The organism is Staphylococcus sp. CWZ226 (assembly GCF_018986355.1).
Classification (GTDB): domain Bacteria; phylum Bacillota; class Bacilli; order Staphylococcales; family Staphylococcaceae; genus Staphylococcus; species Staphylococcus simulans.
In genome coordinates, this window is sequence record NZ_JAHMSB010000010.1 from 1 (window position 1) to 106,698 (window position 106,698).

Here is a 106,698-nt window from a genome sequence, read left to right on the forward strand (position 1 = left end):
TTTAGCATACTATCACCTCATTATCTTATTACTATCATTATACAAGAAATGGGGAAAAGGTTATTATGTAAAATGTTAAAAAATAAAAAATGCCGACAAGTCCGTAGGACTTTGTCGACAGTCTGAAGCTGAATGCCATATGACATTCAGCTTTCCTATTAATGGTAATAATGTTTTATTGTTCTTTACTTTGGCATTCTGGACATAATCCATAAATTTCCATTCTGTGATGTGACACTTTAAAACCTGTCACATGTTGAGCTAATTGTTCAACTTCATGTAATTGCGGATAATGAAAATCTACTATCTTACCGCAATTCTCACAAATGACGTGATAGTGATTATGTGTATTAAAATCAAAGCGACTAGATGCATCTCCATAAGTCAATTCATTCACAATTCCTGTTTTCTTAAACACACGTAAGTTATTGTATATCGTCGCAACACTTATGTTTGGAAAATCTGGTGACAGTGCCTGATAAATTTCATCTGCTGTTGGATGAGTTTCACTTGAAATCAAAAATCTAAGAATGGCTTGTCTTTGCGGTGTAATTCTGATTCCGGCATTTCTTAAAGATGCAATAGAGTCCTCTAATTGATGCTCAATAGATTCCATTTCTGCACTCATCTAATCCACCGTCTTTCTACTTAATAATTATTATTACTTAATATTAATATAACGGTAGAACCATTGAAATGTCAATGTTGGCACATTATTTTATCAATAACCTTTTGATAAATCTACTTTTTTCTCAATGACATCTCCATTACTTAGAAAATGTTTGAAGTTTCTAATAAAAATTTGAGATGCCTCTTTAAAGTTTTCTTTACCATTTCCTGTGATATGCGCAGTAATACTTACATTATCTAATTGGTATAACGGATTATCCTCTGATAAAGGTTCCTTTTCGAAAACATCTAAATAAGCATGACGAATTTTGCCCTCATTAAGCGCTTTAACAATTGTTTCTTCTGAAGCAATTGTACCTCTGCCGATATTAATAAATAATGCAGTCTCTTTCATTGCGTCAAATTGCTTATCTTCTAATAAATGGTGCGTCTCTTCAGTTTCGGGCAGCACATTAACTACAACGTCTGCTTTCGGCAAAACTTGATCAAGTTCCTTTAAAGGATATGTTTCATCAAATCCATCAACTTCATGTCCAGTTGTATTAATACCAATAATTTTCATTTCAAATGCACGTGCAAGTTTGGAAATTTGTTTAGGAATATTACCTGTCCCCAAAATTAGTAACGTATCTCCATCTACACGTCTGCCTGTAATTGTAGAATCATAAACTTTATTATCTTGATTTTGTCTAGAAACTCTCATTTGTTTATAATCGTCTAAAATATAGGCAAATACAAATTGACTCATTTGTTTTGCGTGAATACCTGATACATTCGTTAATACAATATTACGTTCAGCAAAATATTGTAATGGTAGTGAATTAACACCAGCCGCATACCAAGCTACAAACTTTAAATTAGGCATACCCTCAAAAAAAGCTTGATCAGCTTTGCCACTATAACCAATTACAACATCTGCATCTCGTTTATCTTGCTCATTTATTTCATCTACATTTTTTCGAAATACAAATTCTACTTCTGGAAAAGTTTCTTCCAATAACTGCTCTGAGTCTTTTAATCTATTTAATGAAAGAACCTTCACACACTTCACCCCAACATTTCTTTTAATTGATTCATTTGTTCTTTTACTTTAACTTTTTCGATTACATGTTCTACTACACCATTTTCATCTACAACGAAAGTAGTTCTGACAATGCCCATAGATTCTTTGCCAAAACTTTTCTTCAATTGATACACGCCAGTTGCTTCAGATAATTTATAATCCTCATCTACTAGCAAATCAAAATTCAAATCATGTTTAGCAATAAAGTTTTGATGTTTCTTTTTAGAATCTCCGCTGATTCCGTATACTGCAATATCTAAATCATTAAACATTGCCATGTTATCACGGAAATCGCAAGCCTCTGTTGTGCATCCAGGTGTATTATCTCTAGGATAGAAATAAAGAATTGCCTTTCTGCCTTTGATTGTGTCGTTAGTAATGACTTCTCCATCTTGATTTTCTAATGCAAATTCAGGGAATTTGTCTCCTTTTTTCAACATATGCTCACCTTTTTCTTCTTATAGTTAATTATATGATACGATAGTAAACGGAAATATTAAATTAAAAGAGGTTGATAAAAAATGAAATTCACTGAAAGCGAACGACTTCAAAGTTTGTCAGACGAATACATCCTTGGCGGTGTCAACTCCCCTTCTCGCTCATATAAAGCAGTTGGCGGCGGTGCACCGGTAGTAATGAAAGAAGGTAAAGGTCAATATTTATATGATGTAGACGGCAATCGTTACATTGATTATCTTCAAGCATATGGTCCAATTATTACTGGACATGCACATCCACATATTACTAAGGCTATTCAAGAACAAGCAGCTAAAGGTGTGCTTTATGGTACACCAACTGAGCTAGAAATCGAATTTGCTAAAAAATTGCGTGAAGCAATTCCATCTTTAGAAAAAATGCGTTTTGTCAACTCTGGTACTGAAGCTGTCATGACAACAATTCGTGTCGCACGTGCATATACAAATCGCGATAAAATTATTAAATTCGCTGGATCTTACCACGGACACTCAGATTTAGTACTTGTTGCTGCAGGTAGCGGCCCTTCTCAATTAGGTTCTCCTGATTCAGCCGGCGTACCTAAGAGCGTGGCTCAAGAAGTAATTACAGTACCTTTTAATGATATCGAGTCTTACAAAGAAGCAATGAAACATTGGGGCGATCAAATCGCAGCAGTATTAGTTGAACCTATTATCGGTAACTTCGGTATGGTTGAACCGCTTCCCGGCTTCCTTGAAGAAGTAAATGAAATCACCCATCAATATGGCGGTCTTGTAATTTATGATGAAGTTATCACAGCATTCCGCTTCCACTACGGTGCTGCTCAAGACTTGTTGAACGTATACCCTGACTTAACAGCATTCGGTAAAATCGTCGGTGGCGGTTTACCAATCGGCGGTTACGGTGGACGTCAAGACATTATGGAACAAGTTGCACCTTTAGGCCCTGCATATCAAGCGGGAACAATGGCTGGTAATCCACTTTCAATGAAAGCAGGCATCGCTTTATTAGAAGTTTTAGAACAAGAAGGTGTTTACGAAGAATTAGATCGTCTTGGTAAAAAATTAGAAGATGGTTTAAATGAATTAATTGAAAAACATGGTATCACAGCTACAGTAAACCGTGTTTATGGTTCATTAACACTTTACTTTACTGACGAAAAAGTAACACATTATGAGCAAGCAGAAAATTCTGATGGCGATGCATTTGCGAAATTCTTCAAATTAATGTTGCATCAAGGCATCAACTTAGCACCTTCTAAATTTGAAGCTTGGTTCTTAACAACAGAACACACAGATGAAGATATTGAAGAAACATTACGTGCTGCAGACTATGCATTCTCTCAAATGAAATAAACTTGAAAAACACATTGATTCAGTGTATAAACTTTAATATACGTTTTTGTTTTTGGAAACCACTTCCAAGCAAATGTGCATAAATAGGAATAAAGGAGCACACTCATTTGAAACTAGGTGCAAGAATATTTAAAACAGGTATTGCGATTGTCCTAGCGATGTTAATTGCATCACTGCTGCCAAAGAGTGCAGGCATTCCTACCGTAGCAGGTATCGGTGCAATTGTAGCAATGCAGCCAAGTGTATATCGTTCTTATAAAACTATAAAAGAACAGTTTCAAGGTAACTTAATCGGTGCAATTTTATCTGTATCGATGGTCAGTTTATTTGGCGATAGTATTATTATCATGGGCGCAACAGTTATAGTCTTGATTGCTTTATTATTCCAATTAAAACTTCAACATGTTGCAACCTTAGCCACAGTTACTGCCCTTATCATCATGGGTCAAGGTGGAGAAACAGGTAACTTCTATGCATCAGCGTTTTATCGTTTCGTGTTAGTGATGATTGGTGTTTTCAGTGCTTTCACTGTCAATGTCGCCTTCTTTCCACCTAAATACGAAACAAAGCTTTATTATAATTCAATGAATATCGCTTCTGATATTTTCATTTGGATTAAATTGGTTATTAACGATACAACAGAGTTTTACCATGTTAAAGAAGATACAAAGAGTATTAAAGAACGTTTGAAAAATCTGGAACAATTATTCAATTATTATAAAGAAGAACGTCCTTTCTTTAGAAAAAATTGGCCAGAATTAAATCGTAAAAAGATAATTTTCAAACAAGTTGTGACAACTACAAAAAGTGCCTATGATGTTTTGAGACGTATGCATCGTTACCAACATGATTTGCATAATATGAGTACTGATCTTCGATTGCAAATCAAATTTGAACTAGATGATTTAATGACTTCATATGACCAAATTATGTTAAGCATCGCTCAAAAAGCAAGACACGATTTCGAGAATTTCCAAGCTCCTGTGGACATTCCGCAAAAAATTGAGTTAATGGAAGCATTTAAAAATGAAATGGTCCTGAACACTGAAACCTCTGAGTATTCAATTTCTAATGTCATGCAGATTATCTCAGCAATCGAGGAATTCAGTTATGATTTAGCACACTTAGACCGTTTGGTCATGAGTTATTTCCAATTCCATACAGATGACTCTAACATTGAAATTGAAGAAGAAGACTTAGACTTATAAAAAGAGAGCAGAAACTGTCCTCCGCTGAGGGACGTTTCTGCTCTTTCTTTATTATAAGTCTTGAATTGTATAAAGATGATGGTATGCACCTTGTTTAGCTAATAACTCTTGATGCGTACCGACTTCAATAATTTGTCCGTTTTCAACTACTACAATTTTATCTGCATGAGTGATTGTAGATAAGCGATGGGCAACGATTAATGTTGTTCTATTTTCACTTAAATGTGCTAAAGCTTCTTGAATGATTGCTTCACTTTCTAGGTCTAACGCACTTGTTGCCTCGTCTAAAATAATAATCGGCGGATTATTTAAGAATATACGTGCAAGTGAAATACGTTGTTTTTGACCACCTGATAATTTCACACCACGTTCCCCTACTTCAGTTTCATAACCTTCAGGCAGACTCATAATGAAATCGTGTGCGTTTGCGAGTTTAGCCGCTTCTATCACATCTTCATCACTCGCACCTGGTTTACCTAGTAAGATATTTTCTCTGATTGTGTCTGAGAATAAGATATTATCTTGTTGAACTAAACCGATTTGTTCACGCAAGCTAGATAATAAGAAGTCTTTTACATTATAGTCATCTATAGTAATCGTTCCATCGGTAGAATCATAAAATCGAGGAATCAAGTTGATTAATGTCGATTTACCTCCACCAGACATTCCTACAAAGGCGACGGTTTCGCCATGATTCACATTTAACGAAATATCATCTAACACTTTAGGTGCATGTGGATTGTATCGGAAAGATACATGATCTAAAGAGATGTTACCTTCTGTGATTTTGAGCGGTTTCGCATAAGGTTCATCTTTTACATCATAGTCTTCATCTAATAAATGGAAAACACGGTCCATAGAAGCGAAACTTTGTGTCAATGTTGTAAATGAAGAAACAAGACGACGTAGAGGTCCGAAAAGTTGTTCTAAATAGCTGACGAACGCAGCTAACGTACCAACTGTAATGGAACCTGTTACTGCTAAATAACCACCGACGCCAATTACAATAATCGGTCCGATATCAGTTACAGTATTGATTGCTGCGAAAGAATAAGCATTCCAACGTGTGTGTTTAAAAGCACGATGTAAGAATTTGCTGTTTTTCTTATCAAAGTTTTGCGCTTCATTTTGTTCAATTGCGAAACTTTTAATCACCGAAATACCTTGTACACGTTCGTGTAAGAACCCTTGTACTTCTGCTAAAGCTTGAGATCTTTCACGTGTTAGACTACGTAATCTTCCGAAGAAGTAATAAACCGTTAAAATGTAGAACGGGAATATAATCATAGCGGCTAATGTCAATTTAACATCAAGTACAAACATGATAGATAATGCGATAATAATTGTCACACAGTCTAACCAGATGTTCATTAGTCCTGTTAAAATAAAGTCTTTAGTCTGCTCAACATCATTGATAACACGTGAAATCACTTCACCTGCTTTGTTGTTGGCATAGAAGCGTGCACTTAGTGCTTGCAAGTGATCATATAAACGTCTACGAATATCATAAAGTATTTTGTTGCTGGTCCACTGCGCTAAATACTGACGCATATATTCTATCGGTGGACGTACGACTGCAAATATAAAAAAGGCAATCCCGATTGCGATACCCAAGTGGCTTAATTTGTCTTGCGTGCCCATGCTCGGATTGTTGATGACATCATCAATTACATATTTGATTAATAATGGAATCAACATCGGAATGCCGAATTTAATGATACCGATAATAATGGTAGCTGCTATCCGCCATTTATACGGCTTAACAAACTTTAAATACCTGCGTATCATTGAGGCAATCCTCCCTTTCTATCCTTTTCTAATGCGAAATAAATCAACGAGGCGAGACATTTTATTGCGATGTCCCAACCTCGTATTACGATTATTATTCATACCAAAGTTATTATAATTAAAAACACAAGACGTAATAAAGCAATCTGCTTGATATGCTAACCTTGTCTCAGCTTTTTAAAGCGTTCTCTCCAAACTTTAATAAAGTCTGGCGCAAACGGACCTTTCTTTTGTTCAATCCATTGTTGTAAGATATCAACATTCCTGCGTAAAATCGCATCTATATCTTTAGGGTAATTCATTTGCTGCATATGTTGTTGGTACTCGTCTTCATCCAACAAATGATATTTACCATTCGGATAAACTTTGATATCTAAATCATAATCAATATATTTCAATGCTTCTTCATCACAAACAAATGGTGACGATAAGTTGCAATAATAATATACACCGTCTTCTCTGAACATACAGATGACATTAAACCAATATTCCGAGTGGAAATAGACGATTGCTGGTTCTCTGGTAATCCATGTACGTCCATCGCTTTCGGTTACAAGCGTGTGGTCATTGCCCCCAATCACAACATGGTCTGTCCCTTTTAAAATCGTAGTTTCTGACCAAACTCTATGAATGTTGCCATCGTGCTTGTAACTTTGTATTTTAATACGTTCTCCTTCTTTCGGTATGGACTCTTTTACCATGTTCCACACCTCCTCCTGGCTATTTTTCACAATCACAATTATAACATAATGCTTTTTTAAACTCAGACTTAACTACTTCGTTGTTAAATAGTTTAATACTTTATGCATCGATGCTGGAAAGTTGTAGTGATCTCTATCCTCTAAACGCATCCATACAAAGCGATCACTTAATTGTGTTTGTGACTCATCTATAACATCGTCAACTTGATAGACTTGAATGTCCCAAGTTAAATGTGTGAATTGATGTTTTAACTTAAATATCGGTGTCTCACTAATAGATATATCTTGTTGTAATAAATCATGAAGCTGTTCTTCACTATAAGTTGCTTCATACATCGGGAACTCCCACATTCCATGTAATAACTTTTCTGTACGTTGTTCAATTAACACTTCATCATTTTGATTATAAATGACATAACAATTTTGTTTAATTGTCTTCTTTTTAATCTTTTTAGGTTTGACGGGTAGTTGATCAACCGTCCCCTCTTCTAATGCTTCGCAGTGTGATTGAACCGGACATAATAAACAAAGCGGTGATTTCGGTGTACAAATTAATGCGCCAAGTTCCATCATAGCTTGGTTAAATTGGCCTGCATGTGTTGTGACATAAGGACGCAATTCACTTTCGAATTTTTTGCGGACAGATTGTTTTGTAGTATCACTGAAATCATTATTTAAGCGAGACCACACACGAAAGACATTACCATCAACGGTTGGCAATGGTAAGTCAAACGCAATACTCATCACCGCTGCTTGTGTATAAGGTCCCACACCTTTTAATCGTCCGAACAAATCCGGATTGCTTGGGACATTACCGTTATATTGCGTCGCAACTTCTTGCACTGCATGGTGAAAATTGCGTGCACGACTATAATAGCCTAATCCTTCCCAATATTTTAAAACTTCATCTTGTGATGCTTGACTTAAATCTTCAACTGTCGGAAAACGTTCTGTGAAACGATGATAATAATCTATCACTGTTTTAACTTGTGTCTGTTGAAGCATAACTTCACTGATCCAGATATAATAAGGATTAGTCGTTTCTCGCCAAGGCATTTCACGTTGATTGGTTTCAAACCAATCTAATAAATCTCTTTTGAAACTATTTTGCTGTTTCATTCTTCAATAGTTCTCCTTCTCTCTTGTCAACACACCCTTTAATTAAGGGTGAATTGATTTAGTTATTTGTCATTATGTTTTATACTATATGTAAGATTAATTGAAATGAGTGAACAATTATGGATACAGGCACACATATCGTCATGGGCATTGGGCTTACTGCGCTAGCCATGCATGACCCGACCCTGTCAGATCATTTTGGTGCTGCGGCTACAACCTTAATCGCAGGTTCTTTAATTCCTGACAGCGACACTGTATTAAAACTAAAAAATAATGCTGTTTATATATCTAATCATAGAGGTATCACACATTCAATACCTTTCACTATATTATGGCCGATACTTATAACCTTACTCGTTTTTACCTTTTTCAGCCATATTAATCCATTGCATATCTGGCTATGGGCACAACTTGCAGTCTTTTTACACGTCTTTGTAGATATATTTAATTCCTACGGTACGCAAGCGTTGCGGCCTTTCTCAAATAAATGGATACAATTGAGTGTCATTAATACCTTTGATCCTTACATCTTTATTTTATGGTGTTTAGGCATTGTGCTATGGGCTTTTGGCTTAAATGCATTTGCGGTGTATATTCCAATTTTCATCGTATTAGTGATTTATTATACTGTACGTTTTATCTTCCAAGCCACAATTCGAAAACGTGTTTTACGTATGGTCAGCAGTCAAGATAATGCACACTTAGTTAAAGTATTTGTGGCACCTACTATGAAATTTATGGAATGGCGTGTCGCAGTTCAAACACAAACTCACGACTATGTCGGACGCAGTTATGGGACAAACGTCGTTTTCGCTGATAAAGTGAAACGTCAACCATTCCCTGATGAAGAATTAATGCAGGTATTACGTAACGACCCTAATATCAAAGCGTTTTTAAACTTCTCTTCTATATACAGATGGGATACTCGTCGTTTAAGCGATAATATTCTTGAAGTCCGCTTCATCGACTTACGTTATTTAAACAAAGATCACTATTCTTTCGTAGCGATTGTACATTTGGACCAAGACTTAAATATCACCCATTCATACACAGGTTGGGTCTTTAGTGAACAGAAATTGATGAAAAAACTTTATACACATTAATAAAAGAACGAGAACAAAATGTATCAACTACACTTTGTTCTCGTTTTATTTTTTCTATGATTATTTTAATATACCTAAACTCATTTGATTAATGATCAAAATTGGAGTTTTTCACCTTTTCAGGTTCAGCCGTATTTTTTAAATGAATAGAACGATTAGTTGTCATTCTAAATTTCTCATATGCGATATGTGGTCTTAGAATATACAATAATAGACTTGCGATACCTAACCATACAATAAAGAAGAAATGATAAGGTATATTGCCCAAACTATTAACACCGATAATCACAGCTTCTTCAATACCAGAAACTAAATAAAATAATGGATTCAACATTAAAATATGCATCCAAATTGATTTATGTGGACCTGGAATGAAAAAAATCGGTACGATAATGAACATAACCGCAAATACGATATAGAGTGTCATATCAAAAATATTGTAACGGCTGATCATTCTTACTAAACCTAATACTTGCGAAACAATCATCACAAATAAATTCCACATGATCCAGTAAAAGCCAATAGCCCAAAATGAACTATCTAAGTTGACGGGTTTGACCAGGACAACTAATGCGATAGAAAGTAATAATCCTACTGAAAAAATCAGTGTATAGATAATACTTTTAAAAGCGGTTGGATAGTCATAGTTCTTATATTCATAATAATCTCTGCGATAACGCATTGTGTTGAAATATAAAGTAACAAGTGTCCAAGATAATGTGATGAAACCGATGAAGCGGTAATACCACACAGCTTGTGTTTCTTCTGTCGCGTTAATGATTTTTAAAAACAGCAACATTACGAGTAATAACAATACTGAAGCTACAAGCGGAATCGCGAACCATCTCCAATTCCGCTTCAAACTCCCCATTAAATGTTTCATCATTTGCGGCAAGCTATAATAAAAATTTATCAATTTATCTATCAAACGGTCTCACCTACAATTCTATATAAATCCATTTATTATCTTTCAAATCAGCAATAAAGTAACCATTGCCTGATTTTGTGACCCAGTAATCCCCTTGAATATCAAACTTATCTTTTAATTTGTCTTTATCAACAATCGGGAATACAAATCCTGTTAAATGATCATTATCATTGAACAATAAATCTACAGGCTGTTGTGTGACTGGCGCAACAAAACGTTGATCTTTCTCAGGAACTAAACTTTTAACTGCTTTCTTATGAGATTGACCTAAGTGACTATTATAGAAATCTATATAATTAATATAATTAGACTTCATGTAATCTTCGAGTGTATCTTTACTATGTCTTTCATAAAGACCTGCTGGATTGAAATGATATAATTTATTTTTACCAATTACATAAGATTTATCATCGATAACCAGTCGATATTTATTATCATTTTCTCCAGTAATCGTCACAAATGTATATTTCGGCAGCTTCACTTTTTGTTTATGGTCAATCCCTTTAACTTCAATATTGTTATTCATCACAATACCGTAGGTCAAAGTCTCATCAAATACACCTTTTTTCTGAGCTTGTAATTTACTTTGTTCAGTGTTTTGCGCAAAATGCACAATCCCTAAATTGTTAAACAACAATACCGCTGTAAAAATAAAGCCGATCAGTAACAAAACACTCCAACCGATAACACGTGCCAAGAAAGGTGTCGGTTTTGCGTGTTTATAACGTTCAATTCGTTTGAAGTTATAAGACATTTCAGGAATACGCGTACGTTTTTCTTTCCAGTCTACATCAAACTGCGCTTTTTCATCTTCAGTTTTTAATGATTGACGGTCTCGTTCATGTTCTTTAAATGCAGGTAACACACGACTCAATGGACCTTCCATACGTAATTGACCATGTGAAATCCATACGGCATAGTTACATACTGCCTGGATAACCTTTAAATTATCATCGATTGTAATCATTGTAAGTTCATCATCTATGTAATCTTGCGAAAGTGTTATGGCTTTCTCCATAAATGCATCATCCAATTCACTTAATACATGATTAAAGATAATGATATCTGCTTTAGACGTACGTGCTAAACTTACAATTAATTGTGCATACTCACGATCAGTTAACTGGTAAACTAGCTTATCTTTCTGCTCATATAAATCAGCATAGCGCAAAATTTGTTCGACTTTATGTCCAGAAACCGTATATGTAAATAATTCCACTGCATTTTGAACAAGCGCAGTCACCGTTTCTTCGTGTAAATGTTTATCTTCGATATCTCCGAAATATAAACTGCCGTTACGTCGGATACGCCCTTTATCAGGTTTAACTTCACCGGCTAAGATTCTGACGATTAACGTTTTCGACGCACCAGGCTCCCCTATAATACCTAATGATTCTCCTTGATATAAGTGAAGTGACACATTATTCAATTCGATATCTTCAGCATCATAACCATACGGCAGATACCATTTTTTTCTATTCTTTTTACGATAATAATGTGTAATATTCAGTAATTTTAATACAATCGAACTCGCCATAATTTCTACATCCTTCTAAAGTTTTAATAATGCGACTGGGATGCCTTTTTCACTTAGTCCGCTATGCAGGATTTTGCCCCATGCAAAGACACCTTTCAAACGATCTACACGCATATAACGTTTCGTACCATCATTTAATTCATAAAGTTTACCGAATTCAATTTTATCTGTATCTACTAAGTAACTTTCCGCAATGATGACTTTTGTACGGTAGACATCATATTCATTTAAAATGCCGTTCATTTCTGCTTTACGCATTTTTTCTTTATATTTTTGTATTTCATTTAAAATTTCACTCTTAGTCATTTCGCTTAAACTTTTCTCAGTCATCGCTAATCCCGCTTTCTCTTAATTTATCTTTAATTGTATCATACTCATAGCCTTTTCTGAGAAGTGCTTCTATTGTTTTCATCACAAGTTGTTGCCCGCTATATTTGCGTTCATTTTTACGATACACTTTTTCTAATTCCTTTTGCAATAAAGCATCAATTTCATCTGTATCTGGTTCAAAATCTAAGGCTTGCATCGCTTCATTAATCATCTCGAATGAATAGCCTTTTTGTAATAATGATTGTTTCACTTTATCTGTCCGCTTCTTCATCGGCCCTTTCTTTTGATGCATCAATTTATCAGCAAGCGCAACGATATCTTCAAGCGGTTGTTCTTGTTCATAACGTTCGCCATAATCTTCAATAATATTCTTTTCGACTCCGGCTTTATAAAGCTTTTGTTTGTAAATTTCAGGCCCTTTATCAGTAGTCCGAATCATAGTATTTTTTAAACTTTCCGCATAATCTTGATGATCAATATAGCCTTCTTGATGACAATAAGCAATGACTTCTGCAATAGCTACCTCATTGATTTCATGTTTTTGTAAATGTGTAATGACTTCTTGTTCAGTTCTTTTACGATATGAAAGATATTGAACAGCGTAATGTAACCCTAAGCGGTAATGCTCATACTTTTGAATATGCATCATATCTTCAGCAGTGAGCGCATCGCCCTTTTTTAAATTAAAGTGTACTAAAGTATCCATATCGATACCCATCTCAAAGGCACCGTCTAAGTATAAATTAAACCGCTCTTTATTTTTCTTTTGAACTTCAATCATTGTAATTTTAGGCATGGTCTCACCTCTTCTCTTAAATTCATAACGGTATCGATACTTATTGTAAAACAAATGCATATACTTTTATAGCATTATCCCCCTGAATTTACACAAGTAACATACATTGTCTCTTTTAAGCATGCGGCATATAAAAAAGGCAATGCAGCTGAATATACTGATTGCCTGAAATCGCATTAAACGCCTAACTGAGCTAATGCTGTTTTATATTGTTCATCGTTGATATAACCTTGCTGCTTCATCTTTTCTAAATTGATTTTGACACGGTTAATATAGTTCTGTGACATATTATTGACATCATATACACTTGGCGCATTAATTTTACTTGCTAAAATGGCACTTTGAAGCACACTAATCGTCGGCATATTTTGACTGTTTGCGACGGTCGTTGTACCAAAGTAATGATTTGCAGCACTTTCAATAGTATATTGATTATCACCAAAATAAATATTATTAACGTAAAAGCTCAATATCTCTTCTTTAGAATATTCCCGTTCCATACGCGATGCGACCAATATTTCTTTCACTTTCCGTGTAAAACTTTGTTCATTTCCATAATAATAATTCTTAACAACTTGTTGACTGATTGTACTGCCACCTTGTACCGATTGATCACTTAATGTCGTGAACAGTGCCCTAAATATACCTTTCACATCAAATGCGCCATGGTCATAGAATCGCTCATCTTCCATAGCGATAAAAGCGCCTTTGGTATAATTCGGCATATCATTGATTGGAACAAACGTAGATTTATTTTCAATGGTTTTTAAGTCCTCTACATTGGCACGTGATGACAATGCATACATCACACCAAAGAAGAGTGCAATTACAATAATGAGTCCAATAAGTAATTTTAAAAATAGCCCTTTGCTTTTTCTTTTTCTCGGCGGTGTACCTACGGGTTGATAATAAGTATTATAATGGGGTGTATTCTGTGTGCCTCTTGTTGTCTCACGTTGAGACCTCGATAGCCTTTCGCTTCTTTTCATACACAGATCTCCTCAATCTATTTTAGTATTTCACACATATTATAATTGAGAACTGTTTGATATGAAATAAGAATTATACGTTTTGACACAAAATCGGTCTTGAGTAGTACACATGGATACTCCTGGATATGTAAAAAACCGGAATATCTTATAGATACTCCGGCTAAGCTTATAACTGCTTATTTTTCATTGTTTTTTAAAGTATCAACAATCGCTTTGTTGAAGTCATCTAAATCATCAGGTGTACGGCTTGTTACAAGATTTTTATCAACAACTACTGATTCATCTTTAACATGTGCACCTGCGTTTTCTAAGTCTTTACGTACGTTTAATACCGCTGTTAACGTACGGCCATTTAAATCATCAGTATCAATTAATACTTGTGGACCATGGCAAATCGCAAAGATTGGGTCATCTTCTTTGATAAATGCTTTTGCGAATGTACCATATCTTCCTTCTACGTCTCCACGTAAATGGTCTGGTGAGAATCCGCCTGGAATTAATAATGCTGAATAATCGCTTGGTTCAGCTGAGCCGATATCTACATCAACTTTAGCTTTTGTACCGTGTTTACCTACGACTTCTTCTCCAGCTTCTGAGCCGATAATCACTGTATTGTAGCCTGCTTCTTCGATTGCTTCTTTTGGACTAGTTAATTCAATATCCTCAAAGTCATTACCTAAAATAATTGCTACTGTTTGTGCCATTTATTTATCACCTTTCTATTCTATACAATAAATTGTATTCAGAATTACTTTTGTCTTTGATTGTACTTATTGTATAGACCAAAATGTCATGATTTAAACATAGAAAGTATGAGACCTTACTTCTCACGTTGATAAAGTTTTACTTTTTCTTCTAATTGGTCCAGTAAACCAATCCATTCATCAACATCTTCAACACTGACTTTATCTGGATCCACATGATCAATTTCATCTACAAATTCAGATAATCTCGTTTTAATGTTCGTAATTAATTCATTTTCGCTCATTTTCATGATAAGGCTCCTTCTTTAAAAATATAATCCTATTCTAACATGCGATTGACAAAATTCACTAGAATATTAATAATATGGAATGACTCATCTTTTGTGATTTGAATCTTTCACTTCACATTACCCCTTTTTTATTAAGAAATACATTGTACAGAAAGAAGGCAAAATTATGATTGGCCAATCTACGAATATTAAAAAGCCGATTACTATAGCAAATGATCCTTGGGAGGCATACAACGATGTCGAAGCGTTCGGCAGCTTGCAGTTAAGCAATATTGAATTCACCACAACGAATTTATGTAATATGCGCTGCAGTCATTGTGCTGTCGGTTATACCTTACAAACAAGAGATCCTGAACCGCTTCCAATGGAATTAATGTTTAAACGTTTAGATGAAATTCCTAATTTACGTACCCTATCTATCACAGGCGGCGAACCGATGTTTTCTAAGAAATCAATTCGAAATGTGGTTAAACCGCTATTAAAATATGCCTATGATCGCGGTATTTATACACAAATGAACTCTAATCTAACTTTGCCGCAAGATCGCTATTTAGATATTGCTGAATACATAGACGTGATGCATATTTCACACAACTGGGGAACAACGGATGAATTCGCTACAGTTGGATTCGGCGCAATGGAAAAACAGCCGCCGCTTAAAGCAAAACTCAAACTTTATGAACAAATGATTGAGAATTCTAGAACATTATCTGAACAAGGCATGTTTGTCTCTGCTGAAACGATGTTGAACCAAAGCACGAAACCTTACCTTGAAAAAATTCATCGTGAAGTGGTAAATGATATGAAATGCAGTCGACATGAAATTCATCCGATGTATCCATCTGATTTTGCGAGTCAGCTTAACGTACTTAGTTTGAAAGAAATTAAAGAAACTATACGTCATCTTTTAGAAATTCGTGACGAATCTGTATGGATGTTGTTTGGGACACTACCGATTTACCCATGCATTCAAGATGAAGACGATGCACAATTATTCAAACAACTGCGTTCAGCAAAAAACGTCAGCTTACGTAATGATCCAGACGGCCGCAGCCGTTTGAACGTCAATGTCTTTACTGGCGATGTGATTGTGACGGACTTCGGCGATGAGACAGGTTCTATTTCTAATATCCAAACCGATCGTCTTACAGATGTTTTCGACAAATGGCTTGCTTCAGACTTAGCACAAAGTTTGAATTGTCATTGTGCACCGGTACATTGCTTAGGACCGAACTTACTAGTAAAAAATATGTATTATCCAAATACTGATTTCCGAGAAAAAGAAAAAATGATGCATCGCATCTTCCAGCAACAATAACGTTAATAATACAAAATGGCATCTCAACACTTCATTTTATGTTGAGATGCCATTTTTAATTGCTTATTTTATTCAATATGTCGTCTTCTCGTTAAGAACTCTAAGGTATCTTTACTTTCTTGACGACGTTCTTTTCTGCGTTTTACACGTGCAGGCGCAGTACTATGGAACCATTCTTGAATTTCACCTTCAGGATAAACATCTGGTACTTCTGTTGGTTTGCCGTTTTCATCTAACGCTACAAATGTTAAGAAGCTGAGTGCTGCCATATGTTTTTTATCATTGATGATATCTTGAAGAATGATTTGTACACAAACTTCCATTGAACTTGAACCAGCGTATGAAACCATTGCTTCATATGAAATAATATCTCCATTACGGATAGGTAATAAAAAGTCCACTGAATCTGTAGAAGCTGTAACAACTGGCGTACTGCTGTGTTTCATAGCGCAGATTGCCGCAATTTCATCAATGTTCGCCATTAAGAGTCCGCCGAACATAGTATGATGATGATTCGTATCTTGCGGATATACTTGACGATCTTTTACAGTTTTTGATGCTGACATTGGTTTACTTTCTCTTTGTTCCACAATTGATCTCCTTTATGAATTGATTATATTTATTTTAGTAAGCCCAGTTACCGTCTTTAAACACAATCTCTTCTTCCCCATCTTGCGTGATACCATAAATCGTTAAATCTGCGCTGCCAATCATGAAGTCTTCATGAATAAACGCATCATTTAAACCTTCTTCTGTTAATTGTTCACGTGTCATTTCTGTACCGCCAATTATCGTAAACGGATAACCAGCGCCTAATGCGATGTGGCAAGAAGCATTTTCATCTAACAATGTGTTATAAAAGACGCGATTACGATTTGAAATCGGTGAATCGTCTGGAACTAACGCGACTTCCCCTAGATATCTTGAACCTTCATCAGTATCAAGTAAGTCACGTAATACTTCTTCCCCTTTTTCAGCAGAAAAATCTACAACTTTGCCATCTTTAAATGTAAGCGTAAAGCCATCGATCAGCGTTCCGTTATAGCTGAGCGGAAGTTTATTTGTCACATGACCGTTTACACGATTACGATCAGGGGCTGTAAATACCTCTTCAGTTGGGATATTGGCAATAAATTCTTGTCCATCATTTGTGAAACTTGTCGCATCTTGCCATAAATGATTCTTAGGCAAGCCAATTGTTAAATCTGTACCTTCTGAAACATAGTGAAGTGCTGAATATTGTTTGTTTTGTAGATATTTAGCGTGTTCACTTAAGTTTTGGATATGTTGATTCCAGTTTTCAATCGGATCATTACCATCTACACGAACAATGTCTAATAATTCATCAATGAATTTTTCATAAGCTGCTTCAGCATCTAATTCAGGATAGACACGTTGTGCCCATGCTTTGTTCGGATATACGACTACACACCATGGTAAGTCATTATTTTGAATTGCTTCCATATATCCTTTGAATCCTTTTGAATAAGCTTTGCCGAAAGCTGCTTTTTTAGCACTATCTGCATTACTTAATAAATCAGGGTCAGAACTCATTAAAGCTAAGTTCGCAGCACCACGTTTTACATAATCCATACGTTCTTCAATATCATAATCTTTCAAATCATTTTCTTCGAAGTATTCTACAGATTCATGCTCAAATTTTAAACGTCTTAATGTATCATCTGCATATTTTACTCTTACATCAGAAGCGCCGCGTTTGTATGCTGCCTCAACGATATCATGCGTTAATTCTAAAGCATCTACTGATGAACGAATAAATACTGGTTGCCCCTCTTGCACATTCATACCGACATCTACGATAAGTTGTGCATATTGTTTTAGCTTTTCTTGTAATTGTGACATAACAAAGTTCCTCCTTATTCTGACTGCTGTTTGTTCTTACGATTGTCGTAGTTCGCCTAATTCAGATGCGATGGCAGTCACTTCACTTGGTGAAAATTTTTCTTTTGAAGTAACAAAGCTATGAATTTCTTTGATTTTAGCTTCATCTGCATCTTCAAATTTATCAGGATCGATTAGATTAACGTTTACCACGTTTAGTTTCTCTCTGATATCAATGATCATATCTCTATTTGTTTCTGACATTTAAATCACCTCTTTATGTTTATATATTATCAAACTCAACAATTCCTGAAAACTTTTGATAATTTACTCTTTAGATGTTGGTTAAAAACCGATAAGATAATATTATATGGGTTATTTCATCAGAGTTCGGGTAAATATTATCTATGGAACGTTAGGTATACCTTTTATCTATGTTCATCATACGCTTTATTTATCCGGCTGAAAAATAATTTGGAGGTAAAATATGACTACAGTAGCATTTGTCTGTTTAGGCAATATTTGTCGTTCTCCAATGGCTGAAGCAATTATGAAACAACGTCTGAAAGACCGCGGTATAGAAGGCATTGAAGTTGTCTCACGCGGTACAGGCAGTTGGAATTTAGGCCAAGCACCTCACGAAGGAACACAACGCATTTTAAATACTCACAACATACCTTTTGACGGTATGATCAGTGAACTATTTGAATCTACGGATGACTTTGATTACATTATTGCGATGGATCAAAGTAATGTGGATAACATTAAGCGTATCAATCCTGAGTTAAAGGGCCAATTATTCAAATTGTTGGAATTCAGTGATATGGAAGAACAAGATGTACCTGATCCTTACTATACAAATAATTTTGAGGGTGTATTCGATATGGTACAATCATCATGTGATAATTTAATTGATTACATTCTTAAAGACACAAATTCTAAAGAGGGGTAGATAAATTATGAATAACAAATTAGTACCAGGCATTTTATTAGGCGCTTTAGTCGGCGGAGCAATTACATTAGCTGACAAAAATACGCGAAATGCATTAAAAAGCAGTATTCAGAACTTAAAAGAAGGTAAACGTTCTGACAGAGGACCTTCAAAAATCAGCGTAATCAAAGAAGAAGTTCTTTACTGGAAAGATGCTATCGAAGAAATTCGTCGCAATAACCCAGAATTAGAACGTGCATTGAAAAATGCGAAAAACACGTTACAAGAGCGTAAACAAAACGATAAACACTTAAACTAATTATAGGTTTAAGAGCATTACAATGCGTTGACTATAGGGATAAACTTAAGTGAGTTTTACTCATCTAAGTTCTATCCCCCTTTTTTCAACTCATTGACCAACTGAATATAGTAATAAAGGAGTACATGTTATGTCTCATTCAAATGAAAAAGACAAAAATAATAAAAAAGAAGGGATTTTTCAAAAAGTAAAAGAAAAGTCTGAGGGTATTACACACGAAGATCATAATAATTATGTGGCACCGCAAGAATTCAAATCTAAGTCACCAAAAAAATCAAATCAGACATTCTTTGTAGCTAGAAATAACAAACCTGCTAAATATACGAAAGATTCCAATTTCTTTTCATTTTTAATTTATCGAATTGGTAAAGATGATGCGACAGGCTTAGCAGCACAGCTTTCATATTACTTTATGTTATCACTGTTCCCTATGTTGCTATTTTTACTTTCACTTTTACCATTATTCCAAATCGATAGAAATAAAATTGTCGGTATGATTGCAAAAAATGCACCTGCTTCTACAGCGGATCTACTGACAGGTATTATCGAAGATATTATGAAAAATGCCAGCGGCAGTATTTTATCAGTAGGTTTGATTTTGGCACTTTGGTCTGCCTCAAATGGTATGACAGCCTTAATGAACGCGTTCAACGTAGCATATGATGTTGAAGACGGCAGAAACCCTATCGTATTGAAATTAATCAGTGTGCTATTCACTGTGATTATGGGTGCAGTATTTATTGTAGCCTTAATCTTACCAGTTTTCGGTCAACAAATCGGCCATTTATTATTTGGTCCGCTTGGACTTGATAGCCAAGTGAAATGGGTATTTAGTATTTTACGATTCTTATTACCATTTATCGTGATTTTCTTATTATTCTCAACTCTATATGCCCTAGCACCGAATATCAAAATTAAATTCAAATCTGTATTACCAGGTGCACTTTTCGCATCAGTTGTATGGATTCTAGGTACTGCGGCGTTTGGTTTCTACGTTTCAAACTTCTCAAACTACTCTAAAACATACGGCAGTATCGGTGGTATCATCGTGTTAATGTTATGGCTATATATCACTGGTTTCATCATCATTGTCGGTGCTGAGATCAATGCGATTATTAACCAACGCAGAACATTGAAACACGGAGATTCACTTGAAGAACGTGAATTTGAACGTGCAGAAATGCAGAATCCTCATACTGAAAGATAATCATATTACTTAAAGAGCAAGTCACTTTGTATAAAATCAAAGTTGATGTTGCTCTTTTTCTTTTATTTTTTTAAAAACATGTTATTTTATGTATTCATTAGGGTATGATACTATTTGGTTAGTGACATTTTTGTGAACTAGTCATGACAGTCAATTCATCTTGATATAACAAAACAACTAAATTCAGGATACAGGAAGTGTAAATAAGATGACATTATTAGACAGTATTTTATCTTACAATAAGGAATTTGTGGAAAACAAAGAGTTTGAAAACTATTCCACAAGTAAAAAACCAAATAAAAAAGCAGTATTATTCACTTGTATGGATACACGTTTACAAGACTTAGGCACAAAAGCTTTAGGTTTTAATAACGGAGATTTAAAAGTAGTCAAAAATGCAGGCGCTATTATTACGCATCCATACGGTTCTACAATTAAAAGTTTATTAGTTGGTATTTATGCATTAGGTGCTGAAGAAATTATTATTATGGCACACAAAGACTGCGGCATGGGTAGTTTAGACGTAAATACTGTAAAAGATGCAATGAAAGAACGTGGCGTTACTGATGAAACGTTTGATATTATCAAACACTCTGGTGTAGACGTGGACAACTTCTTAGAAGGCTTCGAAAACGCAAGTGATAATGTTAAACATAATATTGATATGCTTTATCATCATCCATTATTTGATAAAAAAGTACCAATTCATGGTCTTGTGATTGATCCGCATACTGGCGAATTAGAATTAATCCAAGATGGCTATGAACTGGCAGAAAAAAATAAATAGTACATAAACTGTATTATGGATAATACAAAGGCAAGATTGAAAGCACTCATTTTCAATCTTGCCTTTTCTTTTATTGAATTAAATCGTGTTGGAATGCGTAAATAACAGCTTGTGTTCTGTCTTGAACTTCTAGCTTGCTTAATATATTACTCACATGTGTTTTAACTGTTTTAATCGTAATATGTGACGCACTGGCGATTTCTTGGTTAGAATAACCTTTTGCGATTAACAATAAAATTTCCATTTCTCTATCTGTTAATAATTCATATAATTCAGCACGTTGATTCATGCGATTACGCATTTTAACAAGTACTTCCGCTTCAAACACCGCTTCGTTACGATATGTTTTACGAATCGCTTCTGCGATATCACTTGCGCTCGTCGTTTTTAGAATATAACTGTCTACCCCAGCGTCTAAAGCACGATACACTTCATTATCCTCAATATAACTTGTCAGCATCAATACTTTAATCTGAGGTAAATCTTTTTTAATCTGCATTGTGGCTTCTACGCCATCCATGTCTTCCATCAACAAATCCATCAAGATTAAATCAGGCTGTAATTCATGAGCTTTTTCAATTGCTTCTTTACCTGATTTGCCTTCCCCGACGACTTCGATATCAGGTTGTGTAGATAAATAACTTGAGATGCCGATACGAACCATTTCGTGGTCATCGACAAATAATACTTTAATCGCCATTATTTTCCTCCTTATTCAATGGAGCCTTCACTTCAATTCTTGTCCCTGCCCCAGGCAAAGAAACAATATGCAGTGTTGCCCCGATTTCTAATGCTCGCTCTCGCATATTCTTCAATCCATAGCTTTTCTCCATTTTTTCATCTACATCAAAGCCTTTACCATCATCTTGAATACGCAATAATAGATAATCATCTTTATTAAATAAATCTATCGTTAATTTTGTGCCTTCTGCATGTCGCAGTGTATTGGAAATCCCTTCTTGGGTGATACGGAATAAATGATCTTCTATGCCTTTTGGTACCTCAAAGTCTTCAATATCATAAACTACTTTCATAGGCACTTTCTTTTGTAAGTCCACAACAAGATCTTTAATTCCTTCCCCAAGTGAGCGATCTTTTAAGCCAAGCGGTCTTAAATGTAATAACAATGCACGCATTTCTAGTTGCGAATCTTGTACCATCTTTTCTAATGTCGGAATTTGCTGATCAAGCGGCGGTTCAAGTGGTGATTCCTTAATCGCCGATAACATCATACTTGCCGCAAATAATTGCTGACTAACTGAATCATGCAATTCCCTAGCTAAACGCTGGCGTTCATCTTCTATAATTTTCTTCACTTTAACGTCATTTAAATTATATGTTTCGTTGGTCAAATCTTGTGTTTTAATACGTAGTCGATGTAACTCTTGGTTTAATGGCACAAGTGTATGATAGATATCCAAAGTTTCTTGGTAGAGTTCGATATTTTGATCATTAATACCGACAACTTCCCCTTCAATGGAATGTTCAATTTGTGTTTTAATCCAATCATTTTGTTCGTTCACTTTATACGCTAACACAGAACCAACAATAATACTCATCAAAATCACTATAATATTTAAAAATAAGAAAACAGGAATGCCGAAAATCTGCGTGTAAAACATTCCTTGAAAGTAGATGATGTTGACGAATACTTTGTCTATAAAAAAGAAAATCGCTAATATACTATAGTTCAATATCAGCATCGAACCGATGGCTCTGATATAGTGGTTCATCTATAAACCACCTCAACATCACCAATAAATGTCGAAGTATAAATATTGATGTTATAGTTTTCTTCTTTTGTTTCTTCAGTCATTTGGATATGATTATTTTCAATCTTAACCGTATTCTGATTCACAGTCGCATTACCATAAAACGCTGCTGCGTGAAGATTGATATTGTAATTCATCGGCACAATAATTTGAATCTTACCAATGAAGTGTCTCATCACAATCGTGTTATTTTCTTTAATATTTGCTGCTTTCGTTAAATCAATATGGATATCGCCGATGCCATGTTGAATTTGCAAGTCTTCCCACTTATAAACATAAACAGGAGTTCTTTGATTACCGAACCATTTTTGTTTAATAAATTGCGGTGAAGTAACTTCTTCATCAGAAGCAATAATCTTCATCGGTTTAAATTTGAAGACGATATAACGAATAATAATCAGCACTAAGAAAATAAAAAGAATAATAATCGTATATTTGTTAGAGAGCAGTGTAAAGGCAATCATTAATACACCAATCCAAAAGGCCAACAGACCTCGGACTTTATGGAAATAAAGATAGCCTACGTACATTAAGATAATCCCTAATAATAATACGAGAATAAAGCCGATTTTTTCAAAAAAGATATAGTAAAAATTGGCTATAATCATTAATGCTGTAAATATTATCAACATCTCAGTTGAGATATACTTATTGGTCATGTTTCGCCACCTTTTCTATGCAACTAAACTCATTTGTGCAATCATATCACATTCTCTTTCAAGCGTAATACGTGTTTTATTTTGCTCTGATAAATCTGCTTCAATTCTTGCACAATCAGATTCTGCTTCGTTTAAGTCATGCATTAATGCAGACAACTCTGCATTATTGATATTTTCCATGCGTTGTACATTGCTGATTTGATATTGATCCATCAAATCGATGTATTTATTTTCTACTTCAGTTGTCAATTGTTCAATATATGCCACGATGTTTTGTCTTTTGCGGTTTAAATAAGCGATATATTGTTTAGTTGAATGTAACTTTCTGTTTAAATGCGCTTGGCAATTCGTAATACTGTATTTAACTGTAGTGTGATAAAGTTTGTCTAAATAAATTGCTATGATATTCATGGAATCACCTCATTTATGATTGATTCCATTATAAAATAATTCCAGACGCCTCACGATAGGCTCTGGAACCATTTTACTTTCATACTTTAGTCCTAATTCCCATAATACCAAGGAATTATTCTTCTGTTTTATCTATTTTCGTTGTTAATAATGGACCATCTTTCGTCACAATAACCGTATGTTCGATTTGTGCGACATAACTTTTATCGCTTGTTTCAAAAGCCCATTCATTTTTACCTTCAGTTACAAATGTTGCATTAGAAGAAATGAAAGGTTCTACTGCAATCACAGTACCTTCTTTTAGTAATGTTTTATCTTTTGGATCATAGTAGTTTAGAACGTAATTAGGTGCTTCATGTAGTGAACTGCCTACACCATGACCTGTTAAGTTACGGATAACTTTCAAATCATTTTTACGTGCAGTTGCGTGTACTGCTTTACCGATTTGACTTAGTTTGCTGCCTGGTTTGATTTTTTTCATTGCATTGTCAAACGCTTCTTCAGCAACTTCACATACTTTTTGTTTCATCGGGTCACTTGGTTCACCCACAACAAATGAAATACCAGTATCTGCGTAATAACCATTTTTTAATGCAGATACATCTATATTAACTAAATCCCCTTCACGGATTTTGCGTTTACCTGGAATACCATGTGCCACTTCTTCATTTACACTGATACAAGTTTGACCAGGGAAATTTTCATCATGGATAGGTGCAGACAAAGCACCGTGTTGTTCAAATAAATCTTTAGCAATGTTATCTAATTCTTTAGTTGTTACACCCGGTTTTGTTGCTTCTTGCATTGTATCTCTGACTAATGCACAAATATATCCGATTTCTTTTAAGCCTAATAATTCTTCTTCTGTTTTTACAATCATGTGCGATCCCTTTCCTTATTCAATAATTGATAATGCAGCGCACGTGCGCTTATATGTCTCATTATGATACGAAATTATCATAATTAACACTCATTCTTTCTTATTATAGCAAAAAATGTTTGTTATACTAAATCTGTAAGAAGCAGTTCATTCGTTAATAACTGCAAATGGAACTATGTTGCAACAAAGTTGCCGACATCAAGTGAGGTAAATTTTTTTATGACACAAGACAAATGGTATCGCAAAATTATCGGCGCAAGAACTATCAAAACTGGACTTGCCACATTTTTGACAGCCTTCTTTTGCATGGCGCTCAATCTTAACCCGATTTATGCCACTTTAAGCGCCATCGTCACCATTGAACCAACCGCAAAAGCATCACTCAAAAAAGGATATAAACGTTTGCCTGCGACTGTTATCGGTGCGCTCTTAGCTGTACTCTTTACGTATATTTTCAGTGATAAATCAGCACTTGCTTATGCGATGAGCGCCACCTGTACAATCTTTATTTGCGCAAAATTAAAATTACATGATGGTATTACAGTTGCGACTTTAACCGCTATGGCCATGATACCAGGTATTGGAGATCATTATTTATTTAATTTCTTCTCACGACTTTTAACAGCGGTCATCGGTTTGGTTACAGCTGGTTTGGTAAACTTAATTGTTTTACCGCCGAAATACTACCATCAAGTTGCTGAGAACGCACAAAAAGTTGAAACAGATATGTATCATCTCTATAGTCTACGTTTAAAAGAATTGGTGAATGAAAAATTTAATTCTACTAAAACTAATCAAAAATTAGAAAAATTACTTTCAGCCATCTTGCGAGTAGACACATTAATTCGTTACCAAAAAGACGAATTAGAATACCACAAAGACCAAGAAGATTGGGTTAAACTTAAAGCACTGTCTAATCGTGCACATACAGATCGCCTGTTTATTACCCATTTATCTAACATTGTCTATTTGCCTAAGAACACTAAGTTTCACTTCACGAAAGCTGAACAAACAGCTATCTTGAACATCGCAGAAAGTATCAGTGAAATTATAGAAACAGGTGGTTTTGAACGTGTAGATGAAGATGCTGAAATATTAAAACGCAGTGTGATTCGTTTAGATGAATTTGAAAAACAACAAGTTAAAAGCCATATCATTTATGAAATTCTCATGACTTATCGTATTCTCGATGAACGTTATGCTTAACAGAAAAGGTCACTTTTTGAACTGATTTTCAAAAAGTGACCTTTTTATTTAAATTATAGCTTTTAGTGCTATCTTGTATTTCTTATTTATTTTCAAAGCGATCGACAATGGCTTGTTTAGCCGCTTCTTCCGCAGTATTATCCAATTGACGCGGTTCAAATGGAATACCTTTACGAATACATGCTTGCTCTAATAAGTAATCTGTAATTTCATGGTTCTTCGGTAAAATAGGGCCATGTAAATAAGTGCCTAACAAGTTTTTATAACGTATACCTTCTTTACCGTCTTCATCGTTATTACCAAATCCATGCGTTACTTTTCCTAATGTATCATAGTTATGATACGTTCTGCCGCCGTGATTTTCAAAACCGACAATTGTTCCGAATGTATCACTTTCAATGACAATATCACCTGTCAGACGTTCTTTTTTAGATTGTGTATAAAAATCTAAAATACCTAGGCCTTCAAGCTCTGTCCCATCAGGTGTGATGTACTTATTACCTAAGAATTGATAACCGCCGCAAATTGTTAATCCAGGCATTCCTTCTTCTATGGCATCTTTCAATTTACTTTTGATTTTACTTAATTCTTTCGTCGCAAGCGCTTGTTCACGGTCACTGCCGCCGCCGATAAAGAAGATATCACATCCATCAAAAGTTACACCTTCTGTTTCATTGACTTCAACAACGTTCAATTTGATATTGCGCCATTTTGCGCGTTGTTTTAATGCGATGATATTACCGATATCGCTATATAAATTCAATTTATCTGTCATAAAATGATATAACGTTAATTCATTCATCTTTGTTCCCTCATTTCAAACGAACGGTTTAATTGCTCTAACATCGGCGCAAGTGATGTATAGTTCGGAATTGCGACAGTCTTACTTGGATAATCCATTGTTTTAGCTGTCGCTTTATAAATATCACGTTCTACAATAACTGGTACATCCACTTCAGCAAGTTTTAAACGTAATTGTAATTCTTCAGCACGATTACCTGTGACAATAATTGCTTCAATATCTTGTTCGCTTAGTTTTTCAAAGTCAGCATCGTAAATCCATGAAATATCTCTGCCATCTGCCGCATGGTCATTTAAGCTGATGACATAGACTTTTTTGCCTTCAAGCTGTTCGCCCATAGATAAACTTGCATTCATCCCTGCTGGGTTTTTCGCCAAATTAATCATAGCTTCTTTTGAACCTGATTTGAAATACTGCATACGTCCATTATCTGATGTATATGTTTCAAAGCCTTTACGGATAGATTCATCATTTAAACCTAATTCACGTAAAACACTATACGCTGCGATGGCGTTATAAGCATTAAAGTCACCAGCAATTTTCATATCGAATGTTGTATCACCAATCGTTAAATGAATAAAAGGTGATACTGTGAACTTAGACACTTCATACTTCGGTTGCTCACGTTTAAAACCACATTCGCAATGATAATGACCGATTTGATTATAGTGAATATAATCATACACTAATAAGCGACCACAGTTCGGACAATATTTGCTTTCATTCATCGTACTTTGTTCAAACTCATGTGCATGTGCTTTCATGCCGTAATATACATTAGATTCACTCGCAATTTTTAAACGACTCACAAATGGATCATCGGCATTCAATAATAGTTTAATGCCTTTATGACTGATGGCTTCTGCGATGTTGTTAACCATAATATCAATTTCACCGAAACGATCCATTTGATCGCGGAAGAAGTTCGTGAAGACCATCATTGTCGGTGTCATTTCTTTTAACACTCTTGGTATAGAACCTTCATCGATTTCAATAATTGCAATTTTTGTATTTGGTTGGGATTGTACGATGAATGCAGATGTAATCCCTGCAGCCATATTCGCACCTTCATTATTATGAATTATTTTTATATTATTGGCCTTTAATGTATGACCTATTAAATTCGACGTGGTTGTTTTACCGTTTGTACCACTAATAAATACAACATCATCGACTTGTTCTGCTAAATTTCGTAATATATTTTTATCAATTCTTCTGGCTACTTGCCCTGGTAAATCTGTACCGCGTTTCCCTACAGCACGGCTGGCTCTGCGCGCTAACTTGGCTAAGTTGATCGCCGTCCATTGTCTCATTCGCTTCACTCCTCTAAATATCAACCTGAATAATTATAACACGTCTCAGACTTTAATTAAAAATATTCTATAAACACTATCAAAGTCAAACACTTGACTCTCACTTTCCTATCCAGTAGTATTTTATTACTTAAATCATCACATATAGAAAGGTCGAATTACTTTTGAAACACCAAAATGCATTTGTTGCGTTGGACTTTGAAACCGCAAACGGTAAGCGTACAAGTATTTGTTCCATCGGTATGGTTAAAGTAGTTGAAAATGAAATTGTTGAAACGTTTTATACATTAGTGAATCCCAAGGACTACTTTTCTAATCAAAACATCAATGTACATGGCATTAAACCTCAAGATGTTGAAACAGCGCCTGACTTCAATTTTGTGTTGCCTTACATGATGCAGTTTATAGATAATTTACCAGTTGTTGCGCATAATGCCGCATTTGATATGACAGTAATGCATGCCAGCATTCAAGCCTTAGGTATACAGACACCTAATATGACTTACTTCTGTTCACTACAACTTGCTCGTAGAACCATTAATAACCGACGATACGGTTTAAAATACATGATGGATTATTATCATTTAGATTTTCATGGACACCACGATGCTTTAAATGATGCGAAAGCTTGTGCCATGATAACTTTCAGATTACTGAAGCACTACAACAGTTTATCTGACATGCTTGCAGTCTATGGTAAAAATTTAACAGATAAAGGATAACCGATTGAACTTACCTGAATAAATGTTCAACCGGTTATTTTTTCTAAAGAAAATCATATATCGACATATTTTGATATTCTGTTTTTTCTAAATTACCCACTGTTACACCAATTAGCCTGATGGGTACCTCTGGATCTTTAAGTTCGTTGTAAAGTGTATAAGCAATATTATAAATATCAATCTCATTTCTAACCGGATCTCTTAAGCTACGTTGTCTCGATAATGTTTCAAATTGATGTGTTTTAATTTTTACCGTTACAGTTTTGCCTGATTTTTGAATACGACTCAATCGTTCTGCTGTCTTCTCACTTAACTCTCTGACTTTCAATAATATTTCTTCATCATCATTAACGTCAGTTGTAAAGGTTCTTTCAGTGCCGACTGATTTACGGATACGATGTGCTTTAACAATATTAGTGCCGCGTCCTCTGGCCTTCTCGTATAATCCATGCCCACGTTTACCAAATATCCGTATTAATTCGCGTTCATCTTTTTTATATAAGTCTTTACCGTTGTAGATGCCATGTTCATGCATAATGGCTTTGGTTGCTTTACCGACACCTGGGAAACCGCCGATATCTAAATTCATTAATATCTCGTGGACATTTTGATAATTAATAATCATCATACCGTTCGGTTTATTCATACCACTGGCGAGTTTAGCGAGGAATTTATTGTAGGAAATGCCGGCTGAAGCGGTTAATCCGGTCTTTTCCCAAATATCATTTCTAATATACTGTGCAATGGCAGATGCTGGAAGATCCGGACGTACCAGATGCGTGATATCTAAATAAGCTTCATCTAGCGATAATGGTTCAACGACTTCAGTATAACTTTTAAAGATATCCATAATTTCTTTAGAGGTTGCTCTGTAAACATCAAAGCGAGGTTGAATATAATAACCATTCGGACAAAGTTTATGTGCTTGTGCCATTGGCATCGCAGAATGCACCCCATACTTTCTCGCTTCATATGAGGCCGTTGTCACAACGCCTCGGCCACTTGCCTTTCCTCCGACAATGACAGGCTTCCCTCTCAATTTAGGATTATCCCTCACTTCTACTTGCGCATAAAAATAATCCATATCAATATGCACAATACGTCGCTCTTCCATACCATTCACCTCCATTAAACAATGTACTTATCATCTATTATATATTATCTTGGCAAGCTTTAATTATTTATTACCTATGACATGTTTGAATTTCACTAAAATACGATAATTAATTTCATCAATTATTAATTATATTGCATTTACATTACCTTAACAAAAAGAATTCATTTGTTTTTTGTTTAACTTTATTATAAAAAGATATAACTAACTAGACTCGAGTACTTAATTGTTCTTTAGTCGCCAAATCATGTTAGAAGGAGGATTCAATATGACAAACAATGAAAACAAAATGAGTCATGAAGAAGCTGGACGTAAAGGTGGAGAAAAAACAGCATAAGAATACAACTCAGAACACTTCCAAGAGATTGGTCAAAAAGGCGGAGAAGCTCAATCTAACACAAGTCAATCACAATCAGACAATAATCAATCAAATTCTAACAATGGATCAAACGATGAAAATAAAATGAGTCACGAAGAAGCTGGACATAAAGGTGGAGAAAAAACAGCTGAAGAATACAGTTCAGAACATTTCCAAGAAATCGGCCGTAAAGGCGGAGAAACGACTTCAAAAGAAAATAATGATAACTAATATTCAATAAAGAGGCCGGGGTCGCACCAAGCCTCTTTCCTATACATAACCGCACAAAATAAACGAGGCATCTTCTATGTGAAAAAACCTCGTTGTTTCGATATACATAATTTTTGATTATAATCTTTCAAACAATGCTACTGTCTCAATATGTGTTGTTTGTGGGAACATATCGACAGGCGTGATTTCTTTTAAAGCATAGTTTTGCGCAAGAATTTGGGCATCACGTTGTTGTGTAGCTGGATTGCATGAAATATAGACAATGCGTTTCGGATTTAATTCTAACAGTGTGTTTAAGAATGTTTCGTCACAACCTTTACGAGGCGGATCGACCATGACAACATCAGGTTGAATGCCTTGTTGTTTCCAGTCTAAAATCACTGATTCAGCTTTACCGCAGACAAAAGTTGTATTATCGTAGCCATTCAATTGCGCATTTTTCTTCGCATCTTCAATTGCGGCAGGAACGACTTCAACACCATAGACATGTTTCGCTTTATCTGCCATATATAATCCAATAGTACCTATACCGCAATACGTATCAAGTACTGTTTCTTCGCCTGTTAATTGTGCGTATTTCATCGCTTGATTATATAATTTAACTGTTTGTGATGAATTGATTTGATAGAATGACTGATCGCTGATTTCAAATTCCACTGAATCCAACTCATCAATAATTTCATCTTTACCATATAATGTTTTTGATGTTTTGCCCATTATCACATTTGAATGTGTTTCATTGATATTTTGAATGACACTTTTAATATTCGGCATCGCATTGACCAATTTCTCAACAATCGGTTTAGCTTGTTTAAACTTTTTACCGTTCGTCACAAAAATAATCATCACTTCACGTGAGACATGGCCTACTCGAATAATGACATGACGTAATAAACCTTGTTTCTTTCTTTCATTATAAATGGATACGTCATGCTCTTTCAGTAAGGCACGAATCGAACGCATCAATTGGTTTTGAATGCTGTCTTGAATAATACATTCATCCATATCAATAATATCGTGACTGCGTTGGCGATAGAAGCCCATAATCGCATCTTGTTCTTTATTCAAGCCGACAGGAATTTGTGATTTATTTCGATAGTTCCAAGGATTCATCATGCCGATCGTATCATTGATAACCGTTTGCTCAAACTTTCCTTTACGGTGAAATAGATTCACAACTTGATTACGTTTCATTGTTAATTGTGATTGATAATCTAAGTGTTGCAGCTGGCAGCCTCCGCATTTGTTATAGTAAACACATGGAGGCGTCACACGTTCAGCACTTTCTTTATGAATCTCTAATAATTTACCAATCGCAAAGTTTTTATTTACTTTGATTAATTTATATTCAATTTCTTCATTAGGCAAGGCATTCGGCACAAAGACTGGGTAACGGTCTATTTTGACTACACCATGTCCTTCATGCGTTAAGTCGATAACCTCGCCTGTAAAGATTTGATTTTTCTTTAATGTTTCCACTCTGTAACCTCCATAGAAAAAAGGTCAGGCTTGTGATTAAGTCCTAACCTTTCATCTGCTTACTTCTCTAATCTTGTTCAATTAATTCTTTATTATCTACATTAGCCGGTGTATATACTTCAATATGCTGCTTTAAATTTAAGAAATTGGCAGGTAATTGACCACCATACTCCCCATCTACATTAAGTGGCATTTGTTCAAAAGATGATACATTAACTGATTTTGCTTTTTCATATGTGACTTTCGGATGTTTAATATGTTCCCCTCTTGAAGCTAAAGTCATGATATGACCCAGTTCTGCTAAATTCGCTTTTTCAACGATAATCAACGTAAAATAACCGTCGTCCAATTTCGCATCTGGAACTAATTTTTCAAAGCCTGCCATTGAATTTGTCAATCCAAGTAAAAACAACAGGATTTCACCTTGGAAGACTTTTTGATCATATTCAATACGGACATCCACATTTTTCATTTGCGGCAACATTTCCATACCTTTGATGTAGTAAGCAAATGGTCCAACAAATGTTTTTAATTTACTAGAAGTTTCATAAGAGACTTCAGTAATACGTCCACCTGCAGCTAAATTAATAAAATATCGGCTATTCATTTTACCGATATCTACTTTAACTGTATGTCCTTTAATAATGACATCTACTGCACTTAATATATCAGTGGGTAAATGTAAGGCACGACCAAAATCATTTACCGTTCCCATTGGAATGACACCGATTTTAGGACGATTCGGATGTTCGGCTATCCCATTAACCACTTCGTTTAATGTGCCGTCACCACCAGCAACGATGAGCATTTCATAATCTTCATGCAATGCGCGTTTTGCTTCAATCGTCGCATCTCCTGCTTTTTGCGTTGCATATGCACTTGTTTCAAATCCTGCTTGTTCCATTTTAATCAAGACTTCTGGAAGCATTTTTTTAAACAATTCCTTGCCTGAAGTCGGATTATAAATAATTCTAGCTCGTTTTCTCATAAATAATCCCTCATCATTTTTACTCAATTTCAATTTTAAATGATTTCCGCTTCAGTTGAAAGTATTAATGGTTGAAATCAATGAAATTCGTTTTTGAAACCACCTTATCAAAATAAAAAACCCACAGAGATTACAATCAGTAATCACTGCAGGTTATACCATCAATTAGCGTTTATCTAATTCTTGTTGTAATAATTTGTTAACGATTTGAGGGTTGGCTTGACCTTTAGACGCTTTCATAATTTGACCGACTAAGAAGCCTTTCGCACGGCCTTTACCGTTTTTGAAGTCTTCAACAGATTGAGGGTTATTATCTAATGCTTCTGTTACAAAGTTTAATAATACAGACTCATCTGAGATTTGAACTAAACCTTTATCTTCCATGATTTGTTTAGCATCTCCGCCATTTTCAGCTAATTCTGGGAAGACTTTTTTCGCGATTTTACTGCTCATAGTGCCGTCTTCAATCAACTTAATCATACCAGCTAAGTTTTCAGGTGTTAATTTTGTATCTTGAAGTTCAACTTGGTTTTTGTTCAAGTACTCATTAACGCCACCCATTAACCAGTTAGAAGTTAATTTTACATCAGCGCCATGCTCAACTGCTTCTTCGAAGAAATCAGACATTTCTTTCGTTAATGTTAAGACATGCGCATCATACGCAGGTAATCCGAATTCTTCAACATATTTTTTCTTACGTACGTCTGGTAATTCTGGAATTGTTTGACGTACACGTTCTTTCCATGCATCGTCAATGTATAATGGTACGATGTCTGGTTCTGGGAAGTAACGATAGTCATCTGAACCTTCTTTAACACGCATTAAGATAGTTTTACCAGTAGACTCATCGAAACGACGTGTTTCTTGAAGTACTTCGCCGCCATTTAATAGTTCTTCTTCTTGGCGTTTTTCTTCATATTCTAAACCTTTACGTACATAGTTGAATGAGTTCAAGTTTTTCAATTCAGCTTTTGTACCGAATTCTTCTTGACCATATGGACGTAATGAAATGTTAGCGTCACAACGTAATGAACCTTCTTCCATTTTACCGTCAGATACGCCAGTATATTGAATAATTGAACGTAATTTTTCAAGGTAAGCATAAGCTTCTTGAGGTGAACGGATATCGGGCTCAGATACGATTTCGATTAACGGTGTACCTTGACGGTTTAAGTCTACTAATGAATAACCGTCTTTATGTGTTGATTTACCCGCATCTTCTTCCATATGAAGACGTGTGATACCGATACGTTTTGTTTCACCATCTACTTCGATATCAATGTAACCATGTTCCCCGATAGGTTGGTCAAATTGTGAAATTTGGTAAGCTTTCGGGTTATCTGGATAGAAATAGTTTTTACGATCGAATTTAGATTCAGTCGCAATTTCCATGTTTAATGCCATTGCAGCACGCATTGCCCAGTCAACGGCACGTTCGTTTACAACTGGAAGCACACCAGGGTATGCTAAGTCGATCACATTCGTATTTGTGTTTGGTTCTGCTCCGAAATGTGCTGGTGATGGAGAGAACATTTTAGAATCTGTTTTCAGTTCAACGTGGACTTCTAGTCCAATGACTGTTTCAAAATGCATCATTAACACTCCTTATAAATTTTGATATGCATCATGTAAGTTGTATTGTTGTTCGAATTGATGAGCAACACGGTAAAGTGTTTTTTCATCAAACGGTTTGCCGATAAACTGTAATCCGATCGGTCTGTTATTAGTTTGTCCGCAAGGTACTGAAATACCTGGTAAGCCGGCAAGGTTAACTGGAGTAGTTAATAAGTCGTTTGCATACATTGTCAACGGATCATTGATTTCTTCACCTAAGTTGAAGGCAGCTGTTGGTGTTGTAGGACCAACGACTACATCATAGTCTTCAAATACTTTGTCAAAGTCTTGACGAATTAACGTTCTGACTTTTTGTGATTTTTTGTAGTAAGCATCGTAGTAACCTGAACTTAACGCGAATGTACCAAGTAAAATACGACGTTTAACTTCTTTACCGAAGCCTTCACTACGTGAGAATTTATAAAGTTCATCTAATGTTTGTGCTTCTTTTGAATGGTAACCATAACGAATACCATCGAAACGAGATAAGTTAGATGAAGCTTCTGATGATGCAATAACATAGTAAGATGGAATACCATAGCCAGTATTTGGTAATGATACTTCTTCTACGATTGCACCTTCACCTTCTAAAATTTCAACAGCGTTACGTACCGCTTCTTTCACTTCATCAGATACACCTTCACCTAAATATTCTTTAGGTAAAGCAATTTTCATACCTTTAATATCTTTACCGATATCTGAAGTGAAGTCATTATCTTCAACTGGAGCACTTGTAGAATCGTTTTTATCTACACCTACAATTGTTTCTAAAACAATTGCATTATCTTTAACATTACGTGTTAAAGGTCCGATTTGGTCTAATGAAGATGCGAATGCAACTAAACCAAAACGTGATACACGACCGTATGTCGGTTTCATACCCACGATACCGCAGTATGCTGCTGGTTGACGAATAGATCCACCAGTATCTGAACCTAATGAGAATGGAACTAAACCTGCTGCTACAGCTGCTGCTGAACCACCTGATGATCCACCTGGCACTGCTTTATGATCGAATGGGTTAACTGTTTTCTTGAAGTAAGAAGTTTCAGTTGAACCACCCATTGCAAATTCGTCCATATTTAATTTACCGATTAATACTGCATTTTCAGCATGTAATTTTTTCATTACTGTTGATTCATAAATCGGTACAAAGCCTTCTAACATTTTACTTGCACATGTTGTTTCTAGACCTTCTGTAATAATGTTATCTTTGATACCCATTGGGATACCGAAGAGTTTACCTTCCATTTGGTCTTTCGCTTGCAATTCATCCAGCTCTTCAGCTTTCTTGATTGCATTCTCTTTATCTAAAGCTAAGAATGATTTAATTGTCGGATCTGTTTCTTCAATTGCATCATAAATATCTTTTACAACTTCAGAAGGTTTGATTTCTTTGTTCTTAATCATTTCGCTTAACTTTTCAACTGATTCATAACGAATAGACATTACGCATCCTCCCCGTTGATAACTGATGGTACTTTAAATTGACCATCTTCTGTTTCTTTTGCATTTTTGAGCGCAAGCTCTTGAGGAATGCCTTTAACTGCTTTATCCTCTCTTAATACATTTTGTAAATCTAATACGTGATACGTCGGTTCTACATCGCTTGTATCAGCTGTATCGATTTGTTGGGCAAAGTTTAGGATTGTTTCTAATGTGTCTTGCATTTCTGTTGTTTCCTCTGGTGAAATATGAAGTTTAGACAAATTTGCAATATGTTCAACTTCTTCACGTGATACTCTAGCCATTAATGAACTGCCTCCTTATTAATACTTCATCATAAAATTGTATCAAAAAAACTGTCAAAAATCTAAATTTTTTAGTTCAAAATACCCACATATCAGGTAATGACTCCCCTTTAACTTAATCATTCTGAACTTCAATTGCAAATCATTACCATTAATTCAACAGAAGCTTTGATGTAATACGAACGTTTATACATTCAAAATTATAAAAATACTACTAATGTGCTTTAAAGCATTGAAAACCTTTTCATTACAGAAAGCGTTTAAAATGCCACTGTTGAGCGGTTTATATTTAACATTGTTATAAAATAACTATTCCCTTTTTTCAGAATTGTTGTATAATAATGCGTATACATTGAATCATCAATGAGAAAAAGGGGGAAACCACGATGTTTATTTTAGGTACTTCAGTGAGTAGCCAAATCGATGCTGACTGGCAAACATACATCATGATTGGTGTATACTTTATCATTCTAGTTATCATCGGTATCTATGGTTACAAACAGTCAACGGGAAATTTAAGCGAATATATGTTGGGAGGCCGAAACATCGGCCCGTACATTACAGCGCTGTCAGCCGGAGCTTCTGATATGAGCGGCTGGATGATTATGGGATTGCCTGGTTCTGTCTATGCGACAGGATTATCCGCAATTTGGATTACGATCGGTTTAACACTGGGAGCATATTTGAATTACTTTATTGTCGCACCAAGATTACGTGTTTACACAGAAATTGCAGGCAATGCGATTACCTTGCCAGACTTTTTCAAAAATAGATTAGATGATCATTCAAACATTATTAAAATTATCTCTGGTCTCATTATTGTCGTTTTCTTTACGTTATATACGCATTCCGGGTTTGTATCTGGAGGTAAATTATTTGAAACTGCATTCGGACTGAATTATCGATACGGCTTGATTATGGTAGCTGTTATCGTTATTTTTTACACTTTTTTAGGCGGTTACTTAGCTGTTTCAATTACTGACTTCTTCCAAGGTGTCATCATGTTGATTGCGATGGTTATGGTTCCAATCGTAGCTTTATTAAAATTAAATGGTTGGGATACATTCTCACAAATCGCAGATATGAAACCTACTAACTTGGACTTATTCAGAGGAACTACTGTTTTAGGTATTATCTCACTCTTCTCGTGGGGGTTAGGTTACTTCGGTCAACCTCACATTATCGTTCGTTTTATGTCGATTAAATCTTTTAAACTCTTACCAACTGCGCGTCGTGTTGGAATTTTATGGATGGCAGTCGGACTTGCGGGTGCATGTTTAGTCGGTTTGACTGGTATCGCATTTGTGCCAGACTACAATGTTACACTTCACGATCCAGAAACACTATTTATTATCATGAGCCAGATTTTATTCCATCCATTAGTCGGCGGCTTCTTATTAGCAGCCATTTTAGCAGCAATTATGAGCACGATTTCTTCACAACTGCTTGTAACATCAAGTTCATTAACTGAAGACTTCTATAAATTGATTCGTGGTAAAAAAGCAAACGCACAAAAACACGAAAAAGAATTTGTATTAGTCGGTCGTTTGAGTGTTATGGCTGTAGCGATTGTCGCAATTTGGATCGCATGGTCACCTAACGATACGATTTTAAACTTAGTTGGTAACGCTTGGGCAGGCTTCGGAGCTTCATTTAGTCCACTTGTTTTGTTCTCACTTTATTGGAAAGGTTTAACACGAGCTGGCGCAGTCAGTGGTATGGTAGCAGGCGCATTAACTGTTATTGTTTGGATTGTCTTCATCAAACCAATGGCTGATGTTTCAGAAATCTTCGGTATGTATGAAATCATTCCAGGGTTTATTATGAGTGTCGTAGTTACTTACTTGGTCAGCAAGTTTACACAAAAACCAAGTACACGTACAGTCAATGAATTAGATGAAGTTAAACAAATTTTGCATAGCTAATTAAAAATCATTAATCAATACAATGGGCAGGAACTTCTCGTTCCTGCCCTATTTGTGTTATAAGCAGCTGCATTTCCTTTTCACTTAATCTGCTAAGCTTATAGCTTAGTTGTTTGAATCATCATGTTTCGCATAAGATTGGCTAGTGATTTGACCACCATTCACAATCACATCTTCCTTAGGGAATGGCGTTTCATCAAAGAAGTGTGTTAATAAATCTTTAACACCTTTTTCAATACGTAATTGTGCTTCAATAACCATTCCTGAATAATGAATAGTCATCGCATTACGCGGCATCGTTCTCCACGGATGATCTGAAGGTGCAGGTTGTGGATACCATACATCTCCACCATAGCCTTGAAGATGATTTTCTTCTATCATTTTAACTACTTCTTCTTTGTTTACTATCTTACCGCGTGCACAGTTTACAATATAGCTGCCATCTTTCATTTGACTGATTGTATTATAATCAAATAAATCATCTGTTTCAGGGGTAAGTGGTGTTGTAATAATCAACACATCACTTTTATGCACTAACTCATCAAAATTCACATATTTTGAGAAGTCTGTATCTTCTTGGCTAGAACGTCTATAGTGAATAATATCTACGTTAAACGGTTTTAAACGTTCTCCAACTAAACGACCAATTCTGCCTAAACCAAAAATACCAATCGTTTTATTTTGAAGTTCAAAGGCATGGTTCGTTACTTGTGTTAAGTTCCAACCACCCTCTTCTGATTGGCGATGACCTTCTTCGTAATTTCTAACTAAGATTAATGTTGTCATCACAATATGTTCAGCTACACTAACCGTGTTTGAGTCTGTGACTTCTACCACTGAAATATCATGTTCGCTTGCTGCTTCTAAATCCACATGGTCAGAACCTACACCTGCAGTGATTGCTAATTTTAAGTTAGGTGCTTGTTCAATACGTTCTTTTGTCATATATGCAGGGTAAAATGGCGCGCTAATAACAACGTCCATATCTTTAAGATGTTGATCTAAATCATCTTCTCCATCTTTCAATACGACCAATTCATGTCCACGTTCTTCTAAAAAAGGACGTAGATTTAACGCAGTATAGTCATCTAACACGTTGTTTTCTGTTTGCCCTTTTGTGGCTTCTGGAAATAGTGCTACAATTTTCATTTATATATCACCTTTTTCTAATTTTGATACATCATTGTACTTTTTCCCATCAAAATTTGTATTAAACTGTACCAGGTAGTACTTCAATATATTGTCAAAAAATATAAAAAGATGCCTTCTATGCGAAGACATCTTTATCATAATTTTATCTATTCATTTATCTTTTATAGATATGCACATTTTGTTTTTTATCATCTTTACCTTTTGTGATTAAAGCACGTGCTTGGTTACCATCTTTAATATGAATTTCATAGGCATCAATATTGCTGAAGTATTTGTCAGCTTGTTGTGCAATAAATTGTGTAATACCAGTTAATTCAGCTTTGCCATAGTAATCAATCGGTACTTCAATAATAAGGTTTTTCGGTTTTTTGCCATCAAATTTCGTTTTACCTACTGCTTGTGTAAAGTTAGGGAAATATGACTGCAAATTATCATTGAACTGTTTGAAGTTATTGTTTAAATTCTCATTCAAATCAGCTGCTTCTGATGAAGGTAACAGCACTGATTTTTCATTAATATCTTTCCAACTGTTGATACGTGTTTGACCATCATCTGCCGTTGCACCTGCAACAAATTCTCCTGGAATAATATCATTTTCTCCAGATTGAATATAAATCGCAAAGTGAATTGGAATGTTTTTCAATGCTTTATGTTCACGTAAACGTTGCAACATTTCATCGGCCATTTTTTTACCTTCTTTTTCGACTTTCGCACGGTCTAATTTCTTACTAAAGGTTGGTCCGTCTTTTTCTTTTTGGTAATAATATTCACTGTTCATCGCAAGACCAATAGTCATGCCTTTAATTTTTTTACCTTTGGTGTCACTATTGCCGTAGAAATCTTGTTCTAAGATGTTAGAAAGATAAGCAGGTGAATTTTCTGCGATTTTTTCTTCATCCTTTTCGCCATGGCGAGATGGATTTAAACCAAGATTTTCATTCGCATTTTTCTCTTCTTTTTCATCTTTATCCATTTTTTCGATTTCAGATTTTGTGTATTTAGGTCCAAGATAAGCATTAATTGTTTTTTTATCTAAAAACTGACCATCTTGGTATAAGTATTCGTCAGTTGGAAAAACTGTCTTACTTTGTTCTAATAAACCATCTTCAAAGTCATCACCGTTATAGCCATTCGCCATCGTTTGCTGCAACATACCTCTTGCTTGACTTTCTTTAAATGGAAGAATCGTTCTATAGTCATCACCTTGAACATTCTTATCTGTCGCAATGTGCTTAACAGTACTTGAATCTGATTGACTTTCTTGTTCTTTTGTTGATTTTTGTTGCTCATCCTTATTGCCACACGCCGTGAGAATCAATAAGAGAGAGATGAGTAATACACTTGTTTTCTTCATGCCCTATCTCCTCTATTGTTTATTGGTCAACTTCATTTTGTTTTTGGATAAAGTCTGCTTCAGACCAAATTTCTGTGCCTAGTTTTTCTGCTTTCGTCAATTTAGATCCAGCATCTTCACCAGCGATGACTAAATCCGTATTCTTAGTCACACTGCTTGTTGTTTTTGCACCTTGTGCTTCCAACCATTTAGATGCTTCTGTACGTGTCATATTGTGCAGTTTACCTGTTAATACAACAGTCAGACCATTAAATTCTGAATCAGATTCTATCTCTGAAGTTCTGATACCTTTATACTTCATATTAACATTTTTTGCACGAAGTTTATCAATTAAAGCAATGATATCTTCATTATTTAAATAAGTAATTAATGAAGTCGCTAGCTTATCTCCGATATCATGGATTTCAAGCAATTCTTCTTCCGTTACTTCAAACAAACGCTCCATGTTGTCAAAACGTTCTGCGATTACTTGACTGGCTTTAACACCTAAATGTCTGATGCCTAAACCGAATAATAAATGTTCAAATGAATTTTCTTTTGACGCTTCAATCGCATTTAAAAGATTATCTGCTTTTTTCTCACCCATACGTTCTAACGGCAACAAATCATCTTTTGTAAGGTAATATAAATCTGCTACATCTTTAATAATTTCATTATCGTACAACTGCATAATAAGTTTCGTACCTAAACCATCGATATTCATCGCTTGGCGTGATACGAAGTGAATCATACCTTCGACAAGTTGTGCTGGGCATTTAGGATTAATACAACGTAATGCGACTTCTCCATCTAAACGAACTAATTCATGACCGCAACTTGGACAATGTGTCGGCATATGATAAGTTTCAGTTCCTTCTGGTCTGCGATCAGGTAAACTGCGCACAACTTCCGGAATAATATCGCCTGCTTTTTTAATCACTACACTGTCCCCGATACGAATATCTTTTTCATGAATTAAATCTTCATTGTGCAGTGAAGCACGAGAAACAGTCGTTCCAGCAACACGAACAGGTTCTAATACTGCTGTCGGTGTGACTACACCCGTACGTCCGACACTTAATTCGATATCATGTAAAGTCGTTACTACTTCTTCTGCTGGAAATTTATAGGCAATTGCCCATCTTGGTGATTTTTGTGTATACCCTAGCTCATCTTGCTCTTCAAGATCATTGACCTTAATCACAATACCATCAATATCATAGGATAAGTCTTGGCGTTTTTCAGTCCAATACTTGATGTATTCCAATACGCCTTCAATATCTGACTCACGTTTACGGTTTTGATTGGTTTTAAAACCTAACTCATCTAATTCATCTAAAGCTTCACTTTGTGATGTCGCATGGAAGTTTGTAAAGTCATTGACGCTGTATAAGAAAATACTTAAACGGCGTTTTGCTGCTAATTTTGAATCTAATTGACGTAATGAGCCAGCCGCTGCGTTTCGTGGGTTCGCAAAAGCTTGTTCGCCCGCTTCTTCCTTCTCTTTATTCAAACGCTCAAAAGAAGCTTTCGGCATGAATGCTTCCCCACGCACCTCAAAAGTTAACGGCTTTTTAATTTTTAATGGAATCGCTCGAATTGTACGCAAGTTCTCTGTAATATCCTCACCAATCGTTCCGTCACCACGCGTCAACCCTTGCACAAATCTACCGTTTTCATATTTTAAAGATACCGCTAAACCATCAATTTTCAATTCGCACATGTACTCAACTTTTCCCGCATGTTCACGTACACGGGCATCAAAACGACGTAAATCTTCTTCATTGAAAGCATTAGCTAAACTTAACATTGGTGTATCATGGCGCACTTTATTAAAAGTAGCTTGTGCTTCGCCGCCTACACGTACTGTCGGAGAATCTTCTGTTTTAAATTCAGGATGTTCTTCTTCGATATGAATCAATTCATGGAGTAATTTATCATACTCACTATCTGGTACAGATGGATTATCCATCACATAATATTCATGATTATATTGATTCAATAAGCGATGCAGTGTTTCAACTCTATTGGCTAAATCGTTCATCCCTTAGTCCTCCTTCTTTTTAATCGGCGCAAAGTTCGCAAGTAAACGTTTCGGTCCTTGAGATTTAAAGATAATATCGAGTTCAACCGTACCGTTTTTCTCATTCACATTGCTGACCATACCTTCTCCCCATGCTTTGTGAACCACTTTATCACCGACGTTCCATGTTCCAGATGCCACTTCTGAACGTTTCGTTGTACGTCTGCTTGGACCGCGTTTAACAGGTCTTTGACTGCTGGAAGCTCCTGCATAACGACTCTCTGTTCTTGCAGGCTTATTCAATAAATCTTCAGGAATTTCTTTTAAGAATCTTGAAGCTGAGTTAGATTGTGTTTTACCAAATAACGTTCTGCTCGTCGCATGTGTTAAATACAACTCTTCTTCCGCACGTGTAATCGCCACATAACAAATTCTGCGTTCTTCTTCCATTTCGTGATCATCATCACTCAAAATAGAACGGATATGAGGGAAGATTGATTCTTCCATACCCATAATAAAGACTACCGGGAATTCCAAACCTTTCGCAGAGTGCATCGTCATCAATGTCACACCGTTTTCAATATCCGCTTCATCGATATCTGCGACTAATGATAAATCTGTTAGGAAATTGATTAATGATTGTTCTTCAAGCGGTGTGTTTTTCTCATAATCCATAGGAACAGACATAAACTCTTCGATGTTTTCTAAACGGCTGCGTGCTTCTAAAGTCTGGTCACGTTCCAACATTTCTTTATACCCTGATTTATTTAAGACTTCTTCTACAATTTCACTGACTTCTAAGAATTCTTGTTCTTGGATTAAATTTGAAATCAATGTATAGAAGTCTATCGCTTGTTTAGTCACTTTTTTGGTTAAACCGATAAAATCTGCTTCAGCTAAGGCATCAAACATACTTAAATCATTTTGTCTGGCATACGCTTGAATTTTTTCAACAGAAGATGGTCCGATACCACGTTTTGGTACGTTAATAATACGTTGTAAACTGATATCATCATTACTATTTGCGATTAAACGTAAATAACTTAATAAGTCCTTGATCTCTTTACGGTCATAGAACTTGTGACCGCCGACCATTGTATATGGAATATTCGATTTCATAAATGTTTCTTCAAGCACACGAGATTGTGCATTCGTACGATATAAAATCGCAATATCATTGAAGGATTTATTGTTTTCATGTTGCTGACGCATAATTTCTTTTACGACATATTGTGCTTCATCACTTTCGCTTTGTGCTTGGTAATAATTAATTTTTTTACCTTCTTGGTTCGCAGTCCATAGCCCTTTCGGCTTACGTTCTGTATTATTTTTAATTACTTCATTGGCCGCATTTAAAATGACTTTCGTTGAACGATAGTTTTGTTCAAGGAAAATCGTTCTCGCATTCGGATAATCTTCCTCGAATGACAAGATGTTTTGAATATCAGCACCACGCCAACCATAAATGGATTGGTCAGAGTCACCTACGACACATAAATTTTTAAATTTATCCGCTAATAGTTTCACAAGCGTATATTGTGCTCTGTTAGTATCTTGATACTCATCCACGTGGATATATTGGAATTTATTTTGATAGTATTCTAAAACGTCTGGCACACGTTTAAAGAGATTGATTGTAGTCATAATCAAATCATCGAAATCGAGCGCTTCATTTCGAGAAAGCTGACGTTGATATCCTGCATACACACGTGCCACCATATCAGACATAAAGTCTGTTGCTTCAATTTCTGCGTCTTCAACTGTTTTAAGTTCATTTTTCATATTACTGATGGCAGATAAGAACATACGCGGATCATAACGTTTACTGTCGATATTTTCTGTTTTCAACACATCTTTAATGACTGACTTTTGATCTGTCGGATCTAAAATCGTAAAGTTGCGCTCAATGCCGATACGATCTGCATCTCTTCTTAAAATACGTACACACATAGAGTGGAACGTTGACATCCAAATAACTTGTGCTTCTTCTCCTACTAATTTTTCAACACGTTCTTTCATTTCTCGTGCTGCTTTGTTTGTGAAAGTAATTGCTAAGACGTTATAAGGAGAAACGCCTTTTTCATCTAATAAGTACGCGATACGATGCGTTAGAACACGCGTTTTCCCTGAGCCTGCTCCGGCCATAATCAGCAGTGGTCCTTCAGTTGTACGGACTGCTTCGCTTTGTTCAGTATTCATATTGTCTAATAACGCATTCATCTTAAGATAACTCCTTTATTTTAACTGTTTTCAATGCTTGTTTGATATCGGTATAGACTAAATTGCCGACGACAATCGTATCTGCTTCTTTCGCCGCAACTTGCGCATCGCTTAATGAGCGGATACCGCCGCCATAAAACACATGTGCTTGTTCAACATTTTGTTTTGCAGTACGAACCATTTCCATATCTCCGAACGTGCCGCTATATTCTATGTACATGATTGGAAATTGATAGACTTTATCCGTCATCAATGCGTAAGCTTCAATATCTGATTCATCTAAATCTGTTTTGGCTTGTGTTTTCACCGCTGCTTTAGAATCAGGATTTAATATGATGTACCCTTGGAATTTGATTTCATCAAAATCCATCATATGACCGTAGTCTTTAAGTGCTTCTAGTAATAAGCCATTTTGGTATTGTACATCCGGGCTGTTTAAGACCATCGGGACAAAGTAGAAGTCAAAACCAGGCATGATGCTTTCTAAGTTGGAAATTTCAAGGACGAGTGGAAGCGGATAACGACGGACACGACTCATCAATTGAATGACATTGTCTTCAGTCACATTATCAGTTCCGCCAATCACAATTGCATCTGTATTTGACATACAGATTTTATCTAAATCTTCATCATTGATTGTCTTTGCAGGATCTAATTTAAATACATGTTGCCACTTTTTTATGTCGTACATTTTACCGTTTCCCTTCTTTTAAACATACATTTGATTATATCATTTTTACCACTTAGATTCTAAACGGATATGTCTAAACAAAGAAAAACAGAACCTCTCACATCATAAGATGTGCAGGCTCTGTTTTGAACTAGTCATTTGTTTCGATATTCATGCGATCTAATACGACAGTATAAGCGTCGTTACCCCATTGTAAGGAGCGTTTTACTCTGGAAATTGTCGCTGTAGAAGCACCTGTTTCTTTTTCAATCGTTGCATACGTATAACCTTGTTTAATCATTTTAGCAACTTGAAGTCTTTGTGATAACGATTGAATTTCATTTACAGTACATAAGTCATCAAAAAACTGGTAACACTCTTCTCTATTTTCAAGCGTTAGAATCGCATCAAACAGCTCATCTAATGCTTTACCGCGTAACTTCTCAATTTGCATATCAAACAACTCCTGTTCTTTGTGTTCATCTTTATCCTATTTTAACGTACTAATACATTAAAGTGTAGTCATGACCCTTAAGAAATTGTTGCGATATACAAATTTATGGTAAACATTAGTCAGCTAAACCAGCACGTTCGAAAATTGTATCCACTTGATTTAAGTGGTGTTTTGGATCGAAGGCTTTGTCTAAGTCTTCTTTACTTAATACATCTGTAATTTGTGAATCTTGTTCAAGCAATTCTCTGAATGGTGTTTTAGTTTCCCAAGATTCCATCGCTTTTGGTTGAACTAAGTCATAAGCTTGTTCACGTACCATACCTTTGTTAATTAATGATAATAACACACGTTGTGAATAAATTAAACCGAATGTTTTGTTGATGTTAGCCATCATATTATCTTCAAAGACTGTTAAACGGTCGATAATGTTTGTGAAACGATTTAATGCATAATCTAATGCGATTGTCACATCTGGTAACATAATACGTTCTGCAGATGAGTGTGAAATATCACGTTCATGCCATAATGGAACGTTTTCGTATGCTGTTGTAATGTAACCACGGATGACACGTGAAATACCTGTAATATTTTCTGAACCGATCGGGTTACGTTTATGCGGCATTGCTGAAGAACCTTTTTGGCCTTTCGCGAATGCTTCTTCTACTTCTCGTGTTTCTGTTTTTTGCAAGTTACGTACTTCAACTGCAAATTTCTCCATAGAAGTTGCGATTAAAGCTAATGTTGCGATGTAATACGCATGACGGTCACGTTGTAATGTTTGTGTTGATACAGGTGCAAAATCAAGACCTAAGTGTTTTGTAACGTATGCTTCGATTTCAGGTGGGATATTTGCGAATGTTCCGACTGCACCACTCATTTTACCTACTTCGATTTCTTTACGTACTTCTTTAAAACGTTTAAAATTACGTACCATTTCTTGATACCATAATGCCATTTTCACGCCGAATGTTGTCGGTTCAGCATGCACACCATGTGTACGACCCATCATTAATGTATATTTATATTTTTTCGCTTTCGCAGCTAATACTTCGATAAAACGTTCAATGTCTTTTTCCAAAATATCGTTTGCTTGTTTGATTTGGTAGCTTAACGCTGTATCTACAACGTCTGTTGAAGTTAAACCATAGTGTACCCACTTACGTTCTTCTCCTAAAGTTTCAGAAACTTGACGTGTGAAAGCAACAACGTCATGACGAGTTTCTAATTCAATTTCTTTCGCACGGTCTACATCTACACGCGCATTTTCACGGATTTTTTTAACGTCTTCTTTCGGGATAAAACCTAATTCACTCCAAGCTTCACATGCTAGGATTTCAACCTCCAACCATGCTTCATAACGATTTTGGTCTGTCCAGATTTGTGACATTTCTTCACGAGAATAACGTTCAATCATTTCATAAACTCCTATCTTAAAGTTTGATTTTAAATGTGGACGCTCACAGAACATGTACATTCTTCAAAATATCCTGCAAAACGTTCGACTTTTTACTCTTATACTCTCTATTTTAACAGAATTTTTTTCAAATGTATAAGGCTTTCCAAACTTTTATCTAAAAAGCCCAACTCGTATTTCATTTCAAAATACAAATTGGGCTTTCTGCACATTTATTGAATTTTCTTACCGACAAATTGTATATGTTGACGCTCAACTTCTATACTGCCGTCTTTATTTTCACGATAGACTGGTTTCTCAAACCGCTTCACTGGCATATAGCCCGCTTCACGCATACGTGCTAAACATTCTTGAATCGTTTCGTTTTCTGCTACTTCAAATTTCATCTGTATCATACGCCTTCAATCGTTTACTTCTAATACCTTTAACCCAGAAGCCGCCATGTAATGTTCGTGCTTCATAGGCAATGACGAATGCTTTGTCATCAAGTTGTTTGATCGTATCCATCAACTTAAGTTCAAAGCGTCTTGGTGTCAGAATTTGCATGACTAAACGTTCGCCGTCTCGACCATAAGCTGGGAAGTGTGTGACACCGTAACCTAAATTTCTAAGTTGTGTCGGTAAATCTAATTCGTAATTGGCTGTTGTCACATTGACTACTGAATAACCTAATGCAAGTTTCTCTTCAATTTTCATACCGACAATAATGCCGACAGAGAAACCAAACGCATAAGCTACAATATTTTGGAATTTATCCAAGTTAGCCATCACTAAGCCTAATCCGATAATATAGATTAACACTTCAAGGAAACTAACCGCTGCTGCGACATAACGGTAACCTTTTAAGGTAAGAATCGTACGAACTGTGAGACATGTCACATAAGCAACGTTAATGATAAAAATTGAGAGCAGCATCAGCCATGGGTTTGCTGAAATTACTGACAAAATATATTACCTCTTTTCAAATTGAAATCTAGCTTATTTTATCAGTCGACTGATTATTTGTCACTCTTTTTCTTTCGATGATTCTGATTTTGGCCAAGTGTAGCGCGTGTATGCTAATTCTCGCTTATGCGCATTTCTTAAGTAGTGGCCTTCAATTACTTTTTGATCTTTTTCAGACACAGGTTTGCCTTCTAAATAATCATCAATCGCATCATAAGTCACGCCTAATGCTTCTTCATCTGGAAGTTGCGGTTTGTCATCTTCTAAATCAGCAGTCGGCACTTTTTCATAAAGATGTTTCGGTGCATTTAAGTATGCCAATAATTGACGCCCTTGTCGCTTATTTAAGCCGAATAAAGGCGCTATATCTGCAGCACCATCGCCATATTTTGTGAAGAAGCCTGTAATATTTTCTGCAGAATGATCAGTTCCGATGACAATACCGCTTTGGTTTGCCGCAATCGCAAATTGAACTTTCATACGTTCACGTGCTTTTTCATTACCGCGTTGAAAGTCTGTTAATTCAAATCCAGCTTCATTCAATGCATTAACACTTTGATCAACTGCCGGTTTAATATTAACCGTGACAGTTTCATCTGGTTGAATGAACTTCAAAGCATCTTCAACTTCATCTGCGTCTTTTTGTACACCATATGGTAACTTAACTGCGATAAAGCGTACGTTTCTGCCTTCTTCTCGTAACTGTTCTACCGCAATTTGACACAAACGACCGGCAAGTGTTGAATCTTGGCCGCCTGAAATCCCCAATACTAACGATTGGATAAAACCATGACTTTGAACATAGTGTTTAATAAAGTGAATGAGTTCATGGACTTCACTTTCACTATCGATGGATGGTTTAACTTTCATTTCTTTGACAATAATATCCTGCAATTCACTACTCATGTCGTTCCTCCATTTCTTTGACATCTTCTGCGACTTCAAAGATTTTTTGTTGTTTGTTATCCCAACATGCTTTACTTAAATCAACAGGGTACTCTTGAGGGTTCAAGAAACGTTTGTTTTCTTCCCATAGATGTTCTAAATTTGTTTTTAAGAAGGCTTGGGCTGTTTTTTCGTGTGGTAATTCATAAACTAATTTACCTTCAGTATAGATATCTTTATGCAGATCAATCGCTTCGAATGATTTTACTTTCTTACTTTTATACGTATGCACCGGGTGGAACAATTTCAATGGTTGTTCTGCATACGGATCTTCATGTGCAAGTGTAATATAATCCCCTTCTGCTTTACCTGTTGCTTTATTAATAATACGATAAACATTTTTCTTACCAGGTGTTGTTACTTTCTCCGCATTGTTTGATAGTTTAATACGGTCTTGATACTCACCTGATTCATCTTCTACAGCAACAAGTTTATAAACTGCTCCTAATGCTGGTTGATCATAACCTGTGATTAACTTCGTACCTACACCCCATGAGTCGACTTTCGCACCTTGTGCTTTCAAACTCATGATTGTTTCTTCGTCTAAATCGTTAGATGCAATGATTTTCGCATCAGTGAAACCTGCTTCATCTAACATTTTACGTGCTTCTTTAGATAAGTAAGCAATATCACCTGAATCTAAACGTATACCGATAAAGTTGATTTTATCGCCTAATTCTTGTGCCACTTTAATCGCTGTCGGCACACCTGATTTTAACGTATGGAAAGTATCTACTAAAAAGACACAGTCTTTATGACGCTCTGCATATTTTTTAAATGCAACATATTCATCACCATAAGTTTGTACAAAAGCATGCGCATGTGTACCGGATACAGGAATACCGAATAATTTACCCGCTCTGACATTACTTGTAGAATCAAAGCCGCCGATAATAGCTGCTCTTGCTCCCCATAATGCTGCGTCTTCTTCTTGTGCACGTCTTGTACCAAATTCCATTAATAAGTCGTTAGGTGCGACTTGTTTAATCCTGCTTGCTTTTGTCGCAATCAACGTATGGAAGTTAACGATATTTAATAAAATCGTTTCAATTAATTGTGCTTGAATTAATGGTGCCTCTACCCTTACTAAAGGCTCATTATTAAAACATACTTCGCCCTCTTCCATTGCTCGAATGTTTCCAGTAAAGCGCAAGTCTTTCAAATAATCTAAAAAGTCATCTTGGTAACCAATAGATTTTAAATATGTTAAATCCGTTTCAGTAAAATGGAAATTTTCGATAAATTGAATAATTCTGCGTAATCCATTAAATACAGCATAACCGCTGTCGAATGGCATCTTGCGGAAATATAAATCAAAGACCGCCTTTCTTTCATGAACATTATCATACCAATAACTTTCAGCCATATTAATTTGGTATAAGTCATTATGAAGCATTAAGCTGTCATCTCTAAATTGATACATAACTTTCTCCCCAATCAACCTTTTTTTGTTTAGTTTATCACATTCTTATAGGCTTTTATACATTCCCCGTTAGGGGGTATGTCATTCTTCGTACAATTGTACCGAAATTGAAATTAAATCAATTAATTTTGTAAATACTTTTTTATTAATGTAATAATTTTGTCAGATTTAGTTGGATTTCTATATTTTGTGTGACATCTTTACTAGGGGTTTTCCCTTATTACTCCTATAATAAAGATGAGGTGAAGAAAATGTTATTAGAGAAAGCGACTGAATTTATTCACACAATGTATCGAGAGTTGAATTATGACGAAAATGTTATTCAAGAGAGATTAGAAGCAATCGAAAAGGAAATTAACGAAACTGGCACGTATCACCATACGACGGAAGAACTGACATATGGTGCACGTATGGCCTGGCGCAATTCCAATCGTTGTATCGGACGATTATTTTGGGAAACGTTAATCGTTCAAGATGCACGTGACGTCAAAGACAATGATGCCTTTATCGAATCTATCCACAAACATTTAGACGAAGCGACAAACGGTGGAAAAATTCAATCTTACATTACGATTTATGCGCAAGAAGAAGATCATCCGCCTATCATCTATAATAATCAATTAATTCGCTATGCAGGTTATGAAGATGCCGGGGATCCTGCGGAACGCGAGATGACTAAAACTGCACAACACTTAGGTTGGCAAGGTGTAGGTACAGATTTTGATGTTTTACCATTGATTTATAAATTGCCTGGTGAGCGCTTCCCGCGCCTGCATGATTTACCTGAAGAACTGGTCCTAGAAGTTCCAATCGAACACCGCCATTACCCTAAACTCGCTGACTTAGGATTGAAATGGTATGCAGTACCGATTATTTCTAGTATGGATTTAAAAATCGGCGGTATTACTTATCCAACAGTACCATTTAATGGCTGGTATATGGTAAATGAAATTGCTGTACGTAATTTTACTGACACATACCGCTATAATTTAATAGAAAAAGTTGCAGAAGCGTTTGAATTTGATACACTTAAAAATACTTCATTCAATAAAGATCGTATTATGGTAGAACTGAATGATGCAGTGTATCATTCGTTTAAAAAAGTAGGCGCATCGATTGTCGATCACCTAACAGCTGCTAAACAATTCGAACACTTTGAATCCAATGAAGCAAAAGCCAATCGTGAAGTTACTGGAAAATGGTCTTGGCTCGTACCATCACTGTCACCTACTCTGGTTTCGAACTATCATCATGGGTATAAAAATGTGATGAAAGAACCAAATTTCTTTTATAAGAAACCAGCAGAAACAACTGGGTGCCCTTTCCATTAACTGTGCGTCACATCAAAGGGGAAATGCAAAAATGAATTTATATTATTTAGGTCCAAGGGGTACATTTTCATATCTTGCTTCTAAAAAGTATTTAACAGAAACAGAAGCTGACTATCATCCAAAATCCAACTTATATGAAGTCGTTCAAGCAGTTCAAAATGACTCAGATAGCATTGGTATTGTACCGATTGAGAATTCAATTGAAGGAACAATCAACATCATCGCAGATGGCTTAGCACATCAAAATATATACGCTATTGGTGAAATCCATTTAAATATCCAATTCGGATTATATGCTTTAGCTGGTACACCAATTGAAGCGATTGATACAGTATATTCTATCGCACCTGCAATCAGTCAAACTAACCAATTTATCCAGCGTCATCAATTTCAAATCGGCTATTCAGAAAGTACCGTTCAAAGTTTAGATTTTATTGATGAACATACGGGCGCGATTGCACCGCTAGGTATCAATGAAGATCATCGTCTAGAAGCAATTGAACAAAATATTGAAGATTTTCCACATAATGTGACCCGCTTCTTAATCATAGGTAATCACTTAACTATCGCTGAAGATGCGACAGACACTGTATTAATGATTACACCAGAACAAGATAGAGCCGGGTTGCTTGCGAATATTTTAAATACATTCGCAATTTTCAATATCAACTTATCTTGGATTGAATCACGTCCGCTTAAAACACAATTAGGCAGATATCGCTTCTTTGTCCAAGCCGATGCTACGCTTAATTCTGAATTAGACAAAGTGATTAAAATACTTGAAACCTTAGATTATCAAGTGAAAATCATCGGTTCTTTCAAGAAACAAACTAAATAAGATATATTCTAAATAAACTGGGTCGAACCTTGCTTTCAAAGTTCGACCCAGTTTTATTATTGTTATTCTACTTCAATCAGATAGTTCATTTTACTATTTGAATAAGTTTTTAATATAAGAGAATTTCCCTTTGTAAGGCGGGAATATTATTCCAGATTCTAAGCGTGTAGTTTTATAAATATATGACTTCTCGTGTGTGAACGTATAGAACGAATACTTACCATGATACTTACCGAAACCAGAAGCGCCTACACCGCCGAATGGCAGATTTGGATTCGCTAACTGCATTAACGTATCATTGATAGCACCGCCGCCAAAGGATAGTTCATTTAACACACGATCCGTATTGTTTTCATCTTCACTGAACAAATAGAGTGATAACGGACGTGTTCGTGCTTGAATAAATTCAACCGCTTCATCAAATGTTTGATACGTCAACAACGGTAAAATCGGTCCAAAGATTTCTTCTTCCATCACTGAATCTTGTGGAGTCACGTTATCTAATACCGTTGGCGCAATATAACGTGAAGGTTCATGTGTTTCACCGCCGATAGCCACTTTATCTTGATTGTCCTGAATCAACGCTTGTAAACGCTCAAAATGCTTATCATTCACAATGCGTCCGAAATCTTCACTTTTATCCGGTTCTTTGCCATAGAACTCTTTAATAGTACCTTGCAAGGCCTTGATCAAGTCTGCTTTGACCGACTCATGGACCAAGATATAGTCAGGGGCTACACATGTTTGACCCGCATTGATAAATTTTCCAAACGCAATACGTTCACTTGCAACTTTCAAATTTGCTGTCTCATCTACAATAACCGGTGACTTGCCGCCAAGTTCTAACGTCACAGGTGTCAAATGACGACTTGCTGCTTCATATACAATACGTCCGACACGTTCACTGCCTGTAAAGAAAATATAATCAAATGGTTGTTCTAACAAGACTTGTGTCTCTTCAACACCGCCTTCAACTGAAGTAATATAAGCTGATTCAAATGCTTCTTCAATGACTTTTGTAATCACAGAAGCTACATTCGGTGTCAGCTCTGAAGGTTTGATAATTGCTGTATTACCAGCTGCGATCGCACCAATTAAAGGTTCAAATACAAGTTGAACTGGATAGTTGAAAGGTCCGATAATCAAAACTGTGCCTAATGGTTCTTTTTTAATATAACTTTTACTCGGGAACAAATAGAGCGGCGTGTTCACTTGTTTCGTTTTCGCCCATTTATGTATATCTTTACGAGCGGCACTGATACTTTTTAATACGACACCGATTTCGGTCGCATACGCTTCTACTTTATTTTTTCCTAAGTCTAAATGCAATGCGGCTAAAAGTTGATTTTCATATTTATTAATCGCATGTTTCAATGCTTTAAGTTGTTTTCTACGGTATTTAATATCTTTAGTAATATGCGTTTTAAAATACCCTTGGCAGTCTTTAAATTTTTCCTCGATTGATTTCAAAGGTTCTCTAACTCCTTTCGTACAATTATCCTTGTTACTCAATTTTACCCTAATTTTAATCTTTTATAATGATTTTATTACTTTTACCAACACTTCAATTACCAAAATTTATAATAAAAAACTGGAAAAAGCAAGATGACACAATGAATGCTTGTTTGTTTATCATCTTAGCCCATTCCAGTTTAATCTATATTCATGTATAAACAGCGTCTAACTGCTTATGATAATGTTTCAGTGATTGGCGGTACGATTTGTTTCTTACGAGATACTACACCTGGTAAGAATGCTGTGTTGTTATCTAACTCAACACCAAATGCTTGCGCAATTTTATCTTTGTCTTCACCTAATACTAAGATAGCTGAATCACTATTTAAAATATCTGTCGCAACTAATACGAAGATATCATATTCAGCATTATTTAATGTTTCAGTGATAGCTTGTTCTAACTCAGCTTGACGGCCTAAAATTTCATTTAAGTCTACTGTGTTAACTTGGCCGATACGTACTGTGTAATCACCCATGTTGAATGATTTTGCATCTGCATTGATTAATTCAACTGCTGTTTTATTCAATGTAGAAGCCCCTGCTTTTAACATTTCTAAACCGTATTCTTGTGCATCTACACCAGCAATTTTTTCTAATGCTTTTGCTGCGTCTTTATCTTGCTCAGTGCAAGTTGGTGATTTGAATAATAAGCTGTCTGAAATGATGGCAGATAACATTAAACCAGCGATTTCCGGTTTGATATCAAAGCCTTTTTCATTGAACATTTTGTATAAAATTGTTGCTGTGCAACCTAGTGGTTCTGCACGGTAGCATAACGGACCAGCTGTGTGGAAGTTAGCGATTCTGTGGTGATCCACAACGTGGCGGATATTGGCACCTTCAATTGAATCTGCACTTTGTTGGAATTCGTTATGGTCTACTAAAATAACGTCTTTACCTGTTAAATCATCTGATAATAATTCTGGTGCTTCTACTTTAAAGTAATCTAAAGCATATTGCGTTTCAGGGCCCACTTCACCTAAGCGATATGCTTTCGCAGAAGTATTGCCGTTTAATTGTTCAAATTCAGCCATAATGATGGCAGAGTTAATTGCGTCTGTATCTGGACTTTTATGCCCGAAAATATAAGTACTTTCCATGTCCTGAGACACTCCTTGTCATTAATTATTGTAATTCATACCTATTTAATCCTATTTTATCACGAGTCTATTCTGTTATTCTACCTTCGCACCTAAGACATTTTTAAAATGTTCTAACGCAAAGTTATGACCTTCTGGATTAAACGATGCAACACCTTTTGTCGGTATAGTGATTGCATACCCTTTATTATAACCGGAAATAGCTGTATGCAGTACACAAATATCTGTACATACACCAACAATTTCGATTTCAGTAATACCGCGTTCACGTAATAAACTATCTAAAGGTGTACCAAAGAAAGAATCGTAGCGGCGTTTATCTAAATAATGCACATGTTCATGTGATTCAATTTTTTCATAAACATCTTTAACTTTACCGTATAAATCTCTTCCTGAAGTGCCTTCGATATTATGCGGCGGGAATAATTTACTTTCTGGATGATACGGATCGTTTTCATAATGCAGATCCATCATGACAAAGATTGCTTCCCCTTCTTTATCATACGCTTCCATACGTTCTGCGATAAAATCGTCTAGCGCCTGACCAGGTTCTCCACAAGTCAACTTGCCGTCCGGTGCGACAAAATCATATGAATAATCTACAACAATTAAAGCTTTTTTTGCCATAATGCGTTACCCCCAATTTTGTGATATCTTGTTAATTAATAGGATAACCTAAATTTGACAAATTATCGAGTTTACCCCGTTTTATACAAACAATGAAATAAAGAAAGCAGGTCAAAACCATGTTGATATACCCAACTGAATTCGGATTAACAGGTCAAAATAAACATAAGGATACAAAAGCATTACAGCATGCATTAAATCTCGCAAAACAACATCCAGGCAGTATGATTTTTGTGCCGAAAGGAGAATTTCATGTCAAACGTGCCTTAACAATTTATGAAGGCACGACATTATTCTTACATGAAGAAGCAATTATTAAGCGTCAAGGCAAAGATGCATTACTTAAAAATGGGATGCGAAATGGACTTTATCATGGTTATACTGGCAATAGCCATATCACAATTATCGGCGGTACATTCGATATGAATGGCAGTCGTATTCCAGACAACAACACTGCGATGTGCTTAGGTCACGCGCAAAGTATTGTATTATATAATATCCGCTTCAAAGACATCGTCGGCGGTCACGCAATTGATGCATGCGGTGTTGAAGATACGCTGATCACACGCTGCAGTTTCGAAGGCTTTTTAGATATTGATGGTGATCGCAGCTTTTCTGAAGCAATACAACTTGATATTCAAGTACCAGGTGCTTTCCCTAAATTCGGAACGCGAGATGGTACAATTACAAGAAACACTATGGTTTCTGAATGCTATTTCGGTCCTTCAGAAACACCAGGCTTCAAGAGTTGGAATCGCGCAATCGGTTCACATGCAACACGTCACAATCAGTTTTATCACGATATTTTTATCTATCGCAACACATTCCATCAGACACAAGATTTTGCGTTGACACCTTTTAAAGCACACAGCTTATATATCATGGACAATCATTTCTTAAATTGTGCTGGCGGCGTGCGTTTTTTAGGCACGAAAGATGATAAAAACACTGCAGATGTACTGACTGGACAACGTATGGGAGCTCAAGGCGGTCGTGAACTTTATATTATTAATAACCAGTTTGAAGGGCCTATGACCAAAGACGCGATTCATATTCGCGGTTACTATAATACGCAGCACAAAGATGTATTAATTGCTGAGAATCAGTTTGATACATCACAAACTTTAACATTGCATGATATTGATGGTCTGTATTTAGATCAACCAGAACTAAAACCTGCACAAATCAAACGTCGCAACCTTTCACACATCTATCAATCACCAACACTTAAATCATAATTAAAATTAACATAAAAGAAGGAGATAGGTTTAAAGTACAATACTTTAGCCTATCTCCTTTATTATTATTTAAGTGGTTTTAATGGTTCGCTAATATCTATACCTAATGCATATGGCATTAAGAAATAAACTACTAATATAATGAGAACTGCACTAATTAAGTTGACCCAGAAGCCGACACTTGCCATTTTCTTAATAGAAATCAAACCTGTCCCGAAGACAATGGCGTTCGGTGGTGTACCGACTGGCATCATGTAAGCACAGTTTGAAGCCATTGCGGCTGGCACCATTAATAATAATGGGTGCACGCCGATTGCGACAGATAGTGTTGCTAAAATTGGTAAAATCATAGTCGCAGTCGCTGTATTGGATGTAACTTCTGTTAAGAATAACACAAACATAGTGATTACAATCACGATGAGTAAAGGACTGACACCATTTAATGCTGTCAATTGTGCACCTAACCATTTCGCTAAGCCGCTCTCTGAAATACCTTTTGCTAGAGCTAAACCGCCTCCGAATAAGATCAGTACGCCCCATGGCAATTCTTTCGCAACTTCCCAGTCAATAATGCGTTTGTATTTTTTATTATTTTTAGCTGGAATAATGAATAATAAAATTGAGACGAACATCGCAATCGTACCATCTTGAACAAGTGAGGTCGGTCCCCATTGTTTGAGTAAAAACTCTCTGATAATCCATAAAATACTTGCTGTGGTAAAGACAGTGAAAACAACTTTCTCTTCAAATGTGACTTTGCCTAATTCTTTCAACTTGGTTTTGATTAAATCATCACCGCCAGGCAAATGTTTCAATTCTTGTTTAAAGGCAACAAAACGTAAGTAAACCCAAGCCAAGAATAATAAGATAATAACTGTCGGAATACCAATCAACATCCATTTCGCAAAGCTGATTTCTTCACCGAATGCTGTATGGTATTGCCCTTTCAAAATAATTAAAGGCGGTGTTCCAATCAATGTTCCCATACCGCCAATCGTTCCTGCATAACCGATCGCAAGGACTAATGACTTTTCAAATTTAGATAAATTGTGTTTATGATGTTCTTTATCGTTCAAAGCTTTCGCTTCTGCGATAATCGCTAAGCCGATTGGAATCATAATCATTACTGCTGCTGTATTAGATACAAACATTGATAAGCCGCCAGTTGCTAACATAAAGCCTAATAAAATTTTCCCAGTACTTGTTCCGATACTATTGATAATAATTAAAGCTATGCGTGTATGTAAGTTCCATCTTTCCATCGCAATCGCAAGCACGAAGCCGCCTAAGAATAAGAAAATAATATCATTACCATATTCAGAAGTAACTTGTGCAGGATCCATGACATGACCTATCGGCATCAGCACTAATGGCATTAAGCTGGTTGCCGGAATAGGAATCGCTTCTGTAATCCACCACACCGCAATCCATGCAGTACTTGCTAAAACGAAAACCCCTTGATGTGATAAACCTTCAGGATGTACAAACATTAAAATCAACGCAAAGAGTACAGGTCCTAAAATCAAACCTATTAATTGGCCTAAGTTATAAGATTTTTGTTTCTTTGGTTGAGAAAAGAATGTCAGACGTCCCGGTATGCGAAAAGTTGTTTGATGTGAATGACGCATAACCAATCCCCCCTTGAATTCAACATGTTTTACTTTAAATCAATCGAAAATTAAATCTGATACTGATTTAAAGCACCCCTGTACATGTTGTTTTTTTAATTTTATCACAAAAATCCGTATATTTAACCAAAATAATGCAAACGGTTACATAACCTTTTATAATTCATATGATAAATAATTCTTATAACATTTCCATAAAAAAACCAGCACCTATCAAAAGATGCTGGTTACTCTATAGCATTTACAACTGTTTTACTTTAATCAAAAATGACACAGACACCTTCTGCAGCATGTTGTTTGTCATCTGTTAATGTCAGTTGGCCTGTTTTTTTATTACGTTTTAAAACAGTCACTGGAGAATCCCCTTCTTGATGTGCACATACAATATATTGATCATCATCTGAAATATTGAAATCACGTGGGAATTCACCGCCAGTTTTCACGATTTCAACTAATTTTAATGTGTCACCTTTGTCGCTGACTTCGAATACTGCAATACTGTCGTGACCACGGTTGCTGACATATAAGAAACGTTGATCATGAGATAAATGTACTGCAGCTAGTTTCGTTGCTTCTCTGAAGTCATCTGGAATCGTTACATAAACGCCTACTTCTTCAAAATGGCCGTCATCATATTTGGTAACACTCACTTTATTTGAAAGTTCATGTACAACATATGCATAAGGTTGATTTTCATGGAATGCGATATGGCGTGGGCCATAACCTGCAGTAAATTCAGATACCGCTGCTTCATGATAGCCTTCTTCATCATATGTGTAGCTGACTACTCTGTCTGTACCTAAATCGCACGCAGCAACATATTTTTTATCTGGAGTTTGTTGCACATAATGGACATGTGCATGTTCTTGACGTTCATGCGGGCCTGTCGGATATTTATGTTCCAACTCTTCAATTAAACGTACAACTTCACCTGTTGCTGCATCTAATTCGTATAAACGTAAAAGTCCTGCACCATAGACCGCTTCAAATAAATAATTGCCATCTTCTGATACAGAAATATAACATCCTGTGCCTTCGACAGAGTCTAAGCATTTATTAAGTAAAGTCAATGTGCCGTCATTTTCAACTCTAAAACTTGCGACACCGCAGCGTTCGCCTTCTTTCGTAATCGCATATAAAAATTGATTGTGGCGTGCAATAAACGTAGAAGCCTCAATTTCATAGGCAGTCGCAACTTCAGTGACTGCTGCTTTGTCTTCGTCTAATACGAAGCGGTAAATCCCTTTACCCTCTTTCTTTGTGTAAGATCCAATATAACCTGATTTCGTCATATTATTACCTCCTCATCTTAACTCCTATTGTACGGGATTATTCTGAAAAATGATAATAGTTCAATTCTGAAACGGTTTTCTTCTGCTAAACTATTAATTACAGTTGAAAATACGAACAAGTGTTCGTATAATGAAATTATCAACTCTTACTCAAGCAGGTGATAGTGATGGAAACGTCTAAAGAAGAAACAGATTATCGAAAAATTCCACGGGAGGAGCTCGATGCGAATATCCCGATGGGCAGAGGCATGGTGAAATGGGCACCTTTTGCGACATTGCCCGAACAGTTTGAACGTCTGCATCAATATGCGGTGGATCAAACTAAGATAGAACGCCCTATTTTATCTGAAGATCAAATTCATGAATTGAACCAACAGATTCATATCGCATTTCAAGAACAATGTCCCATTCGTGTGCGCTACTTTAAAGGAGGTTGGATACAGACTATCAAAATGATGCCAGACAAAATCAATTACTTAGATCAAGTCTTAATCGGTATCAATTTGAAACAACAGCAGCAAATTAAACTTTCTTTGCTTGATATTGTCCAAATCACATTATGTCGTAACGCTTCTTAGCCTTTTAGACTCATGAAAAAAGCACTTGCTGAATTCAACTCAGCAAGTGCTTTTACATTAATTCTATTACAATTAATTACTGTTGCCTGATTCAATATCAGCAACGATTTCTTTTGTTCTTCTTTCGATATCTTCAAAGTCTTTCTTGAAGATGAAAGCAAATACAGCCACACCTACGCCAACTACAACTGACACGATAAGTGCTAAACTGAAGAAGAATTTAAAAAAGCCTTTAATAAAGTCTAACATTTTGATTTCACCTCTATAAAAATAATCGCCTGCATGCTCTAATAATAGCATACTTAAATTGGTCATTAAAACATATACCCTATATTAAAAAAGCTAAAGCATGTCTAAAGCCATTATACTAAAAAGAGGCTAACCGAAAAAGGTTAACCTCTTAAAATCACAAGAATTACGTATTACGCGCCTCTCCACCATCTGTAAACAGCGGCATATGCTTTATTATAATAATCTTGTACCATATGAATCACCTCTAAACGTAATCTATCTTCGTTTCAAGTGACATTTACAAACCGTATTTACAGTTTTTTCTCTACATATATATTATAATATGGTTTGATTTCCCAAGTCTATTAATAAATAATTACATTCTTGTAACATTATCAAGAGAAACATTAAGGGGTTATTTTGAATGCAAAAAGTACACTCAGATATTATGACATTTCGAGGATCACATTATGATTTAGGTGTTGAAACAGGCAAGTGGATGAAAACAACTAAACTCATGCAAAATAGAGAAAAAGAATGGAAGAAACGCTTACCACGCTTTGATATCGATGTTAATGAAACACATGCAATCTTCCAACAATATGCACCGCAAATTTGGGAAGAATTAATGGGTATGCGTGAAGTGCTTGAGTTACCGATTAAACAAATTGTTTTTAATTTTGCACATTATCGCTTTACACCTATTAAGAAAGACAGCGGCTGTACAGTCTTTCTTGGCGACAATTATTTAGTGCGCAATTATGACTATCATCCTGCCACATATGATGGTCGCTATTTATTATATGAACCAAATGACGGTGGATTAGCCCAAATTGGTCCTACTTCTCGCGTCACAGGCAGAATGGATGGGCTTAATTCTGCGGGTCTCGCTATGGGCTATAATTTTATGCATCGTAAACATCCGCAAGACGGGTTTGTCTGTTATATGATTGGACGCTTAATTTTAGAACTTTGTCGTGATACAGATGAAGCCATTCGTTTATTAAAAGAAATTCCTCATCGTAGTTCATTCAGTTATATTATGATGGATAAACATAATCAACACGCGATTGTAGAAGTGACACCTAGAGGTCTAGATGTACGTTATGATCGTACGTGCACTAACCATTTCAAGTTGCTGACGCATGAAAATCGTAACTACACAAAAGAATCTAAAGCACGATTAGCTAAAACTTTAAAACAAACAGATATCCATATGGATAAAATGAAAGCTTTTGAAGTTTTTAATGATCCGCAATATGAAATTTACAGTAAGCTCTTCAGCAGCTGGTCTGGTACTATTCATACATCTATGTATCAACCAGAAACAATGAAAGCTTGGATCAGTTTAGGCGAAAATCAAACACCTGTATGTATTGATTTTAATCAATGGCTTAACCACAACGAACTAGACATTACCTCTCTTCATGGCAAAATCGATACAGACATTGCCTTCGCATCTGAATAATAGATTAAAAGCGGAAAGACACTGTGCTAAAGTCTTTTCGCTTTTATTTTTATCTGCTCTATTAGAAAAAACAAGACTTTACTTGATTTAATAATATCTTGAAATTCTTTATCCCAATCTAAATTAACTCCCAACCCACTTCTTTTATTAAAAGTATTCGCAAAAAAGTTTGATACATTTTGTTTTATTTTTCATATTTGAGTTATATAAGTTATAATTGATTAATTAAGTTGATAGTCTTCAATCATAATCAACTCAACATTCAAAATTAAATACTCGAGAGGAGTTCTCCTATGTTTTTAGCTTGGAACGAGATGAAACGAAATAAATTAAAATTCGGATTAATCATCGGTGTGCTGATTATGATCAGTTACCTGCTCTTTTTACTTTCAGGCCTTGCGAGCGGTTTAATTAATATGAACCGTGAAGGTATAGATAAATGGCATGCAGATGCGATTGTCTTAAATAAAGATGCGAATCAAACTGTCGCTCAATCTGTCTTCGATACAAAAGAAACAAAAAATACATTTAAAGAATCCGCGTTACTCAAACAATCTGCCGTTATTGTTTCTAATGGTCAAAAAGAAGAAAATGCCCTCTTATTCGGGGTATCCAAACAATCATTCTTAATTCCTAAATTACTAGAAGGACATAAATTTAATAAAGATAATGAGGTCATCGCAGATGAAACTTTAAAAGATAAAGGCTTTAAAATCGGCGATAAATTATCTTTATCCCAATCAGATGAAAAGCTGAAAATTGTTGGATTTACGGAAAGCGCAAAATATAACGCATCACCTGTATTATTCGGTAATTATAATACAATTCAAAGTATCAACCCGAAATTAACCAAAGATAAAACGAATGCTGTGGTGGTTCGTGACAAAGATTGGAAAGATAAATCACTCAATTCTGATTTAGAAGCAGTCAGCATTGAAAACTTCGTTGAAAATTTACCTGGTTACACTGCACAAAATCTGACACTTAACTTTATGATTACTTTCTTATTTATTATTTCAGCAACAGTCATCGGTATTTTCTTATATGTCATTACACTTCAAAAAACAAACTTATTCGGTGTATTGAAAGCACAAGGTTTCACAAATGGTTACTTAGCTAAAGTCGTTTTAGCACAAACCTTTATGATTTCTTTAATCGGTACATTAATCGGATTAGCACTGACACTAATCACAGGTGCCTTTTTACCGAATGCTGTGCCTGTCGCATTTAATCCTGTGACATTAATCATCTATGGACTTGTCTTGATTGTTGTATCACTCATTGGAAGTCTGTTCTCTATTTTAACGATCCGTAAAGTAGACCCATTAAAAGCCATTGGATAAAAAGGAGTGAAAATACTAATGTTAGAGTTTAAAGACGTCACGAAGCGTTTTAAAGATGGTAATAAAATTATCGAAGCTGTTAAACCAACGACAGTACAATTTAATAAGACCGAACTCGTCGGCATCATCGGCCCCTCTGGATCAGGAAAAAGTACGTTCTTGACGATGGCCGGAGCATTACAAACACCGACTGAAGGTGAAATTTATGTGAATGGCCAAGCCATTACACATCTTTCTCAAAAACAATTAGCACATACGCGTATGAACGAAATCGGCTTTATCTTGCAAGCCACAAACTTGGTTCCTTTCTTAACAGTCAAACAGCAATTTACCTTGTTGAAAAAACAAAAGAAAGATGTGCTAAGTGATGAAGCACTGACTAACTTATTAGAACGATTAGGTTTAAGTGAAGTTCAAAATAAGCTGCCAAGCGAAATTTCTGGCGGCCAGAAACAACGTGTTGCGATTGTTAAAGCATTATATACGAATCCATCTATTATCTTAGCCGATGAACCTACCGCTTCACTAGATACTGAAAATGCGATGGAAGTCATGAACATCTTAAAGAAAGAAACCAAGGAATTAAATAAAACCTGTCTTGTCGTAACACACGATGAACGTTTAATGAAATTCTGCGATAAAGTATACCAAATGGAAGACGGCGTTTTAGAACAACAACAAACAGAATCCAGCACATTATAATTGAATAGAAATATAGACAAAGAAAAACGATTTTCATCTAACATTTGATGAAAATCGTTTTTTTGTTGAAACGTTCATTATTCGATTGTGATATTACCTTTATTCGTATAGAATTCTAAAACATTTTCACCCTTACCGACTTTATCATTTTTAAAGTGAGGATTTTTTACCAACTTCTTACCTTCAGCAGGGTTTAATCTTAACAGTGTATCTTTCGGCGGGTGTAAATAGCTTAACGTAATATTGCCACTTTTCGTTGAGGCTTTAATATCACAAGAATTCGCCATCTTTGAGAAATTGATATGACCCGTACCTAATATAAAAATACTTTCTTTTACTAATGAATGATCTCCACTGATACCGCCAGAATGAATTTTGAAATTGCCGTTTTTTAACGTACTATTTTCAAATGCCAACTTACTGCTCTCTGATTTCATATCTACACTTTCCAACTTGGAATCTTTAATATGTACATCTGAAATGTTATTCCAAATTGTGGTTGTCGCAGCTTGTACACCATCCAATTTAATTGCGCCGATATCTGTTGAAATATTAATATCATTTAATTGTTTCTTTGGTACCTCGACAATCATTTCTTGTTTCGTTCTTTTGTATGGATTAATATTAGGCGCTATTTCATCCTTTTTATCTTCAGAAATTTTAAGGATATGATTATGTTCTGAGAAATTAATAGGACGTTGTCCTTTATATTTAAGCTTCAATTCCTTACCTTGTACAATTTTGATGTCTGCACGATTGCCGCTGATTGAAATATCTTGAATGTCTTTATTATGAAATGTCTTTTCAACACGCTCCTCTGGCAAATTACTTTGATCATGAACAAACCAGACTAAAGTGCCGAGTGAGAAGAAAGCAACAAACGTGATCAAGCCGATTAATAAAAGTTTTCTCATGCGCTTATGCTCCCTCTAATCAATTTCAAATTCCAACGTAAATACTTCAGAATTAATTTATAAATCACTTCAACCAACTTGAAGATAAAGACAATAAAGATAATTCCAAGACCTGTGTAACTAAAGGCAAATAGGAAATCGCTGAAAACAAATTGTGAAAATCCGCTCATCACATTCGCTACAAATAAAATGATTGGAGATAATAAAAGCACGAGCGAAGCAAGCAATAATATAATCATAAATATAACCACAAAGAATAATGGAATCAATATGATAATTAAAGATAAAATGCCTAGACCTAACGTAGCGAGAACAGCTTTGGTGACATTTTGTGCGTTCGGCGCATATTCAGCATTCTTGATAGCTTTTTGCGCATAAATTTCTTTCGCTATTTTTTTCGGGCTTTCCATTTCATTTAGAATATCGTGTTCTGAGCGCCCTTCTCTTTCACCTTCGTAGAACACATCTTCGTATTCATACATAATTTTATCTTTTTCGTCTCTAGGCAACCATCTTAATTCACTTTCTAAATCATTTAAAAATGTAATTTTATTCACAATGGCCACCTCCAAAATCTACTTGAATTATACTTTAACTTGCAAAGCTTTTAAAATGTTTCCCCTTTGGCCTAAAGAAAATATTATCTTATGTAAAAAGATGGCCGCTTAAATTGCCTTTCAAGTACGCCATCTTTAATTAGAATTCTCATTTGAAATATTCAATTCGTTTAATTTCATCATCTTGATATAAGACTTTAAGTTTTAAATGATTTTCTTTATCAACGTAATTCAACGTTTTATAACCATTCTTACCTTCTGTTAATTGGTAACTGCTGCCTAGTGCTTGAATGACATCGCTGATATCATCTCCTACTTTAAAGCCCATGTTCGTTTCAATTTGTTTATCCTTAATAACAACCATTCCATTAATTTTATGATGTGCCTTATCAACTTTCACCACAAAATTAGGATGCTTATCATTGTAATAAAACGCAAAGCGGTCGACTTGAATATTATGATTTTCATTAAAACCCTTTGGATTAAATGATTGATTCATCTTCATGTTGTTAATTGTCATTTCTGATAAATCAACTGATTTTGTACTACTCATATACCCTGAAATCAATAAAGTTATTACACTTATCGTTGAAAACATAAGTACTGCGACTAATTTATACTTCAAAAGAATCACTCCTTTTTACTGCTCTTTCGTATGTATTTTTCGCACATATTTATCATACTACTATTTTTAGAAATTGCACGGTGCTATTTCACTTATATATTACTTTTTCTTCAAAATATATTAACTACATTTGCAACACTATATAATCTTTAGAATTTTCACAACCTTTCCTTTTAATTCCGAATCATTTGTTGATATAATATTATCAATTAACAAAGGGGGTTTTATCGATGACAAAATTAGAAACATATTTTCAAAATGCTCAAGATTTAGATACGTATATCTCTGAGATGAAAGAAAATCAAGAAGGTCTACTTAAGATTTATGAAAGTTTTACAGTACCTGAAGATGATTCACGTATCGAACAAATCAAGCAAAAGTCATATCGTAAAGTACTCGCAATTTCTGAAGATTGGTGTGGGGATGCCATGATGAATATTGCGATCTTAAAACATATCAGCGAATTGTTAGACCTCGAAGTACGCGTCTTTCATAGAGACCAAGACACAGACTTGATTGATCAATATTTAACGAATGGTAAAGCACGTGCGATTCCAATTTTCGTATTCTTAAATGATCAATACGAACAAGAAAATGTATGGGGCCCACGCGCAAAAGCTGCACAAGTCTTCGTTGAAGAAACTAGAAAAAAATTACTTCCAGATAAAGATGATGAAAATTATGATGAAGCCGTACAACAAGCTCATGTTGTCATCAGCAACCGCTTCAAAACAGATTCAAATCTTTGGAAAGAAGTTTACAACTCTATCATGAACAAATTACTGAACCCATAATAAAACTGCCGGAAGCTAGAGTACATGAACTAGCATTCCGGCTTTTTTGATTAAATATCTTTTTTTGTAATGTATAGCGTATTAGCAACAAATAAGACAACAATTGAAGCCGCTGAAATAAACCATTGCCAATTACTGAATTTGAAGTCCCCTGTCGTTGTTTTGTTCGTTAAATAACTGAACGGAATATACTTCAATGCTTTTTGGATATCATCTCCAATTTTCGGAATCATAGGTAGAAATGGTTCCGCAAATGGCACAATCAAGACTAAGAATATACCTAACGCATAAATCAATGCTGGTTTTGGTACGATTAACGCTACCAAGAATAACAACAGACCAAAGAATAATAAGAAAATAAAGTAGAACCATAAAATCTGCAACATCTTCTCATCTTTCACATCAGGTCCTTTTGTAACGGCTTGAATAATTAAAACAAGCACATCTAAAAGCACTGTGATTAAAATCGCGATAAATGCGATAGATAAGACTTTCGCAATAAAATACTTTATACGATTGCTCGTTTTGTTTAAATACAATTGAATCGTACCTTGAGAAATATCTCTTGTGATTGTTTTAATCATAAACAGTAATCCAACTATAGAGAAGAACCAGCTACCCATGGCCATAATAATATCTCCATCTACTTTATGCATTTGTTGATTAATCAATGCTGTCATCCCGATAATTGGAAGTAATGTTAAAATAAGTGCTAAATACGTTAATGGACTTCTTAAGATACTGATAATGTCATGTTTTACGAGTTGGAATAGATTCACTTTTTCTCACCTCTTTGATTAATATTGAAGTACGTATCACGTAATGATTGTTTACGTGTTTCAATGTATTCTGGGAAGACGTCTAATCCTGCAAGTCCTTTTAATAATTCTTTGTAATCTTTGATTGATTTTAATGAAATTTCACCAGAATCTTTATGACTTTGTAAGATACTGAAATGAATCGTCAAATAATCTAAAACCTCTTTAAATTTCTCATCTGATAAGTCTTTTCCTAATTCCAAGACTGTCACATCTGTCGGTGTCCCTTTCGCCATATCCACATCTTGTACAAAATGGCCATCTCTTAAGAACACTGCACGGTCACAAATTAATTCAATGTCTTCTAATTTATGACTCGAAATCAAAATTTTCATATCTAACTCTTTAACTAATCGCTGAATGGTCTCAAGCACATCAATTGAACCATCTGGATCCATACCGTTTGTCGGTTCATCTAAAATTAAATATTTCGGTTTATTCATCAATGACACTGCAATCGCAAGTTTTTGTTTCATACCCATAGAGTATTTTTTGACTTTCTTTTTGATATAAGGCGCCATGCCGAATGCATCAATAATACTTTGTGCATAAGCTTTGTCGTAGCCTTTACCTAAGACTTGCGCAAAGATTTTCAAATTATATAAGCCTGATTTATTATCATAAAGTTTAGGGTGCTCAATTAAATAACCGACGCGTTCATCAGGACCTAAATTTACCTTTCCTGAGTAATTAATAATGTTGCCGTTCATGACTTTCATTAATGTCGTTTTACCTACACCGTTTTTCCCAATCAAACCGACAATGCGGCTTTGATCAAATTTAAAATCAATATTATCTAATACCTTGTTAGAACCGTATTGTTTTGTAATATGTTCAAGTTTCATCAAAAGACCTCCTTTTAAATGACTATTGATTTGAATTAATTTTTTTAAGCTGATAAAAATATGTTCCCACAAAAATTACGATACATAATAAGCCAGACCAAAGCACAAACCTATTGATATAAACTTCCACCATTTTATCTGACATCATATCAAAACGTTCTGTCACAACTGCGATCAACAAGAAACCAATTGCGATTAAAATCGGTACAACAATATTCGCAACAACGATATAGCCCCAATAAGGAATAAAATCCCTTCTGACTTCAGAACTTTTGGGGAAAGCGAGTGCGTGACCCAAAAGGTTAATTGCGATAAATGTCAAAGGCGTCATCAGTTCAATACTATTAATCTCTGCACCTTGCGGCACGTCATTATACACAATCAACACGATTGCACCTGCTAATGCTAACAAGAGTGTTGTTAAATAATGTGTATTTAACTGCTGACGTGCTGAAAAAGGTAAGCTGTGATTGAAGTAATAAGCTTTATTACCGCCTAATTTAAATTGCAATCTGAAGACTTGTCCGCTATCAAAAATAATGATAAACATAACAAGCGCCGCAAAGATATTTTTAATAATAACACTCCATACCGAATCACCTTTAATCAATGGCAATACAACTGGCGCAAGTATAATCATCAATGCATAAACAATTAAAGTATATTTTCTTAATAGTAAGTTTCTTTTGAGCAATGTCTTCATAACACTTCACCAAGCTTTGCTTCATCTAAGCCACCCTTTTCTACATTAACCATCAATTCTTCAATGGTCGGTTCAGAAATTTCTACTCGGTCACCAAAGATTTCTTTGAAAGCATCCGCTTCTTTCGTTAATCCTACATAACCCGTTTGTTTAATTTTCAAATTGATAATGTAACTTTTTAATTCATCATCCAAGTCTTCAACACTACCACGTATTAATTGGTAATCATCCAACAATACATATTTCGGTTCATTGAAGATAATTTGCCCATCTTTAAGATAAACAAGATGATCTGCGATTTTCTCAATATCTGAAATTATATGTGTTGAAAAGAAAACTGAAACATCTTCATTAATGAGTTCTTCTTGGATGATTTCTAGTACTTCATTTCTTGCGATAGGGTCTAATCCTGCTGTCGGTTCATCTAAAATGAACAACTTCGCATGATGACTAAATGCAATCGCAAAGGAAAGTTTCATCTTCATTCCTGTTGAAAACGTCTTAATCTTCTTCTTAAGCGGAAGTTTAAATCGTTCTATGTAGTGGTGAAAAATATCATGATTCCAATTGCGATACATCGGTCCAATACATCGCTCTACTTTTTCGATTGTCCATTTTTCATTCAAGTATAATTCCGAATAAATAAAACCGATTTGTTCTTTGATTTCTCTTTCTTGTTTCGGCATTTCATGTCCAAGCATTTCAATATATCCAGATTCTCGATGAATCAAGTTCATCAATAAACGAATAATGGTTGTTTTACCTGCACCATTAGCGCCAATGAAACCTGTCACATAACCTTTTGGAACATGAAATGAAATATCTTTAAGCTCGAAGTTTTTATGATGATACGAAAGTGACTGTACATCGATAGCTTTTTCTATCATTCATTTTCCTCCTCATAGATTAATGCTAAGATTTCATTCAACTCTTCAAGCGGCATACCGATTGTTTTTGCTTCTTTTACTAATGATTTCGTTAAATCTTCGATGACTATAAATTGCTTTTCTTTCAATATCGCATTGTCTTGCTCTTTAACGTAAGTACCCTTTCCCCTGATTGTGGTCACAAACCCATCTTTCTCCAAATCTTCATAAGCACGTTTGGTCGTAATTAAACTTACGCGTAAGTCTTTCGCAAGTTCTCTCATAGAGGGAAGATGATCACCGGGAGAAATATAACCTTTGAGTATATTTTCTTTAATCTGCTGCTTGATTTGTTCATATATCGGATATTCACTATTATTCTTAAGCAGTATTTTCATCTAACTTCCTCCCTAACTGTATATACACAGTATACACAGATATAACAGTTTTGTCTATGATTTTTACGTAATCTTTACATAATCACTCAAATATCAGTCTTTCCTGTATATATTGTATATACACAGAAGCAATAAAAAAGTAACTGCACAATGCACTTGTACAGTTACTTTTTACGTTTATACTGTTCTCTTTTCTTCCGATCATTATTACGACTGATAAAAGCACAAATCATGAACATGATGGCCGCTAAAAACATTTTAATACTTGCGCCTTCATCTTCAATAAATTGAAAATAAGCACCAGCTAAAAACGCTAGAATTGCGATAATCACAAAAATTTTAGTCAAATGTTTCAATATTTTCACCTCAAATATAATCAGTATATCAAATAATTATTGGGTATTCATGGTTAGTTTTTCTATTTTTAAGGATACATTTAGAATAATCGACCATATTTTCTGAAAATCGTCGTTCTCTACTTTCTATTTAAGCTCATTCAAGATAATATAGTAATGTATGAAGACTTTAAAAAGTGAGGCGGAATTATTATGAATCCATTAGCGCTTGATTTAAATGAGCAACTTACACAATCTAACCCTGTGATATTGGACATGCTGTCTGACTTAGGTAAACACATGTTTTATCCTAAAGGCATTTTATCTCAATCAGCAGAAGCTAAAGCAACAAAGTATAACGCAACAATTGGTATGGCGACAGATGATAATGGAAAATTATACTCTGATACAATCTACGGTTTATACCAACATCTAAATCCAGATGAAATTTTCCCTTATGCGCCACCGCAAGGATTAGAAACATTACGTGCGTTATGGGAAGAAAAAATTCTAAAAGAAAATCCTGATCTAGAACAAAAACAAATTTCTAGACCTATCGTGACAAACGCATTAACACATGGCTTATCTATTTTAGCTGACTTATTTGTTAATGCTGGTGATACGTTATTATTACCTGTACAAAACTGGGGCAACTATAAATTAATTTTTAATACGCGTCATGGTGCTGATATTCAAACATATTCTATCTTTGATGAACAAAATCGCTACACAACTGATGGTTTTGTTGAAGCTTTAGAAAATTATGATCAAGACAAAGTCATCTTATTGTTGAATTACCCAAATAACCCAACAGGCTATACACCAACTGCAGATCAAGTTGATGTTATCGCCAAAGCAATTAAAGACTTAGCTGATCGCGGTACTAAGGTAATTACAATTGTAGATGATGCATATTATGGTCTATTCTATGAAGATGTTTATACACAATCATTATTCTCAGCATTAACACAGCTTGAATCAGAAAATATCTTACCGGTGAGATTAGACGGCGCAACTAAAGAATTCTTTGCTTGGGGCTTACGTGTCGGCTTTATTACTTTCGGTATTAATGATGAAATTACTAAAGCTGTCTTAGAAGCTAAAGTTAAAGGTTTAATCCGTAGTAATATCTCAAGCGGTCCTATGCCTTCACAAAGTGCAGTTCAATATGTATTGCAACCTGAACATCGTGAAGCGTTTGAAGCGGATGTGCAACGTCATATCGATACTTTACGCGAACGTTATGAAGTCACAAAATCAGTGGTATATGATGAGCAATTTAAAGCTTACTGGACACCTTATGATTTCAACTCTGGTTATTTCATGGCAATTCAAGTTAAAGGTGTTGATGCGGAAGCATTACGTAAACACTTAATCGAAGCATATTCTATCGGTACAATTGCTTTGAACAAAACTGATATCCGTGTTGCTTTCAGCTGTATCGAAAAAGACGATATCCCTCATGTGTTCGAATCTATCGCAAAAGGTATCGCTGACTTACAACAATAATAAATAATTAGCTAAACTCTGATCGACTGCTTAGTCCATCAGAGTTTTTTATGTATGATCACTTAAAAAAGCGTCTGTTTTACTGCCATAATATGAATTGTCAAAAAATCGCTATAATTTATATAACTCCTCTATTTTACAGTATTAACAGCCCAAAGCTTTGCAAGATTAAAATATAAAAGTATTATCTTGTAGTTGACACAATCAACTAACCGCATTATTATTAAAACATTCTCTAACTGTATAAGACTTTTGAAAAGATGTGATTTTGGTACATTAGTTCTTGAATTCTAAATAATGTTTTCAGAATATTGGTACTACTTATGCCTCTTTTGCTTTGCAGCTAGAATTGCATTATAAAAAATACTATGAATTGGAGGAAGGACCCATGATATCTTTTGAAAATGACTATCTAGAAGGTGCACATGAAAAAGTTTTAGAAAAATTAGTTCAAACTAATTACGTACAGGAGTCTGGATACGGCAATGATACATTTACTGCTGATGCAATCAGTAAAATCAGACAAGCTATCGATATGCCAGAAGCTGCTATTTATTTTCTAGTCGGTGGAACACAAACGAATCAAGTTGTAATTAACGCAATGCTAAACAAATACGAAGGTGTCATTGCCGGGGACACTGGTCACATCAGTGTACATGAATCCGGTGCGATTGAATTCAGTGGTCATAAAGTATTAACGGTACCTTCTGACAATGGTAAAATCACTGCTGATCAAGTGAAAAATTATATTGATGACTTCTATGAAGACTCAAACTATAAACATATGGTTTATCCAGGTATGGTCTATATTTCTTATCCTACTGAATACGGAACCTTATACACAAAATCAGAATTAGAAAGCATCTCAAACATGTGTAAAACATATGAGATCCCATTATACATTGATGGTGCGCGTTTAGGTTATGGTTTAGTCAGTGATGAAGCTGATTTAGATATTAAGGATATTGCCAAATATGCAGATGTCTTTTACATAGGTGGTACTAAAATCGGAGCTTTATGTGGTGAAGCTATTGTCTTCACAAGCAACAATGAGCCGAGGCACTTTACATCTATTGTCAAACAACACGGTGCCTTACTTGCGAAAAGCCGCTTAATCGGTGTTCAGTTTGCTGAATTATTTACAAATAACTTATATTTAGATATCAGTCGACATGCAGTGGATATGGCAATGCAATTAAAACAAGCATTTGTTGAAAAAGGCTACCAACTCTATTTAGATTCACCAACCAATCAGCAATTCTTTATTATGAACAATGAAACAATTGAAAGATTGAGTGAATATATAAAATTCACTTGTTGGGAGAAGTATAACGAGACGCATAAAATCGTACGCTTTGCGACCAGCTGGGCAACACGTGAAGAACATATCGCCTACCTTAAAGCACATATTTAAGTAAAATTTATCAAAAAAGACGCTTCATTAGCTATACATACTAATGAAGCGCCTTTTTTATCGATAGCAGTTTATGAATTAAACTGCTTTATTTATGATATCTCTTACATCATGCCTGGCATACCCATTCCTGGATTGCCTGCATCATTATTTTCTTCAGGAATTTTAGCTACTACAGCTTCTGTTGTTAAGAACATTGCTGCTACACTTGCGGCATTTTGTAATGCTGAACGTGTTACTTTTGTAGGGTCTACGATACCTGCATCTAACATATTCACCCATTCACCAGTAGCTGCGTTGTAACCAACACCTGGATCTGCATGTTTTAATTTTTCAACGATAATTGAACCTTCTAAACCAGCATTATCAGCAATTTGACGTACAGGTGCTTCTAATGCTTTTAAGACGATATTAATACCTGTTTCAACATCACCTTCAGCTTCAATTTCGCTGACACGTTTGTATACATTCACTAATGCAGTACCGCCACCAGCAACAATACCTTCTTCTACTGCTGCACGTGTAGAGTTCAATGCGTCTTCGATACGTAATTTACGTTCTTTTAATTCTGTTTCACTTGCAGCACCGACTTTAATTACTGCTACGCCGCCAGTTAATTTAGCTAAACGTTCTTGTAATTTTTCACGGTCGAAATCTGAGTTAGTTTCTTCAATTTGTGATTTGATTTGTGATACACGTGCATCGATAGAATTTTTATCTCCGTCACCGTTAACAATTGTTGTATTGTCTTTAGTAACTTCCACTTTATTCGCTGTACCTAACATATCAATAGATGCATCTTTCAAGTCATAACCTAAGTCATCAGTGATGAACTGTGCACCTGTTAAAATTGAAATGTCTTCTAACATTGATTTACGACGATCACCGAAACCTGGTGCTTTAACTGCGACTGCAGTAAATGTTCCACGCATACGGTTTAATACGATGTTTGTTAAAGCATCGCCTTCTACTTCGTCAGCAATGATTAAAATTGGGCGATTAGATTGAACAATTTGTTCTAATAATGGAAGAATATCTTGGAATGAGCTGATTTTTTTATCAGTCACTAAGATATATGGACGTTCTAATACAGCTTCCATTTTTTCAGAGTCAGTTACCATATATGGAGATTGGTAACCTCTATCAAATTGCATACCTTCAACTACGTCTAATTCTGTGTTGAATCCGTTTGATTCTTCAATACTGATAACACCGTCATTACCAACTTTATCCATTGCTTCTGAAATGTATCGGCCGATTTCTTCATCAGCTGCTGAAATAGCACCAACTTGTGCAATTTCATTTTTATTTTCAACTTTTTGAGATTGATCATGTAAAGCTTGTACCGCTTCGCCTACTGCTAAATCAATACCTTTACGTAAACCAACAGGGTTCGCACCGCTTGTTACGTTTTTTAATCCTTCTTGAATCATTGCTTGTGCAAGTACTGTAGCTGTTGTTGTACCGTCCCCAGCAATTTCATTTGTTTTATTCGCAACTTCTTGCACTAATTTTGCACCCATATTTTCATATGGATCTTCAAGTTCAATTTCTTTCGCAATCGTTACCCCGTCATTTGTAATTAAAGGTGCAGTAAATTCTTTGTCTAGCACCACGTTACGACCTTTAGGTCCGATTGTTACTTTGACTGCATTCGCAAGTTGATCTACACCGCGAAGCATTGATTGACGTGCATCTTCAGAAAATTTTATTTCTTTAGCCATATGTTTATAGCCTCCTGTTATTTGTTATGATTGATGTATTATTGTACGATAGCTAGAATTTCCTCTTCACTGATAACAAGGTATTTGTCTTCACCGACTTGTACTTCACTTCCGGCATATTGTTCAAATACCACAGTGTCGCCTTCTTTAACTTCAGGCGTAATAACAGTACCATTATCTAAAGTTCTGCCTGGTCCGACTGCGATAACTTTACCTTCATTAGATTTTTCTTTCGCTTTATCAGTTAATACGATTCCGCTCTTAGTTGTTTGTTCACTTTCAACTCTTTGAATTATCACGCGATTCCCTAATGGTTTAAGCATGGTCGTTCCTCCTCTAATCTGTTGCAATTGTTTATTTCATATTTGATTTATTTACATATCAAGTTTTGTTTAGCACTCTCATATCCTGAGTGCTAATCCACTTTCTATATTAATCAAAATTGGTCAATACATCAAGCAATTAGAATTTTATTTTCCTCGCACAAACTTTTAGTTTAAAATGAATATAACAACTAGATAGTATGGAGGAGTTACATTATGTCACGACTATGGTTTTCAATCCTAACCTTGATCGTTTATGGACTTGCATTGTTCGGTCCACAGATGTTGTATCGTGCTGGTTTGTTTGATCATTTTAAAGGCAAGCAACTTATGCTTACGACATCATACACACAAGTCATTTTAATGATTTTAGCAGCATTGGTCATTTTGTGGATGAATTATAAAATCAAAAACAAAACACGTTTAGAATTACAACCGAAAGTCCAAAAACGTTATGTCATTCTTTGGGCCATTGTAGGGCTCATTGTCGTACTGTTATATCAAATTATTGCTTCTCTATTAAATCATTTTGTATTTAAAATCGATCAGCCAAGCCCGAATACAACTGGCATTATGAAAATTATTCAAGAAGCACCTATTTTTATTGTACTCGTGGCAATTGCTGGACCTTTCTTAGAAGAATTCGTATTCAGAAAGGTTATCTTCGGTGAGATTTTCAATATTCTTAGAGGTAATAAAGTCATACGTTTTATCATTGCTGGCACAGTCAGCTCAGCATTATTCGCTATGGCACATAACGACCCAAACTTTATTTTAATTTATTTTGGTATGGGCTTTATTTTAGCTGGTTTTTATATTTACACCAAGCGTATTGCCGTACCCATTTTAATTCATATCTTCATGAATAGTTACGTGGTCGTCATTCAATTATTATTCGCAGACGATCTTAAAAAAATGCAAGAATCTGTATCATTTATTTTTCATATGATTGGATATTAAAAAATCACGCAACAGGTTACTCTCGAACTTGTTGCGTGATTTTTTTGAATTAGGTTCTATTAATATAGTTACTAATCTAAATACTATATTATTGCTTCTTTCGTTTCATAATCATTAATACAATAAACCAGATAAATGCAACCCCGAATACAATTAACAAAGTGTTGAGTAAGCGTGGGTATTTCTGATTATCAGTTGTTTTTTCTTCTTGTTTCTTTTTCGCTTTATCTGCATTTTGTTTTGTATCTTCTGAAGGTTTGGTTGTCTGTTTAGCTTCAGCATGCTTATCTCGTTTTACTTCTTTTAAATCTGGCATTGAGCCTAAGTCACTTGTTACTAATCCTAAAATTTGCAAGTCTAAATTTGCATAATATTGTTGCGCTCTCATAGGACTGAAATACTGATATTTGAAGTAGCCCGTACTTTGCTGTAAATTATTTAAATTACTATTATTACTAAAATTTTGCGGTTGCAACACTGCATGAACATCATCTTCAGTAGACTGCGTATCATCACTGATCATACCCACTTGATGAACAATAAACGGATTATATCTAAATGACCCTGTAATCAAATGTCCATAACGGTCACCAATTAAACCTAAATTTGAAAAAGGCATTACTTCATCCGAAGCTTGCTGTTCATTTAAGCCTCCATTTAAAGAAGGTGTTGCCGAAGCGAAATTAGAACTGTTCGGTATATAGTCAGCTGATGGATGATAGCTTGAAGTTGGCGTGACTTGTTGATTCGGTTGATATGAATTTTGTCCAGATTTATTGTTGCTTGGTAAATTATTGTCTGATGGGCCTTGTTCTGGTGTTTCTGGTGTAGTGGGTCCATCTGGCATTGATGGTTCTCCTGGTTCAGGCTCCTCTGGTGTTGGTTCGTCTGGCACAGGTTTTTCAGGTGATGGTTCAACTGGATGTGAACCGCCCTCTCCTCTTTGTGGAATCGTACCGCCACCTTGTCCTTTATCATTTTCACTATTATCTTCAGGTTTTTCTGTATTATCGCCTGAAGATGGTTTTTCGTCTGGATTTGTTTCTTCAGGTTTTGGTTCTTCTGGATTTGTAGGTTCGGGTTGGGTTTCAGTATTATTACTGCTGTCATTTGGGTTGTCCGAACTTTCTGCACCTGTTGAACTGCCTCCAGGTTGATCGTTTGGTTGAGGTTTTGTCGTATCTTGTGAAGTGTCTTCTTGTGTTGTATTTGTCTCCTCATTTGTCGATGTATTATTTGATTGTGTTGTTGTTTGGTCTTCTTTTTGTGTTGTAGTATCACTCTGTTGGTTTGGCTGAACACTAGATGAAGTACTTTCATTTGAAGTGTCACTCGGACTTTGAGTTAACGTTTCTTCTTCAGGCGCGCTTTGATTATTTAAACCATCTGATTGTGTTTTAGTTGTTTCTGTTTGTTTTGAAACAGGTACTTGTTGATTATTTTGTGCTTGTTCTGCGGCATGTGTTACTGTACTTGGTAATAGCAGCCCAGTTGCAGCGATGGTCAATGTTAATTTTTTGTATACTTTCTTTTTCATTTTAACGCACCTCCTTTTATCAAATATAGCAATCAACTTAAGTATATAAGAACTTATCTTTAAATTCTATATGTATATTAGAATGAAAAGAAGTGTTAATATACTTAATAATTTGTAATAATCCAAATAAAGCTCTTAAATATCAGATTATTATCAATATTGGAAATTCATAACGTACTTTAGTACAGTAATATTAATAAAAGAATGGAGAGGATTATCAATGAAAGTTCAACTATTTCAATTCAATCTTGCACATGGGAATGCGAAAGCTAACCAAGATAAGATTGAATCACTATTTTCAAAACACCTTGAATCTGATACAGACGTCGCTGTTTTACCTGAAATGTGGAATAACAGTTACGCACTAGAACAACTATCTACTTTATCAGATGATGATTTAAAAGAGAGTCTATCATTCATTCAAAAGCTAAGCCGTGCTTATAACGTTACAATTGTTGCTGGATCAGTTTCTAATAAGAAAAAAGGCAATACTTTTAATACTGCATTCACAGTTAACGCACAAGGCGAATTGATTTATCAATATGATAAAGTACATCTCGTTCCTATGTTAGATGAGCATTTATACTTAACTGGCGGTGAAACTGTTCCTTATGTCTTTTACCTCAATGAACAAGTGCGTGCGTCACAAATCATTTGCTATGACTTACGATTCCCTGAAATTGCACGACACCCTTCTATTGAAGGTGCAGATATTTTATTCTATGTAGCTGAATGGCCAATGGCACGTTTAAATCATTGGCGTACATTGCTCCAAAGCCGAGCGATTGAAAATGATATCTTCGTTATCGCTTGTAATACTTGCGGTTTTGAAAAAGATGGTGGCACAGAATACGCGGGTCATTCTCTTGTGATTAATCCGAATGGAGAAATCTTAGCTGAAGCAGGAACTGAAGAAGAAGTCTTAACTGTAGATATTAATCTTGATGAAGTTAAGCAGCAACGACAAAATATTCCTGTCTTTGATAATAGACGCCCTCACCTTTATAAATATGATCAATAAAAATAACCCATGAGTTTGGGAGGAACTCATGGGTTTTACTTATTATTAAGGGAATGTTTACAGTTATTTTTCTATCTATTTTTGGGGATGTTATTAATTATGAAAAAAATTTAGTGAATTTACCGATATTTGATAAATTTAATGTTACTCACGATAATTTAACTACAATGATATGCATACCGAACGCTTCATTTCCGATATACATATATGAGAGATGCAGGAATCAATGCAAGGACAAACACCGATTCCTGCTTTAAGGATTAAACAATTTAGTGCTTATACTCAAAGGACAATAAATAAGGAATTATTTTTGAGTGAATTTTTGAACTGTTTCGATGATTAATTTTACGAATTCACCGATAGTGCCTACGATATCTCCTGCCATGTGTATTGCCCCCTTTCTTTTCAATATAGGATGATCAGTTAGTCTAAGGCATGTTAGACCTACGAAGAATATTAACGATGCCATAAACCAATTTCTTTGAAATATTAAGATGAAGTAAGGTAACCACATTGACTTCAAACACGATATGTTTATGTAATGTGTTACCTGAATTCTTATCACATCTCTGTGATACATCTTCATTAAAACATCATTTCTAAAGTTAATGTTAAATAATCCCTAACTTATGATATTTCAATCATAACTGTCTATAAATATATGTTAAAATGACGATAATAGTAGATTTTCTACAGTTTGGAATAAAAAACGAACAGTTAGGCAATGAATCAATAAAATATCCTTTTTAGTTGTATAATGTCAGTGAGGAGAGTGAGGCTATGCAAAAGGCTTTTTATAGGCAGGTTGATCGTTGGGCTCAAGCCCTTCAAAAAAGAAACAATCTAGACCGTATCGCTTATTTAAAAATAAAGCTTGGCCTAGAAGTCTTTTTCAATAACCTTTTCAAAACGATTGTCGTTTATGGACTTGCTCTTCTATTCCATGTTTTCTTATACACACTAACTGTTCATTTAAGCTATTTTATTATCCGACACTTTGCACACGGTGCGCATGCCAAATCAACACTTGCATGCTATATAGAAAGTATTGTTTTATTCGTAATGTTGCCATGGCTCTTAGCAACGTATCATGTACCAATCAACATTATGATTACTCTTGCAGCAATCGCAGTCATTTTACTTTGTATTTATGCACCTGCTGCTACAGTTAAGCAACCAATTCCCACACGACTGATTAAGAAAAAGAAAATCACGGCAATCATTCTTGCAACATTAATGTTTGCAATTTCATTCCTTGTTCCTAATGCTTACCAACAAATGATTTTGCTAGGTATCACATTACAAGGCGGTTCACAATTGCCAATATTTTTCCCTAAAAACAGAAAGGATGTATTGTAATGGACTTATTAAATGGTATCTTTAAATTATTCGCTTTTATCTTTGAGAAAATTGGAAACTTAGCTAAGTATAACCCATGTTGGGGTTACTTCGATGAAACTGAAGTACCAAGAGAATTATTAGAAGAAGATAACTAAAATCTAAAGAGTACAATCTTCATTGTATAAGAAAGTGTGTATAACATGGAATTATTAAACGGTATGTTTATAGCGACTTATCAAGGTATCTTACTCTTTTTAATCGCTAAAATTATTTTGAACTTATGCTACTCTTATAAAGAAATAGCTATACTTATAGCGATAAATATATTGGGAAGTTTTTCATATATTATCATTGGTAAATATGCACTATTTATCGTGATATTACTTACCGCAATCTATTTATACAAAAAAATAAAATTATACTCTTTGCTGACAATGGTAGGAAGTGTCCTAATTTTATATTTAGGTAACCTTTCTGCCATGTCTGTTTTTATACTGCTTGATGCATACGATCCTAAAAGAATATTTATAAATGTTCTTTACTTAATAACATTTACAGTGGTTTCTATACTCTTAGCCTATGCAGTTAGATTTTTAATTAAAAAGTTAAGAACATCTTATTTATCTAGTAATAAGTTTTATATAGGAACAGTTACTACCTTTTTAGTAGCTACTTTTATTGTCATATATGTATTAATGCCTTCTAACATTAATTCTAGCGAATCCTTTAAACTTGTAGTTCTAGTTTATGTTGCTTTCATTCTCGCCGTAGTTGTTTTAGTGTTAGTAATCAGCTTCACGGTATTACGAGAAATGAAGTATAAGAGACAAGTTGAAGAAATAGAGAATTATTATAAATACACGTTACGTATTGAAAAGATTAATAATGATATGCGCAAGTTCAGACATGATTATGTGAACATATTACTTTCCATGTCTGAGTACATTCGTGATGACGATATGCCTGGTTTAAGAGCTTATTTTGAGGAACATATTGTTCCACTTAAAGATAATATGCAGACGAATTCTTTTAAAATCAATGGACTCGAACGTTTACAAATTCGAGAGTTAAAAGGTTTGTTGACGACTAAAATTATTCAAGCACAAGAAAATAATATCAGAGTAAGTGTTGAAGTACCTGATGAGATACATCATATTTCATTAGACATGATTGACTTATCGAGAGTAATGGGGATTATTTTGGATAATGCAATTGAAGCTTCCACTGAAATCGATGATCCTTTAATTCAAATCGGCTTTATGAAAAATAAGGATGCCGTGATGATTATTGTGATGAATAAGTGTGCTAAAGATACCCCTAAAGTTCATGAACTATTTAAAGAGAACTTCTCAACTAAAGGTCCAAATCGAGGTTTAGGGCTATCAACTTTAAGAGAAATTATTGATCAAACGGATAATGTTTTATTAGATACTGTGATTGAAAATCATTACTTTATACAAAAACTTGAAATCATGAATACCGAACACGAGGATGTGAAATAAACGTGAAGATTATTATATGCGAAGATGATGTACAACAGCGTGAACACATTGAATCCATCATTGAAAATTATATTATGATTGAAGAAAAACCTTTAGAAGTGGCGCTCTCAACGGGTGATCCTTATGAGGTATTAGAATTCGCTAAAGCTACAAATGAGATTTGTTGTTACTTCTTAGATATTCAGTTAGATTCTGATATTAACGGTATTAAGCTTGGCAGCGAACTTAGAAACTATGATTCTGTCGGCAGTATTATCTTTATTACTAGCCACAGTGAACTCACTTATCTTACTTTCGTTTATAAAGTAGCAGCCATGGACTTTATTTTTAAAGATGACCCTTCAGAAATGAAATCTCGAATTATTGATTGTATCGAAACTGCATTGACGAGACTACAGTTGCTTTCAAAAGAATCTAGTCTCGAAACAATTGAGTTAAAACGTGGCAGTAACTCAGTCTATGTTAATTACGATGATGTTATGTTCTTTGAATCCTCGGCAAAATCACATCGCTTAATTGCGCATTTAGACAATCGTCAAATCGAATTTTATGGCAACTTAAAAGATTTAAGCCAATTAGATGACCGCTTCTTCCGTTGTCACAATAGTTACGTCATTAATCGCAATAACATCGAAGAAGTAATATCTAAAGAACGTGAGGTCTACTTTAAAAATGGTGAACACTGTTATATCTCAGTAAGAAATTTAAAGAAAATCTAATCAAACAGGGCTGAAATCGCAATTGATTTCAGCCCTTCTTTTCTACTTATTCTTTTTATATTTCCACTTATAATTTATTGCTCCGAGTTATCTTCTACTACATATATACCATGCAAATCATATTTCGTGAATTTTAAATATGCTTGACCTGATTCTGTACCTACACGTATTCCTTTACTATTCTCTGGAGGGAAAATGCGTGAAGACATAACACGCTCACCATGATTACAGAAAACTTCAATACTAGATTGGTCTACAAAAATTTGTAAATGCTCTAAATCTCGACTCAATTGTACTGAACATTTCGTTTCAACATTTGCAAGCGGTACTTCCCCACTTTCACTGCAATCTAATGTCACTAAACGTGAATGTGTGTTATACGTCACTTTTGTCGAATTCCATTTTGAGACTTTTACTTCAAAATAGATTTCAGTCGCATCATTTTCCAAAATTTCAATCTGCAGTTCAAAGTTGTCGCCTTCATAAGGGTGGAGCTGTTTCGCAAATTTATTGGCATAACCTAATGCTGTTTCTTCGTTATATCTTAATTGTTTTAAGCTGGAGTGCGGTGTTTGATATATCTTTCCGTTGTGCATAGTAAGTTGTCTTGGAATAGAAAGACAAGGAACTTGTGCAATTTCAGGCAAATGTTCATATTCGCCTTCTGTTTTTAATAAACCGATTAAGACACGCGAACCTTCAGCATCTTCGAACGTTTGAGGGAAGACAAAACCAAAGCCGTCATCCCACAATTTGAAATCGCCATGATTCATCTTAAAGTTATGGAAATGTAAATGCCCCATTAAGTAACCTGCTTTAAATGCGTGTTCCGTATTTTCAGCTGTAAAAGTTAAAATGTCATAACCGTTCATAGTGAAATAATCAGATGCATGCCAAAAATCACCAAAGTGAGAAAGGTTTGTATGGACGGGTGCGATCAATTGCCATTGGTTGAGATCGTCGGCATGATAAGCTAATAATCTTCCTTGTCCTTTTTCTGTTTGTGCACTTAACAATGCAAAACGTGCTCCATCTTTTTCAAACACTTTTGGGTCTTGTACATTTTGAACATAGCCTTCAGGCACTTCAAAATTGATAGGTTGCTCATATTTTTCGATTTCACCTGTATGATTTTTCACTGCATGCAGTTGCATGAAAGGTGCTTCAATAACAGCATCTTTACTTTTTGCTGAGTATATAAAATGTGTCTGCTGATTGATCTCTATCGCACTGCCGCCTTTAATCCCCTCATCATCAAATAATCCGTCTGGTTTTAACATAATCTGTTCTGTAGGATTTTGTATTAAATCAGGAGTTTGATATGCGTAACTATAGCTTAATCCATTATTAATCGTAAATGGATACCATACATGACTTATTAAATAATGCTTGCCATCAAATAATAGACCATTCGGTTTACCCGCTGAACCAAATGGCGGCTGTAAATGGAATGTTTGTTTATACGGTGAAGAAGCGAACTTGTCTTTGAGTTCAGCAATTCTTTCAGCTGGTAGTTGTTCTATTCGTTGCGTTTCTACTTCATTTATCCAATCTTGCATCAACCATGTCCTCCTAATTAAACGTTTATCATCATTTCTTTTATTTTAGCATATTTATATACGCCCACCTATCCTCTTTTTCATACGGATTTCTATCTATGACATTTATATCAATTTTATAAGATAATACTTGTGCTTAATCAATTAATAATTTAGGGTAAAATTATACCCTTGCAATTTGGTCAATTGTATATTAGGATAAACCTTATCAACATTATCGGAAAAGAGGGATTAAATGATTTGGATGATTATCAGCGGTCTAATTGTGGGGAGTTTACTAGGATTTGTAATGCAGCGGACACGATTTTGTTTAGCCGGCGGATTTAGAGATATGTATGTTCAAAAAAATAATAAAATGTTTTACGCTTTACTCATTGCAATTTCTGTTCAAGCAATTGGTTTATTAGCTTTCACAGCGATAATTGGCAAACCTTTAGATAACGGAACATTCCCAATTATCGGAACAATTGTTGGATCATTTGTTTTCGGTGTTGGAATTGTATTAGCTGGCGGTTGTGCCACTGGTACTTACTACCGTGCTGGTGAAGGTCTTATCGGCAGCTGGTTAGCTTTAGTTGCTTATGCAGTATTCTCAGCTATTACTAAAGCAGGATTGTTAAAACCAGTGATGGAAGGTCTTAATTCAAAAACTAATGTTAATGCAGATATGTCAACAAGTACAGGTATTCCTGCTTGGGTTTGGGTCATTGTCATTACAGCAATTACAGTGTTCTTAGTGGTTAAAACAGTACGTAAACCTAAACCGAAAATTGCAGTCCCTAAATTAAAACAAAAATTCACAGGTGTACGCCACTTCTTCTTTGAAAAGAAATTCCACCCATTCGTAGCAGCAATTGTTGTTGGATTAATTGCGTTACTTGCTTGGCCAATGAGTTATTCAGCAGGCCGTGAAGGTGGTTTAGGTATCACTACACCTTCTTCAAATTTAGTACAATTTATCATCACAGGTAAAACATCATTCTTAGACTGGGGCGTATTCTTAGTCTTAGGTATTTTCATCGGATCTTATATTGCAGCTAAAGGTTCACGTGAATTTGCTTGGAGATTACCAGATAAAAAGACTTTAAGAAATAGTGTTATCGGCGGTGCATTAATGGGATTCGGCGCTTCAGTTGCCGGCGGTTGCTCAATTGGTAACGGCTTAGTTGCAACAGCAGCATTATCTTGGCAAGGCTGGATTGCTCTTGCATCAATGATTTTAGGTACTTGGTTAATGAGTTACTTTATCTTTATTAAACCAATGAAAGCATTACGTAAAGCACCTGCTAAAACAACTGCTTCAAGACCTGCAACACAATCATAATTAAGTTAAAATAGCCATAACGAATAAAAAGTTTTAAACAAAGGAGAATGAATCTATGGTATACGAACTAGGAACAGTCGGAATGGTTTGTCCTTTCCCTCTTATCGAAGCACAGAAGAAAATGGAAGAATTAGAAGTCGGAGACGAATTGAAAATCGACTTTGACTGCACACAAGCGACAGAAGCTATCCCAAACTGGGCAGCTGAAAAATCTTACCCTGTAACAAATTACGAACAATTAGGAGACGCTTCTTGGACAATTACAGTTCAAAAAGCCTAAACTAAAAAAGGAGTTTGCATTGAATGAAAATTCAAGCAAACTCCTTTTCTTTATTTACGATTCATATTATTCATAAAGAAGAGTAAAGACTGTAATTCTACCCCTAAATCAATATGATGTACTGATACATTATCAGGTACATCGATACGTGAAGGTGTAAAGTTTAAAATGCCTTTTACGTTACTAGCGACAAGTTGATCAGCAACTTCTTGTGCTGCTCTTCCAGGTGTTGTGATAATCACTACATCTAAATTGCCTTTTTTCAAAATATCATGAATGGCATCCATGTCTTTAACTACAACTTTTCCAATTTGCGTACCGACTACATCCGCGTCAATATCAAACGCTTCTGTAATCACCATATCATCGTGGATTGAGAAGTTATATGAAAGCAATGCTTTCCCTAAGTTCCCTACGCCGACTAAACCAATACGAATTACATCACTTTCGCTGATTTCGCCTTTAAAGAATTCTAATAAACTCTCCACATTGTAACCATAACCTTTTTTACCCAGCTCACCAAAATATGAAAAATCTCTTCTGATGGTAGCTGAATCAATATCCAATGCTTCACTGATTGTTTTAGAATTCACTCTATCTATCCCTTTTTCTTGAAGGGTATTCACGAATCGGTAATATAAGGGTAATCGTTTCAAAGTCGCGCGAGGAATTTTATTGTTTTGATTAGCCAATTTATTTTCCTCCAAATCTTTCTAACTACTATCCCAAACTTTATTCAGTTCAACCATAATAAAACTATACTTTTAATCGTATGAAGTTATGTTAATTTAGCCATGGAGTTGTGAAAAGTAGTCATTTTATCGACTATTAGCAGATTATAGTATTATCATAGTTAATAATGCTGTACAACAATACTCAGCTTGTTTCTGGAATCATTTTTTATTATTTAAGTATACCGTATGATTTCAGAAATTGGAATGACTGTATTATCAACATTTTAGTGAATACGCTCTTTATTACACTAAAACATCCATAATTGCATTTGTAAATTACAGCAATGTACTAACTATTATACGATTAGAATTTTGTTTTGAACACATTTTTTTAAAACAAATCATAATTAATGGTCTGTATTAAATGTGTATTGACACAAATTTCTGATAAAATATTCAATCTTTTAATTTCGCGTGATATGTTAGGAATTCATGTCAATTGCGCTTATAATAGTAACTAAGCGACGCTTTTTAGGAAGGAGGACTACGAGATATTTACAGACAAATCTCGTATAAATTTGAATGATATTACTACAATTAAACAATGTCTCAAAATCCTTCGACGGGGAAGAAATCTTTAGTGATGTCCACTTTGAAGTAAAGAGTCATGAAAAAATAGGCATTGTCGGCAGAAATGGCGCTGGCAAATCAACATTAATGAAAATCATTGCTGGTGTGGATGGTTATGATAGCGGCAATGTCTCGAAAATCAAAAATTTAAAAGTCGGTTATTTAACACAACAAATGACCTTAGATACTGACCATACCGTATGGGAAGAGATGTCTAAACCTTTTGCGTATCTTAAACAAATGGAACAAGAAATGCAGGCGGAAACTAATTGGTTAGCCAATCATGCTGATGAATATGAATCTGAGACTTTCAAAGACCATATGGCAAGATATGAAGCTTTGTCTAACCAATTTGAACGCCTAGAGGGGTATCAATTTGAAAGCAAGATTAAAACGGTCTTACACGGACTAGATTTTAACGAAGAAGATTTCAATCGTTCAGTAAATGATTTCAGCGGTGGTCAAAAAACGCGTTTGTCACTCGCACAAATGCTATTGAGTGAACCTGATTTATTATTACTTGATGAGCCGACCAACCATTTAGATATGGAAACAACACAATGGCTCGAAGATTATTTGAATTACTTTAAAGGTGCTATCGTTATTATCAGTCACGACCGCTTCTTCTTAGATAAAACGGTCAACCAAATCTACGATGTCGCACTCGGTGCAGTTCAACACTATGTCGGCAACTATAGTAAATTCATCACACAACGTGATCAATATTATCAAAAACGCATGCAAGAATACGAACGTCAACAAGCTGAAATTAAACGACTAGAAACATTTGTCGAAAAAAATATCACACGTGCATCAACAAGCGGAATGGCTAAAAGTCGTCGAAAAGTTTTAGAAAAAATTGAACGTATCGATAAACCGATGTTAGATGCTCGCAGCGCTAATATCCAATTCGATTTTGATCGTAATACAGGTAATGACGTATACCATATTAGAAACTTAGAAATCGGTTATGCAGAGCCTGTGATTGCCCCTATCACAATGGAAATCACTAAAGGAAATCATTTAGCAGTCATTGGACCGAACGGTATCGGAAAATCAACATTCATTAAAACTGTAGCCGACCGTATTCCTAAATTAGGCGGCGAAATTATTCATGGCGCAAATTTACGTGTCGGTTACTACGATCAAAAACAAGCAGAATTCAAATCTAATAAAACCATTTTAGACTATGTATGGGACCAATACCCTACCATGCCAGAAAAAGATGTACGTGCAGTATTAGGTCGTTTCTTATTTGTTCAAGATGATGTTAAAAAAATCATCAATGATTTATCAGGTGGTGAAAAAGCCCGCTTACAATTGGCATTATTGATGTTAGAACGTAATAATGTCTTAATTCTTGACGAGCCTACCAACCACTTAGATATCGATTCTAAAGAAATGTTAGAACAAGCACTTCAAGATTTTGAAGGTACTTTAATCTTCGTTTCACATGACCGTTACTTTATTAATCAACTGGCAAATAAAGTTTTCGATATGCAACCAGATGGCGGTACTGTTTACGCAGGCAATTATCAATATTATTTAGATAAAACTGAAGAGAAAGCCGCGATTGCCGCAAAAAATGAAGCACAACAAGCAGCACAAATCTCGACTGAAGAAAATACGAATTCATACGAAAATCAAAAAGCACAGCGTAGAGAACTACGTCAGTTAGAACGCCAAATTGAAAACTGTGAAGCAGAAATTGAAAAGTTCGAAGAACAAATCGAAACCATCGATCATCAATTAACACAACCAGAAGTATTTAATGATCCAGAAAAAGCTGCACAGTTAGCTGAAGAAAAAGACACTATCGAACACCAACTCGAACAAGTTATGGAAACGTGGGAAGAATTACAAGAAAAAATAATATAAACCATAAAGGTTACCGAGGACTAGAAATGAACACTTCATTTTTAGTCCTCTTTTATTACAATTCCTTAACAAAATTATCAACATTAAAAATCCCTTAACATCAACTATCCACAGAGTTATCCACTTTATCCACAGGAAAAATGACACCATTTTAAAGACTATTCACATCACTTTCCACAGTTATTCACCTATTTACCCACACTTATCCACAAGTTATTCACTTATTGTTGATAAGTACGCATGTTCGCTATTGACAAAACAACAACTCAATCAAAATTGGCGACTGCTCATTATTATGAGATACTATAAATAATTCATATAAATAGAGAGGTATTATTCATGGATAGTGTACTTAATATTTTCTTATTTTTAATCTTCATGTGGCTAGTGATTACAGCGCTTTATATCATACTCACTTACTACCAAAAATACCGCGCTGCACAACGTATACGTTCATTATGGGATGCACGCGCTAAATCTGAAAGCTTCATACGTCCCAATCAACATTATCGCTATCAATACGATACATATCATCAGCAAAATGAACATACACTCGATGATAAAACATGGTCCGATTTAAATTTAGACGACGTGTTTCAACAACTCAATTATAATTTCACCGCAATTGGTGAAATGCGCTTATACGCAACACTTCGAGGCATGTTTAAAGTTAACAACCAAAGTTTGATTAACAAGTTCAAAAATCATAAAACATTTCGTCAAAGTGTGTCTGTACATTTATCACAAATTGGCAAAACAATTTACCCAATGTTTCCGGATCAAATCAAACCGATTAAAATGCAAAATATTTATTATCTATGTCCTTTGCTTCCTATTATAGGTTTGATACTTGTACCTATTCTAAAGGGTCCAGGCTTATTAATATTACTCTTTACGATTGTGTTGAATATCTTTCTAAGCGGTAAATTATCCAAACACTACTCTGAATATATCAACGCAACCTTTTATTCTGTTAATGTCATTAAAAAAGCTGAACGTATTCATCAACTTGAACAAGCACCTGAACTTGATGTGAATTTCAAACATTTCGCGAAAGCCAAACGATTCAGTCCCCTACTAGGTAAAGTTTCACCTGATAACGAAGGCGGTGCGATGGCAGAATTTATTAAACTCGCTTTCATGTTAGATTATGTTATTTTCAATTCAGTTCAAAATACCTTTACTAAGCATCAAGATGAACTGATGGCTTGTTATGACTATGTCAGTGAAATTGACAATCATTATGCGATTGCTTTATGGCAAGAAACTTTAGAATCATATACACATCCTGAAGTCACACAACAACCTGAATTAGAATTCAACGCGTTAGTTCACCCTTTACTTGAGACACCTGTCCCAAATGATTTAAACATTCAGCGAAATATCTTACTGACAGGTTCGAACGCATCAGGTAAATCGACGTTCATGAAAGCTGTAGCACTCAATTTAGTATTAGCGCAAACTGTTGATACAGCATTAGCGACTCAATTCAAATATAAGCCTGGTATGATTTTAACTTCTATGGCGAATCAAGATGATGTACTGAGCGGAGATAGTTACTTCATCGCAGAATTGAAATCTATCTTACGCTTAATGGATCAAACAGACACTTATTGTTATTGCTTTATCGATGAAATATTTAAGGGAACGAATACAACAGAGCGCATTGCTGCTTCTGAATCAGTTTTAAATTACCTTGCAGAACATCCCGAATACAGAATCATTGCGGCAACGCATGATATTGAATTATCACAACTACTTGAACAGGATTTTGCGAATTATCATTTTAATGAAACGATTAAAGATGATGAAATTTATTTTGACTATAAAATCAAACCAGGTAAAGCAGATACTCGTAATGCAATTGAATTATTACGCTTAATGCACTTTCCTGATGCTGTTTATCAAAATGCATTAAAAAATACAAAAAAGTAGAGAAGCAAAATAACTGCTTCTCTACTTTTTCTTTTATCAATATTTCTTTATATTCAATTATTCTACTGAAAATTCTTCAATATCAATACTGCTTTTACCATTTAAATCTAAATCAGCTTTTAATCCAGCTTCATATAAATAATGACCTGCTGCACCAATCATCGCCGCATTGTCAGTACATAACTTCGGACTTGGAATTGATAATTTAATCTGATGTTCTGCACATGCTTCTTTAAGTGCTTTTCGTAAACCTTTGTTGCTTGCGACACCACCTGCGACTATTAACTGATTCACTTGATACGTTTCACATGCTTTAATCGCCTTGTGTACTAAAACTTCAACGACACTATTTTGGAAACTTGCCGCAACATTTTCAGGAATAATTTCTTTATTCTTTTGTTTCAAGTTATGCAGCTTATTGATAACTGCACTTTTTAAACCACTGAAGCTAAAATCAAAACTATCCGGTTCTAGCCATACACGTGGGAAGTCGTAGACATCTTCCCCTTCTGTTGCGAGTTGATCGACTTTCGGTCCGCCGGGATACGGCAAGCCGATTGTACGTGCCACTTTATCATAAGCTTCACCGACTGCATCGTCTCTTGTTTCACCGATAACTTCAAAGTTTAAATGGTCTTTCATATAAACTAACTCTGTATGACCACCTGATACTATCAGTGCCATCAACGGAAACTCGAATGGTTCTTCTAAATTATTCGCATAGATATGACCTGCAATATGATGCACCGGGATTAATGGTTTATCATATGCATATGCTAATGCTTTTGCTGCATTGACTCCGATTAAAAGTGCACCGATTAAACCTGGACCTTCTGTCACCGCAACCGCATCTATTGCTTCCATATCTGTATGTGCTGTTGTTAAGGCCTCATCTATCGTTTGTGTAATACCTTCCACATGATGACGGCTCGCTACTTCAGGGACCACGCCGCCGAAACGTTTATGACTTTCAATTTGACTTAGCACAGTATTGCTTAAGATTTCTTTGCCATTTTTAATCACACTGGCACTTGTTTCATCACAGCTTGATTCTATTGCTAAAATTAATGTATCTTTTTCCATTATAAATCCACCCACATTACGAGTGCATCCTCGCCTTCTCCATAATAATTTTTTCGTTTGCCGCCGTAATTGAATCCTAATGATTCATAAACACGACGCGCAATGCTGTTTTCAATACGTACTTCTAAACTCATAACCTCACATGTTTGTCTAGCGAAATTCATCGCATACTCCACAATTAACTTTCCTAATCCATACCCGCGCATCTTTTCAGTTACCGCAACTGTCGTAATTTGTGCTTGATCAATGACGGTCCATATACCGATATAACCAATAATCTCTTGCTCATATTCCATCACAAAATAACGTGCAAATTGATTACGTTCGACTTCATGATAAAAAGCATCAATAGTCCAAGAGCTATCATTAAAACACAAGCGTTCTAAATCAAAAACTTTCGGCACATCCTCTACAGTCATCAATCGTATATTCAAGCCATTTAATTCTGTTGCGTTTTTAACCAATTGCGTTCTGCCTCAGAAAGTTTAAGATAGTCTGGTTTAAAGGTATGGATATTTTCTGGTTGCGTAATTAAACTTTGCATCACGCTGGCATTAGGAAGTTGATGAATTATCGGTCCATTTAGCAACTCAGTAATATTTTCTAAATCATGACCGACAAAAACGTGTGGCTGTTGTTGTTGATTCAGATAATCATTTAAATCTGTAATCAACATATATTGGTCTTCTAATAAGTTAACAAGTTGACCTTCTTGGTATTGATAAACACCTGTATAAACCGCTTCTCGTCTTGCATCAAACACGGGAACAATTAACTGTTCAGTCTGTGTATCAGGTAAAGTTGCAGCTAAGGCTTCTAAAGATGAAACGCCATATAACTCTGTATTTAATGCATAAGCTAACGTTTTAGCAGTCGTAACACCAATTCTTAATCCAGTGTATGAACCAGGACCTTTAGCAACGATAATTGCATTAATATCTCTTTTAGTGATACCTGCTTCTTCAATGATTTTTTGAATCGCCGGCATCAGTTGAACAGAATGATTACGTTTAATATTTGTGGTATGTTCTACTAGTATATTTTCATCTTGCATCACTGCAAGCGACATAGGCTTATTGGATGTATCCAGCAGCAAGTAAATCACGTGTGACGTCCTCCTTCAGTTGTGCATAATGCGCACCTTGTGCTTCTATTGTAATTTCTCTTTTATTTTCATCTACTGCAGTAAGATTAATCGTTAAATGATTATCTGGCAATAAGTCTTGAATAAATGTACTCCATTCAATAACGGTTACTGCATGATCATCAAAATATTCATCGAACCCTAAGTCTTCATCAGAATCTTCTAAGCGATAGCAATCCATATGATGAAATTTCATGTTCGTTCCTTTATAAGATTTAATAATATTGAAGGTTGGAGAATTAATTGTACGTTTCACTCCTAAATGCTTACCGATGAATTGACTTAATGTTGTCTTTCCTGCACCTAAATTACCGTTTAATAAAATTAGATCTTTGGGTTGTAAATGCTTTGTCAGTATTTCAGCAAATTGATTCATTTGATCAATATTGTTGATTGTTATCATTTTCAAGTCTCCTATTTTCTATTCTGTATGCGTACAGAAATTTCGTCTTCTATATTGTAACATGGCATGCAACTGCTTTTGACTATAATGATTGTTTGCTTTAAAAATGAAATATGTAATTATTAAAAACGTTTTCATGTATGAAATTAAAAAATTTTCAGAAATCCGGTTGACATCCCCCTGGACATGTAGTAAATTAAGTTTATCAAATTTTTAGACAATTCAAATTTATTCATAAAACCATTCGAAAGGAGCAAATTGAAATGACTAACAGAACACAAGCAAATACTCTACCGACAACAACAAATATTTTAGTCATTTTATTAATTTGCTAGGACTCGAACTTTAGTAAAAACCATTACTAAATGTTTAAGTCCTATTTCCGATTGAATGGGACTTCCATTGACGTCCCAATAATTATTGGGACGTTTTTTTATTTGAATCTTCGGGGGGAATTATATTGAGAAGCGACACAATCAAAAAAGGAGACCAACAGGCTCCGGCCAGAAGTTTACTTCATGCCACAGGACAAATCAAAGATCCAACAGATATGAACAAACCATTCGTAGCGATTTGTAACTCTTATATCGATATCGTTCCAGGACATGTTCACTTAAGAGAATTAGCAGATATTGCAAAAGAAGCTATCCGAGAAGCAGGCGCAATTCCATTTGAATTCAACACAATTGGTGTTGACGATGGTATCGCAATGGGACACATTGGAATGCGTTATTCATTACCATCTCGTGAAATCATCGCAGATGCAGCTGAAACAGTTATCAATGCACATTGGTTCGACGGCGTCTTCTACATTCCTAACTGTGACAAAATCACACCAGGAATGTTAATGGCAGCAGTTAGAACAAACGTACCTGCTATCTTCTGTTCAGGCGGACCGATGAAAGCTGGTTTATCTACAACAGGTAAAGCCTTAACTCTTTCATCTATGTTCGAAGCAGTTGGTGCCTTTAAAGGCGGTTCAATGACAAAAGAAGAATTCTTAGATATGGAACAAAATGCTTGCCCTACTTGCGGTTCTTGCGCAGGTATGTTCACAGCAAACTCAATGAACTGTTTAATGGAAGTATTAGGACTAGCACTTCCATATAATGGTACAGCATTAGCCGTATCAGACCAACGTCGAGAAATGATTCGACAAGCCGCTTTCCAATTAGTAGACAATATTAAAAATGATTTGAAACCACGTGATATCGTTACAAAAGAAGCATTAGATGATGCATTCGCATTAGATATGGCGATGGGCGGTTCAACAAACACAGTACTTCACACACTTGCAATCGCAAATGAAGCGGGTGTTGATTATGACTTAAGCCGTATCAATGAAATTGCTAAACGTACACCTTATTTATCTAAAATCGCACCAAGTTCTTCTTATTCTATGCACGATGTTCATGAAGCCGGCGGTGTTCCTGCTATCATCAATGAATTAATGAAAAAAGAAGGTACATTGCACCCTGACAGAGTGACTGTTACAGGTAAAACACTTCGCGAAAACAACCAAGGCAAAGAAATCAAAAACACAGATGTCATCCATCCACTTGATAATCCGTACGATAAAGAAGGTGGCCTTTCAATCTTATATGGTAACTTAGCTCCAAATGGTGCAGTTATCAAAGTCGGCGGTGTAGATCCTGAAATCAAAGTCTTTAAAGGAAAAGCCATTTGTTTCGACTCTCATGATGAAGCTGTTGAAGCAATTGATAACCACACTGTACGTGAAGGTCACGTTGTAGTTATTCGTTATGAAGGCCCTAAAGGCGGACCAGGAATGCCTGAGATGTTAGCCCCTACTTCATCTATCGTAGGTCGCGGCTTGGGTAAAGATGTTGCATTAATCACTGACGGAAGATTCTCAGGAGCAACAAGAGGTATCGCAGTCGGACACATTTCACCTGAAGCAGCATCAGGCGGACCAATCGGATTAATTCGTGATGGTGATGAAATCGTCATCGACTTAACAAACAGAACATTAGATGTAGATGTTTCAGAAGAAGAAATGAACAAACGTAAAACAGAAGTCAAACCATTTAAAGCTAAAGTGAAAACAGGTTACTTAGCACGTTATACAGCACTTGTTACAAGTGCAAATACGGGCGGTGTTATGAGAGTACCAGAATATCTAATTGAGGAGTGATGCTTTATGTCTAACCCACAAATGACTAAACATAATGAAGAAGCAAACAGTACACAAGCAGCCACGAAAACGAGTAGAAGCGGTTCGGAATTGTTGGTAGAAGCACTGTTGAAAGAAGGCACAGAGTTGCTTTTCGGTTATCCAGGAGGTGCCGTGCTACCGCTCTATGATACATTTTACGATGGTAAAATCAAACATATCTTAGCACGACACGAACAAGGTGCTGTACACGCTGCGGAAGGTTATGCCAGAGTTTCTGGCAAACCTGGCGTAGTTGTAGTTACCAGCGGTCCAGGAGCAACAAACGTTATTACAGGTATCGCAGACGCATTTAGTGATTCATTGCCACTTGTAGTATTTACAGGACAAGTTGCAACACCAGGTATCGGTAAAGATGCATTCCAAGAAGCGGATTTACTTTCAATGACAACACCTATCACTAAACACAACTTCCAAGTTAAACATCCAGACGAAATTCCTGAAGTGGTACATCAAGCGTTTCACATTGCAAATACAGGTCGTAAAGGCCCAGTAGTCATCGACTTCCCTAAAGATGTCGGCATTCTACAATCTGATGTTGATGTATGTGACGAGCTTGATTTACCAGGATATCGTTTAGCTGATGCACCGAACCCTCAAGATGTACAAACTGTACTAGAATGGTTGAAATCAGCGAAGAAACCAGTCATTTTAGCTGGTGCAGGCGTGAGACATTCAGAATCAGGTCCACTTCTGACTACATTTGCTGAACGCCATCAAATTCCAGTAGTCACAACTTTACATGGGTTAGGCACAATTCCTTACAGCAATCCCCTATTCTTAGGTATGGGCGGTATGCACGGATCTTACGCAAGCAACATGGCACTTTCTGATTGCGACTTGCTTATCAACTTTGGCAGCCGCTTCGATGACCGCCTTGCAAGTAACCCAGATAAATTTGCAGAAAACGCTAAGGTTGTTCATGTAGACATCGATCCTTCTGAAATCAACAAAATCATCAAAACAGATTTGGGCGTAGTAGCTGACTGTAAATTGATGCTTGAAGCATTGCTTACAGAAACTAATACTTACGACCAACATAAAGACTGGGTTGACTATTATGTGAATAATCAGAAATCTCACCCATTTGCATACACAGATGAAGAAGCAGATGTATTTATCAAACCTCAACAAGCCATCGAGTATATCGGTAAAATTACAAATGGAGAAGCGCTAGTTACAACAGATGTCGGCCAACACCAAATGTGGGCAGCGCAATTCTATCCATTCAAACATGATAATCAATTAGTAACAAGCGGTGGTCTTGGAACAATGGGCTTCGGCATCCCTTCTGCTATCGGTGCTAAATTAGCACAACCTGATAAAACAGTTGTTTGTTTCGTTGGAGATGGCGGTTTCCAAATGACCAACCAAGAAATGGCAATCTTAAATGAGTATGGTTTAGATATCAAAATCGTCCTTATCAATAACGGCACACTAGGAATGGTTAAACAATGGCAAGATAAATTCTTTAAACAACGTTTCTCTCATTCAGTATTCAATGGCCAACCAGATTTCCAACAATTATCAGAAGCATATGGTGTGAAAGCATTCTTAGTAGATGATCCTAAAACACTTGAAGCAGATTTAGAAGCAGCATTTGCGCACAAAGGCCCTGCTTTAATCGAAGTAAGAATCTCACCTAAAGAACCAGTTTTACCGATGGTACCAAGCGGTAAAGCGAACAACGAAATGGAGGGTGTCCTATGAGATATACATTCAAGACGCAAGTATTAGATAAATCTGGTACATTAAACCGACTGACAAGTACCTTTTTAAGACGTCAGTTTAATATCGTAACACTTTGTGTTACACCAAGTATTCAACCTGGTATTTCTGATATGACATTCGTAGCTGAGTTAGATGAAGCATCAAAAGTACAATCACTCATGCTCCATTTAGAAAAACAAATCAATGTACTTTCTGTAGAAAATATCACAGATAACAACGTCTACAGTGTGGAATTATTACTTGCTAAAATTGCAACACCTGCAGATAAAACAGAATTAGACAACTTGATCAATCACAGTGATGCGCTAGTTTCAGTATTAAAAGAAGAAGATGGTCATACTTATTTACAAGCATCAGGTACACAACAAGCACTTGATGATGTATTACATGCACTATCATCACAACAGATTGAACAAGTTTCTAGAACAGGAACTGCAGCATTATTATAATTTGAATTTTCACAAAGTTGAGAATTTAAAATAAAACAAATTTTTGGAGGAATTTATTATGACAACAGTTTATTATGACGAATCAGTGAAAAAAGACGCTTTAGAAGGTAAAAAAATCGCGGTATTAGGCTACGGTTCTCAAGGTCACGCACATGCTAAAAACCTTAAAGACAACGGCTATGACGTTATAATCGGTATCCGCCCAGGACATTCTTTCGACAGAGCTAAAAAAGATGGATTCGATGTATATCCAGTTGGAGAAGCAGTAAAACAAGCAGACGTAATCATGGTATTATTACCAGATGAAATCCAAGGTAAAGTATACGACGAAGAAATCGCTCCTAACCTAGAAGCTGGTAATGCATTAGCATTTGCACATGGTTTCAACATCCACTTCGATGTAATCAAACCACCAAGTGACGTAGATGTATTCTTAGTAGCTCCTAAAGGCCCTGGTCACCTTGTAAGACGTACATTCACTGAAGGCAGCTCAGTTCCTGCATTATTTGGTGTAGGCCAAGATGCAACTGGTAACGCTTTTGACATCGCATTAAGCTATGCAAAAGGTATCGGCGCAACTAAAGCTGGGGTCATTGAAACTACATTCAAAGAAGAAACTGAAACAGACTTATTCGGTGAACAAGCAGTACTTTGCGGTGGTGTTACTCAATTAATTCAAAACGGTTTCGAAACATTAGTTGAAGCTGGTTACCAACCAGAACTTGCTTACTTCGAAGTATTACATGAAATGAAATTGATCGCTGACTTAATGTACGAAGGCGGTATGGAAACTATGCGTTATTCAATTTCAAACACTGCTGAATACGGTGACTATGTTTCAGGTCCACGTGTTATCACACCAGACGTTAAAGAAAACATGAAAGCTGTATTAACTGACATCCAAAACGGTACATTCGCTAACAACTTCATTAAAGATAATGAAAATGGATTCGAAGAATTCTACAAACTACGTAAAGCAGCACAAGGTCACCAAATCCAAGAAGTTGGTAAAAAACTTCGTGAAATGATGCCATTCGTTGAAAATAAAACTATTGAAGAATAATACTAAATCAGGAGGTTGATTATTTATGAGTCATATTCAAATTTTTGATACAACACTAAGAGACGGTGAACAAACGCCCGGAGTCAGTTTTTCCTTTGATGAAAGACTGACTATCGCAAAGCAACTTGAAAAATGGGGTGTCGATGTAATTGAAGCTGGATTCCCTGCTTCTAGTGAAGGTAGCTTTAAATCAGTTCAAGCTATTTCACAAGCTTTAACTAAAACTGCTGTAGTAGGCTTAGCAAGATGTAAGAAAAGCGACATCGATGCTGTGTACGAAGCAACTAAAGAAGCAAAATATCCGCAATTACATGTATTTATCGCTACTAGCCCTATTCATTTAGAGCATAAATTGAAAATGACTCAAGAAGAAGTGCTAGAGCAAATTACTGAAAATGTTGCTTATGGCAAATCTTTATTCGATGTTGTACAATTCTCACCCGAAGATGCAACACGTACTGATTTAGATTTCTTAATCAAAAGTGTGCAAACAGCTGTAGACGCAGGTGCAACAATTATCAACATTCCTGATACAGTAGGTTATAGCTATCCAACTGAATTCGGAAATATCTTTAAAGTATTGCTTGAAAATGTTAAATCTGATCAAGAAATTATCTATAGTGCACACTGCCACGATGACCTAGGCTTAGCTGTTGCAAACAGCATGGCTGCCATCGAAAATGGTGCAAAACGTGTTGAAGGTACAATTAACGGTATCGGTGAACGTGCTGGTAATACTGCACTTGAAGAAGTTGCGCTTGGTTTATACGTACGTAAAGATCACTATGGTATTGAAACAAGACTTGAGCTTGGACGTACTAAAGAAACTTCTGATTTAATTTCTCGTTTCGCTGGTATTCCAGTACCTCGAAATAAAGCTGTTATCGGTCAAAACGCATTCAGTCATGAATCAGGTATCCACCAAGACGGCTTCTTGAAAAACCGTGAAACATACGAAATCATGACGCCACAATTAGTGGGTATCCAAACATCTGAATTGCCTCTTGGTAAATTGTCTGGTAAACATGCTTTCGCTGAAAAGTTAAAACAACTTGGCTACGAAATCAGTCCAGAAAAACAAGTTGAATTGTTCAAACAGTTCAAATCTATAGCCGATAAAAAGAAAAATGTTTCTGATTATGACGTACATGCCCTTGTTCAAGGTCATTACCATGAAACAAATGCTGCTTATCATGTTGAAAATCTTCAACTACAATTTGTGGCTGAAGGTGTACAAAGTGCAGTCGTTCAACTTCGTGATAATGACGGCAAGCAATATCAATCAGCAGCAACAGGAACAGGTTCTATTCTTGCAGTATACAATGCAGTAGACTTAATCTTCGATGCTGAATCTGAATTGTTGAACTATCAAATCTCTTCAGTAACTGAAGGTTCAGATGCACAAGCACAAGTTAACGTTGAACTTAGCATTGATGGACGCTCTTACTACGGTATCGGTATCGACCATGACGTATTGCTTGCTTCATGTAAAGCTTATGTGGAAGCTTATTCTAATCATATTGCTGATGCATCAGTTAATAATGAGGTGAACGCATGAGTTATAAAATCACTGCCCTCCCAGGCGATGGTATAGGTCCAGAAATACTTGAAGGTACTTTGAAAATATTAGAAAAATTAAGTGGAAAATATAACATTGATTATGAATTAGAAACTTATGATTTTGGAGGGGCCGCTATAGATAACTATGGCGACCCGCTTCCATCATCTACGCTTGAAGCTTGTAAACAATCTGATGCGATTCTTTTAGGTGCAATCGGCGGTCCAAAATGGACAAACAGCCCAAAACGACCTGAAGCTGGCTTACTTGCTTTAAGAAAGAACTTAGAGTTATTCGCAAATATCCGCCCTACTGCTGTAGTTGAAGGCGCGACTGAATTCTCTCCTCTTAAAGCAGAACGTGTACAAGGTACTGATTTAGTGATTGTCAGAGAATTAACAGGCGGTTTATACTTCGGTGAACCGAAAGAATTAGCTGAAGATCATGCAATTGATTCTTTAACATATACTAAAGCAGAAGTTGAACGTATTGCACACGCAGCGTTCAAACTTGCACAATCAAGACGTAAGAAATTAACTTCAGTGGACAAAGAAAATGTATTAGCATCCAGTAAATTATGGCGTAAAACAGTTGATGAAGTATCTGCTTCATATCCTGATGTGGAAGTAGAACATCTACTTGTTGATGCATGCAGTATGCATTTGATTACGCGTCCAACACAATTTGATGTGATTGTAACTGAAAACTTATTCGGTGATATTTTAAGCGATGAAGCTTCTGTCATTCCGGGTTCATTAGGTGTATCCCCTTCTGTCAGCTATGGACAAAAAGGTACAAAACTTTATGAACCAATTCATGGATCAGCACCTGACATTGCGGGTCAAGATATTGCGAATCCGACAGGTATGGTGCTTTCATTAGCAATGTGTTTCAGAGAAACATTTAATCAAGCAGAAGCGGCAGAAGAATTAGAAAAGATTGTTTATGGTTTACTGAAAGAAGGCTTTACGACACCTGATTTAGGCGGAAAAGCACATACTTCAGAAATCTTCGAGAAAATTTTACAACAACTTTAAAGGATGGTGATTGAAATGGGACAAACTTTGTTCGATAAAATATGGAATAGACATGTTCTCACAGGAAATGCAGGTGAACCGCAATTATTATACATTGACTTGCATTTAATCCATGAAGTGACATCACCTCAAGCCTTTGAAGGATTAAGAATTCAACACAGACCACTGAGACGTCCGGATTTAACGTTTGCGACAATTGATCATAACGTACCGACAGAAGATATTTTCAACATCAAAGATGAAATTGCAGCAACACAAATCAAGACGCTTCAAAAGAACTGTGCAGAGTTTGGGGTTCGACTGTTTGATAATGGTACTGAAGAACAAGGTATCGTACATATGGTTGGACCAGAAATGGGATTAACGCAACCTGGTAAAACCATTGTTTGCGGTGACTCTCACACAGCAACACACGGTGCTTTCGGTGCCATTGCTTTCGGTATCGGAACGAGTGAAGTTGAACATGTTTTTGCGACACAAACATTATGGCAAACTAAACCGAAGAATCTTTTAATTGATATTAATGGTGAGTTGCCTAAAGGTGTATATGCGAAAGATATTATCTTACACCTCATCAATCAATATGGTGTAGATTTCGGTACAGGTTATGCGCTTGAATTTGCAGGTTCAACAATTCGTAATCTATCAATGGATGCGAGAATGACAATCTGTAATATGGCGATTGAAGCCGGCGCAAAATATGGTTTAGTTGAACCAGATGAAACAACACTAGAATATGTCAAAGGTCGTCCTTACGCTGATATTGATGAGGAAACTGCAGAATATTGGCAATCACTTTATAGTGATAAGGATGCACAATTTGATCGTGTGATTGAGTTAGATGTATCTGACCTAGAACCACAAGTAACTTGGGGTACTAGTCCTGAAATGGGTGTAAGCTTCAATACACCTTTCCCAGAAATTCAAAACGTCAATGACGAACGTGCTTATCACTACATGGATTTAAAACCAGGTGAAAAAGCTGAAGATATTGAACTTGGTTATGTATTCTTAGGCTCTTGTACAAATGCGCGCCTTTCTGACTTACAAGAAGCAAGTAAATTTGTTAAAGGACATAAAGTACATCCTAATATCACAGCAATTGTTGTACCTGGTTCAAGAAGTGTTAAACATCAAGCTGAAGCATTAGGACTTGATAAAATCTTTAAAGATGCAGGCTTTGAATGGCGTGAACCTGGCTGCTCAATGTGTCTCGGTATGAACCCTGACCAAGTACCAGCTGGTGTCCACTGTGCTTCTACCAGCAACCGTAACTTCGAAGGTCGTCAAGGTAAAGGTGCAAGAACACATCTTGTATCCCCTGCTATGGCCGCAGCTGCTGCGATTGAAGGACGCTTCGTAGACGTCAGAAAATGGGAGGCGCTTGAACATGCTTAAAATCGAACCGATTACACAATATACAGGTAAAACTGCTATTTTATTTCACGATAATATTGATACAGACCAAATTATCCCAAAAGTCCATCTCAAAGGCGTTTCTAAAACAGGACTTGGTCCTTACGCCTTTGATGAGTGGCGTTATCTAGAAGATGGTTCAGATAACCCTGAATTCGAATTAAACCAACCTCAATATAAAGGTGCTTCAATTCTTATCACAGGTGATAACTTTGGTTGCGGCTCTAGTCGTGAACACGCAGCTTGGGCATTAAAAGATTATGGCATCAATATTATTATTGCGGGCAGCTTCAGTGATATTTTCTACATGAACTGCACGAAAAATGCATTATTACCTATCGCACTAGAAAAAGAAGATCGCGAGTTCCTTGCGAAATATAAAGAGCTCGAAATTGACCTTCCGAATCAGGTAATCAAAACACCTGATCGCGAATTACATTTTGATATTGATTCAACTTGGAAGAACAAACTTGTTCAAGGACTAGATGATATTGCCGTCACATTGGCATACGAAGACCAAATTGAACAATACGAACAGAAATACCAACACAATTAAGGAGTGAGCGAAATGACTGTACAAACTGCTGTATCAGCTAAAGACATAGAAGAGGCTTTTTTATCATTACAGCCGATTGTCAAAGAAACGCCTTTAGAGAAAGATCATTATTTATCTTTAAAGTATGACTGTAATGTATATTTAAAAAGAGAGGATCTGCAATGGGTACGTTCTTTTAAACTAAGAGGTGCTTATAACGCAATTCAAGTATTGAGCGAAAGCGAAAAAGCAAAAGGTATTACATGTGCGAGTGCCGGCAACCATGCACAAGGTGTCGCATTTACTGCACAACGATTAGGATTAAAAGCAGTCATCTTTATGCCTGTGACAACTCCCCTTCAAAAAATTAATCAAGTTAAATTCTTTGGTGGAGAAAATGTTGAAGTAATCTTGGTTGGTGATACATTTGATGATTGTTTAAAAGAAGCCCTAGAATATACTGAAAAACATGCGATGAACTTTATTGACCCATTTGACAATGTCAATACAATTGCAGGTCAAGGTACAATCGCAGCGGAAATTTTAAAAGAAGCACAAGAAAGCAATATCGATGTAGATTATCTATTTGCCGCAATTGGTGGCGGCGGATTAATTTCTGGTGTAGGTACTTACTTTAAAGAGAAGTCGCCTCAAACAAAAATTGTAGGTGTTGAACCTAAAGGTGCTGCAAGTATGTATACTTCAGTTGTCTTAGAACATCACAGAGTGAAATTACCAGAAATTGATAAGTTTGTAGACGGTGCATCTGTTGCACAAGTCGGCAAAATTACATTTGAAATTGCGAAAAAAGTCGTTGATGATTATCTTCAAATCGATGAAGGTGCTGTATGTTCTACAATCTTAGATATGTATTCTAAACAAGCCATTGTCGCAGAACCTGCAGGTGCATTAAGCGTCTCAGCTCTAGAACAATATCGTGATCAAATCAAAGGCAAAACAGTAGTTTGTATTATCAGCGGTGGTAACAACGATATCAACCGTATGAAAGAAATCGAAGAACGCTCACTTTTATATGAAGAAATGAAACACTACTTCATTTTCAACTTCCCTCAACGTCCTGGTGCGTTAAGAGAGTTCGTAAATGAAGTATTAGGACCAAATGATGATATCACTAAATTCGAGTACTTGAAAAAATCTTCTCAAAACACAGGTACAGTTATCATAGGTATTCAATTAAATAACCATGATGACTTAACGCGTTTGAAAGAAAAAGTACATGAGTTTGATCCATCAAATATCTATATTAATGAAAACAAAATGTTGTATTCATTATTGATTTAATCTAAAAAGCAGGAGATGCCATAATTCTAAAATGACTTATGGTTTCTCCTGCTTTTTCTTTATATACATATGCCTATTAATTTTCCGCACAGCTTCTCCACTTACACATCTTAAGCTAAATTCTCGTTTATTGAATGAGTCTTTAACTAATGCTGATTAAAAATGCTTTTTATATACCTATTTAAAACAGTATGTAATGTTTTATATGTATCTTATGAACTATATCAATTTCTCTTATAAAAAAGCATAAAAAAAAGACCTCAAACCTGAGATCTCAATGCGGCTCATCGCATCCAAAATATATAATATACGATTATACATTCAAAACTAGATAGTAAGTAAATTTCAATTCGACCAATCAAAACTTGAAATTTGATTAAGTCTTCGATCGATTAGTATTCGTCAGCTCCACATATCGCTATGCTTCCACCCCGAACCTATTAACCTCATCATCTTTGAGGGATCTTATAACCGAAGTTGGGAAATCTCATCTTGAGGG

Annotated in this window: 106 protein-coding genes and 1 rRNA gene; 41 read left to right on the forward strand and 66 right to left on the reverse strand. The window is 35.6% G+C overall.

Annotated features, from left to right (window positions below):
- Positions 1 to 175: 175 nt before the first annotated feature.
- The 3 genes from perR to bcp form a co-directional block, all read right to left on the reverse strand.
- A complete protein-coding gene (perR, locus tag KRR19_RS08685; protein ID WP_002481638.1) occupies positions 176 to 628 on the reverse strand; it encodes a peroxide-responsive transcriptional repressor PerR in 453 nt (150 codons plus the stop codon).
- A 93-nt stretch (positions 629 to 721) separates the two neighbouring features.
- Positions 722 to 1,672: a phosphoglycerate dehydrogenase gene (locus tag KRR19_RS08690; protein WP_156666820.1), complete on the reverse strand. Its 951-nt coding sequence runs from the start codon at positions 1,670 to 1,672 to the stop codon at positions 722 to 724.
- Between the two features lie 5 nt (positions 1,673 to 1,677).
- A complete protein-coding gene (gene bcp, locus KRR19_RS08695) occupies positions 1,678 to 2,133 on the reverse strand; it encodes a thioredoxin-dependent thiol peroxidase (protein ID WP_002481640.1) in 456 nt (151 codons plus the stop codon).
- Positions 2,134 to 2,214: 81 nt separating this feature from the next.
- Between bcp and KRR19_RS08700 the strand changes: the two genes are divergently transcribed.
- Positions 2,215 to 3,504: a glutamate-1-semialdehyde 2,1-aminomutase gene (locus KRR19_RS08700; protein WP_002481641.1), complete on the forward strand. Its 1,290-nt coding sequence runs from the start codon at positions 2,215 to 2,217 to the stop codon at positions 3,502 to 3,504.
- Positions 3,505 to 3,611: 107 nt separating this feature from the next.
- A complete protein-coding gene (locus KRR19_RS08705) occupies positions 3,612 to 4,712 on the forward strand; it encodes an FUSC family protein (RefSeq protein ID WP_002481642.1) in 1,101 nt (366 codons plus the stop codon).
- A gap of 51 nt (positions 4,713 to 4,763) precedes the next feature.
- Here KRR19_RS08705 and KRR19_RS08710 read toward each other — a convergent pair whose 3' ends face one another.
- From KRR19_RS08710 to mutY, 3 genes are all read right to left on the reverse strand, one after another.
- Positions 4,764 to 6,500 carry an ABC transporter ATP-binding protein gene (locus KRR19_RS08710; RefSeq protein ID WP_156666819.1) on the reverse strand — a complete coding sequence of 579 codons (1,737 nt, stop codon included), beginning with the start codon at positions 6,498 to 6,500 and terminating at the stop codon, positions 4,764 to 4,766.
- Between the two features lie 158 nt (positions 6,501 to 6,658).
- The gene (gene ntdP / locus KRR19_RS08715; protein WP_002481644.1) at positions 6,659 to 7,201 is read right to left on the reverse strand and encodes a nucleoside tri-diphosphate phosphatase; all 543 of its coding nucleotides are present in this window, start codon (positions 7,199 to 7,201) and stop codon (positions 6,659 to 6,661) included.
- A gap of 72 nt (positions 7,202 to 7,273) precedes the next feature.
- Positions 7,274 to 8,320, reverse strand: coding sequence for an A/G-specific adenine glycosylase (gene mutY / locus KRR19_RS08720; protein WP_105967150.1), 1,047 nt, complete (start codon positions 8,318 to 8,320; stop codon positions 7,274 to 7,276).
- Between the two features lie 119 nt (positions 8,321 to 8,439).
- On the opposite strand from mutY, the gene KRR19_RS08725 reads away from it, so the two are divergent.
- Positions 8,440 to 9,423 (forward strand): metal-dependent hydrolase, encoded by a 984-nt coding sequence (locus KRR19_RS08725; RefSeq protein ID WP_156666818.1) that lies wholly within the window; start codon positions 8,440 to 8,442, stop codon positions 9,421 to 9,423.
- Positions 9,424 to 9,511: 88 nt separating this feature from the next.
- Here the strand turns inward: KRR19_RS08725 and KRR19_RS08730 are convergent, their stop codons facing one another.
- The 7 genes from KRR19_RS08730 to KRR19_RS08760 form a co-directional block, all read right to left on the reverse strand.
- Positions 9,512 to 10,309: a hypothetical protein gene (locus tag KRR19_RS08730; RefSeq protein WP_234016319.1), complete on the reverse strand. Its 798-nt coding sequence runs from the start codon at positions 10,307 to 10,309 to the stop codon at positions 9,512 to 9,514.
- A 52-nt stretch (positions 10,310 to 10,361) separates the two neighbouring features.
- Positions 10,362 to 11,888, reverse strand: a complete 1,527-nt coding sequence (locus KRR19_RS08735; protein ID WP_216733593.1) for an ATP-binding cassette domain-containing protein — start codon at positions 11,886 to 11,888, stop codon at positions 10,362 to 10,364.
- Positions 11,889 to 11,903: 15 nt separating this feature from the next.
- Positions 11,904 to 12,218, reverse strand: a complete 315-nt coding sequence (locus KRR19_RS08740; RefSeq protein WP_216733594.1) for a YfhH family protein — start codon at positions 12,216 to 12,218, stop codon at positions 11,904 to 11,906.
- Positions 12,211 to 13,014, reverse strand: a complete 804-nt coding sequence (gene recX, locus KRR19_RS08745; RefSeq protein WP_023015857.1) for a recombination regulator RecX — start codon at positions 13,012 to 13,014, stop codon at positions 12,211 to 12,213. Before recX ends, KRR19_RS08740 begins: the two co-directional genes overlap by 8 nt.
- 176 nt (positions 13,015 to 13,190) lie before the next feature.
- Positions 13,191 to 14,003: a monofunctional peptidoglycan glycosyltransferase SgtB gene (sgtB, locus tag KRR19_RS08750; RefSeq protein ID WP_002481651.1), complete on the reverse strand. Its 813-nt coding sequence runs from the start codon at positions 14,001 to 14,003 to the stop codon at positions 13,191 to 13,193.
- Between the two features lie 179 nt (positions 14,004 to 14,182).
- On the reverse strand, positions 14,183 to 14,710 hold the full coding sequence (locus tag KRR19_RS08755; protein WP_070626232.1) for a type 1 glutamine amidotransferase domain-containing protein: 528 nt from the start codon (positions 14,708 to 14,710) through the stop codon (positions 14,183 to 14,185).
- Between the two features lie 116 nt (positions 14,711 to 14,826).
- Positions 14,827 to 14,994 (reverse strand): SE1561 family protein, encoded by a 168-nt coding sequence (locus KRR19_RS08760; RefSeq protein ID WP_096754677.1) that lies wholly within the window; start codon positions 14,992 to 14,994, stop codon positions 14,827 to 14,829.
- Positions 14,995 to 15,166: 172 nt separating this feature from the next.
- On the opposite strand from KRR19_RS08760, the gene yfkAB reads away from it, so the two are divergent.
- Positions 15,167 to 16,318, forward strand: a complete 1,152-nt coding sequence (gene yfkAB / locus KRR19_RS08765; protein WP_002481654.1) for a radical SAM/CxCxxxxC motif protein YfkAB — start codon at positions 15,167 to 15,169, stop codon at positions 16,316 to 16,318.
- A gap of 68 nt (positions 16,319 to 16,386) precedes the next feature.
- On the opposite strand, the gene KRR19_RS08770 is transcribed toward yfkAB, so the two are convergent.
- The 3 genes from KRR19_RS08770 to KRR19_RS08780 are packed head-to-tail and all read right to left on the reverse strand — an operon-like array spanning position 16,387 to position 18,424.
- Positions 16,387 to 16,884 (reverse strand): acyl-CoA thioesterase, encoded by a 498-nt coding sequence (locus tag KRR19_RS08770; RefSeq protein ID WP_031262747.1) that lies wholly within the window; start codon positions 16,882 to 16,884, stop codon positions 16,387 to 16,389.
- A gap of 58 nt (positions 16,885 to 16,942) precedes the next feature.
- Positions 16,943 to 18,181 (reverse strand): aminopeptidase, encoded by a 1,239-nt coding sequence (locus KRR19_RS08775; RefSeq protein ID WP_023015859.1) that lies wholly within the window; start codon positions 18,179 to 18,181, stop codon positions 16,943 to 16,945.
- A 36-nt stretch (positions 18,182 to 18,217) separates the two neighbouring features.
- Positions 18,218 to 18,424, reverse strand: a complete 207-nt coding sequence (locus KRR19_RS08780; protein ID WP_002481657.1) for a DUF1128 family protein — start codon at positions 18,422 to 18,424, stop codon at positions 18,218 to 18,220.
- Between the two features lie 223 nt (positions 18,425 to 18,647).
- Between KRR19_RS08780 and KRR19_RS08785 the strand changes: the two genes are divergently transcribed.
- From KRR19_RS08785 to KRR19_RS08800, 4 genes are all read left to right on the forward strand, one after another.
- Positions 18,648 to 19,112 carry a low molecular weight protein-tyrosine-phosphatase gene (locus KRR19_RS08785; RefSeq protein ID WP_023015860.1) on the forward strand — a complete coding sequence of 155 codons (465 nt, stop codon included), beginning with the start codon at positions 18,648 to 18,650 and terminating at the stop codon, positions 19,110 to 19,112.
- Positions 19,113 to 19,119: 7 nt separating this feature from the next.
- Complete coding sequence (locus KRR19_RS08790) at positions 19,120 to 19,410, forward strand: hypothetical protein (RefSeq protein ID WP_002481659.1); 291 nt, start codon at positions 19,120 to 19,122, stop codon at positions 19,408 to 19,410.
- A 130-nt stretch (positions 19,411 to 19,540) separates the two neighbouring features.
- Positions 19,541 to 20,617 (forward strand): YihY/virulence factor BrkB family protein, encoded by a 1,077-nt coding sequence (locus tag KRR19_RS08795; RefSeq protein WP_105978635.1) that lies wholly within the window; start codon positions 19,541 to 19,543, stop codon positions 20,615 to 20,617.
- A 208-nt stretch (positions 20,618 to 20,825) separates the two neighbouring features.
- Complete coding sequence (locus tag KRR19_RS08800; RefSeq protein ID WP_002481661.1) at positions 20,826 to 21,404, forward strand: beta-class carbonic anhydrase; 579 nt, start codon at positions 20,826 to 20,828, stop codon at positions 21,402 to 21,404.
- Between the two features lie 70 nt (positions 21,405 to 21,474).
- On the opposite strand, the gene vraR is transcribed toward KRR19_RS08800, so the two are convergent.
- The 5 genes from vraR to map all read right to left on the reverse strand — a co-directional run bounded on the left by vraR (position 21,475) and on the right by map (position 25,126).
- Entirely contained in the window at positions 21,475 to 22,104 is a 630-nt protein-coding gene (gene vraR, locus KRR19_RS08805) for a response regulator transcription factor VraR (protein ID WP_002481662.1), read from the reverse strand.
- Positions 22,094 to 23,137: a sensor histidine kinase VraS gene (gene vraS / locus KRR19_RS08810; RefSeq protein ID WP_105978634.1), complete on the reverse strand. Its 1,044-nt coding sequence runs from the start codon at positions 23,135 to 23,137 to the stop codon at positions 22,094 to 22,096. Before vraS ends, vraR begins: the two co-directional genes overlap by 11 nt.
- Complete coding sequence (vraT, locus tag KRR19_RS08815) at positions 23,134 to 23,835, reverse strand: cell wall-active antibiotics response protein VraT (protein WP_002481664.1); 702 nt, start codon at positions 23,833 to 23,835, stop codon at positions 23,134 to 23,136. The genes vraS and vraT overlap by 4 nt, the downstream gene beginning before the upstream one ends.
- 15 nt (positions 23,836 to 23,850) lie before the next feature.
- Entirely contained in the window at positions 23,851 to 24,246 is a 396-nt protein-coding gene (locus tag KRR19_RS08820; protein WP_002481665.1) for a hypothetical protein, read from the reverse strand.
- A 115-nt stretch (positions 24,247 to 24,361) separates the two neighbouring features.
- A complete protein-coding gene (gene map, locus KRR19_RS08825; RefSeq protein WP_002481666.1) occupies positions 24,362 to 25,126 on the reverse strand; it encodes a type I methionyl aminopeptidase in 765 nt (254 codons plus the stop codon).
- Positions 25,127 to 25,345: 219 nt separating this feature from the next.
- On the opposite strand from map, the gene KRR19_RS08830 reads away from it, so the two are divergent.
- Positions 25,346 to 26,332 carry an FUSC family protein gene (locus tag KRR19_RS08830; RefSeq protein ID WP_002481667.1) on the forward strand — a complete coding sequence of 329 codons (987 nt, stop codon included), beginning with the start codon at positions 25,346 to 25,348 and terminating at the stop codon, positions 26,330 to 26,332.
- Positions 26,333 to 26,414: 82 nt separating this feature from the next.
- On the opposite strand, the gene gatD is transcribed toward KRR19_RS08830, so the two are convergent.
- Together gatD and murT are read right to left on the reverse strand one after the other, a co-directional pair.
- Positions 26,415 to 27,134: a lipid II isoglutaminyl synthase subunit GatD gene (gene gatD / locus KRR19_RS08835; protein ID WP_216733595.1), complete on the reverse strand. Its 720-nt coding sequence runs from the start codon at positions 27,132 to 27,134 to the stop codon at positions 26,415 to 26,417.
- Positions 27,131 to 28,447, reverse strand: coding sequence for a lipid II isoglutaminyl synthase subunit MurT (gene murT, locus KRR19_RS08840; RefSeq protein WP_156666817.1), 1,317 nt, complete (start codon positions 28,445 to 28,447; stop codon positions 27,131 to 27,133). The genes gatD and murT overlap by 4 nt, the downstream gene beginning before the upstream one ends.
- A gap of 164 nt (positions 28,448 to 28,611) precedes the next feature.
- On the opposite strand from murT, the gene KRR19_RS08845 reads away from it, so the two are divergent.
- Entirely contained in the window at positions 28,612 to 29,169 is a 558-nt protein-coding gene (locus KRR19_RS08845; RefSeq protein WP_156666816.1) for a 3'-5' exonuclease, read from the forward strand.
- Positions 29,170 to 29,212: 43 nt separating this feature from the next.
- On the opposite strand, the gene dinB is transcribed toward KRR19_RS08845, so the two are convergent.
- On the reverse strand, positions 29,213 to 30,283 hold the full coding sequence (gene dinB, locus KRR19_RS08850; RefSeq protein WP_156666815.1) for a DNA polymerase IV: 1,071 nt from the start codon (positions 30,281 to 30,283) through the stop codon (positions 29,213 to 29,215).
- 463 nt (positions 30,284 to 30,746) lie between these two features.
- On the opposite strand from dinB, the gene KRR19_RS12340 reads away from it, so the two are divergent.
- The gene (locus tag KRR19_RS12340; protein WP_256274452.1) at positions 30,747 to 30,872 is read left to right on the forward strand and encodes a hypothetical protein; all 126 of its coding nucleotides are present in this window, start codon (positions 30,747 to 30,749) and stop codon (positions 30,870 to 30,872) included.
- A 117-nt stretch (positions 30,873 to 30,989) separates the two neighbouring features.
- On the opposite strand, the gene rlmD is transcribed toward KRR19_RS12340, so the two are convergent.
- The 5 genes from rlmD to gatC all read right to left on the reverse strand — a co-directional run bounded on the left by rlmD (position 30,990) and on the right by gatC (position 36,704).
- On the reverse strand, positions 30,990 to 32,351 hold the full coding sequence (rlmD, locus tag KRR19_RS08860; protein WP_023015867.1) for a 23S rRNA (uracil(1939)-C(5))-methyltransferase RlmD: 1,362 nt from the start codon (positions 32,349 to 32,351) through the stop codon (positions 30,990 to 30,992).
- A 67-nt stretch (positions 32,352 to 32,418) separates the two neighbouring features.
- Complete coding sequence (locus KRR19_RS08865; protein ID WP_002481674.1) at positions 32,419 to 33,339, reverse strand: diacylglycerol kinase; 921 nt, start codon at positions 33,337 to 33,339, stop codon at positions 32,419 to 32,421.
- Positions 33,340 to 33,504: 165 nt separating this feature from the next.
- Complete coding sequence (gene gatB / locus KRR19_RS08870; protein ID WP_037556606.1) at positions 33,505 to 34,932, reverse strand: Asp-tRNA(Asn)/Glu-tRNA(Gln) amidotransferase subunit GatB; 1,428 nt, start codon at positions 34,930 to 34,932, stop codon at positions 33,505 to 33,507.
- Between the two features lie 12 nt (positions 34,933 to 34,944).
- Entirely contained in the window at positions 34,945 to 36,402 is a 1,458-nt protein-coding gene (gatA, locus tag KRR19_RS08875) for an Asp-tRNA(Asn)/Glu-tRNA(Gln) amidotransferase subunit GatA (RefSeq protein ID WP_002481676.1), read from the reverse strand.
- A complete protein-coding gene (gatC, locus tag KRR19_RS08880) occupies positions 36,402 to 36,704 on the reverse strand; it encodes an Asp-tRNA(Asn)/Glu-tRNA(Gln) amidotransferase subunit GatC (protein ID WP_002481677.1) in 303 nt (100 codons plus the stop codon). The genes gatA and gatC overlap by 1 nt, the downstream gene beginning before the upstream one ends.
- 386 nt (positions 36,705 to 37,090) lie before the next feature.
- Here gatC and putP point away from each other — a divergent pair, with 386 nt between their 5' ends.
- Positions 37,091 to 38,629, forward strand: a complete 1,539-nt coding sequence (putP, locus tag KRR19_RS08885; protein ID WP_002481678.1) for a sodium/proline symporter PutP — start codon at positions 37,091 to 37,093, stop codon at positions 38,627 to 38,629.
- A 105-nt stretch (positions 38,630 to 38,734) separates the two neighbouring features.
- Here the strand turns inward: putP and KRR19_RS08890 are convergent, their stop codons facing one another.
- The 11 genes from KRR19_RS08890 to KRR19_RS08940 form a co-directional block, all read right to left on the reverse strand.
- Positions 38,735 to 39,778 (reverse strand): NAD-dependent formate dehydrogenase, encoded by a 1,044-nt coding sequence (locus KRR19_RS08890; protein WP_023015869.1) that lies wholly within the window; start codon positions 39,776 to 39,778, stop codon positions 38,735 to 38,737.
- Positions 39,779 to 39,935: 157 nt separating this feature from the next.
- Positions 39,936 to 41,135, reverse strand: a complete 1,200-nt coding sequence (locus KRR19_RS08895) for a CamS family sex pheromone protein (RefSeq protein WP_002481680.1) — start codon at positions 41,133 to 41,135, stop codon at positions 39,936 to 39,938.
- Between the two features lie 19 nt (positions 41,136 to 41,154).
- Positions 41,155 to 43,158 (reverse strand): NAD-dependent DNA ligase LigA, encoded by a 2,004-nt coding sequence (gene ligA / locus KRR19_RS08900; RefSeq protein ID WP_002481681.1) that lies wholly within the window; start codon positions 43,156 to 43,158, stop codon positions 41,155 to 41,157.
- Between the two features lie 3 nt (positions 43,159 to 43,161).
- The gene (gene pcrA, locus KRR19_RS08905) at positions 43,162 to 45,357 is read right to left on the reverse strand and encodes a DNA helicase PcrA (RefSeq protein WP_216733596.1); all 2,196 of its coding nucleotides are present in this window, start codon (positions 45,355 to 45,357) and stop codon (positions 43,162 to 43,164) included.
- Between the two features lies 1 nt (position 45,358).
- Positions 45,359 to 46,048 carry a heptaprenylglyceryl phosphate synthase gene (gene pcrB / locus KRR19_RS08910; protein ID WP_002481683.1) on the reverse strand — a complete coding sequence of 230 codons (690 nt, stop codon included), beginning with the start codon at positions 46,046 to 46,048 and terminating at the stop codon, positions 45,359 to 45,361.
- Between the two features lie 130 nt (positions 46,049 to 46,178).
- On the reverse strand, positions 46,179 to 46,481 hold the full coding sequence (locus KRR19_RS08915) for a YerC/YecD family TrpR-related protein (protein ID WP_023015874.1): 303 nt from the start codon (positions 46,479 to 46,481) through the stop codon (positions 46,179 to 46,181).
- A 115-nt stretch (positions 46,482 to 46,596) separates the two neighbouring features.
- Positions 46,597 to 47,895 carry an adenylosuccinate lyase gene (gene purB, locus KRR19_RS08920; protein ID WP_002481685.1) on the reverse strand — a complete coding sequence of 433 codons (1,299 nt, stop codon included), beginning with the start codon at positions 47,893 to 47,895 and terminating at the stop codon, positions 46,597 to 46,599.
- Between the two features lie 212 nt (positions 47,896 to 48,107).
- Entirely contained in the window at positions 48,108 to 48,281 is a 174-nt protein-coding gene (locus KRR19_RS08925) for an NETI motif-containing protein (protein WP_002481686.1), read from the reverse strand.
- Positions 48,271 to 48,810, reverse strand: coding sequence for a DUF2179 domain-containing protein (locus KRR19_RS08930; RefSeq protein WP_371099748.1), 540 nt, complete (start codon positions 48,808 to 48,810; stop codon positions 48,271 to 48,273). The genes KRR19_RS08925 and KRR19_RS08930 overlap by 11 nt, the downstream gene beginning before the upstream one ends.
- Positions 48,811 to 48,900: 90 nt before the next feature.
- The gene (gene nadE / locus KRR19_RS08935; RefSeq protein ID WP_002481688.1) at positions 48,901 to 49,746 is read right to left on the reverse strand and encodes an ammonia-dependent NAD(+) synthetase; all 846 of its coding nucleotides are present in this window, start codon (positions 49,744 to 49,746) and stop codon (positions 48,901 to 48,903) included.
- Complete coding sequence (locus KRR19_RS08940) at positions 49,739 to 51,208, reverse strand: nicotinate phosphoribosyltransferase (RefSeq protein ID WP_002481689.1); 1,470 nt, start codon at positions 51,206 to 51,208, stop codon at positions 49,739 to 49,741. Before KRR19_RS08940 ends, nadE begins: the two co-directional genes overlap by 8 nt.
- Before the next feature lie 251 nt (positions 51,209 to 51,459).
- Between KRR19_RS08940 and KRR19_RS08945 the strand changes: the two genes are divergently transcribed.
- Complete coding sequence (locus KRR19_RS08945; protein WP_156666811.1) at positions 51,460 to 52,539, forward strand: nitric oxide synthase oxygenase; 1,080 nt, start codon at positions 51,460 to 51,462, stop codon at positions 52,537 to 52,539.
- A gap of 31 nt (positions 52,540 to 52,570) precedes the next feature.
- A complete protein-coding gene (locus KRR19_RS08950; RefSeq protein ID WP_002481691.1) occupies positions 52,571 to 53,377 on the forward strand; it encodes a prephenate dehydratase in 807 nt (268 codons plus the stop codon).
- Positions 53,378 to 53,470: 93 nt separating this feature from the next.
- Here KRR19_RS08950 and KRR19_RS08955 read toward each other — a convergent pair whose 3' ends face one another.
- The 3 genes from KRR19_RS08955 to KRR19_RS08965 form a co-directional block, all read right to left on the reverse strand.
- Positions 53,471 to 54,847: an aldehyde dehydrogenase gene (locus KRR19_RS08955; protein ID WP_023015878.1), complete on the reverse strand. Its 1,377-nt coding sequence runs from the start codon at positions 54,845 to 54,847 to the stop codon at positions 53,471 to 53,473.
- Positions 54,848 to 55,065: 218 nt separating this feature from the next.
- Positions 55,066 to 55,992 (reverse strand): manganese-dependent inorganic pyrophosphatase, encoded by a 927-nt coding sequence (locus KRR19_RS08960; protein ID WP_002481693.1) that lies wholly within the window; start codon positions 55,990 to 55,992, stop codon positions 55,066 to 55,068.
- A gap of 75 nt (positions 55,993 to 56,067) precedes the next feature.
- On the reverse strand, positions 56,068 to 56,619 hold the full coding sequence (locus KRR19_RS08965; RefSeq protein WP_105978628.1) for a cysteine hydrolase family protein: 552 nt from the start codon (positions 56,617 to 56,619) through the stop codon (positions 56,068 to 56,070).
- A gap of 119 nt (positions 56,620 to 56,738) precedes the next feature.
- Between KRR19_RS08965 and KRR19_RS08970 the strand changes: the two genes are divergently transcribed.
- The gene (locus KRR19_RS08970; RefSeq protein WP_057510877.1) at positions 56,739 to 57,857 is read left to right on the forward strand and encodes a glycosyl hydrolase family 28-related protein; all 1,119 of its coding nucleotides are present in this window, start codon (positions 56,739 to 56,741) and stop codon (positions 57,855 to 57,857) included.
- Between the two features lie 65 nt (positions 57,858 to 57,922).
- Here the strand turns inward: KRR19_RS08970 and KRR19_RS08975 are convergent, their stop codons facing one another.
- Together KRR19_RS08975 and pglS are read right to left on the reverse strand one after the other, a co-directional pair.
- Positions 57,923 to 59,485: an SLC13 family permease gene (locus KRR19_RS08975; protein WP_156666810.1), complete on the reverse strand. Its 1,563-nt coding sequence runs from the start codon at positions 59,483 to 59,485 to the stop codon at positions 57,923 to 57,925.
- 257 nt (positions 59,486 to 59,742) lie between these two features.
- Positions 59,743 to 60,777: a 6-phosphogluconolactonase gene (gene pglS / locus KRR19_RS08980; RefSeq protein ID WP_156666809.1), complete on the reverse strand. Its 1,035-nt coding sequence runs from the start codon at positions 60,775 to 60,777 to the stop codon at positions 59,743 to 59,745.
- A gap of 167 nt (positions 60,778 to 60,944) precedes the next feature.
- Between pglS and KRR19_RS08985 the strand changes: the two genes are divergently transcribed.
- Entirely contained in the window at positions 60,945 to 61,355 is a 411-nt protein-coding gene (locus KRR19_RS08985; RefSeq protein ID WP_023015882.1) for a YolD-like family protein, read from the forward strand.
- Between the two features lie 72 nt (positions 61,356 to 61,427).
- Here the strand turns inward: KRR19_RS08985 and KRR19_RS08990 are convergent, their stop codons facing one another.
- On the reverse strand, positions 61,428 to 61,604 hold the full coding sequence (locus KRR19_RS08990; protein WP_096754678.1) for a hypothetical protein: 177 nt from the start codon (positions 61,602 to 61,604) through the stop codon (positions 61,428 to 61,430).
- A gap of 406 nt (positions 61,605 to 62,010) precedes the next feature.
- Here KRR19_RS08990 and KRR19_RS08995 point away from each other — a divergent pair, with 406 nt between their 5' ends.
- From KRR19_RS08995 to KRR19_RS09005, 3 genes are all read left to right on the forward strand, one after another.
- Positions 62,011 to 63,054, forward strand: a complete 1,044-nt coding sequence (locus tag KRR19_RS08995; protein WP_216733597.1) for a C45 family autoproteolytic acyltransferase/hydrolase — start codon at positions 62,011 to 62,013, stop codon at positions 63,052 to 63,054.
- A 293-nt stretch (positions 63,055 to 63,347) separates the two neighbouring features.
- Positions 63,348 to 64,397, forward strand: a complete 1,050-nt coding sequence (locus KRR19_RS09000; RefSeq protein ID WP_023015883.1) for an ABC transporter permease — start codon at positions 63,348 to 63,350, stop codon at positions 64,395 to 64,397.
- An 18-nt stretch (positions 64,398 to 64,415) separates the two neighbouring features.
- The gene (locus KRR19_RS09005; RefSeq protein WP_105966998.1) at positions 64,416 to 65,099 is read left to right on the forward strand and encodes an ABC transporter ATP-binding protein; all 684 of its coding nucleotides are present in this window, start codon (positions 64,416 to 64,418) and stop codon (positions 65,097 to 65,099) included.
- A 77-nt stretch (positions 65,100 to 65,176) separates the two neighbouring features.
- Here the strand turns inward: KRR19_RS09005 and KRR19_RS09010 are convergent, their stop codons facing one another.
- The 3 genes from KRR19_RS09010 to KRR19_RS09020 all read right to left on the reverse strand — a co-directional run bounded on the left by KRR19_RS09010 (position 65,177) and on the right by KRR19_RS09020 (position 67,204).
- Complete coding sequence (locus KRR19_RS09010; RefSeq protein WP_156666807.1) at positions 65,177 to 66,013, reverse strand: DUF4097 family beta strand repeat-containing protein; 837 nt, start codon at positions 66,011 to 66,013, stop codon at positions 65,177 to 65,179.
- Positions 66,010 to 66,570, reverse strand: coding sequence for an HAAS signaling domain-containing protein (locus tag KRR19_RS09015; protein WP_002481704.1), 561 nt, complete (start codon positions 66,568 to 66,570; stop codon positions 66,010 to 66,012). Before KRR19_RS09015 ends, KRR19_RS09010 begins: the two co-directional genes overlap by 4 nt.
- Before the next feature lie 148 nt (positions 66,571 to 66,718).
- Entirely contained in the window at positions 66,719 to 67,204 is a 486-nt protein-coding gene (locus tag KRR19_RS09020; protein WP_226956295.1) for a hypothetical protein, read from the reverse strand.
- 221 nt (positions 67,205 to 67,425) lie between these two features.
- Here KRR19_RS09020 and KRR19_RS09025 point away from each other — a divergent pair, with 221 nt between their 5' ends.
- Positions 67,426 to 67,989 (forward strand): thioredoxin family protein, encoded by a 564-nt coding sequence (locus KRR19_RS09025; protein ID WP_156666806.1) that lies wholly within the window; start codon positions 67,426 to 67,428, stop codon positions 67,987 to 67,989.
- A gap of 50 nt (positions 67,990 to 68,039) precedes the next feature.
- Here the strand turns inward: KRR19_RS09025 and pmtD are convergent, their stop codons facing one another.
- The 6 genes from pmtD to KRR19_RS09055 form a co-directional block, all read right to left on the reverse strand.
- Positions 68,040 to 68,768 (reverse strand): phenol-soluble modulin export ABC transporter permease subunit PmtD, encoded by a 729-nt coding sequence (pmtD, locus tag KRR19_RS09030; RefSeq protein ID WP_057510883.1) that lies wholly within the window; start codon positions 68,766 to 68,768, stop codon positions 68,040 to 68,042.
- On the reverse strand, positions 68,765 to 69,652 hold the full coding sequence (pmtC, locus tag KRR19_RS09035) for a phenol-soluble modulin export ABC transporter ATP-binding protein PmtC (protein ID WP_002481708.1): 888 nt from the start codon (positions 69,650 to 69,652) through the stop codon (positions 68,765 to 68,767). The genes pmtD and pmtC overlap by 4 nt, the downstream gene beginning before the upstream one ends.
- Before the next feature lie 22 nt (positions 69,653 to 69,674).
- Positions 69,675 to 70,355, reverse strand: coding sequence for a phenol-soluble modulin export ABC transporter permease subunit PmtB (pmtB, locus tag KRR19_RS09040; protein WP_060803978.1), 681 nt, complete (start codon positions 70,353 to 70,355; stop codon positions 69,675 to 69,677).
- On the reverse strand, positions 70,352 to 71,242 hold the full coding sequence (gene pmtA / locus KRR19_RS09045) for a phenol-soluble modulin export ABC transporter ATP-binding protein PmtA (RefSeq protein ID WP_156666805.1): 891 nt from the start codon (positions 71,240 to 71,242) through the stop codon (positions 70,352 to 70,354). Before pmtA ends, pmtB begins: the two co-directional genes overlap by 4 nt.
- The gene (gene pmtR / locus KRR19_RS09050) at positions 71,239 to 71,619 is read right to left on the reverse strand and encodes a PSM export ABC transporter transcriptional regulator PmtR (protein WP_002481711.1); all 381 of its coding nucleotides are present in this window, start codon (positions 71,617 to 71,619) and stop codon (positions 71,239 to 71,241) included. The genes pmtA and pmtR overlap by 4 nt, the downstream gene beginning before the upstream one ends.
- Before the next feature lie 164 nt (positions 71,620 to 71,783).
- A complete protein-coding gene (locus KRR19_RS09055) occupies positions 71,784 to 71,975 on the reverse strand; it encodes an SE1626 family protein (RefSeq protein ID WP_002481712.1) in 192 nt (63 codons plus the stop codon).
- Between the two features lie 192 nt (positions 71,976 to 72,167).
- Between KRR19_RS09055 and KRR19_RS09060 the strand changes: the two genes are divergently transcribed.
- Both KRR19_RS09060 and KRR19_RS09065 read left to right on the forward strand, forming a co-directional pair.
- A complete protein-coding gene (locus KRR19_RS09060; RefSeq protein ID WP_156666803.1) occupies positions 72,168 to 73,463 on the forward strand; it encodes an aminotransferase class I/II-fold pyridoxal phosphate-dependent enzyme in 1,296 nt (431 codons plus the stop codon).
- 388 nt (positions 73,464 to 73,851) lie between these two features.
- Positions 73,852 to 74,877, forward strand: a complete 1,026-nt coding sequence (locus tag KRR19_RS09065; protein WP_002481714.1) for a threonine aldolase family protein — start codon at positions 73,852 to 73,854, stop codon at positions 74,875 to 74,877.
- A gap of 104 nt (positions 74,878 to 74,981) precedes the next feature.
- On the opposite strand, the gene groL is transcribed toward KRR19_RS09065, so the two are convergent.
- Together groL and groES are read right to left on the reverse strand one after the other, a co-directional pair.
- Positions 74,982 to 76,601, reverse strand: coding sequence for a chaperonin GroEL (gene groL, locus KRR19_RS09070; RefSeq protein WP_216733598.1), 1,620 nt, complete (start codon positions 76,599 to 76,601; stop codon positions 74,982 to 74,984).
- 38 nt (positions 76,602 to 76,639) lie between these two features.
- Positions 76,640 to 76,924: a co-chaperone GroES gene (gene groES / locus KRR19_RS09075; RefSeq protein ID WP_002481716.1), complete on the reverse strand. Its 285-nt coding sequence runs from the start codon at positions 76,922 to 76,924 to the stop codon at positions 76,640 to 76,642.
- Positions 76,925 to 77,140: 216 nt separating this feature from the next.
- Between groES and mroQ the strand changes: the two genes are divergently transcribed.
- The gene (gene mroQ, locus KRR19_RS09080) at positions 77,141 to 77,884 is read left to right on the forward strand and encodes an intramembrane glutamic endopeptidase MroQ (RefSeq protein ID WP_070626462.1); all 744 of its coding nucleotides are present in this window, start codon (positions 77,141 to 77,143) and stop codon (positions 77,882 to 77,884) included.
- Positions 77,885 to 77,972: 88 nt separating this feature from the next.
- On the opposite strand, the gene KRR19_RS09085 is transcribed toward mroQ, so the two are convergent.
- Positions 77,973 to 79,421: an SdrH family protein gene (locus tag KRR19_RS09085; protein ID WP_207021091.1), complete on the reverse strand. Its 1,449-nt coding sequence runs from the start codon at positions 79,419 to 79,421 to the stop codon at positions 77,973 to 77,975.
- Positions 79,422 to 79,641: 220 nt separating this feature from the next.
- On the opposite strand from KRR19_RS09085, the gene KRR19_RS09090 reads away from it, so the two are divergent.
- Complete coding sequence (locus KRR19_RS09090) at positions 79,642 to 80,442, forward strand: carbon-nitrogen family hydrolase (protein ID WP_002481719.1); 801 nt, start codon at positions 79,642 to 79,644, stop codon at positions 80,440 to 80,442.
- A 304-nt stretch (positions 80,443 to 80,746) separates the two neighbouring features.
- Here KRR19_RS09090 and KRR19_RS09095 read toward each other — a convergent pair whose 3' ends face one another.
- Positions 80,747 to 80,911 (reverse strand): delta-lysin family phenol-soluble modulin, encoded by a 165-nt coding sequence (locus KRR19_RS09095; RefSeq protein WP_158257062.1) that lies wholly within the window; start codon positions 80,909 to 80,911, stop codon positions 80,747 to 80,749.
- A gap of 311 nt (positions 80,912 to 81,222) precedes the next feature.
- Between KRR19_RS09095 and KRR19_RS09100 the strand changes: the two genes are divergently transcribed.
- From KRR19_RS09100 to agrA, 4 genes are read left to right on the forward strand one after another with little or no spacing between them, the layout of a single operon-like run.
- Entirely contained in the window at positions 81,223 to 81,801 is a 579-nt protein-coding gene (locus KRR19_RS09100) for an accessory gene regulator AgrB (protein WP_002481720.1), read from the forward strand.
- The gene (gene agrD / locus KRR19_RS09105; protein ID WP_002481721.1) at positions 81,801 to 81,938 is read left to right on the forward strand and encodes a cyclic lactone autoinducer peptide AgrD; all 138 of its coding nucleotides are present in this window, start codon (positions 81,801 to 81,803) and stop codon (positions 81,936 to 81,938) included. Before KRR19_RS09100 ends, agrD begins: the two co-directional genes overlap by 1 nt.
- A gap of 45 nt (positions 81,939 to 81,983) precedes the next feature.
- On the forward strand, positions 81,984 to 83,285 hold the full coding sequence (agrC, locus tag KRR19_RS09110) for a quorum-sensing sensor histidine kinase AgrC (RefSeq protein ID WP_156666795.1): 1,302 nt from the start codon (positions 81,984 to 81,986) through the stop codon (positions 83,283 to 83,285).
- A gap of 2 nt (positions 83,286 to 83,287) precedes the next feature.
- Positions 83,288 to 84,004, forward strand: coding sequence for a quorum-sensing response regulator AgrA (agrA, locus tag KRR19_RS09115; protein ID WP_002481723.1), 717 nt, complete (start codon positions 83,288 to 83,290; stop codon positions 84,002 to 84,004).
- 74 nt (positions 84,005 to 84,078) lie between these two features.
- On the opposite strand, the gene KRR19_RS09120 is transcribed toward agrA, so the two are convergent.
- Positions 84,079 to 85,563, reverse strand: coding sequence for a GH32 C-terminal domain-containing protein (locus KRR19_RS09120; RefSeq protein ID WP_156666794.1), 1,485 nt, complete (start codon positions 85,561 to 85,563; stop codon positions 84,079 to 84,081).
- Between the two features lie 235 nt (positions 85,564 to 85,798).
- Here KRR19_RS09120 and KRR19_RS09125 point away from each other — a divergent pair, with 235 nt between their 5' ends.
- Together KRR19_RS09125 and KRR19_RS09130 are read left to right on the forward strand one after the other, a co-directional pair.
- Positions 85,799 to 86,887, forward strand: a complete 1,089-nt coding sequence (locus tag KRR19_RS09125; protein ID WP_156666793.1) for a YeeE/YedE family protein — start codon at positions 85,799 to 85,801, stop codon at positions 86,885 to 86,887.
- Between the two features lie 55 nt (positions 86,888 to 86,942).
- The gene (locus KRR19_RS09130) at positions 86,943 to 87,167 is read left to right on the forward strand and encodes a sulfurtransferase TusA family protein (protein WP_002481726.1); all 225 of its coding nucleotides are present in this window, start codon (positions 86,943 to 86,945) and stop codon (positions 87,165 to 87,167) included.
- 50 nt (positions 87,168 to 87,217) lie between these two features.
- Here KRR19_RS09130 and KRR19_RS09135 read toward each other — a convergent pair whose 3' ends face one another.
- On the reverse strand, positions 87,218 to 87,859 hold the full coding sequence (locus tag KRR19_RS09135; RefSeq protein ID WP_002481727.1) for a redox-sensing transcriptional repressor Rex: 642 nt from the start codon (positions 87,857 to 87,859) through the stop codon (positions 87,218 to 87,220).
- A gap of 564 nt (positions 87,860 to 88,423) precedes the next feature.
- Here KRR19_RS09135 and KRR19_RS09140 point away from each other — a divergent pair.
- Entirely contained in the window at positions 88,424 to 90,349 is a 1,926-nt protein-coding gene (locus tag KRR19_RS09140; RefSeq protein ID WP_057510847.1) for an ABC-F family ATP-binding cassette domain-containing protein, read from the forward strand.
- A 339-nt stretch (positions 90,350 to 90,688) separates the two neighbouring features.
- The gene (locus KRR19_RS09145; protein WP_023015913.1) at positions 90,689 to 92,284 is read left to right on the forward strand and encodes a MutS-related protein; all 1,596 of its coding nucleotides are present in this window, start codon (positions 90,689 to 90,691) and stop codon (positions 92,282 to 92,284) included.
- A gap of 57 nt (positions 92,285 to 92,341) precedes the next feature.
- Here KRR19_RS09145 and tsaD read toward each other — a convergent pair whose 3' ends face one another.
- From tsaD to tsaE, 4 genes are read right to left on the reverse strand one after another with little or no spacing between them, the layout of a single operon-like run.
- Positions 92,342 to 93,367 (reverse strand): tRNA (adenosine(37)-N6)-threonylcarbamoyltransferase complex transferase subunit TsaD, encoded by a 1,026-nt coding sequence (tsaD, locus tag KRR19_RS09150; RefSeq protein WP_156666822.1) that lies wholly within the window; start codon positions 93,365 to 93,367, stop codon positions 92,342 to 92,344.
- Positions 93,367 to 93,786, reverse strand: coding sequence for a ribosomal protein S18-alanine N-acetyltransferase (gene rimI, locus KRR19_RS09155; protein WP_096754679.1), 420 nt, complete (start codon positions 93,784 to 93,786; stop codon positions 93,367 to 93,369). The genes tsaD and rimI overlap by 1 nt, the downstream gene beginning before the upstream one ends.
- A gap of 20 nt (positions 93,787 to 93,806) precedes the next feature.
- Positions 93,807 to 94,472 (reverse strand): tRNA (adenosine(37)-N6)-threonylcarbamoyltransferase complex dimerization subunit type 1 TsaB, encoded by a 666-nt coding sequence (tsaB, locus tag KRR19_RS09160; protein ID WP_023015915.1) that lies wholly within the window; start codon positions 94,470 to 94,472, stop codon positions 93,807 to 93,809.
- Complete coding sequence (gene tsaE, locus KRR19_RS09165) at positions 94,441 to 94,914, reverse strand: tRNA (adenosine(37)-N6)-threonylcarbamoyltransferase complex ATPase subunit type 1 TsaE (RefSeq protein WP_023015916.1); 474 nt, start codon at positions 94,912 to 94,914, stop codon at positions 94,441 to 94,443. Before tsaE ends, tsaB begins: the two co-directional genes overlap by 32 nt.
- A gap of 460 nt (positions 94,915 to 95,374) precedes the next feature.
- Between tsaE and ilvD the strand changes: the two genes are divergently transcribed.
- Genes ilvD through ilvA form a run of 9 tightly spaced genes read left to right on the forward strand, consistent with a single transcriptional unit; the run spans position 95,375 to position 106,199 of the window.
- Entirely contained in the window at positions 95,375 to 97,069 is a 1,695-nt protein-coding gene (ilvD, locus tag KRR19_RS09170; RefSeq protein WP_002481735.1) for a dihydroxy-acid dehydratase, read from the forward strand.
- 21 nt (positions 97,070 to 97,090) lie between these two features.
- Positions 97,091 to 98,818: a biosynthetic-type acetolactate synthase large subunit gene (gene ilvB, locus KRR19_RS09175; protein WP_253901119.1), complete on the forward strand. Its 1,728-nt coding sequence runs from the start codon at positions 97,091 to 97,093 to the stop codon at positions 98,816 to 98,818.
- Positions 98,815 to 99,288, forward strand: coding sequence for an acetolactate synthase small subunit (ilvN, locus tag KRR19_RS09180; protein WP_002481737.1), 474 nt, complete (start codon positions 98,815 to 98,817; stop codon positions 99,286 to 99,288). Before ilvB ends, ilvN begins: the two co-directional genes overlap by 4 nt.
- Before the next feature lie 58 nt (positions 99,289 to 99,346).
- Positions 99,347 to 100,351, forward strand: coding sequence for a ketol-acid reductoisomerase (ilvC, locus tag KRR19_RS09185; RefSeq protein WP_002481738.1), 1,005 nt, complete (start codon positions 99,347 to 99,349; stop codon positions 100,349 to 100,351).
- Positions 100,352 to 100,376: 25 nt separating this feature from the next.
- A complete protein-coding gene (locus KRR19_RS09190) occupies positions 100,377 to 101,909 on the forward strand; it encodes a 2-isopropylmalate synthase (protein ID WP_002481739.1) in 1,533 nt (510 codons plus the stop codon).
- On the forward strand, positions 101,906 to 102,946 hold the full coding sequence (gene leuB / locus KRR19_RS09195) for a 3-isopropylmalate dehydrogenase (protein WP_002481740.1): 1,041 nt from the start codon (positions 101,906 to 101,908) through the stop codon (positions 102,944 to 102,946). The genes KRR19_RS09190 and leuB overlap by 4 nt, the downstream gene beginning before the upstream one ends.
- A 15-nt stretch (positions 102,947 to 102,961) precedes the next feature.
- A complete protein-coding gene (leuC, locus tag KRR19_RS09200) occupies positions 102,962 to 104,344 on the forward strand; it encodes a 3-isopropylmalate dehydratase large subunit (protein ID WP_002481741.1) in 1,383 nt (460 codons plus the stop codon).
- Positions 104,337 to 104,918, forward strand: a complete 582-nt coding sequence (gene leuD / locus KRR19_RS09205) for a 3-isopropylmalate dehydratase small subunit (RefSeq protein WP_002481742.1) — start codon at positions 104,337 to 104,339, stop codon at positions 104,916 to 104,918. The genes leuC and leuD overlap by 8 nt, the downstream gene beginning before the upstream one ends.
- Before the next feature lie 12 nt (positions 104,919 to 104,930).
- Complete coding sequence (gene ilvA / locus KRR19_RS09210) at positions 104,931 to 106,199, forward strand: threonine ammonia-lyase IlvA (RefSeq protein ID WP_057510853.1); 1,269 nt, start codon at positions 104,931 to 104,933, stop codon at positions 106,197 to 106,199.
- Positions 106,200 to 106,571: 372 nt separating this feature from the next.
- On the opposite strand, the gene KRR19_RS09215 is transcribed toward ilvA, so the two are convergent.
- Positions 106,572 to 106,698 (reverse strand): 23S ribosomal RNA (locus tag KRR19_RS09215); the annotation flags it as partial.

Excerpts from the sequence above, each read along its gene's own strand:
- perR (WP_002481638.1), bottom strand. The coding sequence starts at position 628 with ATGAGTGCAGAAATGGAATCTATTGAGCATCAATTAGAGGACTCTATT.
- bcp (WP_002481640.1), bottom strand. The coding sequence starts at position 2,133 with ATGTTGAAAAAAGGAGACAAATTCCCTGAATTTGCATTAGAAAATCAA.
- KRR19_RS08700 (WP_002481641.1), top strand. The coding sequence starts at position 2,215 with ATGAAATTCACTGAAAGCGAACGACTTCAAAGTTTGTCAGACGAATAC.
- KRR19_RS08710 (WP_156666819.1), bottom strand. The coding sequence starts at position 6,500 with ATGATACGCAGGTATTTAAAGTTTGTTAAGCCGTATAAATGGCGGATA.
- ntdP (WP_002481644.1), bottom strand. The coding sequence starts at position 7,201 with ATGGTAAAAGAGTCCATACCGAAAGAAGGAGAACGTATTAAAATACAA.
- mutY (WP_105967150.1), bottom strand. The coding sequence starts at position 8,320 with ATGAAACAGCAAAATAGTTTCAAAAGAGATTTATTAGATTGGTTTGAA.
- KRR19_RS08725 (WP_156666818.1), top strand. The coding sequence starts at position 8,440 with ATGGATACAGGCACACATATCGTCATGGGCATTGGGCTTACTGCGCTA.
- KRR19_RS08730 (WP_234016319.1), bottom strand. The coding sequence starts at position 10,309 with ATGATGAAACATTTAATGGGGAGTTTGAAGCGGAATTGGAGATGGTTC.
- KRR19_RS08735 (WP_216733593.1), bottom strand. The coding sequence starts at position 11,888 with ATGGCGAGTTCGATTGTATTAAAATTACTGAATATTACACATTATTAT.
- KRR19_RS08740 (WP_216733594.1), bottom strand. The coding sequence starts at position 12,218 with ATGACTGAGAAAAGTTTAAGCGAAATGACTAAGAGTGAAATTTTAAAT.
- recX (WP_023015857.1), bottom strand. The coding sequence starts at position 13,014 with ATGCCTAAAATTACAATGATTGAAGTTCAAAAGAAAAATAAAGAGCGG.
- sgtB (WP_002481651.1), bottom strand. The coding sequence starts at position 14,003 with ATGAAAAGAAGCGAAAGGCTATCGAGGTCTCAACGTGAGACAACAAGA.
- KRR19_RS08755 (WP_070626232.1), bottom strand. The coding sequence starts at position 14,710 with ATGGCACAAACAGTAGCAATTATTTTAGGTAATGACTTTGAGGATATT.
- KRR19_RS08760 (WP_096754677.1), bottom strand. The coding sequence starts at position 14,994 with ATGAGCGAAAATGAATTAATTACGAACATTAAAACGAGATTATCTGAA.
- yfkAB (WP_002481654.1), top strand. The coding sequence starts at position 15,167 with ATGATTGGCCAATCTACGAATATTAAAAAGCCGATTACTATAGCAAAT.
- KRR19_RS08770 (WP_031262747.1), bottom strand. The coding sequence starts at position 16,884 with ATGTCAGCATCAAAAACTGTAAAAGATCGTCAAGTATATCCGCAAGAT.
- KRR19_RS08775 (WP_023015859.1), bottom strand. The coding sequence starts at position 18,181 with ATGTCACAATTACAAGAAAAGCTAAAACAATATGCACAACTTATCGTA.
- KRR19_RS08780 (WP_002481657.1), bottom strand. The coding sequence starts at position 18,424 with ATGTCAGAAACAAATAGAGATATGATCATTGATATCAGAGAGAAACTA.
- KRR19_RS08785 (WP_023015860.1), top strand. The coding sequence starts at position 18,648 with ATGACTACAGTAGCATTTGTCTGTTTAGGCAATATTTGTCGTTCTCCA.
- KRR19_RS08790 (WP_002481659.1), top strand. The coding sequence starts at position 19,120 with ATGAATAACAAATTAGTACCAGGCATTTTATTAGGCGCTTTAGTCGGC.
- KRR19_RS08795 (WP_105978635.1), top strand. The coding sequence starts at position 19,541 with ATGTCTCATTCAAATGAAAAAGACAAAAATAATAAAAAAGAAGGGATT.
- KRR19_RS08800 (WP_002481661.1), top strand. The coding sequence starts at position 20,826 with ATGACATTATTAGACAGTATTTTATCTTACAATAAGGAATTTGTGGAA.
- vraR (WP_002481662.1), bottom strand. The coding sequence starts at position 22,104 with ATGGCGATTAAAGTATTATTTGTCGATGACCACGAAATGGTTCGTATC.
- vraS (WP_105978634.1), bottom strand. The coding sequence starts at position 23,137 with ATGAACCACTATATCAGAGCCATCGGTTCGATGCTGATATTGAACTAT.
- vraT (WP_002481664.1), bottom strand. The coding sequence starts at position 23,835 with ATGACCAATAAGTATATCTCAACTGAGATGTTGATAATATTTACAGCA.
- KRR19_RS08820 (WP_002481665.1), bottom strand. The coding sequence starts at position 24,246 with ATGAATATCATAGCAATTTATTTAGACAAACTTTATCACACTACAGTT.
- map (WP_002481666.1), bottom strand. The coding sequence starts at position 25,126 with ATGATTGTAAAAACAGAAGAAGAATTATTAGGCTTAAAAGAAATCGGA.
- KRR19_RS08830 (WP_002481667.1), top strand. The coding sequence starts at position 25,346 with ATGACACAAGACAAATGGTATCGCAAAATTATCGGCGCAAGAACTATC.
- gatD (WP_216733595.1), bottom strand. The coding sequence starts at position 27,134 with ATGAATGAATTAACGTTATATCATTTTATGACAGATAAATTGAATTTA.
- murT (WP_156666817.1), bottom strand. The coding sequence starts at position 28,447 with ATGAGACAATGGACGGCGATCAACTTAGCCAAGTTAGCGCGCAGAGCC.
- dinB (WP_156666815.1), bottom strand. The coding sequence starts at position 30,283 with ATGGAAGAGCGACGTATTGTGCATATTGATATGGATTATTTTTATGCG.
- KRR19_RS12340 (WP_256274452.1), top strand. The coding sequence starts at position 30,747 with ATGAGTCACGAAGAAGCTGGACATAAAGGTGGAGAAAAAACAGCTGAA.
- KRR19_RS08865 (WP_002481674.1), bottom strand. The coding sequence starts at position 33,339 with ATGAGAAAACGAGCTAGAATTATTTATAATCCGACTTCAGGCAAGGAA.
- gatB (WP_037556606.1), bottom strand. The coding sequence starts at position 34,932 with ATGCATTTTGAAACAGTCATTGGACTAGAAGTCCACGTTGAACTGAAA.
- gatA (WP_002481676.1), bottom strand. The coding sequence starts at position 36,402 with ATGTCTATTCGTTATGAATCAGTTGAAAAGTTAAGCGAAATGATTAAG.
- gatC (WP_002481677.1), bottom strand. The coding sequence starts at position 36,704 with ATGGCTAGAGTATCACGTGAAGAAGTTGAACATATTGCAAATTTGTCT.
- putP (WP_002481678.1), top strand. The coding sequence starts at position 37,091 with ATGTTTATTTTAGGTACTTCAGTGAGTAGCCAAATCGATGCTGACTGG.
- KRR19_RS08890 (WP_023015869.1), bottom strand. The coding sequence starts at position 39,778 with ATGAAAATTGTAGCACTATTTCCAGAAGCCACAAAAGGGCAAACAGAA.
- KRR19_RS08895 (WP_002481680.1), bottom strand. The coding sequence starts at position 41,135 with ATGAAGAAAACAAGTGTATTACTCATCTCTCTCTTATTGATTCTCACG.
- ligA (WP_002481681.1), bottom strand. The coding sequence starts at position 43,158 with ATGAACGATTTAGCCAATAGAGTTGAAACACTGCATCGCTTATTGAAT.
- pcrA (WP_216733596.1), bottom strand. The coding sequence starts at position 45,357 with ATGAATGCGTTATTAGACAATATGAATACTGAACAAAGCGAAGCAGTC.
- pcrB (WP_002481683.1), bottom strand. The coding sequence starts at position 46,048 with ATGTACGACATAAAAAAGTGGCAACATGTATTTAAATTAGATCCTGCA.
- KRR19_RS08915 (WP_023015874.1), bottom strand. The coding sequence starts at position 46,481 with ATGCAAATTGAGAAGTTACGCGGTAAAGCATTAGATGAGCTGTTTGAT.
- purB (WP_002481685.1), bottom strand. The coding sequence starts at position 47,895 with ATGATTGAACGTTATTCTCGTGAAGAAATGTCACAAATCTGGACAGAC.
- KRR19_RS08925 (WP_002481686.1), bottom strand. The coding sequence starts at position 48,281 with ATGAAATTTGAAGTAGCAGAAAACGAAACGATTCAAGAATGTTTAGCA.
- KRR19_RS08930 (WP_371099748.1), bottom strand. The coding sequence starts at position 48,810 with ATGCTGCTCTCAATTTTTATCATTAACGTTGCTTATGTGACATGTCTC.
- nadE (WP_002481688.1), bottom strand. The coding sequence starts at position 49,746 with ATGAGTAGTGAATTGCAGGATATTATTGTCAAAGAAATGAAAGTTAAA.
- KRR19_RS08940 (WP_002481689.1), bottom strand. The coding sequence starts at position 51,208 with ATGTATCAATTTAGAGATGACAGCTTAATGCTTCATAATGACTTATAC.
- KRR19_RS08945 (WP_156666811.1), top strand. The coding sequence starts at position 51,460 with ATGTTATTAGAGAAAGCGACTGAATTTATTCACACAATGTATCGAGAG.
- KRR19_RS08950 (WP_002481691.1), top strand. The coding sequence starts at position 52,571 with ATGAATTTATATTATTTAGGTCCAAGGGGTACATTTTCATATCTTGCT.
- KRR19_RS08960 (WP_002481693.1), bottom strand. The coding sequence starts at position 55,992 with ATGGAAAGTACTTATATTTTCGGGCATAAAAGTCCAGATACAGACGCA.
- KRR19_RS08965 (WP_105978628.1), bottom strand. The coding sequence starts at position 56,619 with ATGGCAAAAAAAGCTTTAATTGTTGTAGATTATTCATATGATTTTGTC.
- KRR19_RS08970 (WP_057510877.1), top strand. The coding sequence starts at position 56,739 with ATGTTGATATACCCAACTGAATTCGGATTAACAGGTCAAAATAAACAT.
- KRR19_RS08975 (WP_156666810.1), bottom strand. The coding sequence starts at position 59,485 with ATGCGTCATTCACATCAAACAACTTTTCGCATACCGGGACGTCTGACA.
- pglS (WP_156666809.1), bottom strand. The coding sequence starts at position 60,777 with ATGACGAAATCAGGTTATATTGGATCTTACACAAAGAAAGAGGGTAAA.
- KRR19_RS08985 (WP_023015882.1), top strand. The coding sequence starts at position 60,945 with ATGGAAACGTCTAAAGAAGAAACAGATTATCGAAAAATTCCACGGGAG.
- KRR19_RS08990 (WP_096754678.1), bottom strand. The coding sequence starts at position 61,604 with ATGTTAGACTTTATTAAAGGCTTTTTTAAATTCTTCTTCAGTTTAGCA.
- KRR19_RS08995 (WP_216733597.1), top strand. The coding sequence starts at position 62,011 with ATGCAAAAAGTACACTCAGATATTATGACATTTCGAGGATCACATTAT.
- KRR19_RS09000 (WP_023015883.1), top strand. The coding sequence starts at position 63,348 with ATGTTTTTAGCTTGGAACGAGATGAAACGAAATAAATTAAAATTCGGA.
- KRR19_RS09005 (WP_105966998.1), top strand. The coding sequence starts at position 64,416 with ATGTTAGAGTTTAAAGACGTCACGAAGCGTTTTAAAGATGGTAATAAA.
- KRR19_RS09010 (WP_156666807.1), bottom strand. The coding sequence starts at position 66,013 with ATGAGAAAACTTTTATTAATCGGCTTGATCACGTTTGTTGCTTTCTTC.
- KRR19_RS09025 (WP_156666806.1), top strand. The coding sequence starts at position 67,426 with ATGACAAAATTAGAAACATATTTTCAAAATGCTCAAGATTTAGATACG.
- pmtC (WP_002481708.1), bottom strand. The coding sequence starts at position 69,652 with ATGAAACTTGAACATATTACAAAACAATACGGTTCTAACAAGGTATTA.
- pmtB (WP_060803978.1), bottom strand. The coding sequence starts at position 70,355 with ATGAAGACATTGCTCAAAAGAAACTTACTATTAAGAAAATATACTTTA.
- pmtA (WP_156666805.1), bottom strand. The coding sequence starts at position 71,242 with ATGATAGAAAAAGCTATCGATGTACAGTCACTTTCGTATCATCATAAA.
- pmtR (WP_002481711.1), bottom strand. The coding sequence starts at position 71,619 with ATGAAAATACTGCTTAAGAATAATAGTGAATATCCGATATATGAACAA.
- KRR19_RS09060 (WP_156666803.1), top strand. The coding sequence starts at position 72,168 with ATGAATCCATTAGCGCTTGATTTAAATGAGCAACTTACACAATCTAAC.
- KRR19_RS09065 (WP_002481714.1), top strand. The coding sequence starts at position 73,852 with ATGATATCTTTTGAAAATGACTATCTAGAAGGTGCACATGAAAAAGTT.
- groL (WP_216733598.1), bottom strand. The coding sequence starts at position 76,601 with ATGGCTAAAGAAATAAAATTTTCTGAAGATGCACGTCAATCAATGCTT.
- groES (WP_002481716.1), bottom strand. The coding sequence starts at position 76,924 with ATGCTTAAACCATTAGGGAATCGCGTGATAATTCAAAGAGTTGAAAGT.
- mroQ (WP_070626462.1), top strand. The coding sequence starts at position 77,141 with ATGTCACGACTATGGTTTTCAATCCTAACCTTGATCGTTTATGGACTT.
- KRR19_RS09085 (WP_207021091.1), bottom strand. The coding sequence starts at position 79,421 with ATGAAAAAGAAAGTATACAAAAAATTAACATTGACCATCGCTGCAACT.
- KRR19_RS09090 (WP_002481719.1), top strand. The coding sequence starts at position 79,642 with ATGAAAGTTCAACTATTTCAATTCAATCTTGCACATGGGAATGCGAAA.
- KRR19_RS09095 (WP_158257062.1), bottom strand. The coding sequence starts at position 80,911 with ATGGCATCGTTAATATTCTTCGTAGGTCTAACATGCCTTAGACTAACT.
- KRR19_RS09100 (WP_002481720.1), top strand. The coding sequence starts at position 81,223 with ATGCAAAAGGCTTTTTATAGGCAGGTTGATCGTTGGGCTCAAGCCCTT.
- agrD (WP_002481721.1), top strand. The coding sequence starts at position 81,801 with ATGGACTTATTAAATGGTATCTTTAAATTATTCGCTTTTATCTTTGAG.
- agrC (WP_156666795.1), top strand. The coding sequence starts at position 81,984 with ATGGAATTATTAAACGGTATGTTTATAGCGACTTATCAAGGTATCTTA.
- KRR19_RS09120 (WP_156666794.1), bottom strand. The coding sequence starts at position 85,563 with ATGCAAGATTGGATAAATGAAGTAGAAACGCAACGAATAGAACAACTA.
- KRR19_RS09125 (WP_156666793.1), top strand. The coding sequence starts at position 85,799 with ATGATTTGGATGATTATCAGCGGTCTAATTGTGGGGAGTTTACTAGGA.
- KRR19_RS09130 (WP_002481726.1), top strand. The coding sequence starts at position 86,943 with ATGGTATACGAACTAGGAACAGTCGGAATGGTTTGTCCTTTCCCTCTT.
- KRR19_RS09140 (WP_057510847.1), top strand. The coding sequence starts at position 88,424 with ATGATATTACTACAATTAAACAATGTCTCAAAATCCTTCGACGGGGAA.
- KRR19_RS09145 (WP_023015913.1), top strand. The coding sequence starts at position 90,689 with ATGGATAGTGTACTTAATATTTTCTTATTTTTAATCTTCATGTGGCTA.
- tsaD (WP_156666822.1), bottom strand. The coding sequence starts at position 93,367 with ATGGAAAAAGATACATTAATTTTAGCAATAGAATCAAGCTGTGATGAA.
- rimI (WP_096754679.1), bottom strand. The coding sequence starts at position 93,786 with ATGACTGTAGAGGATGTGCCGAAAGTTTTTGATTTAGAACGCTTGTGT.
- tsaE (WP_023015916.1), bottom strand. The coding sequence starts at position 94,914 with ATGATAACAATCAACAATATTGATCAAATGAATCAATTTGCTGAAATA.
- ilvB (WP_253901119.1), top strand. The coding sequence starts at position 97,091 with ATGACTAAACATAATGAAGAAGCAAACAGTACACAAGCAGCCACGAAA.
- ilvN (WP_002481737.1), top strand. The coding sequence starts at position 98,815 with ATGAGATATACATTCAAGACGCAAGTATTAGATAAATCTGGTACATTA.
- ilvC (WP_002481738.1), top strand. The coding sequence starts at position 99,347 with ATGACAACAGTTTATTATGACGAATCAGTGAAAAAAGACGCTTTAGAA.
- KRR19_RS09190 (WP_002481739.1), top strand. The coding sequence starts at position 100,377 with ATGAGTCATATTCAAATTTTTGATACAACACTAAGAGACGGTGAACAA.
- leuB (WP_002481740.1), top strand. The coding sequence starts at position 101,906 with ATGAGTTATAAAATCACTGCCCTCCCAGGCGATGGTATAGGTCCAGAA.
- leuC (WP_002481741.1), top strand. The coding sequence starts at position 102,962 with ATGGGACAAACTTTGTTCGATAAAATATGGAATAGACATGTTCTCACA.
- leuD (WP_002481742.1), top strand. The coding sequence starts at position 104,337 with ATGCTTAAAATCGAACCGATTACACAATATACAGGTAAAACTGCTATT.
- ilvA (WP_057510853.1), top strand. The coding sequence starts at position 104,931 with ATGACTGTACAAACTGCTGTATCAGCTAAAGACATAGAAGAGGCTTTT.